The organism is Paenibacillus sp. Paensp111 (genome assembly GCF_059492195.1).
The window spans coordinates 1,285,001-1,400,343 of sequence record NZ_CP168527.1; the positions used below are offsets into that span (position 1 = coordinate 1,285,001).

The 115,343-nt window shown below is 48.6% G+C and carries 87 protein-coding genes, 10 tRNA genes, 2 rRNA genes and 1 pseudogene (2 of these 100 running past the window's edge); 88 read left to right on the top strand and 12 right to left on the bottom strand.

What is annotated here, in order from left to right; translation table 11 throughout:
• The 14 genes from ACEN86_RS06005 to ACEN86_RS06070 all read left to right on the top strand — a co-directional run.
• Positions 1 to 1,699 (top strand): 23S ribosomal RNA (locus ACEN86_RS06005); it begins 1,228 nt to the left of the window's first position.
• 89 nt (positions 1,700 to 1,788) lie between these two features.
• Positions 1,789 to 1,905 (top strand): 5S ribosomal RNA (rrf, locus tag ACEN86_RS06010).
• A gap of 12 nt (positions 1,906 to 1,917) precedes the next feature.
• Positions 1,918 to 1,993: transfer RNA gene (locus ACEN86_RS06015), tRNA-Asn, on the top strand.
• A 51-nt stretch (positions 1,994 to 2,044) separates the two neighbouring features.
• Positions 2,045 to 2,119: transfer RNA gene (locus tag ACEN86_RS06020), tRNA-Glu, on the top strand.
• A 134-nt stretch (positions 2,120 to 2,253) separates the two neighbouring features.
• Positions 2,254 to 2,329: transfer RNA gene (locus ACEN86_RS06025), tRNA-Val, on the top strand.
• Between the two features lie 82 nt (positions 2,330 to 2,411).
• Positions 2,412 to 2,485, top strand: a tRNA-Met gene (locus ACEN86_RS06030).
• A gap of 38 nt (positions 2,486 to 2,523) precedes the next feature.
• A tRNA-Asp gene (locus ACEN86_RS06035) sits at positions 2,524 to 2,600 on the top strand.
• A 17-nt stretch (positions 2,601 to 2,617) separates the two neighbouring features.
• Positions 2,618 to 2,693: transfer RNA gene (locus tag ACEN86_RS06040), tRNA-Lys, on the top strand.
• A gap of 37 nt (positions 2,694 to 2,730) precedes the next feature.
• Positions 2,731 to 2,814, top strand: a tRNA-Leu gene (locus ACEN86_RS06045).
• Positions 2,815 to 2,817: 3 nt separating this feature from the next.
• Positions 2,818 to 2,892, top strand: a tRNA-Gly gene (locus ACEN86_RS06050).
• 6 nt (positions 2,893 to 2,898) lie between these two features.
• Positions 2,899 to 2,975: transfer RNA gene (locus ACEN86_RS06055), tRNA-Arg, on the top strand.
• Positions 2,976 to 2,995: 20 nt separating this feature from the next.
• Positions 2,996 to 3,074, top strand: a tRNA-Leu gene (locus tag ACEN86_RS06060).
• Between the two features lie 858 nt (positions 3,075 to 3,932).
• Positions 3,933 to 4,802 carry a carbon-nitrogen hydrolase family protein gene (locus ACEN86_RS06065; protein ID WP_495633423.1) on the top strand — a complete coding sequence of 290 codons (870 nt, stop codon included), beginning with the start codon at positions 3,933 to 3,935 and terminating at the stop codon, positions 4,800 to 4,802.
• Complete coding sequence (locus tag ACEN86_RS06070) at positions 4,789 to 5,538, top strand: thioesterase II family protein (RefSeq protein WP_495633424.1); 750 nt, start codon at positions 4,789 to 4,791, stop codon at positions 5,536 to 5,538. The genes ACEN86_RS06065 and ACEN86_RS06070 overlap by 14 nt, the downstream gene beginning before the upstream one ends.
• Positions 5,539 to 5,651: 113 nt before the next feature.
• Here the strand turns inward: ACEN86_RS06070 and ACEN86_RS06075 are convergent, their stop codons facing one another.
• Positions 5,652 to 6,716, bottom strand: coding sequence for an alpha/beta hydrolase family protein (locus ACEN86_RS06075; protein ID WP_495633425.1), 1,065 nt, complete (start codon positions 6,714 to 6,716; stop codon positions 5,652 to 5,654).
• A 480-nt stretch (positions 6,717 to 7,196) separates the two neighbouring features.
• On the opposite strand from ACEN86_RS06075, the gene ACEN86_RS06080 reads away from it, so the two are divergent.
• The 8 genes from ACEN86_RS06080 (at position 7,197) to yajC (ending at position 14,888) form a co-directional block, all read left to right on the top strand.
• A complete protein-coding gene (locus ACEN86_RS06080; RefSeq protein ID WP_495633426.1) occupies positions 7,197 to 7,880 on the top strand; it encodes a BofC C-terminal domain-containing protein in 684 nt (227 codons plus the stop codon).
• A gap of 163 nt (positions 7,881 to 8,043) precedes the next feature.
• Entirely contained in the window at positions 8,044 to 8,547 is a 504-nt protein-coding gene (ruvC, locus tag ACEN86_RS06085) for a crossover junction endodeoxyribonuclease RuvC (RefSeq protein WP_495633427.1), read from the top strand.
• On the top strand, positions 8,544 to 9,161 hold the full coding sequence (ruvA, locus tag ACEN86_RS06090) for a Holliday junction branch migration protein RuvA (protein ID WP_495633428.1): 618 nt from the start codon (positions 8,544 to 8,546) through the stop codon (positions 9,159 to 9,161). The genes ruvC and ruvA overlap by 4 nt, the downstream gene beginning before the upstream one ends.
• Before the next feature lie 27 nt (positions 9,162 to 9,188).
• Positions 9,189 to 10,193, top strand: coding sequence for a Holliday junction branch migration DNA helicase RuvB (gene ruvB, locus ACEN86_RS06095; RefSeq protein ID WP_495633429.1), 1,005 nt, complete (start codon positions 9,189 to 9,191; stop codon positions 10,191 to 10,193).
• A 47-nt stretch (positions 10,194 to 10,240) separates the two neighbouring features.
• On the top strand, positions 10,241 to 12,328 hold the full coding sequence (locus ACEN86_RS06100) for a SpoIID/LytB domain-containing protein (protein WP_495633430.1): 2,088 nt from the start codon (positions 10,241 to 10,243) through the stop codon (positions 12,326 to 12,328).
• A 9-nt stretch (positions 12,329 to 12,337) separates the two neighbouring features.
• A complete protein-coding gene (queA, locus tag ACEN86_RS06105; protein WP_495633431.1) occupies positions 12,338 to 13,366 on the top strand; it encodes a tRNA preQ1(34) S-adenosylmethionine ribosyltransferase-isomerase QueA in 1,029 nt (342 codons plus the stop codon).
• A 17-nt stretch (positions 13,367 to 13,383) separates the two neighbouring features.
• Entirely contained in the window at positions 13,384 to 14,529 is a 1,146-nt protein-coding gene (tgt, locus tag ACEN86_RS06110) for a tRNA guanosine(34) transglycosylase Tgt (RefSeq protein ID WP_495633432.1), read from the top strand.
• Positions 14,530 to 14,567: 38 nt separating this feature from the next.
• Positions 14,568 to 14,888 carry a preprotein translocase subunit YajC gene (gene yajC / locus ACEN86_RS06115; RefSeq protein WP_495633433.1) on the top strand — a complete coding sequence of 107 codons (321 nt, stop codon included), beginning with the start codon at positions 14,568 to 14,570 and terminating at the stop codon, positions 14,886 to 14,888.
• Between the two features lie 69 nt (positions 14,889 to 14,957).
• Here yajC and ACEN86_RS06120 read toward each other — a convergent pair whose 3' ends face one another.
• Positions 14,958 to 15,785 carry a phosphatase PAP2 family protein gene (locus tag ACEN86_RS06120; protein WP_495633434.1) on the bottom strand — a complete coding sequence of 276 codons (828 nt, stop codon included), beginning with the start codon at positions 15,783 to 15,785 and terminating at the stop codon, positions 14,958 to 14,960.
• A gap of 106 nt (positions 15,786 to 15,891) precedes the next feature.
• Positions 15,892 to 16,281 carry a TIGR04086 family membrane protein gene (locus tag ACEN86_RS06125; RefSeq protein WP_495633435.1) on the bottom strand — a complete coding sequence of 130 codons (390 nt, stop codon included), beginning with the start codon at positions 16,279 to 16,281 and terminating at the stop codon, positions 15,892 to 15,894.
• A gap of 221 nt (positions 16,282 to 16,502) precedes the next feature.
• Between ACEN86_RS06125 and ACEN86_RS06130 the strand changes: the two are divergent.
• Positions 16,503 to 16,688 (top strand): annotated as a pseudogene (locus ACEN86_RS06130) (YetF domain-containing protein); the annotation flags it as partial.
• Between the two features lie 25 nt (positions 16,689 to 16,713).
• Here ACEN86_RS06130 and spoVB read toward each other — a convergent pair.
• Positions 16,714 to 18,300, bottom strand: a complete 1,587-nt coding sequence (gene spoVB / locus ACEN86_RS06135; RefSeq protein WP_495633436.1) for a stage V sporulation protein B — start codon at positions 18,298 to 18,300, stop codon at positions 16,714 to 16,716.
• Positions 18,301 to 18,541: 241 nt separating this feature from the next.
• Here spoVB and ACEN86_RS06140 point away from each other — a divergent pair, with 241 nt between their 5' ends.
• The 6 genes from ACEN86_RS06140 to ACEN86_RS06165 all read left to right on the top strand — a co-directional run bounded on the left by ACEN86_RS06140 (position 18,542) and on the right by ACEN86_RS06165 (position 25,133).
• Entirely contained in the window at positions 18,542 to 18,799 is a 258-nt protein-coding gene (locus ACEN86_RS06140) for a post-transcriptional regulator (protein ID WP_495633437.1), read from the top strand.
• 97 nt (positions 18,800 to 18,896) lie between these two features.
• Entirely contained in the window at positions 18,897 to 20,153 is a 1,257-nt protein-coding gene (secD, locus tag ACEN86_RS06145; RefSeq protein ID WP_495633438.1) for a protein translocase subunit SecD, read from the top strand.
• The gene (secF, locus tag ACEN86_RS06150) at positions 20,143 to 21,054 is read left to right on the top strand and encodes a protein translocase subunit SecF (RefSeq protein WP_495633439.1); all 912 of its coding nucleotides are present in this window, start codon (positions 20,143 to 20,145) and stop codon (positions 21,052 to 21,054) included. Before secD ends, secF begins: the two co-directional genes overlap by 11 nt.
• Before the next feature lie 98 nt (positions 21,055 to 21,152).
• Positions 21,153 to 22,112, top strand: a complete 960-nt coding sequence (locus ACEN86_RS06155; RefSeq protein WP_495633440.1) for a cation diffusion facilitator family transporter — start codon at positions 21,153 to 21,155, stop codon at positions 22,110 to 22,112.
• A 37-nt stretch (positions 22,113 to 22,149) separates the two neighbouring features.
• Positions 22,150 to 24,558, top strand: a complete 2,409-nt coding sequence (gene recJ / locus ACEN86_RS06160; protein WP_495633441.1) for a single-stranded-DNA-specific exonuclease RecJ — start codon at positions 22,150 to 22,152, stop codon at positions 24,556 to 24,558.
• Positions 24,559 to 24,620: 62 nt separating this feature from the next.
• Positions 24,621 to 25,133 carry an adenine phosphoribosyltransferase gene (locus ACEN86_RS06165; RefSeq protein WP_495633442.1) on the top strand — a complete coding sequence of 171 codons (513 nt, stop codon included), beginning with the start codon at positions 24,621 to 24,623 and terminating at the stop codon, positions 25,131 to 25,133.
• Between the two features lie 140 nt (positions 25,134 to 25,273).
• Here ACEN86_RS06165 and uraA read toward each other — a convergent pair whose 3' ends face one another.
• Positions 25,274 to 26,563, bottom strand: coding sequence for a uracil permease (gene uraA, locus ACEN86_RS06170; protein ID WP_495633443.1), 1,290 nt, complete (start codon positions 26,561 to 26,563; stop codon positions 25,274 to 25,276).
• A gap of 276 nt (positions 26,564 to 26,839) precedes the next feature.
• Between uraA and ACEN86_RS06175 the strand changes: the two genes are divergently transcribed.
• From ACEN86_RS06175 to ACEN86_RS06245, 15 genes are all read left to right on the top strand, one after another.
• Positions 26,840 to 29,011, top strand: coding sequence for a RelA/SpoT family protein (locus ACEN86_RS06175; RefSeq protein ID WP_495633444.1), 2,172 nt, complete (start codon positions 26,840 to 26,842; stop codon positions 29,009 to 29,011).
• A 16-nt stretch (positions 29,012 to 29,027) separates the two neighbouring features.
• Positions 29,028 to 29,474, top strand: a complete 447-nt coding sequence (dtd, locus tag ACEN86_RS06180; RefSeq protein WP_495633445.1) for a D-aminoacyl-tRNA deacylase — start codon at positions 29,028 to 29,030, stop codon at positions 29,472 to 29,474.
• 183 nt (positions 29,475 to 29,657) lie between these two features.
• Positions 29,658 to 30,167, top strand: coding sequence for a type 1 glutamine amidotransferase domain-containing protein (locus ACEN86_RS06185; RefSeq protein ID WP_495633446.1), 510 nt, complete (start codon positions 29,658 to 29,660; stop codon positions 30,165 to 30,167).
• A 49-nt stretch (positions 30,168 to 30,216) separates the two neighbouring features.
• Positions 30,217 to 30,699, top strand: coding sequence for a hypothetical protein (locus ACEN86_RS06190; RefSeq protein WP_495633447.1), 483 nt, complete (start codon positions 30,217 to 30,219; stop codon positions 30,697 to 30,699).
• Between the two features lie 833 nt (positions 30,700 to 31,532).
• The gene (gene hisS / locus ACEN86_RS06195) at positions 31,533 to 32,777 is read left to right on the top strand and encodes a histidine--tRNA ligase (protein ID WP_495633448.1); all 1,245 of its coding nucleotides are present in this window, start codon (positions 31,533 to 31,535) and stop codon (positions 32,775 to 32,777) included.
• Positions 32,778 to 33,523: 746 nt separating this feature from the next.
• A complete protein-coding gene (gene aspS, locus ACEN86_RS06200) occupies positions 33,524 to 35,302 on the top strand; it encodes an aspartate--tRNA ligase (protein ID WP_495633449.1) in 1,779 nt (592 codons plus the stop codon).
• Between the two features lie 182 nt (positions 35,303 to 35,484).
• On the top strand, positions 35,485 to 36,510 hold the full coding sequence (locus ACEN86_RS06205) for a LacI family DNA-binding transcriptional regulator (RefSeq protein ID WP_495633450.1): 1,026 nt from the start codon (positions 35,485 to 35,487) through the stop codon (positions 36,508 to 36,510).
• Positions 36,511 to 36,668: 158 nt separating this feature from the next.
• The gene (locus tag ACEN86_RS06210) at positions 36,669 to 37,970 is read left to right on the top strand and encodes a sugar ABC transporter substrate-binding protein (RefSeq protein ID WP_495633451.1); all 1,302 of its coding nucleotides are present in this window, start codon (positions 36,669 to 36,671) and stop codon (positions 37,968 to 37,970) included.
• Between the two features lie 90 nt (positions 37,971 to 38,060).
• Positions 38,061 to 39,371, top strand: coding sequence for a carbohydrate ABC transporter permease (locus tag ACEN86_RS06215; RefSeq protein WP_495633452.1), 1,311 nt, complete (start codon positions 38,061 to 38,063; stop codon positions 39,369 to 39,371).
• The gene (locus ACEN86_RS06220) at positions 39,368 to 40,207 is read left to right on the top strand and encodes a sugar ABC transporter permease (RefSeq protein ID WP_495633453.1); all 840 of its coding nucleotides are present in this window, start codon (positions 39,368 to 39,370) and stop codon (positions 40,205 to 40,207) included. Before ACEN86_RS06215 ends, ACEN86_RS06220 begins: the two co-directional genes overlap by 4 nt.
• Before the next feature lie 45 nt (positions 40,208 to 40,252).
• A complete protein-coding gene (locus ACEN86_RS06225; RefSeq protein ID WP_495633454.1) occupies positions 40,253 to 42,010 on the top strand; it encodes an alpha-glycosidase in 1,758 nt (585 codons plus the stop codon).
• Between the two features lie 47 nt (positions 42,011 to 42,057).
• Entirely contained in the window at positions 42,058 to 44,517 is a 2,460-nt protein-coding gene (locus ACEN86_RS06230) for a glycoside hydrolase family 31 protein (RefSeq protein WP_495633455.1), read from the top strand.
• Positions 44,518 to 44,583: 66 nt separating this feature from the next.
• The gene (locus tag ACEN86_RS06235; protein WP_495633456.1) at positions 44,584 to 45,333 is read left to right on the top strand and encodes a tRNA threonylcarbamoyladenosine dehydratase; all 750 of its coding nucleotides are present in this window, start codon (positions 44,584 to 44,586) and stop codon (positions 45,331 to 45,333) included.
• A gap of 3 nt (positions 45,334 to 45,336) precedes the next feature.
• Positions 45,337 to 45,987 carry a YdeI/OmpD-associated family protein gene (locus tag ACEN86_RS06240; protein ID WP_495633457.1) on the top strand — a complete coding sequence of 217 codons (651 nt, stop codon included), beginning with the start codon at positions 45,337 to 45,339 and terminating at the stop codon, positions 45,985 to 45,987.
• Positions 45,988 to 46,338: 351 nt separating this feature from the next.
• Positions 46,339 to 48,486: a HelD family protein gene (locus ACEN86_RS06245; protein ID WP_495633458.1), complete on the top strand. Its 2,148-nt coding sequence runs from the start codon at positions 46,339 to 46,341 to the stop codon at positions 48,484 to 48,486.
• Positions 48,487 to 48,563: 77 nt separating this feature from the next.
• On the opposite strand, the gene ACEN86_RS06250 is transcribed toward ACEN86_RS06245, so the two are convergent.
• On the bottom strand, positions 48,564 to 48,914 hold the full coding sequence (locus ACEN86_RS06250; protein WP_495633459.1) for a CD3324 family protein: 351 nt from the start codon (positions 48,912 to 48,914) through the stop codon (positions 48,564 to 48,566).
• 597 nt (positions 48,915 to 49,511) lie between these two features.
• Between ACEN86_RS06250 and ACEN86_RS06255 the strand changes: the two genes are divergently transcribed.
• On the top strand, positions 49,512 to 50,843 hold the full coding sequence (locus tag ACEN86_RS06255) for a replication-associated recombination protein A (protein ID WP_495633460.1): 1,332 nt from the start codon (positions 49,512 to 49,514) through the stop codon (positions 50,841 to 50,843).
• Between the two features lie 270 nt (positions 50,844 to 51,113).
• Here ACEN86_RS06255 and mnmA read toward each other — a convergent pair whose 3' ends face one another.
• On the bottom strand, positions 51,114 to 52,253 hold the full coding sequence (gene mnmA, locus ACEN86_RS06260) for a tRNA 2-thiouridine(34) synthase MnmA (protein ID WP_495633461.1): 1,140 nt from the start codon (positions 52,251 to 52,253) through the stop codon (positions 51,114 to 51,116).
• Between the two features lie 231 nt (positions 52,254 to 52,484).
• On the opposite strand from mnmA, the gene cymR reads away from it, so the two are divergent.
• The 19 genes from cymR (at position 52,485) to ACEN86_RS06355 (ending at position 72,464) form a co-directional block, all read left to right on the top strand.
• The gene (gene cymR / locus ACEN86_RS06265; protein WP_495633462.1) at positions 52,485 to 52,904 is read left to right on the top strand and encodes a cysteine metabolism transcriptional regulator CymR; all 420 of its coding nucleotides are present in this window, start codon (positions 52,485 to 52,487) and stop codon (positions 52,902 to 52,904) included.
• Between the two features lie 200 nt (positions 52,905 to 53,104).
• Positions 53,105 to 53,518, top strand: a complete 414-nt coding sequence (locus ACEN86_RS06270; protein ID WP_495633463.1) for a DUF1259 domain-containing protein — start codon at positions 53,105 to 53,107, stop codon at positions 53,516 to 53,518.
• 317 nt (positions 53,519 to 53,835) lie between these two features.
• Complete coding sequence (locus ACEN86_RS06275; RefSeq protein ID WP_495633464.1) at positions 53,836 to 54,492, top strand: SGNH/GDSL hydrolase family protein; 657 nt, start codon at positions 53,836 to 53,838, stop codon at positions 54,490 to 54,492.
• Positions 54,493 to 54,660: 168 nt separating this feature from the next.
• Complete coding sequence (locus ACEN86_RS06280) at positions 54,661 to 55,431, top strand: YheC/YheD family protein (RefSeq protein ID WP_495633465.1); 771 nt, start codon at positions 54,661 to 54,663, stop codon at positions 55,429 to 55,431.
• 114 nt (positions 55,432 to 55,545) lie between these two features.
• Entirely contained in the window at positions 55,546 to 56,697 is a 1,152-nt protein-coding gene (locus tag ACEN86_RS06285; protein ID WP_495633466.1) for a cysteine desulfurase family protein, read from the top strand.
• A 75-nt stretch (positions 56,698 to 56,772) separates the two neighbouring features.
• Entirely contained in the window at positions 56,773 to 57,294 is a 522-nt protein-coding gene (locus tag ACEN86_RS06290) for a PRC-barrel domain-containing protein (protein ID WP_495633467.1), read from the top strand.
• 13 nt (positions 57,295 to 57,307) lie between these two features.
• Complete coding sequence (locus ACEN86_RS06295) at positions 57,308 to 57,517, top strand: YrzR-like zinc ribbon domain (protein ID WP_495634229.1); 210 nt, start codon at positions 57,308 to 57,310, stop codon at positions 57,515 to 57,517.
• A 191-nt stretch (positions 57,518 to 57,708) separates the two neighbouring features.
• Positions 57,709 to 58,776: an AI-2E family transporter gene (locus tag ACEN86_RS06300; protein WP_495633468.1), complete on the top strand. Its 1,068-nt coding sequence runs from the start codon at positions 57,709 to 57,711 to the stop codon at positions 58,774 to 58,776.
• Positions 58,777 to 59,138: 362 nt separating this feature from the next.
• A complete protein-coding gene (alaS, locus tag ACEN86_RS06305) occupies positions 59,139 to 61,766 on the top strand; it encodes an alanine--tRNA ligase (protein WP_495633469.1) in 2,628 nt (875 codons plus the stop codon).
• A gap of 135 nt (positions 61,767 to 61,901) precedes the next feature.
• Positions 61,902 to 62,162: an IreB family regulatory phosphoprotein gene (locus ACEN86_RS06310; RefSeq protein ID WP_127200453.1), complete on the top strand. Its 261-nt coding sequence runs from the start codon at positions 61,902 to 61,904 to the stop codon at positions 62,160 to 62,162.
• Positions 62,163 to 62,195: 33 nt separating this feature from the next.
• Complete coding sequence (ruvX, locus tag ACEN86_RS06315) at positions 62,196 to 62,612, top strand: Holliday junction resolvase RuvX (protein ID WP_495633470.1); 417 nt, start codon at positions 62,196 to 62,198, stop codon at positions 62,610 to 62,612.
• A gap of 12 nt (positions 62,613 to 62,624) precedes the next feature.
• Positions 62,625 to 62,939 (top strand): DUF1292 domain-containing protein, encoded by a 315-nt coding sequence (locus tag ACEN86_RS06320; protein WP_127200451.1) that lies wholly within the window; start codon positions 62,625 to 62,627, stop codon positions 62,937 to 62,939.
• The gene (locus ACEN86_RS06325; RefSeq protein WP_127200450.1) at positions 62,932 to 63,234 is read left to right on the top strand and encodes a DUF1292 domain-containing protein; all 303 of its coding nucleotides are present in this window, start codon (positions 62,932 to 62,934) and stop codon (positions 63,232 to 63,234) included. The genes ACEN86_RS06320 and ACEN86_RS06325 overlap by 8 nt, the downstream gene beginning before the upstream one ends.
• Positions 63,235 to 63,333: 99 nt before the next feature.
• Positions 63,334 to 64,386 (top strand): endolytic transglycosylase MltG, encoded by a 1,053-nt coding sequence (gene mltG, locus ACEN86_RS06330; RefSeq protein ID WP_495633471.1) that lies wholly within the window; start codon positions 63,334 to 63,336, stop codon positions 64,384 to 64,386.
• A 21-nt stretch (positions 64,387 to 64,407) separates the two neighbouring features.
• On the top strand, positions 64,408 to 65,340 hold the full coding sequence (locus tag ACEN86_RS06335; protein ID WP_495634230.1) for a peptidase U32 family protein: 933 nt from the start codon (positions 64,408 to 64,410) through the stop codon (positions 65,338 to 65,340).
• A 12-nt stretch (positions 65,341 to 65,352) separates the two neighbouring features.
• Positions 65,353 to 66,687, top strand: a complete 1,335-nt coding sequence (locus tag ACEN86_RS06340) for a peptidase U32 family protein (RefSeq protein WP_495633472.1) — start codon at positions 65,353 to 65,355, stop codon at positions 66,685 to 66,687.
• A gap of 225 nt (positions 66,688 to 66,912) precedes the next feature.
• The gene (locus ACEN86_RS06345; protein ID WP_495633473.1) at positions 66,913 to 69,060 is read left to right on the top strand and encodes a methyl-accepting chemotaxis protein; all 2,148 of its coding nucleotides are present in this window, start codon (positions 66,913 to 66,915) and stop codon (positions 69,058 to 69,060) included.
• A 136-nt stretch (positions 69,061 to 69,196) separates the two neighbouring features.
• Positions 69,197 to 70,993, top strand: a complete 1,797-nt coding sequence (locus tag ACEN86_RS06350) for a peptidoglycan D,D-transpeptidase FtsI family protein (protein ID WP_495633474.1) — start codon at positions 69,197 to 69,199, stop codon at positions 70,991 to 70,993.
• Positions 70,994 to 71,063: 70 nt separating this feature from the next.
• Positions 71,064 to 72,464 (top strand): polysaccharide deacetylase family protein, encoded by a 1,401-nt coding sequence (locus ACEN86_RS06355; RefSeq protein ID WP_495633475.1) that lies wholly within the window; start codon positions 71,064 to 71,066, stop codon positions 72,462 to 72,464.
• Positions 72,465 to 72,515: 51 nt separating this feature from the next.
• Here the strand turns inward: ACEN86_RS06355 and ilvD are convergent, their stop codons facing one another.
• The gene (gene ilvD / locus ACEN86_RS06360) at positions 72,516 to 74,201 is read right to left on the bottom strand and encodes a dihydroxy-acid dehydratase (protein WP_495633476.1); all 1,686 of its coding nucleotides are present in this window, start codon (positions 74,199 to 74,201) and stop codon (positions 72,516 to 72,518) included.
• Positions 74,202 to 74,414: 213 nt separating this feature from the next.
• The gene (locus ACEN86_RS06365; protein WP_495633477.1) at positions 74,415 to 74,681 is read right to left on the bottom strand and encodes a KGG domain-containing protein; all 267 of its coding nucleotides are present in this window, start codon (positions 74,679 to 74,681) and stop codon (positions 74,415 to 74,417) included.
• A 184-nt stretch (positions 74,682 to 74,865) separates the two neighbouring features.
• Between ACEN86_RS06365 and ACEN86_RS06370 the strand changes: the two genes are divergently transcribed.
• From ACEN86_RS06370 to mgrA, 3 genes are all read left to right on the top strand, one after another.
• The gene (locus ACEN86_RS06370) at positions 74,866 to 75,639 is read left to right on the top strand and encodes an HAD family hydrolase (RefSeq protein ID WP_495633478.1); all 774 of its coding nucleotides are present in this window, start codon (positions 74,866 to 74,868) and stop codon (positions 75,637 to 75,639) included.
• A gap of 24 nt (positions 75,640 to 75,663) precedes the next feature.
• The gene (locus tag ACEN86_RS06375) at positions 75,664 to 76,458 is read left to right on the top strand and encodes an NAD-dependent protein deacylase (RefSeq protein WP_495633479.1); all 795 of its coding nucleotides are present in this window, start codon (positions 75,664 to 75,666) and stop codon (positions 76,456 to 76,458) included.
• Positions 76,459 to 76,623: 165 nt separating this feature from the next.
• Complete coding sequence (gene mgrA, locus ACEN86_RS06380; protein ID WP_495633480.1) at positions 76,624 to 77,622, top strand: L-glyceraldehyde 3-phosphate reductase; 999 nt, start codon at positions 76,624 to 76,626, stop codon at positions 77,620 to 77,622.
• Positions 77,623 to 77,706: 84 nt separating this feature from the next.
• Here the strand turns inward: mgrA and ACEN86_RS06385 are convergent, their stop codons facing one another.
• Positions 77,707 to 78,573 (bottom strand): AraC family transcriptional regulator, encoded by an 867-nt coding sequence (locus ACEN86_RS06385; protein WP_495633481.1) that lies wholly within the window; start codon positions 78,571 to 78,573, stop codon positions 77,707 to 77,709.
• A 159-nt stretch (positions 78,574 to 78,732) separates the two neighbouring features.
• Between ACEN86_RS06385 and ACEN86_RS06390 the strand changes: the two genes are divergently transcribed.
• The 16 genes from ACEN86_RS06390 to ACEN86_RS06465 all read left to right on the top strand — a co-directional run bounded on the left by ACEN86_RS06390 (position 78,733) and on the right by ACEN86_RS06465 (position 103,525).
• Entirely contained in the window at positions 78,733 to 79,911 is a 1,179-nt protein-coding gene (locus ACEN86_RS06390) for a galactokinase (RefSeq protein WP_495633482.1), read from the top strand.
• A 1-nt stretch (position 79,912) separates the two neighbouring features.
• On the top strand, positions 79,913 to 80,902 hold the full coding sequence (gene galE / locus ACEN86_RS06395; protein WP_495633483.1) for a UDP-glucose 4-epimerase GalE: 990 nt from the start codon (positions 79,913 to 79,915) through the stop codon (positions 80,900 to 80,902).
• 14 nt (positions 80,903 to 80,916) lie between these two features.
• Positions 80,917 to 82,518, top strand: coding sequence for a UDP-glucose--hexose-1-phosphate uridylyltransferase (locus tag ACEN86_RS06400; protein ID WP_495634231.1), 1,602 nt, complete (start codon positions 80,917 to 80,919; stop codon positions 82,516 to 82,518).
• 155 nt (positions 82,519 to 82,673) lie between these two features.
• A complete protein-coding gene (locus ACEN86_RS06405) occupies positions 82,674 to 83,837 on the top strand; it encodes an iron-containing alcohol dehydrogenase (RefSeq protein WP_495633484.1) in 1,164 nt (387 codons plus the stop codon).
• A gap of 211 nt (positions 83,838 to 84,048) precedes the next feature.
• On the top strand, positions 84,049 to 85,611 hold the full coding sequence (locus tag ACEN86_RS06410) for a response regulator (protein ID WP_495633485.1): 1,563 nt from the start codon (positions 84,049 to 84,051) through the stop codon (positions 85,609 to 85,611).
• Between the two features lie 3 nt (positions 85,612 to 85,614).
• The gene (locus tag ACEN86_RS06415; RefSeq protein ID WP_495633486.1) at positions 85,615 to 87,390 is read left to right on the top strand and encodes a cache domain-containing sensor histidine kinase; all 1,776 of its coding nucleotides are present in this window, start codon (positions 85,615 to 85,617) and stop codon (positions 87,388 to 87,390) included.
• A 181-nt stretch (positions 87,391 to 87,571) separates the two neighbouring features.
• Positions 87,572 to 88,882, top strand: a complete 1,311-nt coding sequence (locus tag ACEN86_RS06420) for an ABC transporter substrate-binding protein (protein ID WP_495633487.1) — start codon at positions 87,572 to 87,574, stop codon at positions 88,880 to 88,882.
• Between the two features lie 121 nt (positions 88,883 to 89,003).
• On the top strand, positions 89,004 to 89,897 hold the full coding sequence (locus ACEN86_RS06425; RefSeq protein ID WP_495633488.1) for a carbohydrate ABC transporter permease: 894 nt from the start codon (positions 89,004 to 89,006) through the stop codon (positions 89,895 to 89,897).
• Positions 89,894 to 90,718 (top strand): carbohydrate ABC transporter permease, encoded by an 825-nt coding sequence (locus ACEN86_RS06430; RefSeq protein WP_495633489.1) that lies wholly within the window; start codon positions 89,894 to 89,896, stop codon positions 90,716 to 90,718. Before ACEN86_RS06425 ends, ACEN86_RS06430 begins: the two co-directional genes overlap by 4 nt.
• 276 nt (positions 90,719 to 90,994) lie before the next feature.
• On the top strand, positions 90,995 to 94,066 hold the full coding sequence (gene lacZ / locus ACEN86_RS06435) for a beta-galactosidase, LacZ type (protein ID WP_495633490.1): 3,072 nt from the start codon (positions 90,995 to 90,997) through the stop codon (positions 94,064 to 94,066).
• A gap of 89 nt (positions 94,067 to 94,155) precedes the next feature.
• Positions 94,156 to 96,339, top strand: coding sequence for an alpha-galactosidase (locus ACEN86_RS06440; protein WP_495633491.1), 2,184 nt, complete (start codon positions 94,156 to 94,158; stop codon positions 96,337 to 96,339).
• A gap of 162 nt (positions 96,340 to 96,501) precedes the next feature.
• Positions 96,502 to 97,344, top strand: a complete 843-nt coding sequence (glcT, locus tag ACEN86_RS06445; protein ID WP_495633492.1) for a glucose PTS transporter transcription antiterminator GlcT — start codon at positions 96,502 to 96,504, stop codon at positions 97,342 to 97,344.
• A 241-nt stretch (positions 97,345 to 97,585) separates the two neighbouring features.
• Positions 97,586 to 99,691 carry a glucose-specific PTS transporter subunit IIBC gene (gene ptsG / locus ACEN86_RS06450; protein ID WP_495633493.1) on the top strand — a complete coding sequence of 702 codons (2,106 nt, stop codon included), beginning with the start codon at positions 97,586 to 97,588 and terminating at the stop codon, positions 99,689 to 99,691.
• Positions 99,692 to 99,768: 77 nt separating this feature from the next.
• Entirely contained in the window at positions 99,769 to 100,044 is a 276-nt protein-coding gene (locus tag ACEN86_RS06455; protein ID WP_127200431.1) for an HPr family phosphocarrier protein, read from the top strand.
• The gene (gene ptsP, locus ACEN86_RS06460; protein ID WP_495633494.1) at positions 100,037 to 101,749 is read left to right on the top strand and encodes a phosphoenolpyruvate--protein phosphotransferase; all 1,713 of its coding nucleotides are present in this window, start codon (positions 100,037 to 100,039) and stop codon (positions 101,747 to 101,749) included. The genes ACEN86_RS06455 and ptsP overlap by 8 nt, the downstream gene beginning before the upstream one ends.
• A 237-nt stretch (positions 101,750 to 101,986) precedes the next feature.
• Positions 101,987 to 103,525 (top strand): Ppx/GppA phosphatase family protein, encoded by a 1,539-nt coding sequence (locus ACEN86_RS06465; RefSeq protein WP_495633495.1) that lies wholly within the window; start codon positions 101,987 to 101,989, stop codon positions 103,523 to 103,525.
• Here ACEN86_RS06465 and ppk1 read toward each other — a convergent pair.
• The gene (ppk1, locus tag ACEN86_RS06470) at positions 103,485 to 105,578 is read right to left on the bottom strand and encodes a polyphosphate kinase 1 (RefSeq protein ID WP_495633496.1); all 2,094 of its coding nucleotides are present in this window, start codon (positions 105,576 to 105,578) and stop codon (positions 103,485 to 103,487) included. The genes ACEN86_RS06465 and ppk1 overlap by 41 nt on opposite strands.
• A gap of 325 nt (positions 105,579 to 105,903) precedes the next feature.
• Here ppk1 and ACEN86_RS06475 point away from each other — a divergent pair, with 325 nt between their 5' ends.
• The 4 genes from ACEN86_RS06475 (at position 105,904) to ACEN86_RS06490 (ending at position 114,249) form a co-directional block, all read left to right on the top strand.
• Positions 105,904 to 106,554 carry a 50S ribosomal protein L25 gene (locus ACEN86_RS06475; protein WP_495633497.1) on the top strand — a complete coding sequence of 217 codons (651 nt, stop codon included), beginning with the start codon at positions 105,904 to 105,906 and terminating at the stop codon, positions 106,552 to 106,554.
• A 192-nt stretch (positions 106,555 to 106,746) separates the two neighbouring features.
• Positions 106,747 to 112,812, top strand: coding sequence for a WIAG-tail domain (locus tag ACEN86_RS06480; protein ID WP_495633498.1), 6,066 nt, complete (start codon positions 106,747 to 106,749; stop codon positions 112,810 to 112,812).
• Between the two features lie 184 nt (positions 112,813 to 112,996).
• On the top strand, positions 112,997 to 113,770 hold the full coding sequence (locus ACEN86_RS06485; RefSeq protein ID WP_495633499.1) for a DsbA family protein: 774 nt from the start codon (positions 112,997 to 112,999) through the stop codon (positions 113,768 to 113,770).
• A gap of 2 nt (positions 113,771 to 113,772) precedes the next feature.
• Positions 113,773 to 114,249, top strand: coding sequence for a disulfide oxidoreductase (locus ACEN86_RS06490; protein ID WP_495633500.1), 477 nt, complete (start codon positions 113,773 to 113,775; stop codon positions 114,247 to 114,249).
• 164 nt (positions 114,250 to 114,413) lie between these two features.
• Here the strand turns inward: ACEN86_RS06490 and ACEN86_RS06495 are convergent, their stop codons facing one another.
• The gene (locus ACEN86_RS06495) at positions 114,414 to 114,734 is read right to left on the bottom strand and encodes a hypothetical protein (RefSeq protein WP_495633501.1); all 321 of its coding nucleotides are present in this window, start codon (positions 114,732 to 114,734) and stop codon (positions 114,414 to 114,416) included.
• Between the two features lie 199 nt (positions 114,735 to 114,933).
• Between ACEN86_RS06495 and ACEN86_RS06500 the strand changes: the two genes are divergently transcribed.
• A protein-coding gene (locus ACEN86_RS06500) for a zinc ribbon domain-containing protein (RefSeq protein WP_495633502.1) crosses the window boundary here: on the top strand, positions 114,934 to 115,343 show its 5' portion. 43 nt of this gene lie beyond the right edge of the window; the window shows 410 of its 453 coding nt (coding positions 1-410); the start codon lies at positions 114,934 to 114,936; the stop codon falls past the right edge of the window.

A 115,343-nucleotide genomic window follows, 5' to 3' on the forward strand; every position in this document is an offset into this window, starting at 1 on the left:
AGGGGTAGGGGAGCGTTGTATGTAGGTTGAAGGTGTACCGTAAGGAGCGCTGGACAGCATACAAGTGAGAATGCCGGTATGAGTAACGAAAAGATCAGTGAGAATCTGATCCGCCGAAAGCCTAAGGGTTCCTGAGGAAGGTTCGTCCGCTCAGGGTAAGTCGGGACCTAAGGCGAGGCCGAAAGGCGTAGTCGAAGGACAACAGGTTGAAATTCCTGTACCACCGTAATCCGTTATGAGCAATGGGGTGACGCAGTAGGGTAGTGACGCGGACTGATGGATGTCCGTCTAAGCAGTGAGGCTGGTGTGTAGGCAAATCCGCACACCGTAAGGCTGGGCTGTGATGGGGAGCGAAAATTATAGTAGCGAAGGTCATGATCTCACACTGCCAAGAAAAGCCTCTAGCCAGGAGAAGGTGCCCGTACCGCAAACCGACACAGGTAGGCGAGAAGAGAATTCTAAGGCGCGCGGAAGAACTCTCGTTAAGGAACTCGGCAAAATGACCCCGTAACTTCGGGAGAAGGGGTGCCCCGGTAGTGTGAATAGCACGAGGGGGCCGCAGTGAAAAGGCCCAAGCGACTGTTTAGCAAAAACACAGGTCTGTGCGAAGCCGCAAGGCGAAGTATACGGGCTGACGCCTGCCCGGTGCTGGAAGGTTAAGGGGAGTGGTTAGGGGTAACCCGAAGCTATGAACCGAAGCCCCAGTAAACGGCGGCCGTAACTATAACGGTCCTAAGGTAGCGAAATTCCTTGTCAGGTAAATTCTGACCCGCACGAATGGCGTAACGACTTGGGCGCTGTCTCAACGAGAGATCCGGTGAAATTTTAATACCTGTGAAGATGCAGGTTACCCGCGACAAGACGGAAAGACCCCATGGAGCTTTACTGCAGCTTGATATTGGACTTTGATACGATTTGTACAGGATAGGTGGGAGCCTAAGAAGCAGGAGCGCCAGCTTCTGTGGAGGCAACGTTGGGATACCACCCTGATCGTATCGGAGTTCTAACCTGGTACCGTAATCCGGTATGGGGACAGTGTCAGGTGGGCAGTTTGACTGGGGCGGTCGCCTCCTAAAGAGTAACGGAGGCGCCCCAAGGTTCCCTCAGAATGGTTGGAAATCATTCGAAGAGTGCAAAGGCATAAGGGAGCTTGACTGCGAGACTGACAAGTCGAGCAGGGACGAAAGTCGGGCTTAGTGATCCGGTGGTACCGCATGGAAGGGCCATCGCTCAACGGATAAAAGCTACCCTGGGGATAACAGGCTTATCTCCCCCAAGAGTCCACATCGACGGGGAGGTTTGGCACCTCGATGTCGGCTCATCGCATCCTGGGGCTGAAGTAGGTCCCAAGGGTTGGGCTGTTCGCCCATTAAAGCGGTACGCGAGCTGGGTTCAGAACGTCGTGAGACAGTTCGGTCCCTATCTGTCGTGGGCGTAGGAAATTTGAGAGGAGCTGTCCTTAGTACGAGAGGACCGGGATGGACGCACCGCTGGTGCACCAGTTGTTCCGCCAGGAGCACAGCTGGGTAGCTAAGTGCGGAAGGGATAAGCGCTGAAAGCATCTAAGCGTGAAGCCCCCCTCAAGATGAGATTTCCCAGTATGTAAGACCCCTTGAAGACGACGAGGTAGATAGGCTGGGGGTGGAAGTGCAGCAATGCATGGAGCTGACCAGTACTAATCGGTCGAGGGCTTATCCAACAAGCTCGGAAGGACGCAGTCCAAGAAGAGCAATACGCAAATTCGTTTCGTATCTAGTTTTCAGGCGATCAAGCCTGAAGAGAATTCCGTTTGGTGGCGATGGCGGAGGGGTTCCACGCGTACCCATCCCGAACACGACCGTTAAGCCCTCCAGCGCCGATGGTACTTGGACCGCAGGGTCCTGGGAGAGTAGGACGCCGCCAAGCGAACACTTTTATTCCCTGATAGCTCAGTTGGTAGAGCACTCGACTGTTAATCGAGTTGTCACAGGTTCGAGTCCTGTTCGGGGAGCCATTCACACAGATTAGTCCAGGCTGATCTTTTCATCAGCTTGGATTTTATTATGGCCCGTTGGTCAAGGGGTTAAGACACCTCCCTTTCACGGAGGTAACAGGGGTTCGAATCCCCTACGGGTCACCACTATCATTATTTGCTTCAAATGGGGATGAGAACCCACGAGGGTTCGTCGGAGCATCTGCTTCGATAGAAATACATCGCAGTCTCGTTCGAAGAACGAGTATCCCCTACGGGTCACCACTTTTTTGTGAATTTTTGGAGGCTTAGCTCAGCTGGGAGAGCATCTGCCTTACAAGCAGAGGGTCGGGGGTTCGATCCCCTCAGCCTCCACCATTAAATCTTGAAGAGTGAAGCTAAAGCTGAAGATTAATCTTGAAAGCTTTGGGGAACTTTAAGAGAACATAATTTTTATTGACGCGGGGTGGAGCAGCCCGGTAGCTCGTCGGGCTCATAACCCGAAGGCCGCAGGTTCAAATCCTGCCCCCGCAATTAATCCCACTGGGTTATCGGGATTCTTATTATAATGTGGAGCCGTGGTGTAGAGGCCTAACATGCCTGCCTGTCACGCAGGAGACCGCGGGTTCGAATCCCGTCGGCTCCGCCATTATACTTCTTAGATGAGAGCCATTAGCTCAGTTGGTAGAGCACCTGACTTTTAATCAGGGTGTCGAAGGTTCGAGTCCTTCATGGCTCACCATTTACCTTGATTATCAGGGTGAACAGTGTTTACTTGTGCGCGTGTGGCGGAATTGGCAGACGCACTAGACTTAGGATCTAGCGTCTTTGACGTGGGGGTTCAAGTCCCTCCACGCGCACCATTTGCGGACGTGGCTCAGCGGTAGAGCATCGCCTTGCCAAGGCGAGGGTCGCGGGTTCGATTCCCGTCGTCCGCTCCATAATTTGCGCCCTTAGCTCAGCTGGATAGAGCGTTTGACTACGAATCAAAAGGTCAGGAGTTCGAATCTCTTAGGGCGCGCCATTTTTACTTTAACTCAATATGCCGGCGTGGCGGAATGGCAGACGCGCTCGACTCAAAATCGAGTGGGAAACCGTGGAGGTTCGAGTCCTCTCGCCGGTATACATAAAACACAAGATTGACAGGAATTTAAAAGCTGATTAGACACTAAGTCTAATCAGCTTTTTTTGTTAATACGCCAATATTACGCACCTATTCGCAGGTGCTGCACTCGACTAAAGTCGATTTCATAGCCTTAACAATTATTGAAACGGTAGGAATTGTAAAACATGGCACAAAGAAAGAATGCGCTAACCTTTTGAAGGATGTGGCTGTGTATGCACAACCAATTTATGTAGTTGATAACTTTGAGACAGCTCATTAATTAATACGTAATGGTAAAACACATAATATAAGTCCGCATACACTAGCATTTTACCGTCGAGAATTCGAAGTTTTTAAAAAGACATTGGACAGGCATATATAAATCTATTTGAGTACCGAGATCCGATACGAGCACAGCTAATTAAGTCCACTTGAGAAGAGGTGCTAATTTTAACGCACAGTCTTTCGGGAATGGGCTTTATTTGAATTATATGGTATTATTTTCCTTTCCGGGTATTAGAAAACCTTAAGTGAGAAATAAAGAAAACTGCTTATTGATGTTTCTCTCACTCATGAGCTAAAAAATCCAGTATCTAGCGATTGAAGCGAATACTTATCTTAGCAACCTTTGGAGCAGCACAAAGAAATGGTTACAAACACCTGCCTCTATTGTTATTGCCAAAGATGATCCGATTACAGAAGGTTATGAGAAAGTATGGTCTAACTGGAATCATTGGATAAACGAAGTTGATTTATTTGAGTTTGAGACAGGCGGACATTACTTCTTGAGAAGTATACCTTCTGAGGTCGTTAGATATATCCAGGGAAATTTTTAGTTCGAAATTGATTAATCTGTACTAGGAGGAAATAGATATTATGGATATACAACGAGATGCTTTTCCAAAGGATAAATTAAAGATTGCTCTAGCACAGTGTTCTTCGATCGACGGAAATATTGAGGAAAACGTTAACCGCGCTTGTGAGATAATTGAAGAAGCTGGAAAAAACAATGTGGATATTATCCTGTTTCCCGAGAAGTATCTGACAGGGTATGTACCCGAAATCGTAAAATTGAATCTAAATGAAAAAACGATTTTGATAAATGATGCGAGAATTCAAAAGTTGCGTCAAGTCTGCGAAAAGTATGGTATATGGTCGATTATGGGAACCCCTTTAAAAAGAGGTGAAGAAGTTTTCATATCTTCGATCATCATAGATTCCAATGGAAAAGAAGTAGGAGTATATGATAAGTCACATTTATTTCAAACGGAAAAAGATATTTTTTCTACTAATAATGAGCAGATCATCATTGAACTCAAGGGTTGGAATATCGGGATGGGAATTTGCTATGACGCAGGTTTCCCTGAACATTCTCGTCTTTTAGCACAAAATGGCTGTCATCTATACATGAGCAGCTCTCTTTTTAGCAAAGGAATGGGGTACAAAGAGTCCCGAGTATGGTTTCCTGCTAGGGCACTTGATAATACGATATTCACGGCGATGTGTAATCACGTTGGAAAAACCGGAGTATGGGATGCCTGTGGACATAGCGGGGTATGGAACCCTCTAGGTGATAATATTGTTGATGGCTCTCCAGACGAAGTTGAATTATTGATAGCTGAACTAGACCCTGCTCTTCTTATTCAAGCTAGAGAGGGTGAAGGAATGCTTGCAGATTCGTTCGATATAAATCAAGAACAATATGTTATCAAGACTATTACAGGTAACTACAATGCAATTAAGTGAAGCAAAAAAATGGATTAGAAGGTTTAGAGATAATTCCAACTCAACAGTAAGATTGGTTGTTCTGCCCCACGCTGGCGGCAATGCAAATTTTTATAAAGATCTGGTGCAATATTTGAGCACCGATATTGAGTGCATCATCATTCAATATCCAGGAAGACAAGAAAGACTTCTGGAGGAAATGGTGGATAATATTGATGATTATGCTGATATGGTAACAAAGGTTTTAGGTGTGATTGGTGATGAGGGCAAACGAACCATATTATATGGGCATAGCATGGGTGCCTTAATTGCATATCATATGTTAAACCGAAATGGGCATAGGCTTACATTCATAGATAAACTGGTTGTCTCTTGTCATACTCCCCCTACTAGAAAAGATAGTGATAAGCATATAAATATTAACGATGATGAATCGGTAATCGAATATTTACAATCGATTGGCGGCTTAGATGATATGCTTTTAGAAGACAAAACGATGTTAGATATGATCATTCCTTCTGTTCGCAATGACCTCTATGCCGTAAGGAAATTCAGCTTAATTAAAGCTTATAAGGTTTCGGTCCCCATATACGCTATCCAAGCAACTGAGGATTTAGGGGTTAAAACTAGTTATATGCAAATGTGGGCCTTATTAACCGAAAAAGATTTTGAATTAGTCCAGTTTCCGGGAAATCATTTTTATATGTTGGATCAATGGGAGAAATTAGCTGATTTTCTACAAAAATTATGTGATTAGGATGGAATAGCAAACTCCAAGGATAAATATCCTTGGAGTTTTTGTTTTTCTATTTTTCCTGGGGAACATTGCATCTCCTTAGATTGCACTTTGTAGAAATTATCCTAGTTGCCTTACTTCGTATAGTTCAAATACTTCATAAAGAATGTAAGAGTCCGCTCATTTATCGTACGCTGGACTTCACGATTATCGAAATGGCCATTGATCCAGGAGAGTATCGGGAATATAAGATAGAAGTCGCTGAAACTTAAATGATCTGCATGGGGAATGACGAGCTCCTGTCCTCCATTGCGAAGAGCCTGCTGCTTTCGAACGGGAATTTGCTGGAGAAGCCTATATTCATCGCGTGTTAATCCGTTGGCAGCAAGCGCGCTGTCGGTTGGATTGGCTAGAAGATTACCGCTCTTAATGGGTGGATCAGAACTCATAAGTAAGAAGGGCCTAGGCAACCCATGACTTAGATCTCCTGTTCCAAAAAACGTCCCGTCCATATTAATGGCGGCTCGTATCCGAGGGTCCACAAGCATAACCTGTGCGGCATTAGCACCCCCAAAGGAGTGGCCCAGCATTCCGATTCGCTGCAGATCTAATCTCCCTTTAAACATATTCTGTTGATTATTTCGATTAAGCTGCTCCAGCCTGTCTATAACGAACTCAGTATCTTGGACCCAGACTTGACTAACAATTTGATCCCAGGCGTTCAGATCGGCATAGTGAGGCAGATTAGAATCAACCCCAATATATTTACCCCCAGGGAAAACGGTGGTTAAAGATCCGTTCGTATGCTCTACAGAGACTACGATAAATCCATGACTCGCAAGTTCTGTAGTCTGAAATGTGTTTGTATAACGGCCCCCAGGGAATCCATGTGAGAAGAGAATGACGGGATAGTTCGTTTTTCGCTGTGAAATAGGGGCATCCAGATAGGCAGGGGTTTGAACAAGCCCTATATAATCAAATAGAAATTTTGGGATAGAATAGGTTTTGCTCAGTCCCTCTGCAAGTGCGCTGAGGTCTGGGGAGTAGGGAGCATGAGGTTTGCCATCTGTATGGTCAGCCGGGTACCATACCTGGATATTTAGTTCCCGGTTGCGTGTAGTGTCGTTCCAGTGATATTGGACTGTTCCTACAGGATATGACCCAGTAGGGGCTTCAAATCTGAAAACAGGTAAAGCCAAAGGGGGAACCAGGGTAATTAAGCAACTGAGGCCCAGCAGAAGTGATTTTCCAAGTATTCGAAGTTTATTTTTTCCTCTAGCAGCCGTATTTCTTGATGTATGGCTACCTCTGACTAAACGTATGACCGCATATAGAATCAGTCCCAATGTAATGATGTAGTCAGGTACCATCTGCCATCTGTAGCCTTCGAAAATAATCTGCACAAATGCAATAATCAACGAAACGGCTGAGCATATTACAGATAAGGGCATATTCATATTTCGCCGAAAAAACAGCATAGCAAGAAAAAGCAAATTAGTGCTAACGGATAACAGTTCTAGCAATCGCATAGGGCGCCTCCTTCCGGCTATTGTGGGACCTATTATGAGCTGCAAATATAAACAGCAGTTAAACAGGGTTCTGCATACTCAGGCCAAACTGTATATTACTTCAAATCCAAGGTCACAATAAGTAATAAAGCGAGTAAGAAGGGGATTGTCGTGAACATCTTTCGAATTAAGAAGCATTTTAAAAGACGCTGGAGAAGATGGAGAAGGGCGATATGGACCATTTCAGCCTGCAGTATGGTAGCTTTGCTGGCTTGGGTGGGCGTACCCCTTTCGGATAAATTAGAGGCTGCAATGACCCGGGAGGAGCCGGCGGTTCTTGAGACATTGGCCGGACTTCAAACTGTGAATGACCACGTTCCATCGAAGGATTTTCAAGAGGCCATTAATAAGGCGGATCAGGTAAGAAGGGTTCATCTGAATAAGCTATATACCTGCGGGGAAGAAAGCCAGGTTCTAGGTGAAATGAAAGGTAAGGAGATTGCCGAGCTGCAGAACAAGCACCCGGATTGGACTGGTCATGTAGATGCTGCGGGTGATGTATGGTTTGAGCATCATATTGCGGATTTGTCTGATATATGTAAAAGATCCGGTTATATCGGACTGGATGCCAAAGGGAACCTCAGCCTGTTTGAAGGCCCGCCGAAGGATGAAAAAGTCATGCGTACTTTTTTTCAGCTGGATATTGAATCCATGGAAAGCGCCCTGCCGGAGGATGTCGTGAATCAGATCAAGCAAGGAATCAGAATTCAGGATGTTGAGGAATATAACAGCGTATTGTCTACTTTTAGCGACTATGCGGCAGCGGATTCCCAGAAGGCGATGAAGTTGAACTGAATACCTGATCTGCCAAAAGCAGCACAGTGAAGAGACGTGATCAGCGTCTCTTTTTGTGTTTTTACTGAAACGGATATCAACTTTTTCCGCTATACTGCTCTATCTTTTGTTATAATAGAGTGAATACATATGTTCGCTTTATGAACTATAGGAGAGATTGCGTTTGCGTATTTTAGGTATAGACCCCGGAATTGCGATAGTCGGTTTCGGTTTCATTGAAAAGCAGGGAAGTAAATGCATTCCGGTCCAGTATGGGTGCATCCAGACCGAGAAGAACACACCGGAAGAAGAACGGCTGCTTCATGTATACGAGGGAATTGGGCAGCTCATGGACAAGTACAAGCCGGACGCGGTGGCACTGGAGAAGCTGTTCTTCAATCGAAATGTGACGACGGCTATGTCGGTCAGTCAGGCTAGAGGCGTGCTTGTACTGGCTGCCATACAGCGAGGCCTTCCGATTGGAGAGTATACACCGATGCAGGTGAAGCAGGCCATTGTCGGATACGGCAAAGCTGAGAAGAAGCAGGTTCAGGAAATGACCAAGATTTTCTTGAAGCTGCAGGCTGTGCCCAAGCCGGACGACGTTGCAGATGCCTTGGCGATTGCGATCTGCCATGCGCACTCCAGTACATTAAATTCGAAGATAAACGAGGTATTGCGTTCATGATAGATTATTTAAAAGGACACATTGTCCACTATGAAACAGAGTACGTCATTATGGATGTGCACAATGTTGGCTACCGGGTATTCTGTCCTAACCCTTACGCTTTTGCCAAGAGTGATGAGGTCGTCACGGCGTATATCCATCACCACGTACGTGAGGATGCGATTCTGCTGTTCGGGTTCCCCACGAGGGAAGAGCAGAAGCTGTTCCGCAAGTTAATTGAGGTATCGGGAATTGGACCGCGTGTGGCACTCGGTATTCTTGCCGGAGGGACGCCTGATCATGTTGTAGCTGCGATATATCAAGAGAATATAACATTCCTGACTAAGCTTCCGGGAATCGGCAAGAAGACGGCTCAGCGTATTATCCTGGATCTGAAGGACAAGCTGGACGGGATTGCCACTACCCCGTTATTTGTCCAGGTAGATACCGGTCAGCACGATCTGTTCAACCCGGTCTCTACGGGCTGGCATGAAGCCAAAGAGGGCTTGAGGGCTTTGGGTTATACGGATGCCGAACTGGACAAGGTATGGCAGACCCTGAAGGACGGAATTGTACCGGATGAGCCGGTTGACTCTGTAATGAAGAAGGCACTCAGAATGCTGTATGCAGGCTAAGTAAGGACAGATAGGGGGAGTACACTGATGGATGACCGCATAATTTCGGCCAATCTAATGATGGAAGACCAGGCGGTTGAATTAAGCCTTCGTCCCCGTTATTTAGCCGAATATATTGGGCAGGACCAAGTTAAGGAAAATTTGAAAATATATATTGAAGCCGCCAAGATGAGAAAAGAAGCGCTGGACCATGTTCTGCTCTATGGCCCTCCGGGTCTTGGAAAGACGACTCTGGCGAATATTATCGCTAATGAACTCGGGGTTAATCTGCGAACCACATCGGGCCCAGCGATTGAGCGGCCGGGTGATCTTGCTGCCCTGCTGACCAATCTGCAGGAAGGGGACGTTCTGTTCATCGACGAGATTCACCGTCTTCATCGGACCGTTGAGGAAGTGTTGTATCCGGCCATGGAGGATTTCGCGCTGGATATCATGATAGGCAAAGGACCCAGTGCCCGTTCAGTCCGGTTAGATCTTCCCCCGTTCACATTAATAGGAGCAACGACTCGGGCGGGGCTGTTGTCTGCGCCGCTTAGGGACCGGTTCGGAGTGGTCAGCCGTCTCGAATTCTACACCGTGGACCAGCTCAGCTACATTGTGAGTAGAGGTGCTGATATTCTTGGCATAGAGATCCTTGGAAATGCGGCGGAGGAAATTGCCCTTAGATCCAGAGGAACTCCGCGTATCGCTAACCGGCTGCTTAAGCGAGTACGGGATTATGCGCAAGTACGTGGAGATGGAATTATCACAGCCGATATTGCCAATGAGGCGCTTAGAATGCTGCAGGTCGATCCTATGGGGCTTGATCTGATCGACCACAAGATGCTGAAAGCTATGATCATGAGCTTCCGCGGAGGCCCGGTTGGTCTGGATACCATCGCCGCCACGATTGGGGAAGAGAGCCAGACCATTGAAGATGTGTATGAGCCTTATCTGCTGCAGATCGGCTTCCTTCAGCGTACACCGCGCGGCCGAATGGTCACGGCCGCTGCGTATGCACATCTTGGTCTGCCTGTACCTGAGAAGATCTGAGAAAAAATCCTAAATGAAATACATCTGTGAGGAGGATAACCATAACCATGGAGCAATCACGGAATAAGAGCAAGCTGCTAAAGATAGGAAAAAGCATACTGGCAGGGGTTCTGCTTCTCGGTATGATGCAATCATCTGCTTATGCAGCCGCGGACACCGTCCGTGTCGCTTTATTTGTAGACGCGGGCAGTACTTATAAATCGACTGTACCGGCGGTGACTTTCGTGTCCTCATCGGCCTGGACGGCAGCACCGAAAGGAGTTGCAGGTTCCTGGGTCAGTCTTGCTGCTGGGGAGAAGGCTAGATTCAGTCTGGATGGATTCAAAGTCAAGGTTATGGAGACAGCAGATTGGAAAAAGGCAGCAGATGCAGCGAAGAAGCTTCAATCCACTGCCGACAAGCCGCTGATCTTCGCGGTAAGCCTAACAGGAAGTACCCTGTACCAGGTCTACACAGGGCCTTATACTTCTGCTTCTGAAGCCCAAAAGGCTGCAGCTAGAACAGGACAGACACTTGGACTAAGCGGGGCAGCTGCACCAGAGGCCAAAGGGGGCCTGTATCTCTCGGCTGGTTCATTCGGAGGCCAGCAGGAAGCAGACAAAATGAGGGAGCAAATTGAATCGCAGGGAACTGACGCTGTAGTCGTGTTGACCAGCCCATCCACCTATGAGGTGTGGGTAGGGGATGCTTCAACTGCTGATGAACTCGATCAAGTTGAGACCCGGCTGCTTGCAGGTAATCCGGGTTTAGCTCTTCAGCCAGCCAAGCAGTCCGGCACGAGCGTTATTATTCGGTCAGATGTAACCTTGAATTTAACAACCCCTGCTCCGGTCAAGCACCTCTCGGTAAGCGGAAGTGAACCGCTTCTGTGGATCCAAGGAAGTGATTCTGCTTCCGGCAGTATTCAGCTGATCGAGCGTTCTTCACGCAAATACAGAGGCGGCTTTGAGCTCAGCCGTGTGAACGGGCAGCTGGCCGTAGTCAATGAGCTTCCTCTGGATAAATACCTGTACTCCGTTGTCGGAGGAGAGGTCTATTCATCCTGGCCGCAGGAAGCTCTGAAGGCTCAGGCTGTTGCAGCAAGAACGTATGCCTTGTATCAAGGAGCTTCCAAATTCAAGGTTGCGGGACTTGTAGATACAACGTTAAGTCAGGCTTATAACGGAGTTGAGAAAGAAGCTGCCAGCATTATAAAGGCGGTTGACAGCACTTCAGGTGAAGTCCTTAAAAGCAATGGCAAGCTGATCGAAGGCTTGTTCTCTTCCAACAGCGGCGGCATGGCGGCGGATTCTACCGAGGTGTGGAAAAATGTCGATCCTACTTACAAAGCAGTAAAGAGTGACGAGGACAAAGCGGCGCAGGCAGGACTCAAAATGTGGTATCATGTTCTGCTCGCCAATGGCAGGACGGGGTATGTCCGTGAAGACAATACAAAGCTAACGGGTACCCAGAACCCCGCTGGTCTGCCTTACCTGACCGTGACCACAAATGATACAAATGTAAGAGTTCTTCCGGTCGTTCAATCCGGAGAGACTCCCGTATCCAAGTTGAACCCTGGCGATCAGGCCATTGTTCTGGAGAAAGTGGATCAGTCTAATGAATACGCCTGGATCAAAGGTCCTTTTACCTCTGATCAATTAATTCAGTCTCTCAAAGGCAGAACCTCGACTTCGGTTACCTCGCCTATATTGTCACTGGAGGTTGCTCAGCGTGGACCTTCCGGGCGTGCTATTCAAGTGAAAGCTAACGGACAAGTTCTGGACGTGAAATATCCGGATCTGTATCGTTCCGCGCTGGGAAGCTTGCCTAGTACGCTGTTTGATATTACAGCAACCGGAAGGTATACTGTACTAGGTGCTGGGAATGTAACCGGTACAGGCACTGCTCAAGCGGGCACGAAGGTGCTATCCGCATCAGGAACCCAAAGCATAAGCGGAGGGAATATGGTTGTTCTCGGCGCTTCGAATGAAGCTAGGGTAGTAGATGAGAGCAATGCGTTTATGTTCACCGGACGTGGTAACGGTCATGGAATCGGGTTGTCTCAATGGGGCGCCAAAGGGATGGCCGATACCGGCAAAGACTATAAGGCCATTTTGCAGCATTATTACCAAAATGTGACTATAACGAAGGAATGAAGCAGCATCATGAACGTAGACTTATATGATTTTGAATTACCAGAGGAGCTTATAGCCCAGACTCCATTGCTGGAAAGAACATCTTCACGGCTGCTTACTCTGAATAAGAAGGATGGAAGCACCGGGGATCATATTTTCTCCGATATTATAGACTATCTGAACCCTGGCGACACGCTGGTGCTTAATGACACACGGGTGATCCCGGCAAGACTGTTCGGGGTGAAGGAAGATACAGGGGCGAAGGCAGAGGTCCTGCTGCTTAAGAGCTTAGGGGAAGATCAATGGGAAGTCCTGGTTAAGCCTGGCAAAAGACTGAAAGTCGGCTCGGTCATCGTATTTGGCGATGAGCTTAAGGCAACAATTATGGAAGAAGGCGAGCTGGGCGGACGAGTTCTCAAGTTCTCATACGAGGGAATATTCAATGAAATTCTGGACCGCCTGGGCCAAATGCCACTACCGCCCTATATTAAAGAAAAGCTTGAAGATAAAGAGCGTTACCAGACGGTATATGCTCGTCACGAAGGTTCCGCTGCAGCTCCTACGGCAGGTCTTCACTTTACAGAGGAGCTGCTGGAGCAGATTCGCGCCAAGGGAATTACAATTGCCTTTGTAACGCTGCACGTCGGATTGGGAACCTTCAGACCTATGTCTGTGGATCGCATTGAAGACCATGTTATGCATGAAGAATATTATATCTTACCGCAGGAGACTGCAGATATTCTGAATGAGACACGCGCCAGGGGCGGCAGAGTGATTGCAGTAGGAACGACGTCGGCAAGAACGCTGGAGACCGTAAGTCAGCTCTGCGGGGACGGTCCTATCGTGAAGAGCAGCGGCTGGACACAAATTTTTATCTACCCTGGCTACCAGTATGGCCTTGTAGATGCTTTGATTACGAATTTCCATCTTCCTAAGTCCACGCTGGTTATGCTGGTGAGTGCACTGGCCGGGAGAGACAATATATTAAAGGCATACCGGGAAGCGATTGAGAAGAAGTACCGATTCTTCAGCTTCGGCGATGCCATGTTTATTTACTAAGCCTTAGAGGATGGTTGATGATATTGACAGCAGCTGTAACCTACGAACACATTAAGACTTGCAAGCAATCAGGGGCCAGATTGGGACGGGTTCATACCCCTCACGGGATTATAGAGACACCTACCTTTATGCCTGTTGGAACTCAGGCTACGGTGAAGACGATGAGTCCTGAAGAGCTTAAAGAGATGGATGCCAAAATTATTCTCAGTAATACGTACCATCTGTTCCTTCGCCCGGGTCATGAGATTATTCGTGAAGCCGGTGGTCTTCATAAGTTTATGAATTGGGACCGTGCCATTCTGACGGACAGCGGAGGATTCCAAGTCTTCTCCTTGAGTGAAATGAGGAAGATCACGGAAGAAGGTGTTCATTTCCGTTCGCACCTCAGCGGTGAGAAGCTGTTCCTCTCTCCTGAAGTAGCTATGGAGATTCAGAACGCCCTGGGTTCCGATATCATGATGGCTTTTGATGAATGTGCTCCTTATCCGGCGGAGTATGACTATGTGAAGAAGTCTCTTGAACGGACCTCCCGCTGGGCGGAGCGGTGTCTTGAAAGTCACGCTAGACCGCATGATCAAGCCCTGTTCGCCATAGTGCAGGGAGGGATGTATGAGGATCTGCGCAGACAGAGTGCTGCCGATTTGACTTCCCTGGATTTTCCGGGGTATGCTATTGGTGGACTGAGTGTAGGAGAGCCCAAGCACCTGATGTATGAAGTGCTGGATTATACAGTACCTCTGCTTCCCGGGAACAAGCCCAGGTATTTAATGGGTGTGGGTTCACCGGATGCGCTTATTGAAGGTTCAATTCGCGGAATTGATATGTTCGATTGTGTGCTTCCAACCCGGATTGCCCGCAACGGTACAACTATGACGAGTCAAGGCCGGCTTGTTGTTCGAAATGCCAAGTATGCAAGTGATTTTGGACCTTTGGATCCGAATTGCAGCTGTTATACTTGCCGGAATTATTCCCGTGCCTATCTTCGTCATCTTATCAAAGCGGATGAGACATTCGGACTCCGGTTAACGACATACCACAATCTGCACTTCCTGCTCGATCTTATGAAGAACGTGCGTCAAGCAATTATGGATGATCGGCTGCTTGATTTCCGGGATGAATTCTTCGAACAGTACGGTCTGTTAGACAACGACAAAGGCTTCTAAAGGGGATTTGGCACCAGAGAAGAAAGGGGGGAACATCAATGTTTCAATATGCAGCCGCGGCGGCAGCGCCAGGGTCGGATTTGTACAGCATTATCATTCCGTTTGTTCTGATGTTTGTTGTATTCTACTTCCTGTTGATTCGTCCACAGAAGAAGAAGCAAAATACTAGAAAAAACATGCTTAGCGCTTTGAAAAAAGGCGACAAAATCGTAACTATCGGAGGTTTGCACGGTACGATTACCGAGCTTACGGATGATACGGTTGTGCTCAAAGTGAACGATGTAACCAAGCTTACATTTGAACGAAGCGCAATCAGCCATAGTATCAGTACAGCAGAGACAACTGGATCTGCCAGCTAATACATAATGAGCCTGCTCTAAATAGAGCAGGCTCATTTTTTTGATACCGGTTATTGGCTTGAAGTGTATTTATATTGAGGACTCTATATTGAGTGGCAAGCTTGCAGGCTGCGCCGAGCGCTGAGCCCATCTGACTGCCAAAGTTGTGGCTATTGTGGCTAAGACCAGACCACCAACCATGTCGGTAAGCCAATGAATGCCCATGTAGAAAATGGCGAATACAATGATAAAGGCACTTATACATGCCGCAAGCGCCCAACGGCGATTGCCGGAACGAACGGCAAGAATAGCCATCGAGACCGAAATAGACGTATGAAGGCTTGGGAAACAGTTGTTAATTCCTGATAATGGCCGGTAAGCCGCATCGAAATTAGGGAAAACTTCATACATATAAAATTCCGCACCTGATGGAGCATAAGACCATACTTCATTGATCGGAAAGAACAGATAAAAAGGGATGGCTACCAGATAATTTATAATTACTGTATAACAGACCGCATGAACAAAAACGGTATTCTTCCCGCTTGCGTAAATTCCCAGCGAAGCAATGAGAAGTGCCTGGAACACAACAACGTAAAAAAAGGCAGTGACCTCTGTTACCCAATGAGCATGGAAAAGCTGCTGAAAATGCTGGACAAAATGTCCTTCTATAGCAAGGAACCAAGGTGTGAAGTCTGCGGTTGATCCAAGTCCTGCTTCCCATTTAAGCTCAAAACTGTTAACAAGCAGAACGCCCACCATTAAGGCGAATAAGACTAAGAACTTCCTGGAAACTACAAGCTCGCGAATAAAAGAATATGCGGCTGCAAATGGATTCTTCGCGGAACCAAACCAGATTAGCAGTATAGCTACACCTGCTGTAAACAGTGAAACGGTTGTCATGGAATGATAAAGCAAAGCCGACTTTTCCCCCTTATATTTAACACGGATTACATCAGTTTAACATATTTCGGGGTAATCAGAAATAATCCTGGATTGACCAACCGTTCTAAGAGAATTTGTGTTATTTTTGTAAATTCACACCCATAACCCCTCCAACCATCCCAATCAGGGATGCGGGAATGAGCAGTAGGAAATCGTTCAGAATAAGCTTAGAGTCAAGAGCCAGAAAACTGACCAGCAGCACGATAACGCCGTAGAGAATACCAACCAGCCCCCCTTGATACCATCCTTTTCGGCCTGTCCTTTTGCCGGCAACCATGCCACCGAATCCAATTGACAGAGCGTGGATCAAATAGGTGTATACGTTCAGGTTATCCTCCTGCATTTGGCCGACATGCAGGAACAAAGACAGAATCAATGCCCCAATCAGCATCCACAAAAATCCATACCACAGGCCGGAAACGGTCGGATGAGAAATACGAAACGGAAGCAGGCCGCGCTTATACTCCATGAATAGAACCTCCTCAGCTCAAGCTTTGATATTTCATTCTATGGTCAAGCCTTATCTGTTATTACCAAGAGGTTGAGGTTATTAGATTATTCTGTAAAATGCACCGCTATTTAATGAATTCAGTTCTGCATCAGCTGTAAGGGTAGGGGAAGAATACATGTACTTCAATATTTGAAAACCAAGCTGGATAGGGAGGAAATGACGTGCCCGCACAATTCAAATATGCCTCACTGCCTTTACCCTTGATCATGAATGGGAAAGTGCTCGATAAGAATTTGGAGCAAATTAGCCAAACCCGGTTCTGGTTAAAAAACCAGATCCAATTCCAAGGTTTGAAGCACTTCAAAGAAATCAACCTGTGCACAGTGGATCATAGAGGCAGAATGTACATTGTAACGGGTGAGTAAGTGCACAGCGACTGAATTCACGTCGCTAATTGAACCATTTACCTATATAGGGAACTCTCTGTAAATCACTCCGGTCGACAAGTCCGAGCAAAGCGGTAAGTATCAAGTAGAGAAGTCCTCCGAGAATAGCAGATGCCGTGAATTTTAGCCATACTTGTGAACCCAGGGACACTTCATGATAAATGAGGCTGACTGCTCCTGCCATGATGATCATGACTCCGGCCACTTTAAAGAAATCCAGCCACGGTACATGATACTTGAGGGCAACCGCTACCGTGACCGCATGCAGGAGCGTGACGATAATAATATTGACAATTATGGCAATGATGGCTCCATAAATGCCCAGTGACGGGTTCGATGCCAGATACAGGATTAATCCGATTTTTACGACTGCACCAATTAGGGTATTCGTTAAAGCCCTTCCTGGCTGGTCCAAAGCCTGAAGAGCAGCCTGAAGGGGTCCCTGCAAATAAATCAGCAGTGCAAAAGGAGCCATCAGCTTTAACATCCCGGCGATTTCGCTATTTTTATACAGCAGAACGCATAAGGGTTCTGCCATTACATACATAATTACGGCAAAAGGGGCTCCTGTCACCAAAGCCAGCTTGATGGATTGATGAAGCCTTTTATGAATGGTACGCATGTCTCCCCGTGCCTGTGCCTCTGCCAGAGAAGGAACCAACGAGACGGCAAGGGATGAAGTCAACGCTCCGGGAAGGAGTAACAGGGGAATAATCATGCCTTGAAGAGCCCCGTATTGAGCGGTTGCAATGGCAGTGGCTATTCCGGCTATCGCAAGACTTTGAGCAGTGGTGATGGATTCAAGCAGATAGGAGAGTGAACCCACAAGGCGTCCGCCTGTTACGGGTAAAGCTATTCCAAGAATTCGTCTTAAGGTTCTTCGTGCCGATTCGGGAGCACTTGCAGGCGCAGGATCAGATGGGTATTCCGGATGCGCACTCGGCCCGCTTTGTTCCTGGTGCTTCAATCTTCTCATCTGCCACAGCAGCACCAGCATGCCGACGATCTCACCGGCTACAACCCCGAGCATGGCCCCGGCAGCCCCGTAGGCGACACCCATAGGGAATAGTAAATAGGAGAACCATAATACACATAGAATACGAGTTAGTGTCTCCATGATGGAGGAGGTGGCCGACGGGATCATATTCTGCTTGCCCTGGAAGTAACCCCGGTAGACTGAGGATACAGCGATAATTACGATCATGGGGCTCATACTGATAAAGGTATGATAGACCCGGCTGTCAGGCAAGATGTTCAGGGTGATCCATGAGGCTCCGAACAGGCACAAGAAAGTAAATACAAACCCCGCGCTCATTGAGAAGATGAGACTTGTTCGAAGTATAGCCTTGGACCTCTCCGGCTGCCCGGCTGACTCTGCTTCAGCCACAAGCTTACTGATTGCGAGCGGGATTCCTCCCGAGATGATGGTGACTATAACCAGAAAGAATGGATACCCAAGCTGATATAATCCAACACCCTCGGCGCCAATAATACGCGGCAGAATGATGCGGGGAATGAAGCCAAGAATACGATTAAGCAGGCCTGCAGCAAGAAGAATCATTGTCCCATGGATAAAAGATTGCTTGTTCACATTTCTCCCTCTTCCCCCATGTGTCCTATTCCAGACATGTAATATAGAGACATGCTCTAACTTAACCATATGCTGGACCTGTCCGGCTTCATGACACCGTTTTGCGGATTTTGGTTCTTTCCCCCTCGGCAGAACTGGATATACCTGAAATACCTGGACTTGTCAGGCAGGAATTAGTAAGATGAAGTGGAATGTAATAGAGACGAAAGCCACAGAGATGTGGTGTAGAAGGAGGACTCCCATGGGCGAAGAAGATATCACCGAAGATCAGCTGATCCAGTCTATTGAGCAGCTTTGTCAGAGTAAAGCGGAGGAATTCCATTTGATTGGCTACGAGCAAGTTACCCATTCGGACATCTGGGATTGTGTCAGTTCTAAATATGAGAAGTCGGGCATACCGCCGCTTCACCAGCTTGTGAATGACATTATGTCTTTGAAAGCGACACAATTTATGAATTTTTTAACGCTTTCCGCCTATCGTGGATCCCGTTTTGATTAATGGGATTTTTTTTGTCCGACAATATTTGATAAATTGACGGTCTATTACCACGTGATATAATAGGAATATTGAGAATGAAAGGGGAACAAAGAACGGGATGAAAAGAATCATCACATTCCTAGTCGTGGTGGTTGTGACCACTGCGGTTATGGTAGGGACAACCCCGGGTTTGCTTAAAGACATTAACCTTGGCCTGGATTTAAAGGGAGGCTTCGAGATTCTGTATGAAGCGACTCCAATTGAAGCCGGCGGCAAGGTTACGAAGGATGCTTTGCAGGAGACCGCCAAGAGCATTGAGAAACGGGCGAATAAGCTCGGGACCAGTGAACCTGACGTAACCACGGAAGGGACGAACCGCATTCGTCTGAAGATGCCTGGTGTTACAGACGAGAAGGTCGTTCGCCAAAAGATGCAAGAACCCGCAACGCTTACGTTCCGAAGCAAGGACGGAACTGAGAAGAGTGCAGATCAATACAACAAAATTGAATTGTATGGAAATGAGTTCGCCGAGAATGGCGCTTCTTACCATCCGGACCAATTGAACACATTTTATGAAGTAAGTATTAAAGTTAAAGATAAGTCCAAGCTCACCGAGATTACCACGCGCCTTCTTAACAAGGAGCTGGCGATCTTCATGGATGAGACACTGCTTTATCATCCTGTAGTACGAGCTGTGCTCTCTGACGGAACGGCTTCCATCAGCGGAGGATATACGAAGGAGCAGGCCAAAGATTTGAGTGACAAGATCAATCTGGGTGCTCTGCCGCTCAAATTGACCGAGAAATATTCGCAAAGTGTCGGCGCTACGCTAGGTAAACTGTCGCTGGATCAAACTTTGCAAGCCGGTATCATTGGCTCGCTGATTATTCTGGCGTTCATGATCCTGGTATACCGGATTCCGGGACTTGTCGCAAGCTTTACCTTGATTGTGTACACTTGGCTGTTGATTGCTTTCTTCTATTTTGCAGGTGTAACTCTAACCCTGCCGGGTATAGCGGCATTTATCCTGGGTATTGGTATGGCGGTGGATGCCAACATCATTACCGACGAGCGGATCAAGGAAGAGCTTAGAAGCGGCAAGAGTATTCTGTCCGCAGTTAAAGCCGGCAGCAGAATCTCTTTCCGTACCGTTATGGATGCTCACGTAACCACGTTTATCGCAGCTGCGGTTATGTTTGGTCTGGGTACGGGTGCGGTTAAGGGCTTTGCTTTTGTCCTAATGCTCGATTTGATTGTCAGTATTATTACGAACATTTTCTTCTCCCGATATCTCCTGCATCTTCTGGTTAAGGGGAACATTATCAAGAGCCCGAGAATGCTTGGTGTAAAGGAGAGTGAAATCAGTGCGCTCTAAATGGAATTATGACTTCGTAAAAGCTAGTAAGTTTTTCTATATTTTTTCCATTGTACTAACGATTGCGGGGATTATTAGCCTTTCGGTATTCAAATTGAATTATGGAGTAGACTTCCGCTCTGGTTCAAACGTGGATGTGAAGGTCTCCAAAGACGTTACTAAACAGGATATCGAGAAGGTGCTTGCAGAGACCAAGCTCAATCAGAAGGATGTTCAGATCACACCTGGTAGCGGACGCGTGAATATTCGTTTCCCTGAGGTGCTGACTTCTAACCAGGAGTCTGATCTTAAGGCCGCACTGGTTAAAGATATCGACAAGAACGCTTCAGCCGAGGTTAATACAGTTGATCCTGAAATGGCACGTGAACTTCAGCAGAACGCGATCTACGCGGTATTGCTGGCGAGCTTGGGTATCATTGTGTATGTCACTATCCGCTTTGAATGGCGCTTTGCGGTCGCTGCGATTGTTGCACTCCTGCATGATGCGTTTCTGGTCATCAGTATATTCTCGATCCTGCGCCTAGAGGTTAATCTAACCTTTATCATTGCGGTGCTGACCATTGTTGGTTATTCCATCAACGATACCGTCGTTATATTTGACCGTGTTCGTGAGAATATGCGTTTTGCCAAAATCAAGACCCATACGGATCTGCATGATGTCGTGAATAAGAGTATTTCTCAAACCATGACACGTTCAATCAATACCGTATTCACTGTGTTTATTGCCTCTGTATGTTTGCTTATCTTCGGAAGTGAGTCCATTCGGATGTTCTCACTTGCCATGGTAATCGGACTTTTGTGCGGTGCCTATTCATCTATCTTTATTGCGAGCCCACTGTGGTATGGTCTTAAAGGCTTGCAGAAGAATGTTAAATCCAAACCGTCCAAAACAACGACTTAATCAAATGATCCGCCAGAGCATGAGAGAAGGCCGCGTCTGCGTGTGACGCGGCTTTCTGCTCTCTCGCGGTCATGTCAGTGACCCAGGAGGGAGAATTTATGACTAGCAAGTACACTGCTCATTCTGAAGCTGCTGCATGGACCGGTATCATAAACAATTTTACATTGGCTGTATTTAAAGGTGTAGTTGGGCTGTTATGCGATAGCAAAGCATTAATTGGGGATGCGCTGTATTCAGCTTCTGAGGCAGCGGAGGGATTATCCGGAAAGATTCAGCTTCCGGGCTTCAAGGAACGCAGCGTTCAGAGGGGAAGGTATGTGAGATCATCGAACGAAGGTGATCCGCTCCTGACCATCCTTTTCACAGTATTTCTGCTGATGGGTGCCCTGCAAATGGCTGTTTCTGCGATTAAGGAAATGTCGATGGGTGAAGTCACGGCACCTGACTATATGTCTGGTGTAACGGTCGTAATAGCTGTAGCTTTGAAAGAGGCCGTATTTCAGTATCAGTCTCGTCAATCGAGGAAATATGAGAACGAACAGAGCAGCGCATTTCTGGAGACCCGCCGCTTTTCCCTATATTCCTCCATTGTTGTACTGATCGGAGTGTTCGGCTCCATGGCTGGCGGAGCGCTCGATATAGAAGGTTTATTATACCTTGATCCGGCTGCCGGACTTTTGATTGCCTGCTTCGTGCTGTGGAGAGGTTATCGTATGGTTATGTCGTCCATCTATGGAACCTTGGTACAAGAGCTCCAAGATGAGGATGCAGCAAGTTTTATTGAGACGGTACAGCGGGTGCACGGAGTTATTATGGTTGAAGACCTTCGGGCACATGAGCATGGACATTACGTAGCGGTTGAGGCCAAAATATGTGTGAATCCCCGGATCACGGTTATTGAAGCAAAGGATATTGCTAACCGGGCTAAGGTTCTGCTGATGCATCGCTTCTCTCATGTAAGTGATGTGAATATCCATGTAATCCCATATGATCCGGTCTATCCATATAAATCGAACCATGAGAATTCAAATACAGACATGCCTACCTTGCTTCAATAGCAATTCCGGTTTGTTGTAAGGAAGGGGGAGTTATGATTTGATCAAGTCCAAGTACAATTGGAATTGTCCGCAATCTGAGCGGCAGAGAGCAGAGCAGCTGGCAAGGGATATGAATATATCAGTTACATTTGCCGAGCTGCTTCTTCGCCGTGGATTGGCTGATCCGATAGCGGCAGATAAGTTTATACGGGGAAGCCTTGGCGATCTGCATGATCCTTACTTGTTAAGTGGAATAAAGGAAGCTGTTCCGCGGATTAAGCGTGCCATCGAGGAGAATGAACATATTCTTATCTATGGTGATTATGATGCAGACGGCGTATCATCCACTTCACTGATGATCCGGCTTATGCGTCACCTGGGAGCATCTTTTGACTATTATATTCCTCATCGGTCCAAAGAGGGGTACGGGCTGCATATTCATGCGATTGATGAAGCTGGACAAAATGGCGTTACGCTGATCATTACCGTAGATACAGGTATAAGTGCAGTGGAACAGATCAGGCATGCTCATGCGCTCGGAATAGATGTAATTGTAACAGATCACCACGAGCCTCCGGCTCAGCTTCCAGAAGCCTATGCGCTGATTAATCCTAAGCTGCCAAGCTGTCCTTATCCATTCAAAGGCTTGGCTGGTGTAGGTGTGGCTTATAAGCTGGCTTCCGCTCTTCTTCGGGAAGTACCGGAGGAATGGCTTCAATTGGTTGCCTTAGGGACTATTGCAGATCTCATGCCCTTGGTGGATGAGAATCGCGTCTTGGTTAGCAGAGGGCTTCAATCTATGACGGAGCAGCCTATTATCGGTGCAGCGGCTTTGCTGAGGATAGCCGGGGGAAAAGAAACTAAAGTTAACTCAACAACAGTAGGGTTCAGTATGGCGCCTCGTATTAATGCGAGCGGCAGGCTCAGTCATGCCAAGCGCGCAGTAAGCCTGCTCACAACAGAGGATCATGATGAGGCCGAGGAGATTGCAACGGAGTTGGACCTTCTGAACCGCGAACGGCAGCAGATGGTTGAGGAGATGGTACAGGAAGCTGCCGGGCGCCTGGACCAGGAGATTCAGAGCGGAAAGAAGGTTCCCGACGTCATCGTTATCGCGGGTGAAGGCTGGAATGTCGGTGTAGTGGGAATCGTGGCTTCCAAAATTCTGGAGCGTTATTATCGCCCAACGATTATTCTGGGTATTAACCCCGAGAACGGTGAATGTAAAGGTTCTGCCCGATCAATCCCGGGATTCGATCTCTATGAAGCCCTCACCGAATGTGCAGAGCTTCTGGATCATTACGGTGGACATACGGCAGCTGCTGGGATGTCCCTGCATAAAGATTCGCTGGAGGCTTTCGAGCAGCGGCTGAATGAATATGCAGCGGGCATTCTGAATGAGGAGCACTTTATTCCGGTTATTACGGCCGATCTGGAATGTACAGTGGACGAGGTTACCGTCCCTTTGATCAAAGAGCTGGGGACGCTGGCTCCATTCGGGATGGATAATCCGTGTCCCCGTATGGTGATTCGGGGTGCTGCACTTGTTGAGAGCCGCAAGATGGGCAGAGAGAGCAACCATTTGAAGCTTAGCCTAAGACAAAATGGTGCAGTAATTGAAGCCATCGCTTTTGGGAAGGGTTATCTCGCGGACCTGTTAACTGAAAGTGCCCGTATTGACCTCGTGGTTGAGGCGGGTATCAACGAATGGAATGGATCGGTCAAACCTCAGCTGATGATTCAAGATTTGGCTGTTTCCCATTTGCAGGTCTTTGATTTCAGATCATCCTCATCTCCGCTGAATATTATAGATGAGTTCACCAAGAAGCTGGATGGACTGAACTCCGGACAATCTGTCAGGACTGCTGCTGTATGCAGACAGGTATCTGCAGAGCGCTTTCGCAGTAATTTGGCGGATTCCCTGCTTTGGGTATATGATGGAGACGCTGAATTAATTAAGTCTCCTGGAAGTTCCGATAATAATAAGGAACTTGCCTCAATCACCAGCTTGTTCGTCCTTGAACTTCCGGAGACAGCCGAGCAGTTTGATTCCGTATTGGCTTCTTTTCCACGGCTTGAGCGTGTTATATTAGTCCATGGACAACAGGACAAGTATGAACGGATCCAGATCCCAACAAGGGACAGCTTCAAACAGGTATATGCATGGATTCGTCAGGCTGCATCTTCAGATATAGCGGAAGAGCAGCTTCTAAGCCGCCTAGCTCGGCAGACAGGAATGTCTAACCGCATGATCAGGCTTACCCTGGAAGTGTTCGAAGAACTTCAGTTCTTGAGCAGGGATAAGGGCAGAATTATGCTTAATCCTAATCCGTCCAAACAGCCGCTGGATAGTTCGCTTCGATATAGAACAATAGGTTCAATTGCTGAGATGGAACAAATGCTGCTGAACGGGAAAGCTGCTCAAGTGGCAGCTTGGATCATCGCTAGGAATACCGCGGTTTCCTGACCCCGGGTATGCGCAGATTTGCTTACAATTTAGACTGGCTAAGACTAGAAGGAGAGATTACAATGAATTTCAAAGATTATATCCGTGTGATTCCAGACTTCCCGCAACCGGGAATTAGCTTCAAAGATATCACTACCCTGCTGAATGATGGGGACAAATACCGTCAAGCGATTGATGAACTGAAGAGCATGATTGCTCATATGAAAATTGATCTGATTGCCGGTCCGGAAGCTCGTGGATTCGTGGTAGGCGCACCGCTCGCTTATGCATTAGGTGTTGGGTTTGTGCCTATTCGTAAGAGCGGCAAGCTTCCATCGGATACGATTGAGATCGAATACGATCTGGAGTATGGTAAAGACCGTCTGGCTATGCACAGTGATGCCATCAAGCCAGGCCAGAATGTTCTGATTGCGGATGATCTCCTGGCTACAGGCGGTACAATCTCTACCTCAGTACAGCTGGTCAAGCAGCTCGGTGGCAACATTGCTGGAGCCGCATTCCTGATCGAGCTTGCCGATCTGAATGGCCGCGCGAAGCTGCCAGGAGTAGATATCGTATCCCTGGTTACTTATTAATTAGTGAGTTGCGGAAAACTAACTTTCCCGGGAAATATCCAGGCCGGAAGGTAAGTCATCCGCAAGTCTGACCAACAACAAAGAGCCCGTCTAAAGCTTCTGCTTTAGACGGGCTCTTTGTTTGGCTATTCTGGCAGTACTTAATGCGAGGCTTCTTCCTTATCATTGGACAGTCCCAATACTTCAATCAGCTTGAAGAACAGGGAGAACAGGATACCCACAATCGTAGCGAGCGCCATTCCTTTAAGTTCTACAGTTCCGATGGTCAGCTTGGTTCCGCTTATCCCGATCACAAGAATCACGGTTGCAAGAATCATATTGGTGGCCTTAGAGAAATCGACTTTCTGTTCCACAAAGATTCGAAGACCTGATGCCGCAATTACACCGAAGAGCAGCATGGAGACCCCGCCCATAACAGGTGTAGGGATGTTGGCGATAACAGCTGAGAACTTCCCTGAGAAGGAGAGCAGGATCGCGAAGATTGAAGCTCCTCCAATGACGTAAATCGAGTAGACTCGGGTCAGTGCCATAACGCCGATGTTCTCACCGTAGGTAGTATTCGGAGTAGAGCCTACGAAACCGGACAGAATGGTTGATACCCCGTTACCTAGCAGTGAGCGATGGAGTCCCGGGTCTTTGGACAAATCCTTACCAACGATGTTGCTGGTCACGAGAAGGTGCCCGATGTGCTCAACAATAACAACCAGCGCCACGGGGATAATGGTAATAATCGCCGACATATCCCAGTGAGGGGTTGTTACGGATGGGAAGGAAATCCAATCCGCTTTAGCAATTGCGCCCGTATTTACTCTTCCTAGGGCGTAGGCGAGCAGGTAACCAGTCACAATACCGATCAGTATGTGAATGATCTTGGGGAATCCTCTGAACAATACAGCCCCAATGATGGTTACTCCCAAGGTTACGAGGGAGAGGAGGATCGAGGTCATGTCGGGTATCCAAGGCTTGGTAGGATCCGAATTGATTATGCCCGCCATGCCTGCGGCAACGGGAACAAGCTCGAGACCAATAATCGCTACGATAGCTCCCATCGCCGCAGGAGGGAATACCACATTGATCCATGAGGTTCCAGCATATTTCACCAGAAGACCTACCAGGACGAAGATTATTCCTGTAATAATAAAAGCACCTAGCGCCATACTGTATCCATTTCCGGGGTGTGCCCCCAGGACTACCAGAACTGGGGAGATAAAGGCAAAGCTTGATCCCAGATAGGCAGGGATTCTACCCTTACAAATCAGGATGTACAGCAGGGTGCCTATCCCGTTCATCAGAAGAATCATGCCTGGGTCTACGTGGAACAAGTTGGGCACCAGCACGGTGCTGCCGAACATGGCGAACAAATGCTGCAGGCTCAGTAAGATCCCGGGCCCAAAAGGTACTTTCTCATTTACTTGTATTTCGCGCTGCAAAATTAAAGTCACTCCTCTTTTATAAGCTTATGGAAGAACTAAGCTGTCCAATCCATATAGTCTGTGCATCTTTAATAGATTAATGACATCATCGACATTTTACAACAACAAAAATCAAGAAATTCCCTTCTTTCTAGCAAATTACCTGCCGCAATGAAGGCTCAAGAGTTGACGTGGTAACTCCCAAGCGTCATAATTATAGAAAATAAAAATAGGGATACGGCTTCGTGAAGAGGCGTATGCCTTGTTACCAGGAAAGGAAACGAATAAGATTCAATGGGCATTGAGCGATTACTCGAAAAGGCATCTGCCTACATTAACGAACAGGATATGATCTGTATCAGGGAAGCCTATGATTTCGCTGAACAAGCCCATCACGGACAAGTGCGGAAATCCGGCGAACCTTATATACTGCATCCGCTGGCGGTTGCAGAAATTGTCGTGGGCATGCAGATGGACTCCTTGTCCATTATCGCAGCCCTGCTTCATGACGTCGTGGAGGATACCACCGTATCTCTTAAGGAGATCAAGGAGAAGTTCGGCAGCGACTGTGCCATGCTCGTGGACGGCCTGACAAAGCTTGAACGAATCCGGTTTCAATCCAAGGAAGAACAGCAGAATGAGAACTACCGCAAAATGTTCATCGCGATGGCACAGGATATCCGGGTCATCGTTATTAAGCTTGCGGACCGGCTTCATAATATGCGGACGCTTAAATATCAGTCTGAGGAGAGCCAGCGCAGAATTGCATATGAGACGCTGGAGATCTTTTGCCCGATTGCACACAGACTAGGGATCTCGGCTATTAAATGGGAGATGGAGGATATCTGCTTAAGATATCTCAATCCACAGCAGTATTACCGGATCGCTAACCTGATGCATAAGAAGCGTGCGGAGCGTGAGGAATATATCGAGAACGTGATCTCTCGAATCTCAGAGAAGCTGGCTGAGATGGGGATCTCGGCGGATCTCTCCGGCCGTCCCAAGCATTTATACAGTGTATATAAGAAAATGTCCACGAAGAACAAGCAGTTCAACGAGATTTACGATCTGCTCGCGATTCGTATTATTGTAGATAATATTAAGGATTGCTACGCTACCTTGGGAATTATTCATACCTTGTGGAAGCCGATGCCCGGCAGGTTCAAGGATTATATTGCCATGCCGAAGGCGAATATGTACCAGTCGCTCCATACAACGGTTGTGGGGCCTACAGGAGAACCGACAGAGGTTCAGATCCGTACCTATGAAATGCACAGAACCGCAGAATTTGGTATCGCGGCGCATTGGGCTTACAAAGAGGGCTCCGAGAATGCGGGACCTCAGAAAATGCCTTTCTTCAGAGAAATTCTCGAGCTTCAGCACGAAGCCAAGGATGCCTCTGAATTTGTAGAGTCGCTCAAAATGGACTTCTTCTCGGATCTTGTCTTTGTCTTCACTCCACAAGGGGAGGTTATTGAGCTTCCAGCCGGGTCTGTGCCGCTCGATTTCGCCTACCGGATTCATACCGAGGTAGGGAACAGAACCATTGGAGCCAAAGTGAACAGCCGCATCGTTCCCCTTGACCATAAGCTGAAGACTGGGGATATTGTGGAAATTCTGACTTCCAAGCATTCCTACGGACCGAGTCAGGACTGGCTGAAGATTGCCCAGTCTTCACATGCACGGAGCAAGATCAAACAGTGGTTCAAGAAAGAGAAGCGGGAAGAGAACGTGGAGAAGGGCCGCGAGGCGGTTGAGCGTGAACTGAAACGCGCAGGCGTGGACCCATCCCAGTATATGTCGGATGACAAACTGATGGAGGCGGCCAAGAAATTTGCCTTCAATGATGTGGAAGATATGCTGTCTGCGGTGGGCTTTGGCGGTCTTACCGCGTCCCAGGTGTGCACCAAGGTGACAGAGAAGCTCCGCAAGGAACAGGAAGAGGCAGGCATTATCCAGCTGACCTCGGAAGTCAAGGAGATGAAAGCTCCATCTGCCGAGAAGAAGCGGCCGACGAACGGGGTTACCGTTAAAGGTATTGATAATCTGCTCGTGCGTTTCGCTAGATGCTGTAATCCGGTTCCTGGCGATGATATCGTCGGGTATATCACTCGAGGCCGCGGCGTCTCGGTTCACCGGACAGACTGTCCAAATATACCTTCCCAAGAGGATGGGGAGGAAGCCGCAAGAGTTATTGAGGTGGAGTGGGAAGAATCCATTGAGGCTAATTACAGTGTGGATATCGAGATTACCGGTCACAGCCGCCGTGGACTGTTAAATGAAGTGCTGCAGGCGGTATCGGAGAGCAAGACGAATATCTCTGCCGTGTCCGGGCGATCAGACAAGAACAAGATGGACCTGATTCACATGACCATTCTGATCCGCAACACCGAACATCTGCAATCTGTAGTGGATAAAATCAAGCGGATTAAGGACATTTATACCGTTCACCGGATTATGCAATAAAGGGGCAGCTTTAGACATGAAAGTAGTCTTACAGAGATGCAAGCAGGCTCAGGTTAAGGTTCAAGACCAAGTCGTTGGCGAGATCGGGCCAGGGCTGATGCTGCTGGTCGGCATTACACATGACGACACGGAGAAGGATGCCGTATATCTTGCTGATAAGATTGCGGGGCTTCGGATTTTTGAAGATGATGATGAGAAAATGAATTTGAGCGTACAAGACATCAAGGGGAGCATTCTCTCGGTCTCCCAGTTCACGCTTTATGGAGACTGCCGCAAAGGCAAGCGTCCCAATTTCATGGCTGCCGCCCGTCCTGAGGCGGCCGAGGTTCTATATGAACGATTTAACGAACTGCTAAGGGCTAAGGAGCTAGAAGTCCAGACAGGCCGGTTCGGTGCCGATATGGACGTAATCCTGACCAACTGGGGACCGGTTACGATAATATTGGAGAGCCCGCAAGCCTAAATAGCTCAAATTGAATGCAATGTTGATAGTGATTTAGACCGCTGATCCTTCGGGAGAAGCGGTTTTTTTATTGATCCAAATATAGAATTCCAGAACGAATAGCAAGCACGGCTTGTTATAAATGACAGCCAATCGGGTAATAACAAAGCGAAGGACAGTTACGGAAAGGAGATTGACATAACGATGAGCAAAGTAGCATTTTTACTGGCCAATGCGTTTGAAGATTCCGAAATGCAGGTTCCTTATGACGAAGTTAAAAAAGCCGGACATGAGGTTGATATTATAGGATTGAAAGCTGGAGAAACGCTGAAGGGCAAGCAGGGGAAAGCGGAGTATACAGCAGATAAATCGATATCTGAGGTTAATGCAGCGGACTACGATGCAGTAGTTATACCCGGCGGTTCATCTCCCGAAAATCTCCGCCTGGATTCGAATGTGCTCAGCTTTGTGAAGAAGGCGGATGAGGCGAAGAAGCCGATTGCAGCCATCTGTCATGGACCTCAGATTTTGATCAGTGCCGGACTTGCTAAAGGCCGGACATTAACCTCATACCCACCGCTCAAGGATGATGTGGTGAACGCGGGTGCGAATTTCGAGGATAAGGAAGTTGTCGTGGACGGGAATTTCATTTCTTCAAGAACTCCTAAAGACGAACCTGCTTTTGTTCGGGAAATACTAAAGAAGTTATCGTAACATGTGAAATTGTGCCTCATTATTCCAATGTGACAAAGGAGAGATTGATATGAGTAAGCATATTCAAGCTTATTTTGAAACGGAAAGCCAGGCTGAAGGGGCCAAGACAAGTTTGCTCTCTTTCGAAACAGAGCACTTGGAGACTGGGGCCTTGGAGAATACACTAACAAGCAATAATAATTTGCTCGGACCCGTAATATCGGCGAATAACCTGGGCACCTCAATTGTAGGCGGGGCTGTTCTGGGGAGCGGAGCCTATGGGGCTTCCGGCTTCACAGGTACGAATGGTCCTCAGGCCGTTATTCCGCTCGCTGCCTTGAGCGAGGAGGAGAATGATCGAACAAATAATGGTTATATGAATACAGGAAACGATGAGCATCAGCGTGACCGCAGGGAAGATACTCAGGTCTCCTCGAGTTACAATTATGATGATCTGAAATATGTGCTGAGTGCGACGGTCAAAGAGACCGAAGTGGAGAGCGTAATTAACAAGCTTCGCTCCCAAGGAGCTTATGTGGAATTGCTTGATTAATTATTGACGAATAGTGAATCATGAAGCTGCATTCGTAGTTGGGTGCCTTCTGATTGATATCGTAAAGGCAGTCATAACAACGCACCTTCGAGAGACATGAATCCTGTTGCACGATAGGAGGAAATGTTCTCGAAGGTGCTTTTTGCATGACCGTGAATGTTATATCCGCATATTTAAGATGTATTACATTCGACAAATAAAGCGCTTTCTTTTATGTAATATAACTGTAATCTCCACTTCATGGTTCTTTAACATTGGCTGTCTATAATAAAAGCATGACCCCCTTTTAATATATCATGACTGGACCTGCGGCGATGCCGGCAGGTTTTTTTCTTTGTTAGAGTCTTGACTTTGTGCTCTGCGTTTCTTACAATGAAAAAAACTTCTATGAACCACTGACCATACAATTACTTCGATGACGGGACCAAGTAATCCAGCTCCAAGCCGACAGAGAGGAATTTCCGAACCTACCGAGTGAGTCATTCACCCCGAGCAGGTCAGGCTGTAAGAATTCCGGCAATGACTGTATGAAAAGACCTCCCTGAGAATCGTCAGCGAACCGGGAATGACCTCAGTAGCTGAAGACGTAGGCGGGCGTTAACCGTATAAAGCGGATACTGGCATGTCACTTTCTTGTAATCAGGTTATGATTAGGAAGTTGTCTACGGTTGTCCGGAATGTGGGTGGCACCACGAGTGATAGGATATCCAGTCTCTCGTCCCTGTTGTAATAACAGGGGTGGGAGACTTTTATTTTTTTGCGGATATGGGTGAAGCCAGTACACAGCTAGGCTTGCTCGTCCGTTATTACGATAACAAAGTGGAGGATAGACCATGGGCTTTCAAAAACCAACAGGTACTCAGGATCTGCTGCCCGGTGTAGTGGAGCGGTGGCAGTTCATTGAAGAGAAGGCAAGAGATCTGTGCCGGCGCTTTAATTACCGGGAGATTCGCACGCCGATATTCGAGCAGACTTCCCTTTTCGAACGCGGTGTTGGGGAGACAACCGACATTGTGGAGAAAGAAATGTATACCTTCCTTGATAAAGGAGAACGCAGCATGACGCTGCGACCGGAAGGTACGGCTGGTGTCGTACGTTCTTATGTAGAGAACAAGCTGTATGGGGAGCCAGATGTTAGCAAGCTGTATTACATTGGTCCGATGTTCCGCTATGAGCGTCCGCAGGCTGGCCGCCAGCGGCAGTTCCACCAGTTCGGAATAGAGGCCATTGGGGCGATTGATCCCGCAATCGATGCAGAGGTGATCTCGCTGGGATATGAGCTGTGCCGGGAACTTGGACTGCAGGGCGTCACGGTTGAAATTAACTCGGTTGGCAATCCAGCAAGCCGCGCCGATTACCGCGAGAAGCTGATTGCTTTTCTCACACCTATGAGAGAAAGTCTCTGTAAGGACTGCCAATCCAGAATCGATCGCAACCCGATGCGTGTGCTCGATTGCAAAGTGGACCAAGACAAATTCACGGGCGCACCTTCTATTTTGGACAGCCTTGATGATGAATGCCTTAGCCATTTTGAACAAGTGAAGACTTACTTGACTGAAATGGGAGTCGATTACAGCATTAACCACCGCCTGGTCCGCGGGCTTGATTATTACACTCTTACTGCGTTTGAGTACAAAGCCCAGGGCATTGGAGCTATTGATACGGTTGGCGGCGGCGGGCGTTATAACGGCCTGGTTGCTGAAGTAGGCGGACCGGACCAGCCGGGAGTAGGCTTGGCGATTGGTCTAGAGCGCATACAGCTTATCCTTGAGAATCAGAACATTGAGATTCAAGGCATCAAGCCGCTGGATGTATATCTTGTTGCCCTTGGCGAGGAAGCTGATAAAGAAATTACCAAGCAGCTGTTCAAGCTTCGCCAGGCTGGCATATCCGCAGAGCGGGACTACCTGGGCCGTAAAATGAAAGCCCAGTTCAAATCAGCTGACCGCATGCAAGCCCGTTATACCGCTATCCTCGGGGATGACGAGCTGGCCCGCGGCGAGATCGCGGTCAAATTCATGGAGACCGGCGAGCAGCGTACAGTCAAGCTAGTGAACCTAGCGGACGAGCTGAAGTAGGATATGGAGTGAATAGAGCCCAGTCAAGTATCTTCCGTAAGGCAGGGTCCCAGCTTTGTAGCATTAACATGCTCATCGTAGCGACCCTTGCCAGAGGGGGAGCACTTGCTCGGCGCATCACCACTATAAAGCTTCACCGCTCCCAAGCGAATCCCGCAGGGAGAGCGCTCCGTGCACGAAGTGGCAGTAAAAAGCTCTAAACGGTAGCCCCAGCGAATCCCGCAGGGAGAGCACTCCGTGCACGAAGCAGCAGTAAAAAGCTCTACACAGTACCCCCAGCGAATCCCGCAGGGAGAGCGCTCCTAGCACGAAGTAGCAGTAAAAAGCTCTACACAGTACCCCCAGCGAATCCCGCAGGGAGAGCGCTCCGTGCACGAAGCAGCAGTAAAAAGCTCTACACAGTACCCCCAGCGAATCCCGCAGGGAGAGCGCTCCTAGCACGATGTAGCAGCTAAACGCAGCACCAACGTAGAGCGGGCCCCTCGGGGCGACAAGCGGCTATTACGTCAACATATACATCCGTACACCAAATCATCACCATCCGCCGAGCTTTTCCAGTATCCAAGTACGAACAAAGCCAAGCGGGTCCCGTCAGGGACGACAAGCGAATCCAAGCTCTCCCTAACCAAGAAACCGCCAACCTGACTCCCTCATCAACATTCAGGGTGTCCAGAGGGCAGAGCCCTTGGGGCCCTCCCTTTTAGGGAGGGTTTGGGAGGGTCAACCACCTAAGGAGGAATATACAAGTGAAAAGAACACATCAAAGCGGCTCACTGAGCAACGCGAACATTGGAGAAACAGTTACATTGAACGGCTGGGTGCAGACCCGCCGTGACCTCGGAGGCGTACTCTTCATCGACCTTCGTGACCGCAGCGGGATCGTTCAGGTCGTGTTTAACCCTGCATACTCCGGAGAAGCTCTGCAAATTGCAGACCGGGTCCGCAGTGAATATGTCATCGCCGTTCAAGGTAAGGTTGTCAAGCGTGCTCCAGAGACCGTGAATCCGAACCTGCCAACAGGTGAGATCGAAGTTCAGGTTACAGAAATTGAAGTGCTGAATGCTGCCAAAACTCCTCCGTTCTTCATCGAAGATGGAGTAGAAGTAGATGAATCCGTTCGTCTGAAATACCGCTATTTGGACCTTCGCCGTCCGGAAATGCAAAAAACGCTTTTGATTCGTTCCAAAGCAGCCAAGGTATTCCGTGACTTCTTAGATAAAGAGGAATTCATTGAAGTAGAAACCCCGATCCTGACCAAGAGTTCGCCTGAAGGCGCGAGAGACTATCTGGTGCCTAGCCGGGTGCATGCCGGAGAATTCTTTGCGCTTCCGCAATCTCCACAGCTGTACAAGCAGCTGTTGATGGTGTCAGGACTTGAGCGTTACTACCAAATCGCTCGTTGTTTCCGCGATGAAGATCTTCGCGCAGACCGTCAGCCTGAATTTACGCAAGTCGATATCGAGACTTCCTTCCTGAGTCAGGATGAACTGCTGGGCATGATGGAGCAGCTGGTGGTTCGAGTGTTCAAAGAGACGATCAATGTCGATATTGAAGCGCCTTTCCAGCGTCTTAGCTATGCAGATGCCATGGGCAAATACGGCTCGGACAAGCCGGATCTGCGTTTTGGTATGGAGCTTATTCAGGTGAGTGATATCGTAGCTTCCAGCGGTGTTAAGGTATTTGCTTCCGTCATCGAAAAAGGCGGAGAGGTTAAAGTACTGAACGCCAAAGGCTGCGGAACGTGGAGCCGTAAGGAAATCGACGATCTTGGACCATTTGCTGCGCGTTATGGTGCCAAAGGTCTGGCGTGGATTCAAGTGAAGGATGGCGAGTTCAAAGGGCCTATCGTGAAGTTCTTTACACCGGAAGAGATCGAAGCCGTTAAGGAGCGTACAGGAGCTGAAGAGGGAGACCTGCTGCTGTTCTCAGCGGATACGAAGAAAGTGGTCGCTGACGTACTCGGCAACCTTCGTCTGAAAATTGGACGCCAGCTAGGCTTGATCGACGACAGCAAATTCAAGTTTGCATGGGTTGTAGATTTCCCTCTTCTCGGCTGGGACGAGGAACAGAAGCGCTATGTCGCAGAACACCACCCGTTCACAAGTCCGCGTGAAGAAGATGTGACTCTGCTTGATACGGATCCGGGCAAAATTCTTGCTCAGGCCTATGACCTTGTTCTAAATGGTTATGAAGTGGGCGGCGGCTCCATGCGTATCTACAAACGTGAAATTCAGGAGAAAATGTTCAAGGCTCTGGGTATTTCCCAAGAGGAAGCACAGGACAAATTCGGCTACCTGCTTGATGCATTTGAATATGGAACACCTCCGCACGGGGGAATGGCTTTTGGCTTCGACCGGCTAATCATGCTCTTAACTGGCCGTACGAATCTGCGTGAGACCATTGCCTTCCCGAAAACAGCAAGCGCAACGGATCTGCTGATGGATGCTCCTTCCGAAGTGGATGCGGCACAGATCGATCAGCTTCATATCAAACTGGCGAAGAAACCGGTTGAAGAGAAGAAATAAATATATAATTTAACAAAACCCCTCGGATGATATCATGGTCATTCGAGGGGTTTTGCATTTTGTTCGGAGAATTTGGCAGGGTTGCATAAGGTAAGGGCCGCGCAAAAAATAATTGACAATCAATTCTTAGGGTGATTTAATCTAAATAGAAAATGTAACGTTTAATCAAGTTAGGAGACAACATGAATAATAAGGTGTCGATCAAAGACATTGCCAGAATTGCAAACGTATCCATCGCAACCGTATCCAATGTCCTTAATGGAACGGGGAGGGTGTCGGTTAAGACAATTAGCAAGGTGAATAAGGTCATACAAGAACTGCAATATGTACCCAGCGCCTCGGCACGCAGCTTGAAAGACAAGAACTCCCACTTAATTGCGATTGTCGTTCCCTTTATTGAGAAGGGGATGCTGCAGGATAACCCTTTTTATTGGGAGCTTGTTCGCGGTGTGGAGAATGGTGCGAGACATCACGAAGTTCAGGTGATCCTGGTAGGTATTGAAGATGATGAAGACTTTGCATTTGCACGCCAACGTCACTTGGATGGACTGATTGTAGTCGGAGGATATGAGCAATCGAAGGCATATCGCAAAATAATTGAGATGGGAATCCCGTGTGTCTTTCTGGACAGCCACTTAACCAATCCTGAATTCTATCAAGTCGATTTGGATGATGAGGTCGGAGGATATCTTGGCACCAGACACTTAATTGGACTTGGTCATAAAGTAATCGGCGTACTTACCGGGAAGCTGGAAGAAGGCGGGGTTAACTATTTCCGCTACCAAGGCTATCTGCGGGCAATGAAAGAAGCCGGTATGGAGGTCGATCCGAATCTTATCTTTGAGCAGGCATCCTCCATTCAAGGCGGATATCAGGCGGCACAGAGGATAGGAAGCTTTAAGGAAAGAATCAGCGCTATTTTTGCCTTTTCTGATGTAACGGCCATGGGGCTGATCCGAGGTCTGCATGATATCGGGCTCCATGTCCCGAATGATATCTCAGTTGTAGGATTCGATGATAACTTTTATGCGCATTACATGATCCCCTCATTGACAACAATCAAGCAGGACGTTGTTGGTAAAGGTCAGATCGCGGTATCCATGCTGCTGGACCAGATTAATGGGAACACTTCCTCATTGAAACGGAGTGTTGTGCTTCCGGTAAGTCTTACAGTTCGTCAGAGCACCATTCCATTTAAAAAAGTATAGTATCTGCTATATTTTTTTATAAATTGATTAATCGTTTAATCATAATTAATTTAGGGGGTGATTTTTAACCTGATTCGGGCAATCCGGACAAATGTCAGGAAATACAGTAAGGTTAAATGTTTCATTACTTTAATGACTATTTGAAGGGTGGTTATTACATGAAGGCAAAGAGATGGAATTTACTGTTATTATCTATCATTCTTATGTTTAATCTGGCGGCATGTTCAACCGAAGGCAACTCCAGTAGTACTCCGAAGCCGGCCACTCAGGCTGGGGAGTCATCAGCGGCCGCCAAGGACCAGGAAGAACTGACTGCAGAACCGGGAGCCAAGCTGTTAGTGTGGGACGGCAAGGATGGTGTACCTTTTCTGAGCGAAATAGCTAAGGAGTTCAGCAAGAAGTACAATGTTCCGGTTGAGGTTCAGGAGCAGGGCGCACCCGAGCAGATGAAGAAAATGAAGACAGATGGTCCCGCAGGACTTGGTGCGGATGTGCTGGTGCTTCCCCATGATAATTTGAGCGAGGCAGTAGCTGGCGGATTTGTACTCCCGAACGATTTTTACGAAGCACAGACACGGGAAGAATTCCAAGAAACAGCGGTGAACGCGGTGACCAAGGATGGCATCCTGTACGGTTATCCAAGAAATATGGAGACCTATGCCTTGTACTACAACAAGAAACTGGTGAAGGACAGCGATTTGGCGAGCTGGGATGATATCATCAGCTTCTCTAAGAAATTCACAGATGTTAAGAATAAGAAATACGGTTTCATGATGCAGCTGAACAATTTGTATTATGCCTATCCGTTCTTCTCCGGCTTCAAGGCCTATATTTTTGGCAAGGACAATACCGACCCGAATGATATTGGTCTGAATAGTCCGGAAGCAGTGGAGGCGATGAAATACTATCAATCGATGCGCGACATTCTGCCTATGGAAGCTGCTGATGCCACTACGGATGTGAAGACCGCCTTGTTCCAGGAAGGCAAGCTGGCAATCAACCTGGACGGGGTATGGAATATCGGCAATTTCTCCAAATTGCCTTTTGAGGTAGGGATGGTACCTCTGCCTAAATTCCCGAACGGGGAGACTCCAAAGACCTTTGCCGGTGTCAAAGCCTATTATGTAAGTGCTTACTCCAAGTATCCGAATGCGGCGAAGCTATTTGCGAGATATGTAACAACCCAGGAAGCACTGCTTAAGAATTTTGAAAAGACCGGCTTCATACCTGCTCGTAAAGGGATGGAGAATGAGCCTGCGATTAAGGCAAATCCAATGGTAACCGGAGCAATTGAGCAATTCAAAAACTCAACAGCTATGCCGACCTTGTTCGAAATGCAGCAGGTTTGGGCTCCGATGGCTAATGCGCTGGAGCTTATTTGGAAAGGTGAGGACCCTAAGGCAACGCTGGATAATGCCGTGAACAGCATGAAGGAAGGGATGAAGACGCTGCATAAATAATGTCCCTTATTAAAAGCATGACGTCATTCGGAGCATCGCTTCCTTCGGATGGCGTCCCCACTTCAGCCATACGGGAGATGATGAGGCATAATGATTCAGCATCGTAAATGGGCGATGGTTCTATCGCTAATCGGGATGGGACTTGGACAAATATATAATCGCCAGTTCATCAAGGGCGTTCTGTTATTGTTGGTACACCTGCTCGGTCTTCGCGTTGCCCTGTATATTCCAAGGGCGATATGGGGGATCACCACGCTTGGAGATCAGGCGGATCACCTGGAGAAGGTAGGAAGATTGTATGTCAATGTCAGGGGAGATCATTCGATCTTTCTCATGATCGAGGGGATGGTTGTTTTTCTGGCGGCCCTTGTCCTGCTCTGTATCTATGTACTGAATGCTCGTGATGCCTATCGGGTAGGCAAGCTGCGTGAGAGCGGCACAGCGGCACCCAGCTTCAGAGCAACTTTTCACCGGATCACCGGCCGTCATTTTCCTCATCTAGTAATATCCCTGCCTATACTGCTGGTGATGTTCTTTACCGTAATGCCAATTCTGTTCATGATTCTACTTGCATTTACCAATTACTCGTCCCCGAATTACCTGCCGCCAGCCAAGCTGGTGGATTGGATCGGTTTTGGCGGCTTCAAAGATATCTTCACGATTAAAGCATGGAACCACACTTTCTTCGGCGTTGTATTCTGGACGGTGGTCTGGACTATCTGCGCTACGCTCACTACGTTTATTGGAGGGTTCGGCGTAGCCCTGATGGTACAAAAGAGGGGAATCCGGCTTAAGGGTTTTTGGCGGACTTTGTTCATTATCCCCTATGCCATTCCCCAGTTCATTTCTCTGCTGATCATGCGGAATATGTTCAACGGGCAATTTGGACCGGTTAATCAATACTTGAAATATTTCGGTCTGAGCGGTTTGCCTTGGCTGACAGATCCCTTCTGGGCTAAATTGACCGTAATTATGGTGAACGTCTGGATCGGGTTTCCGATCACGATGCTCATGGTTATCGGGATTCTCTCAACAATATCCAGGGATTATTACGAAGCTGCCCAAATTGACGGAGCGAGCCCGTTCCAGCAATTCAAAGCAATTACACTGCCTACGGTCATGTTCTCCTTCGGGCCGCTTCTGGTCATGTCATTTGCCGGGAATATCAACAACTTCAATCTGATCTATCTGCTGACTAACGGAAACCCGGCGAATCCGCATTATCAGTCGGCAGGGGATACCGATATTCTGATTACCTGGCTGTACAAATTGACCATGGATACCGGTAAATACAATTACGCCTCCATTATTGGAATTTTCATCTTCATCCTTGTGGCATCCTTTGCCATTGTGAATATTCGAAGAACCAAAGCGTTCAAGGAGGATGATTTTAGCGTATGAGAACAGGAGCCAAGATACGGAGTCAGATCGGAAATCTGGCTTGTTATGCAGGATTGATTCTGGTTGGAGTAACCTGTATCTACCCAGCCTTATGGGTAGTCATGTCTTCCTTCAGACCCGGAACTGCACTCTATAGTGACCAATTGATTCCTTCAACCTTTACCTTGCAGCATTACAAGGATCTGTTCGATACGTATCCGTTTGCCCAGTGGTTTATCAATACAGTTAAAGTTGCATTCTTTACGATGATCTTCAGTACCTTTTTGGTCACCATTACGGGTTATGTTTTCTCCAGATTCAGATTCAGAGGACGCAAGAACCTGATGCTCAGTTTGCTGGTAATCGGCATGTTTCCCGGCTTTATGAGTATGATTGCAGTCTATATCCTGCTGATGCAGCTTCATCTGCTTAACACGCATTTCTCATTAATTCTTGTATATTCAGCGGGGGCGCCAATGGGATTTCTGTATGTAAAAAGTTACTTTGATACGATTCCTCAAAGTCTAATTGACGCTGCACGGATTGATGGTGCCGGACATTTTACCGTATTCCGAAGCATTATGCTTCCTCTATCCAAGCCCATGCTGGTGTACATTGCTTTAACCTCCTTCACGGGCGGCTTCGTTGATTTTATTTTTGCCAATATGGTGCTGAGCACGCCTGAGAAGCTGACCCTTGCGGTTGGACTTTTCCAAATTGTGCAGGGTCAATTTGCGACAGAGTTCACCCTGTTTGCGGCCGGATGTGTACTGGTAGCTGTACCGCTTACGCTATTGTTTGTGGCGCTGCAGAGATTCCTGGTGGAAGGGCTGACGGCCGGAGCGGAAAAGGGCTGACAAGAACTTCTGAATTGCACTATGAAAAGGAGCTGTTGAAATCATATGTTAAAGGAAGCGGTATATCACAGGCCCGGTGAATGCTGGGCATACGGGTATGATCCACATACGGTTCATCTACGCCTTCGGACGCGAAGAGGGGAGCTACTCACGATCCAGGTGCTGTACGGAGACAAGTGCAAGCCTTGGGATCACATGCAAATGGCAGAGATGAAGCCTCTGTCCAGTGACGAGCTGTTTGATTATTGGCAGGCAGAGATCCATCCCCCTTATGGAAGGCTTGCCTACGGTTTCCTCCTGACGGAAGGCGGCGAGAACGTATGGTTCACGGAAAAAGGGTTCCACAAGAGCCCGCCAACCGAGCACCTCGGACTGTTCGAGTTCCCCTACCTGCACCCGGTTGATGTACACTCTCCGCCCGAGTGGGTGAAGGAATCGGTATTCTATCAGATCTTTCCTGAGAGATTTAGTAACGGCGATGCGAGCAATGATCCGAAGCAGACGGAGATATGGGGAAGCAAGCCGGAGTATAACAATTTCTTCGGTGGGGATCTACAGGGCGTACGCGAACATCTGGATCACTTAACAGAGCTGGGAGTGAACGCAATTTATTTTACACCGATCTTTGAATCCCCGACCAATCATAAGTACGATACTCAAGATTACTTCCGGGTAGATCCGCATTTCGGGACGACAGAGACGCTGAGAGATTTGGTCAAGGACTGCCATGATAGAGGAATCCGCGTCATCCTTGACGGCGTGTTCAATCATGCAGGGTTTACCTTTCCATACTTTCAGGACGTGCTGGAGAAAGGCAGTGAATCCAGGTATTATGATTGGTTCCACGTTCAGGAATGGCCACTGCAGGTCAATGACGGCATCCCTACTTACAGAACTTTCGCATTCGAAAGGACAATGCCTAAGCTGAATACGGCACATCCGGAGGTCAGAGATTATTTCCTGAAGCTGGGGCGTTACTGGATTGAGGAGACGGATATCGACGGGTGGCGTCTGGATGTCGCCAATGAGGTAGATCATGCCTTCTGGCGGGATTTCCGCAAAGCGGTCAAAGAGGTCAAACCTGATGCCTATATCCTGGGAGAAGTGTGGCATGACGGGATGAGGTGGCTGATCGGGGATCAGTTCGACGGGGTTATGAATTATCCGCTGTGTAATGCAATCCTCGACTTCTTCGTCTTCGGACATGACGACGCTTATTCCTTCACGGCCAAGGTGGGCGGTTATTTAGCCCGCTATCCGCAGCAAGTAACTGAGGCATCGTTCAATCATCTGGATACCCACGATACAGTACGGCTGCTAACGCTGTGCAGAGACGATATCCGCAGGATGAAGCTTGCCGTGACCTTCCAGTTGACACATTCCGGGGCTCCAAGCATTTATTACGGGGATGAGATCGGCCTTGCCGGGGAATTTGATCCGGATAACCGCAGGACGATGATCTGGGATCCGGAGAAGCAGAACCGGGAGTTGTTTGAATTTTACCGGACTATGATTGCATTACGCCGGAAGCACACAGCACTATTTAACGGATCATTCCGCATTCAACGTGCCGAGAAGGGTTCGAACGTTCTTGTCTATGAGCGGCAGCATGGAGAGGAGCACTTAATTGTTGCGATGAATACGGGATCTGAGCAGGTGGATATCCAGGTATCTTTTGCGGCTGGGCGATGGCTTGATGTCTTCAGTGGTGAGGAGATACTGCTCTCCGCCGGAACCTGCCAGCAAATCCTGAATGCCTATGAATTCAAAGTCTGGTTGAATCATGTTCCGGTCAATCGCTAGACATTTAACGGATCTGAATTAGAAAAATAAGGAGAGTGGAGAGACGCATGCACACCAGTGAAGAAATTCATCCGGATCAAGTCGGAACCGAGGATAGGACGGCTTACCGGAGTCTGGGCCCTATGCTTAGCAGCAATGCGCTCGATTCGGGTGTGACTGTCCAGGGGAAGGCAGGAAGTCTCAGTTTCTGGAGGCTCACACCTCAAGTGATGAGAGTCGCCTGTTCGTTGCATGGCGATTCTGCGCATATGGTCCCGTCCCAGGCGCTGCTTCCGCAGCGTTCACTGGAAGGCTTTGAGATCCAGGATCAGCAGCGGGATTTGATTATACATGCTGGAGAATTTCACGTGGTCCTGGATAAAGAGACTTTATCTGTTCAGATTAGACACGGATCCGATCAGGACTGCGGGAAGTATTCGTTCAGTTACACCGGATCATGGCTCCGATGCCGGGGAGGCATGAAGGAGAAGACGGCCATCTTCGGACTGGGCGAGACGACGGGGTATTTGAACAAGCGTGGTGACCGCTATACGATGTGGAATACAGATATCCTTGATCCGCATGTACCGGATATGGAATCGCTCTATCAATCCATTCCGCTGCTGATTCAACATACCGGTCGAAGCTCGATGGGCCTGTTCATCGATCATCCGGGAAGGATGACCATCGATATGCGGGAGTCCGGCGAGGAGTACGACGTTGAGACGCTAGATGGTGAGATGGATCTCTATATGATTGCCGGACAAGATCTCCGCGAGATAGTGAGTTCATACACCGCCTTAACAGGACGAATGCAAATGCCTCCCCTGTGGTCGCTGGGCTACCAGCAGTCCAGATTCAGCTACATGAATCAGGAGGAAGTGCTTGAGCTGGCCAGAACGTTCCGAGCGAAGCAGATTCCGTGTGACGCTATCTATCTCGATATTCATTATATGGAGAATTACAAGATATTCTCATTCGATTCTGAGCAGTTCCCTGATCCGCAGGGGATGATGAAGGAACTTACGGAGATGGGGTTCCGTGTTGTTCCGATTGTCGATCCCGGGGTCAGAGTAGAAGAGGGCTATAACGTATATGAGGAAGGGGTTGCGGAGGGACACTTCTGTCATTTCCCGGATGGGGAACTATACAGCGGAAATGTCTGGCCGGGACCTAGTGTGTTTCCCGATTTCACGGAGGATCGGACCCGAGCATGGTGGGGAGCCCTGCACCAGTTTTACGTGGATCATGGGATCAGCGGGATCTGGAATGATATGAATGAGCCAAGTGTCTTTAATTCTCCGACGAAAACCATGGATGAAGATGTTCTTCACGGGAACAACGGCCAGCCGAGAACTCACGGAGAATTACACAATCTATACGGAATGCTCATGTGTAAGGCGACGAAGGAAGGCCTGGATCAACTGCTGCAGGGTGAGAGGTCCTTTGTCTTGACACGCGCGGGATACGCCGGAATTCAGCGTTATGCAGCCGTGTGGACCGGGGATAACCGCAGCTACTGGCAGCACATGGAGATGTTTATGGCGATGGGGATGAATCTGGGGTTATCAGGTGTCGCCTTTTGCGGGGCGGATGTTGGAGGGTTTATGCATCATGCTTCGGGAGAGCTGCTGGTCAGGTGGACACAGCTGGGGGCATTTACCCCATTCTTCAGGAATCATAGCGCTATTGAGACGAGAAAGCAGGAGCCATGGACGTTTGATGAGCAGGTAGAAGAAATTTGCCGTAAGTATATCGAACTTAGATATGCTTTACTACCTTACCTGTACACTTTGTTTCATGAAGCATCTGAGACCGGACTGCCAGTCATGCGGCCACTCGTGCTTGAATATCCGCAGGACAGTCAGACGTTCAATCTATCTGATCAATTCCTGCTTGGAGATCAAATGATCGTTGCACCGATCTGCAGGCCGGGCGCCGAACATCGATCCGTCTATTTGCCGGAGGGCATATGGTACGATTACTGGACTGGCTCCCGGCACGAGGGGGGCCGCCACCATTTAGCCCATGCTGGACTAGACAGAATTCCACTCTTCGTGAAATCCGGCGCTGTCATTCCGATGACGAGTGGACTACGGCATACCGAAGGGGCGGTTTGGTCCAATCTGAATATTCATATCTATGGCAAGGGTATGGGAACAGATCCCGGGCGATCCGTTACGGGCGAATATACGCTGTATGAAGATGATGGGATTACTCACGCATATCAGGCAGGAGAATTCAGCCGTCTCAAGATTAATTATCTGGAAAATAACGGTGTGATGGAGATCAGCGCAGGTTATGATTATGCGGCTATCTCGGGCTCAGGGAATGAACGGGAGATTCTCTTTACGATTCATCAGCTCTCCTTCGTTCCAACGCAGATCGAAGGATTGAATGAGACTCTCAGCCTCCCACATCTTGAGGTGCAGACAGCAGGATGGTATTATGACAGACAGGGCAATCATCTGTTTGTTAAAGTGCTGTTATCGGCCGGGCACGGAGTAAAGATCTCTGTCTTAAGATGATACCCTGCCATGATTCATTCTCTGGATGGAGTAATGGGTCTAACGTATATGGGGGGTTGAAAGTAGATGCTTAATCAATTTTCCCGGACAGAGCTGGCAATCGGTCCGGAGGGCTTAGATATTCTGAAGAACAGTACGGTTGCTGTTCTGGGCATCGGGGGCGTGGGTTCGATCGCTGTCGAGTCGCTGGCCCGGGCTGGGGTTGGCCGAATCATTCTGATTGATAAGGATGTCGTAGATATCACGAACGTGAACCGCCAGATTCATGCACTAACCACAACGGTGGGTCAGAGCAAGGTGGATCTGATGTGTGAGCGCGTCAAGCTGATTAATCCGGAATGTGAGACGGTTGCGCTTAATATGTTTTACACGGAAGAGACGTACGAAGAGCTGTTCAAATACGATTTGGATTACGTGCTTGATGCTTCGGACACGATTATTTATAAAATCCATCTGATCAAAGAGTGCCGCGAGCGCGGTATTCCGATCATCTCAAGCATGGGGGCGGCCAACCGGATGGACCCGACCAAGTTCCAGGTTGCCGATATTTCGAAGACCCATATGGATCCGATGGCCCGGGTTATCCGCGGCAAGCTGCGGGAGATCGGGATCAAGAAAGGCGTTAAGGTGGTGTTCTCCACAGAACCTCCGGTGAAACCTCGGGAAGACGTTATTCAGAAAATTGTTCCCGAAAATGCGCCGGATCGCCGTAAAGCCAAGCAGCCGCCTGCTAGTATCTCCTTTGTTCCGCCGGTGGTAGGACTGATTATGACTAGTGTAGCGGTTCGGGAAATGCTGGAGACAGGCAGGAAATAAAAGATGAATGAACTGCTCGCACGCAAGCTGAGGTTACCTGCTCAGGGAGAACTGCTCATACTTAACCCGCCGGATGGCTACCTGCAGGATTTAGAATTGGATAATCAAGTTACAGAGTATGCGGAACTAGGGGCACAAAGCTGTGACTTTGTTCAGGTCTTTGTTCATTCTGTCCGAGAAGTGGATGAACTGGCTCCCATTGCAACTCGCACTATCAAGGATGACGGACTGCTGTGGTTCTGTTACCCGAAAGGCGGGGCTAAGGCGGGAACGGACCTGAACAGGGACAAGGGCTGGGACACGGTAAGAGCAATGGGATACGAGGGCGTCTCGCTCATTGCGATTGATGACAAGTGGTCTGCTATGCGTTATCGTCCCGTGGGAGCTGGAAGATCAGCTCCAGGAAAAAGCCGGAATGCTGGAAATCGAGTGCAGAAAGAAGCCAAAGCGCCTTCTATGCCTGAGATCATTCCTGCCGATTTACTAAGGCTGCTGGATCAATCTGCTGAGGCTTCAGCATTTTTTGGCGGCCTTGCTCCTTCACATCGCAAAGCTTATATCCAATGGATTGAGGAGGCAAAGCGGCCAGAGACGCGTGAAGCCAGGGTTCGCAAGACCATTGAGAAATTAACACAGGGCCAGAAGAGACCTTAAATAAGTTGATTTTAAGAATTACTTATAGGCAAGAGTGTGAAATGATTCTGGAGAAGCGGAGCGTTCGCCTTTGTGATTAGACTTCTACCTATAAAAATTCAATTAAGAAGTCTGAGAACAACAGCGATCGTAGGAACATTTCATACGGCTGACTAATATGTAAATCATTAGCTTAACTTATATAGCCGTTAAATTTAGCAGGCTGAAATTGGGACGACCGTGTCCGGAGTTATCCGGAGCGGTCGTTTTCATTTGGCTTCGCATGAACGAAATCCCATGATCGCTTTTTCGCGGGCCGAATGGTATACTTAAAATCCTTTTTTACAAAATTTATCTTAGGAGGTAACTGAAATGGAAAATTTTCAAAGTGCCTATCAAGAAGAGAAGGAGCGGCTTGACCGCACCTTGGACACGATAGACCAAGAACTGATGAGATTGCGCGGCATTCCGGTATATACGGGGCATGACTATACTGAGCAGGTGCTGGAGGCGGGGCGGGACACGCAGCGCAGGCAGCTCGCCCAGTCCGGACAGGAGCCGTACTTTGGAAGGCTCGATTTCGAGGAGCAGGGCGGAACCCGAACCCCTCTGTACATTGGCAAGGTAGGGGTGGGCGGAGATACCGCGCAGCCCATGGTCATTGACTGGCGGGCACCGGTAGCCAGCTTGTTCTATTCTTTTACCGGGGGAGACTTGGCTTCTTATGAGGCGCCTGAAGGGCTGATCGAAGGGCTCGTCTACCTGAAGCGTAATATCGTAATCCGCAAGCAAATCCTCGAGCGGGTGGTCGATACGTTTAACTCGGAAGAAGAAGGACCTGCCGTGTCGGATGAATTCCTGCTCTACCGGCTGGGCGAGAACAAGGACAACAAGCTTAGGGATATTGTATCCACCATTCAGGCTGAGCAGGATCAGATTATTCGTGCGGGCAAGAACAGCGCACTGATCATCCAGGGTGTAGCGGGGAGCGGGAAGACGACAGTCGCCCTTCACCGGCTGGCTTACCTGCTATACCAATATAAAGAGCAGATTTCTGCGGAGAAAATGATTATTTTTGCACCTAACCGTATGTTCATCAATTATATTTCCGAAGTGCTTCCCGAGCTTGGAGTAGGGGATATCCAGCAGAATACGTTCAGTGACTGGGCTTCCAGGGTACTGGGTCTGGATGAAGCTCCGAGTGACGGGCCTGAAGCTTTGACGGCATGGTTCGATCATACCTTGCAGAACGGGCTGGACGATAGCGAGCTACCAGGAAGGTTCAAGGGTTCGCTATTATTTCGTGATCAGCTTGACCGGTTCGTACAGCAGCTGGAGTCAGCTTGCCTGCCTGAGGAGGATTTCGTGCCGTGGGACGGAGCAAAGCTCCCGTTGAGAACGATTAGGGAATGGTATGAACAAGAATACAAGCCTTATCCCATTGCCAGACGCAAGGAGAGAGTGCTTGCGCGTATTCACCGCTGGGTGGAGATGGAGCTGAAGAAATCCCCATCCGCAGCGGCGCTGAAGGAACGTAAGTCCAAAGCTTCGCAAAGGGAGAAGGCTTACGCCAAAAAATGGCCGGATCTCACCCCACTGGCCCTGTACAAAGCTTTTGTAGGGGTCAAGAAAATGCAGGGTCTTAAGCTTGAAGATATCGCAGCAGATATACCCAAATCCATTCTCAAAGTGACCCAGGCCAATCTCAAGAAGAATATCATCAAGGAAGAGGATCTCCCGGCACTTCTGTATCTGTTCACCCGCGTGGATGAGATCGATGGGAACCTTCGCTTTGACCATGTCGTGATCGATGAAGCCCAGGACTTCTCTCCGTTCCAGATCGCAGTGCTGGACCGGTTCTGCAAAGGACATTCCTTTACGATCCTTGGCGATTTATCCCAGGGTATCCACTATTACAAAGGAATCAGGGAATGGGCCGAGATGCAGGTGCTGTTCAAGCCGGAAGAGACGGCCTATTTCGCGCTTACCCGGAGCTACAGGTCCACGATGGAGATTATCACCTTTGCAAATGATATCTTGAGACGTGGTGTGGGCACCGATCTTCTGGCTGTACCTGTATTCCGGAGCGCGGAACCGGTGCGGATCATCCAGGCCGCAGGAGCAGAACGCCTCTCTATAATTAGAAAAGCCCTGGGCCGAATCCAGGACGGTCCTTACAGGACGGCGGCCTTGCTCACCCGGACTTTAGGCGATGCACAGCAGCTTTACGATGAACTCAGTGGGCTTGGGTACGAGCTGAACTTGATTGACGGCCGTAAAAGCGAGTACGAGGGGGGAATATCGGTACTTCCCGTATATCTCTCCAAAGGGCTGGAGTTCGACGCGGTAATCGTGACCGATGTCGATGACGATCACTACGGTGAGCAGGATGCCAAGCTGCTGTACGTAGGCTCAACCCGGGCGCTGCACGAGTTATGGCTGCTGCACGGGCAGACCCTGCCTGCTTATGTTACGGCAGATGATCCTGAGATTGCGGTTACAGCGTGGCCGGATAAGTAGACACAGTAAAGGGCCTTCCCCAGAGGATGTAGGATAACATCCCTTAAGGAAGGCCCTTTATTATATGGCTTCACGGCTCAGGAACGATAAGAGGAATTCAGCGTTCCGGCATTGCTGAACCCGCCATTCACAGCCTGTTTCTGTTCCGAATGTCTGGCTGCTGAGCGCATTTTGGTAATGATTTTACGAATACTGTCTATGGATAAATGATAAGCTGCCGCAAGCTCTGGCGCTGAGAGCCCTCCGCAGTAGGACTTGAAAATCTCCTCATTACGACGCGCGATCAGCTTGCGTGATCCACTGACTTCGCCCCATGGGGCCCGTTTGCTTTCCAGCTTGGGCACATATACGAGTTCGCCCTGAATATAATGCTGCAATTCCTTCAGCAGCCTAGGGGGAAGCACATCCTTCCCGTTTCTGTAATTCACGTTCAATTTCCTCCTTAAATCGTTGTCCGTCCGCGTAATTCTTAGCGATAAAAGTCACCATTGCCGTGATCCTCCTTTCGTATTTTAAAATCATCAATGTTATAGGTTCTTATATGTGAGATGTTTGGGACCCAAGTGAGAAAATAATTATGTCTGATCTACCGGGAAACTTCGGATGGCACACAATAATTGAATCATTTTCAGCACCTCTTTCCAGAGTTATGTAATTTATATTAAGAATAACTTATAGTCCATCGTAAAAACAACCACTTCGCAATCTAACTCGACTGGATCAGTCCACCCCTGCTGCCTGTAAAAATTAAAAGGGAGGCCTTGCGGCCTCCCGACTTGTAGTTCCGCTTACGCGGAAGCCACCTCATTCACTGTGATCAATTCGATCAGCCCCCTTTCCCAGCTGTTTTTGTCGGCCCGACAACTATATTAACTCATATCCCGAGGAGGGAATAAAGTGAAAGAATAGTTATAAATGTTCTTTACGGTTACTTGCTGGGTTAAGAACAAACATCAGTTCGGAATACGGGCTGTACTATGATAAAATAATAGAAACTGGCAAGTAAGGTAAGGATGTGAGTAATCATGGATTTATTCTCATACGGAAGGGAATCGGACCCGGGGACACGGCTGCTTGCCGACCGGATGCGTCCGACCCTACTTGATGAATATATTGGACAAGAACATATCATAGGCCCGGGCAAGCTGCTCAGGAGAGCTATTGAGGCTGACCAGGTCTCTTCCATTCTGCTATATGGTCCGCCGGGCTGCGGCAAGACTACGTTAGCCCATATCATTTCGAACCAGACCCAGGGCGAATTTGTGCGTCTGAATGCCGTAGATGCATCAGTGAAGGATGTCCGGGCAGTCATAGAGAAGGCACAGACGGACAAGTCCATGTATGGTACGAAGACAATTCTGTTCCTTGATGAGGTGCACCGATTTAACAGCTCAAGACAGGATGCATTGCTGCCCGCTGTCGAGAAGGGCACGATCGTCTTCATCGGAGCTACGACGGAGAATCCGTTTCACTATGTGAACGGAGCCTTGCTCAGCCGCTCGACGCTGTTCCAGCTGGAGCCGCTGACCAAGGAGCATTCGCTGATCGCCATGAAGAGGGCGCTGTCTGACCCCGACAAGGGCCTTGGCTATATGAAGCTGCAGGTGGATGAGGAAGCGCTGGAGCACATTGCCTGGGTGTCGAACGGCGACATCCGCAGGGCGCTCAATGCGCTGGAGCTGGGTGCGCTGACGACCCCGCCGCAGGCGGACGGCAGCGTGCATATCACCTTGGACGTGGCGGAGGAATCGATCCGCCGTCCCATTGTCAAAGCCGACGAATCGACACAGTACGATGTCTTGTCGGCCTTCCACAAGAGCATCCGCGGCTCCAGCGACGCGGCGCTCTTCTGGTTCCTCTATGCCGTCGAGAAGCTCGGCATGGACCCCATGGTGTTCCTGCGGCGGCTGATCGCAGCCAGCAGTGAAGACATTGGCCTGGCTAATCCCCAGGCCATGGTGCAGGCGGTCAGCGCGCTGGACGCTTACCGCAATAACGGCTGGCCGGAGGCCAAGCTGAACATTGCGCAGGCGATTCTGTTCGCGGTGGAGAGCCCCAAGTCAAATGCGGTGTATACCGCAATCTCCAAAGCCATGGGCGCGATGGACCGCATGCAGTCCGCAGAGGTTCCTCTGCATCTGCGGGATGGCCATTATTCAGGCGCCGTGAAGCTGGGGCATACCGGATACAAGTATCCACACGATTATCCGGGTCATTATGTGAAGCAGGACTACCTTCCGCCCGAGCTTGCCCGGGCCGTCTTTTATGAAGCGACGGAGCAGGGGAACGAGAGTAAGATTAGGCATAATCAGGAGCTCAGACGCGGGCAGAACCGGGAGAACGGACGAAGCAGCTGATCGGCTGACTTCGAACTACCTGAAACTACCTGAGCTAACCGAAACATTTGAAAGCCCTGGATAACTGAAACACCTGAACTATCAGAGCCAACAGAGCTACCCGCAACATCTGAACGTCCTGGACGACTGAAACACCAAAAACACCAGGCCACCCATTATCCAGCGGGTCTGGCCCTACAGGACAGGGAAGCTTAAGCTATCCCCAAATCCAAATCATAAAGAAGCCATTCCAGCTCGGATAAGAATCTGAGGGAATGGCTTCTTTATTAATTATTTATTCAAATGGAGTTCTTGCTGAACCACTTTCTCAACAACATCTATAGTACCGCCGCCGAGACACACATCACCATCATAGAATACGACAGCTTGCCCCGGCGTGATTGCTTTTTGCGGCTGTTCAAAGGCAACATGAACATTGCCGTCTTCGCGAAGAGTTAGAGTCACGCCTTGGTCCGGCTGACGGTAGCGGAATTTGGCTGTGCAGTGGTAGGAGTTCTTCGGCATATGTTGATTGCCGGCGATCCAGTTCATACCGGAAGCGATGAGCCCGGTCGAATACAGGCTTGGATGCTTGTCTCCCTGTACGACATAGAGAATGTTTTGCTCCAGATCTTTATCAGCGACGAACCAAGGTTCACCGTTACCTGATCCTGTTCCGCCAATACCCAGCCCTTGACGCTGACCCAGTGTGTAATACATAAGCCCATCATGACGGCCTTTGATCTCGCCTGTAGCGATGTCTACCATATTACCTGACTTAGCCGGAAGGTATTGACTCAGGAATTCCCGGAAATTCCGTTCCCCGATGAAGCATACGCCAGTGCTGTCTTTCTTCTTAGCCGTGTAGAGACCTGCCTCCTCAGCAATTCGCCGAACCTCCGGCTTAGGGAGATGTCCAATTGGGAACATTGCTTTGGACAGCTGATCCTGATTCAGGGCATTGAGGAAATAGGTCTGATCTTTATTCGAATCGACCCCGCGCAGGAGCTGGAAGTGGCCGTCCTGCTCCACCACGCGAGCATAGTGCCCGGTTGCCACGTAATCTGCACCCAGATCCAGCGCCTTGTTCAGGAATTCGCCGAATTTAATCTCGCGGTTGCACATAACGTCCGGGTTTGGCGTACGCCCGCGTTTGTATTCTTCAAGGAAGTAGCTGAACACTTTATCATAGTATTCTTTCTCGAAATTAACTGAATAATAAGGGATGTCAATTTGCTCACACACCCGGCGGACGTCTTCAGAATCCGCTTCAGCTGTACAATGTCCGAATTCATCGGTATCATCCCAGTTCTTCATAAATATGCCGACAACATCATAACCCTGCTGTTTGAGCAGGAGCGCGGTTACAGAGGAGTCAACGCCTCCCGACATCCCGACAACTACCCGGGTTTCACTGTTGGTTTTGGACATGAATATCACTCCTTTAAAGAATGTTAGAAAATGTAAAAAATCTAAGTGAACATCGCGATTTCTTTTCCAAAATCGCTGGAGATATGTTACGATAAGCTGAGATCAAAGATCGGAATAGGGCGATATAACACGTATATTTCTGTTGAAATTAGTTTTGCCCCGTTTCTAACTTTTATAGGTTCAAAGATCTATTATATAAAGATTATGCGAAAATTGAAAGAGGTGGCTTCTTTGAAAATATCCACTAAAGGACGCTATGGATTAACAATTATGATGGAACTCGCGGCTAAATTTGGCGAAGGACCAACCTCGTTAAAGAGCATTGCCGAGAAAAATCAACTTTCTGAACATTATCTGGAGCAATTGATCGCTCCGCTGCGCAATGCCGGACTCGTGAAGAGTATCCGCGGAGCCTACGGCGGGTATATCCTTTCCCGCGAAGCAGCCGACATAACAGCCGGCGATATCATCCGCGTGCTTGAGGGGCCGATTTCACCTGTTGATTTCACGGAAGAAGATGATCCTGCCAAACGCGATTTATGGCTTCGCATTCGTGATAGCATCGCTGAAGTGCTGGATTCCACAACCCTGGACAATCTAATTAACTTTGAAGAACTGGGTGCCAAAGAGAACTACATGTTCTACATTTAATTTAATAACCTCTGAACGTACGGAATATCCTTAACCTTAAATAGTTAGCATTTAGGCTCCTTTATGGAGCCTTTTGTTTTTTCCAACATCATGAATTTGAACTCTCTTCTTCATGGAAGAAAGGCTTGACCGGCTTTATACGACCCACTCCTTTTTTTTGTTCGGTCATACACTGTAGCAAAACAAAAGGAGGTTTTGACATGGCGGTAAAGGTAAGTCCCGAATTCAGAAGACTGTGTAATCAATTTGCTAGAATTTTAGGTGGCGAACATGAAATCGATCCAGGACCTGTATGTTTTGTCAGTCGAGCAAGAAAGTTAAATGCCACAATTTTAGGAAGACGTACGACATCTCCTCTGGTTCGGTATCAACTCTTTTCGTTTGAGTCTCTGGATAGCTCGGGACGTGCCCTATGTTTGGGAGAAACAGCAGTTTTTCAAAATCAAGCCAATCGACTAATTCGGAATCTTCAGCGCAATGGAATTAAAGTAACCGCGCTTCATAACCATTGGCTTAATGATAATCCTCGTATCATGTACATTCACTGGGAATCAATCATGAAGCCTGTCGAATTTGCTACGAAAACCAAAGAGTCCATTCGGTTTTTGGGGTAGCAATATAGTAAACCCAGCTCTGAGAGCTGGGTTATTATTATCTCGATATCGAAGGATTTCACCTTCACTCAGTCTTTCCCATTTCGACATGACATCTTCCGTGGTTCTTACATACTGCCTCCATTAATAGACGATCCGCCTCCGGCCAAGCGGCCGTCCAATGTGTTTAAGTCCATTCTACCTGAAAGCGCATTCTATTTTTCATTGCCTTTATCTTGTTGAGAGAGTAATATGATGGGGAAAATTAGGTAAAGACATGAGAAAAAGTATAATTGAACTAGATTTATCAATTTTATAGTTAAAGGAAGAGAGAGCCAATGAGCCGCAGACGAAAAGTAATTTTGTTTCAAGGAGATTCCATCACGGACGGGGGCCGCAGCCGCAATGATGATCCTAACCATGTTCTAGGGCATGGCTATCCTTATATCATCGCGGCCAAGCTTGGTAATGAAATGGCGGAGGAGCAGCCGTGGTTCGTCAACCGCGGAGTCAGCGGAGACCGGGTCTCCGATCTATATGCCCGCTGGAACGAAGATGCGATCAGCATACAGCCTGATATCTTAAGCATGCTTATCGGAGTCAACGACTTGTGGCGATCGATTAATGGTGAAGCCAGCGGTGTTACAGACCGATTTGAGCGTGCTTACCGTCACTTGCTGGAAGAAACTTCTATTGTTCTCCCGGATACAAAGCTTATTTTGTGTGAGCCCTTTATCCTGAGAACAGGGGCAACCGAAGAGAAGTGGGAAGCATGGGAACAGCAGATCAGGCATTACCAACAGGTTGTCTGGCAGCTCGCGGACACTTATGGAGCCGTTCATGTTCCTCTGCAGAAGAGGTTTGACGAGGCATGCAGCCGCGCGGATGCTGCGTATTGGATATGGGATGGCGTTCATCCGACAGCAGCGGGTCATGCTCTAATCGCGGACCAATGGCTGAACGTAGTGCAGGGACACGGACTGATAAAGGAATAATTTAGCCGCTAACCGGCACATACAGGTCATAGTGCTGCTTGTGCATTACCGTTACTATTCCGGGTAAGAGTTTCCTTGCAGAAATAATTAGAGGCGAGTATATCTTACGGGCATCCCTCTCTCGGGCATATATTGCTTATAAGTCATATATGAGGAGATGGAGAAGAAGTGCCATTCCGGAGAATTCAAAGCAAATTGCTTAAGGACAGAACAATGCGGAGATCCCCGCTGCTTCGCAGACATCTGCCCGACACCCGTCCTTACCATCCTTATGTACTCAAGAGAATGCTGGATCATCACTCCACCGTATTTGTTAAGCCCGATACTGGGAGCCAGGGCAGGGGAATAGTAAGGTTAAAGCGGTTAAAGAATAAAGGTATCCACATTTCTTGGGGATTAAATAGCAGAAGAGTCAGCCGTAAATTTGTCATTCGTGAACTTCATCAAAGGCTTCATCCCTACCAGTCCTATTTGGTCCAGCAGGGTCTTCACCTTACCAAATACCATCACAGGCTGATGGATATACGTGTCTTCCTTCAGAAGCCCGGCTCCAAATGGCTGATCTCTGGGAAAGTAGTTCGGGTAGGAGCTGCTGGCAGATTTGTAACGAATTATAGTCAAGGAGGAAGGCCGGTTCATCTGCCTGCAGCCTTGAGTTCAATCTATCCGTATAATCCGCGCAAGGTCCAGGCAACAATTCATAAGATCGAACAGGTCTCCTATCAGGCGTCGGCTGCTTTAAGTCGCAGATTTCCTGGGATTCGAGTACTCGGGATCGACATAGGGCTTGACCGTTCTGGCCGGATTTGGATTATCGAAGCGAATACAAGACCCGGTACTCAGCTGTTCAAGAATCTGGGAGATCAGTCAATGTATCGCAGGATAGTCACAAGACGCGAGCTCATAGAGCACAAGAACGAAGGCCGGAGAAGGAAATAGATTTCACGATTTCCTTGATTATTTATCATAACAGCTATAGAATAGTGTCTCGCAAAGATACGATTAGGTTGGTCTCTAAGCAAGAGAGTCTAAATAATAAGGGTGAGTTTAACGTTGAGAACAATATATCTGGATCATGCAGCCTCCAAGCCTATTCATCCGGAGGTGGCCGAGGAAATGCTGCGCGTCATGAAGGGACAGTATGGCAATGCATCAAGCATACATGCATTCGGACGGGCAGCCAAACGTACAGTTAATGGGGCACGGGATATTCTCGCTGCCTCTTTGCACTGCCGTCCCGATGAACTCGTGTTCACCGCCGGAGGGACTGAAAGTGATAACCTGGCCCTTTTTGGAGTGACAACCGCAAGCGGGAAGAAGGGCAGACATATTATTACATCCGCAGTAGAGCATCATGCTGTGCTTCATGCCTGTGGGCGTCTGGAGGAGCAGGGATACAAGGTTACTTATCTGCCTGTAGATTCGCGGGGGTGGGTAGACCCTGATCAAGTCAAGGAAGCTATTACAGAGGACACGATTCTGATCAGCGTAATGTATGCGAACAATGAAGTGGGAACTGTGCAGCCTATCGTTGAAATTGGGGAGATTGCGCGAGAGCATGGAATTGTTTTTCACGTTGACGCTGTACAAGCCTTCGGTTCTCTGGAAATATCCTGTGAAGACCTGCCTGTGGATCTTGTGAGCTTCTCTGCTCACAAAATCAACGGACCTCAAGGCATTGGCGCACTCTATGTGCATCGTAACATTGCGCTTGAGCCGCTCCTATATGGCGGGCTTCAAGAGAGAAAGCGGCGGGCAGGAACAGAGAATCTGGCTGGAATTGCAGGCTTTGCAAAGGCTGCTGAGCTTGCGGTGTCCAATCTTCGTTCCAAGCAGGATGAAGATGAATCGATGCGGGAGAATTTTTTGGCTGCACTTGAGCGTTTCGTAGGGAAGGAGCATTTTGTCCTTAATGGTCATCCCACATCCCGCCTTGCTCACATTGTGAATGTAAGCTTCCCGGAAGTCGGAACGGAGACCATGCTGATGAACCTGGATATGGAGGGAATTGCGGTCGCAAGCGGTTCTGCCTGCACATCAGGCTCGCTTGAGCCTTCTCACGTACTGGAGGCGATGAAAGTCCCAGAAAATGTTTTGCGGTCCGCGATTCGTTTCAGCTTTGGTTTGGGTAATACTAATGAAGAAATGGAATACACGGCCAAAAAAGTTGGAACCATTCTGGACCGTATACGTAGTAGGAAATAAGGTCTTCGTTCTTTTACTACTAACCGGCAGGGAGCGTGTCTTCGTTTTCAAAGGTTAAGGAGGGATCCTAAGGCCATGAGACTACAAGAATTGATCGGATTGTCCGTATTTGATGTGGAGGAAGGCAAGCAGATCGGTAAGGTTCTGGATGTCCTTCTGAGTAGTGATTGGAAGATCGAAGGAATTGAACTGGAGAGCAAAGGCCTCTTCTCTTCGAGTATCAAAGCAGTATTATGGGAAGATATCGTTGCTTATGGCGAAGATGCCGTAATGATTCGTAATCAGCAGGCTGTCCGCAAGATGGAGGCCGAGAATATACAGCTAACCTTTGTCCTTGGTAACAGCAAGCTTAGAGAGCTTCCAGTTCTAACTAGCGATGGTGTTATGATCGGGCATGTAAGTGATGTTTATTTTGACCAGGAACTGGGCAACACAATAGTAGGGTTGGAAATTAGTGACGGTTTTATTTCCGATCTGATGGAGGGCCGCAAATGGCTGCCTTTCACTTCTGACATGACTAAGGGAGAAAGTGCAATTATTGTGCCTCCGCTTAGTGAAGAAAGGCTTGAAAAAGGGATTTATACTGCTAACGAATAGGTGTGATACGATGATGAAATGTCCAAATTGTAGCTCAAAAGATATAGGCAAGATTGGTTCTCACCAGTTTTATTGCTGGGGCTGCTTTATTGAACTCACCGTGAACGGGGAGAAAATGTCTGTGTATCAGGTTGAGGAAGACGGAACGCTGAGTTCTTTGGATGATCTGTTCTTTGGGGAGGAAATGATTCAAGACTTTCCCCAAATCCACGCATCCTCTTAAGGATTTACGTTCCTTGTACATATGAGAACCTTTTAGCCGCTTAGCTTGGTGAATTCCCGCTGTGGAGTTCACTGGGCAAGCGGCTTTTGTTGTTATTTATTAACCGACTTGTCCTGACATTCGATTATTTTCCATCCCCTGCGCATATACTCTCTACATACAGCCAGTCCGTCTAGAGGGAGGAAATACGAATGGAACCGTTCTGGAACAGCAAGTTGTTCCGCTATGGCCTGTGGGTACTGCTGGGACTTATCATTGTGTACTTCCTGTGGCTGCTTAAGCCGGTCATTGTCATTTTCTTCAGCTTTTTGAAAGTGATATTTGCCCCCTTTGTCATAGCCTTAATTATTTCATATGTGTTGAATCCGATCGTCAAGCTGCTTGGAGAACGTAAGGTTCCCCGCACGGCAGCGGTACTGCTGATATACGCCGTATTTCTGACAAGCCTTGCGGTCATCCTGGCCAATATGATCCCCATGTTCATGAATCAGCTTCAGGAGCTTGGTGAGCATCTGCCCGAGCTTACTCTGCATACCCAACAGATCATGAACAGCTGGGACACTTCTTTTCTGCCGAATGGGGTTCGTATGGGGATGAACAACTGGTTCTATCAATTTGAGCAAAAGCTCGCCGCCGGTATTTCTGACTTCATGAATAACATAGGAGCGACGATTGGCGTGATTTTTAATGCGTTTATCATTCCGTTTCTTATTTTCTATATGCTAAAAGATTTCGAAGTCATTGAGCGGATGATTATCACCTATCTCCCGCATACAAGGCGCAAATCAATCGTGCTGCTGATGAAAGAAATTGATGAGGCACTGGGGAGCTACATTCGGGGCCAGCTCCTGGTATGTGTAATTATTGGAACCTTTGCTTATATTGGATATATGATCATCGGGATGCCTTACGCGCTTCTTCTGGCCAGTGTAGTTGCGCTCTGCAATATCATTCCCTATCTTGGTCCGTTCCTTGGTGCTGCTCCCGCCGTGCTCATGGCTTCAGCTATTTCCTGGCGGATGGTTCTGATGGTGATTGTGGTCAACACGATTTGCCAGCTGCTTGAAAGTAATGTTATATCCCCGCAGGTGGTCGGAAGAACGCTTCATCTGCATCCGATGTTTATTATATTTGCTTTGCTTGTTGGCGGAGAGGTTGCCGGAATTCCGGGCCTAATTCTGGCCGTTCCTTGCTTTGCCGTTCTCAAGGTTGTCATTCAGCATTTCTATGCCTATTACGTGCGCCGTAAGACGGTATAGGGCCAATTGACAGCCTGACACGAGGCTTATATACTTGAGTGTATATGTCAAATCGTTGATGAGATAAAGTACGTCCAGGCCCGAATTCCCAGAGAGAAGGTTCCTTCGTTAACTTAGGTGCGCAGCATCAGGCAGACGATGGGTGAGAGAACCTGAATTTCGGTTGTACGGAAAGCGGATCTCAGAGAGCGGCCAAATCCGCCGGATGGCTTTCGTTAACAGCCAATCAAGGAGATCGTTCTGCTAATTCGGCTTAAGCCGTATCCAGAACGGTAACCAGGGTGGTACCGCGAGCTCATCGTCCCTGATATTCAGGGGCGTTTTTTGTTTTTTTATATAAAAGTCTAGGAGGCTGTCCTATCATGAAAGCAAGTGAAATTCGTTCCAAATGGCTGCAATTCTTCTCTTCCAAAGGACACAAAATTGAACCGAGTGCTTCGCTTGTCCCGCATAACGATCCCTCACTGCTGTGGATTAATGCGGGTATGGCACCGCTTAAGCCGTATTTTGACGGCCGTGTGAAGCCGGAGAACCCAAGGCTTGCCAATTCGCAGAAATGTATTCGGACCAATGATATTGAGAATGTGGGCAAGACCCGTAGACATCACACATTCTTTGAAATGCTGGGCAACTTCTCCATCGGAGATTACTTTAAAGAAGAGGCCGTTACCTGGGCTTGGGAATTCCTGACCAGCAAAGAGTGGATCGGCTTCGATCCTGAGCGTCTGTCTGTCACGGTATATCCGGAGGATGAGGAAGCGTACAAGCTGTGGAATGAGAAGCTGGGTCTGCCGGCGGAGCGGATTGTGAAGCTGGAAGATAACTTCTGGGATATCGGCGAAGGTCCATGTGGACCCTGTACGGAAATCTTTTACGATCGCGGAGAAGCTTATGGTGATCTGTCTGATCCGGAATGCTACCCGGGCGGAGAGAATGAACGCTTCCTGGAAGTGTGGAATGTCGTGTTCTCGGAGTTCAATCATAACAAGGATGGCTCTTATACGCCGCTTCCGAACAAGAATATTGATACCGGTGCAGGTCTGGAGCGTTTCGCGTCCATTCTCCAGGATGCCCCTTCCAACTTCGATACGGATCTTTTCCAGCCTATCATTGCCAAGACCAGTGAAATCGCTAAAGTGAAATATGGGGAAAATACGGAGAACGACGTTGCCATGAAGGTTATTGCCGACCATATCCGTACGGTATCCTTCGCAGTGGCCGATGGAGTGCTTCCGTCGAATGAAGGCCGTGGGTATGTTATCCGCCGTCTGCTTCGCCGCGCTGTCCGTTACGGCAAGATGCTGGGACTTGATCGTCCGTTCATGTTCGGTCTGGTTGAGGTAGTGGGCGAGATTATGGGCAGCTACTATACCGATATTATTACTAAGCGCGAGTTCATTGAGAAAGTTATCCGTAACGAGGAAGAACGCTTCCACGAGACCCTCTCGGATGGTTTGGCTATTCTGGCTAATATCAGCGAGGAGGCTAAGTCGGCAGGGAAGAGTATGATCAGTGGACCTGATGCGTTCAAATTATACGATACCTACGGATTCCCGCTCGATTTGACTGAGGATTATGCAGCCGAGCATGGTCTGGGTGTAGACCGTGAAGGCTTTGAAGCCGCGATGCAGCAGCAGCGGGATCGTGCCCGGGCCGCCCGTCATGATAATGAGAGTATGAAGGTTCAGGGCGGTGTACTTTCTGATTACACAACCAAGACCGAGTTCGTTGGTTATCAGGAGCTTGTGGCAGAATCGAAAATTGTCGCCATCGTTGTTAACGATGCTTTTGTAGATATGGTATCTGAGGGTGAGTCCTGTCAGATCATATTGGAGCAGACTCCATTCTATGCGGAGAGCGGCGGACAAGTCAGTGATAAGGGCGAAATCCGTAATGCTTCCGGTCATGCTGCAGTGGAAGGAATGTTCAAGGCTCCGCATGGCCAATTCGTGCATGTAGTTACAGTACAGTCCGGTGAACTGCGCACAGGAGACACGATTACCGCAGCGGTGGATCGGGGAATGCGCTCAGATATTATCAAGAATCATACTGCTACCCATCTGCTTCATAAAGCACTGAAAGAGACTTTGGGAGATCATGTGAATCAGGCCGGTTCCTTGGTTGAGCCGGGGCGTCTGCGGTTTGACTTCTCTCACCTGGGCAGCATTACTCCAGAAGAGCTAGCGGCTATCGAGCAGCGTGTCAACGAGCAGATCTGGAACAGCCTGGATGTCATTATTGAACTTAAGCCTATTGATGAAGCTAAAGCAATGGGAGCCATGGCTTTGTTCGGAGAAAAGTATGGCGATGTGGTGCGGGTCGTTCAAGTTGGCGGATACAGCCTTGAACTGTGCGGAGGATGCCATGTTGAGAACACCTCGCAGATTGGTCTATTCAAGCTAATCAGCGAGAGCGGAATCGGCTCGGGTGTACGCCGGATTGAAGCCGTGACCGGTCGTCAGGCTTATGAATATATGGATGGCCAGCTTGATGTTCTTAAGCAGGCGGCAGCGCTGCTGAAGTCCCATGTGGGTGAAGTTCCAAAGCGGATCGAGGCATTGCATCAGCAGGTTAAGGAACTCAGCCGCGAGAATGAATCGCTGCAAGGGAAGCTTAGCGGAATTGAAGCTGGCGCACTGACCAGCCAGGTGAAGACGGTTGGCGATACCCAGCTTCTTGCCGTACAGGTTCAGGCTAATAGCATGGATGCTCTGCGTACACTTGCAGATGAATTGAAACTTAAATTGCCTGAGGCCGTAATTGTATTAGGGGCAGCTGTCGAAGACAAAGTGAACTTTGTAGTAGCTGTACCTCAGCAGGAAGTGAAGCGCGGACTCCACGCTGGTAAGCTGGTCAAGGAACTGGCTGCTCTATGCGGCGGAGGGGGCGGAGGCCGTCCGGATATGGCTCAAGCCGGCGGCAAGGACGCATCCAAATTGGACGAGGCTCTTAAGCTTTCAGAGCAGCTTATTCAAGCCTCGGCGCAATAGAAAAATTCCATATTCAGGATACTTTCTCGCTTCAAATATTTCCTTAAGGGCCACCCAATATGTTATAGTTAAGAAGGCAGGCTGTAACGCTTGTAATTTCCCGCGGGCAATTGTTCGTAGAAGTGAGGTGTCATCTTGGACTCCATGGATAAAACTGTCAAGTTCAACGTCACAGGCGATGAGCACGAGGCTTCAGCTCAGGAAATTCTTTTGTCGGTATATGCAGCGCTTCAAGAGAAGGAATACAATCCGATTAACCAGATAGTTGGTTATTTATTGTCGGGTGACCCTGCATATATTCCACGGCATAACAACGCTAGAAGTTTGGTACGTAAGAAAGAGCGGGATGAATTAATCGAGGAATTGGTTAAGTATTATTTAGCCGGTCATAGGTAAGCCGCTCTGTTCTGCAGAAATAGGAGAACAGAAATGAGAATATTAGGCTTAGACTACGGGGACCGCAGAATCGGTGCATCCGTGAGTGATGCTTTCGGATGGACTGCCCAGGGGCTTGAGACGATCGAGCGCCGGGGTGACGAGTCTGAACTGAAGCGGATTGCCGAGCTTGTGAAGGAATACGAGGTACAGGAAATTGTCGTCGGACTTCCGAAGAACATGAACGGTACAGTAGGTCCCCGTGGTGAAATTTGCATGGAATTTGCCGAACGATTGCGGGAAATTCTAGGTTTACCGGTTCACCTTTGGGATGAACGGTTAACAACGGTCTCGGCACATCGAACGCTGCTTGAGGCTGATGTCAGCCGAAAAAAACGCAAACAGGTCGTAGATCAAATTGCTGCGACGCTGATTTTGCAAAATTTCTTAGATTCTAAGAGCAAAAGGTGAGGGTGATGGCAAATGGCTAACGATCGCATGAATAACGAAGAAGAACCGGAAATTATCTACATCCCTGATGAAGAGGGAAATGAGGAAGAATTCGAAGTTATTATGAAATTCGAAGTGGATGGTTCCGACGCCAAGTATATGATGGTCGTTCCTCTTGATTCTGAAGAAGAAGACGAGGATAGCGAGGAAGTATATGCTTTCCGCTATGAAGAAGACGGTGAAGATCTGAAGCTGTTCACTATTGAGAGTGACGAAGAGTGGGAGATTGTTGAAGAAACCTTCAATACCCTGCTTGACGAATTGGGTGGTGAGGAAGAGCATGACTGAGTTTTCTGCTGAGCATGTGATTTGGAGCTCCCGAGTGAAGGAAGCCTTCGGACCCGTAGTTGAGCTTCAGGATGAGAAAGGACACACCTCTTATTACCGTGTCGAGAAAGAATTCGATATTGGCGGCCAAGCCTATGCTGTTCTTCTACCTGATGAAGATGGCAAGTCAGCAGAGCCCGAAATCCTTAAGATCGTTACCTCGCAAGAGGGCAGCCTGGAACTGGTAACCATTGATGATGACGATGAATGGGAGAACGTATCCGAGCTGTACGATGAGCTTACCTTTCCTGAGTAGTCTATACTCTTAAATTGATTAATCCTGCTTTGTTATAGCATTACACAAGAAGAGCGGAATTTACCGCTCTTTTTGTATGGTATAGAGGAGTTGAGGTTTTTGAACACATTAGGGCGGCGGCTGTTCACCATTTTCATCGTGCTCTTCATCATCGTGGGAGGTGCAGCGCTCTACATTTACAACCAGATGCAACCTGTAAGTTCTTCCTCTACGGGTGTGAAGGTGGAGATTAAATCCGGAGCTGGGACGGCTAAAATTGCTGAGCTGCTTAAGCAGGAAGGACTAATCAAGAACTCACTCATGTTCAAAGCATATTTGAAGATGAAATCTGAGGGAACGAGATTCCAGGCAGGCATCTATGAATTAAGTCCGGGTATGACCTACGACCAGATTATCGGAAAGCTGAACAGTGGCGATGTCGTGAAAGCGGACATGGTCCATTTTACGATACCGGAGGGCTATACGTTAAAGCAAATGGCTGATAAATTAAGTCAGGAAGGCATTGTGGACAAAGATCAGTTTCTAAAGCTGGCCAAGAATCCGGTAGGTATTGATGTCCCACTGCTTCGTGAGTTCCCTGCTAGCAGTTCGCAGATCTATAGACTTGAAGGCCTGCTATTCCCGGAGACCTATGAACTGAAGAAAGGCAGCAGTGAGGCCGATATTATAACCCGTATGCTGGAGGAGCTGCAGGCGAAGCTGGATAGCATTCCAGATTGGAAAGCCAAGCTTGAGAAGAGGAAGCTGACACTCCCCGAACTAATAACAGTAGCATCACTGGTTGAACGTGAAGTTGTAGTCGATCCGGAACGCAAGAAGGTTGCGGGCGTTATATACAATCGCTTGGAGAAGGGTATGAAGCTTGAGATTGATGCAACGGTTCAATATTTGCTAGGCAAACCCAAAGAACGCCTATTGAATAGTGACTTGAGAAAAAAGGATAGCCCATATAATACTTATCTATACAAAGGCCTTCCACCAGGTCCCATTGCCAGTCCAAGTGTGAAGTCGATAGAAGCCGCACTCGAGCCGGAGTCTACAGATTATTTGTTCTATGTTACGAAGAAGGACGGGTCTCAGGAGCACTTGTTTGCCAAGACGTACGCAGAGCATCTAAAGAATATTCAAAAAAGCAAATCTACAGTTAAATAAAACCGAGGTGCTTATAACATGATGGGGAACAAACCGGAACTTCTCGCAACCGCGGGATCATTACAAGAGGTCAAGGAATATATTGCGGCCGGAGCTAATGCGGTGCTGATTGGTGAGGAGAAGTTCGGAACCAGGCTGCCAGGGAATATGAACATTTCCGAGATTAGTGAGTCCGTTCGTACCGCCCATGCTGACCAGGCAAAAGTATATGTAAGTCTGAACAACTTGATAAGTAACGAAAATTTGGAGGAGCTTCCCGGATATATTCAGGCACTGGCATCAGCAGGTGTAGACGGAGTTGAATTTGGCGACCCGGCGGTTCTGCGAGCAGTTCAGCAGCATGCTCCAAGTCTAAAACTGCACTGGAATGCAGAAATGACCTCAACCAATTACGCTACAGCTAATTATTGGGGGACTAAAGGTGCTGTACGTGTAGTATTGGCACGTGAGCTGAATATGGACGAACTTACCGAAATGAAGCCGCATCTCCAAATCGAGGCTGAGGTACAGGTACACGGGATGACCAATATCTATCACTCCAAGCGGAAGCTCGTACAAAGTTATATGACGCATCAAGGCCGTCCGGTAGAAGGAGAGAATCTGGGCCAGGAGCGGGGGTTATTTCTTATTGAGGCAGAGCGTCAGGATGAGAAATTCCCGATTTTTGAAGATAGCAATGGGACCCATATTATGAGTTCGGATGATATCTGCATCCTTGAGGATCTTCATATTCTGCTTGGAGCAGGTATAGATTCACTAAAGATTGAGACTATACTCAAGCCGATGAGTTACAATCGCACAGTTATTGAGGTGTACCGGACAGCCATCGATACTTATTTTGAAGATCCGGAAGCTTACGAGTTCAAGGAATCGTGGATGGATACGATTCGGGAAGTACAGGATCCGGAGCGCGAGCTTTCATTCGGATTCTTTTATAAAGAACAGGTGTATTAAGGGGGGAACGAAATGCATACAACAGAGAAGCACACACCGAAATTTACAGGCAGACGTTACCGCTTGGACAAGCCGGAACTGCTGGCACCGGCAGGGAACCTGGAGAAATTGAAATTTGCCATTCATTATGGGGCAGATGCAGTATATATCGGAGGACAGAAATACGGCCTTCGTTCCAATGCCGACAATTTCAGCTTTGAAGAAATGAGAGAAGGCGTAGAGTTCGCGAAGAAATACGGTGCGAAGGTATTCGTGGCGACCAATATTTACGCCCACAATGAAGATATCGCCGGAATTGAAGAATATTTACGCAATCTGCATGAGGTGGGGATCTCGGCTATTATCGCGGCAGATCCGATCATCGTAGACACGGCTAGAAGAGTGGTGCCTGAGCTGGAGGTTCACCTAAGTACACAGCAATCTACTCTCAACTGGCAGGCTGTGCAGTTCTGGAAGGAAGAAGGCCTGCCTCGCGTAGTACTTGGCCGGGAGACAAGTCTGGAAGAAATTGCAGAGATCAAGAACCATGTGGATATTGAGATTGAGGCTTTCATTCATGGGGCCATGTGTTCTTCATACTCTGGTCGCTGTGTATTATCCAATCACTTCACTGACCGGGATTCCAATCGGGGAGGATGCTGCCAGTCGTGCCGCTGGAAATATGATCTGTTCGAAGACGGACGTCCTCAGGAAGTATGGGTATCAGAGGAAGAAGCCAGGGACAGCCGGGTTCTGCAGCAGTTCAATCTGGGTGTGAATCAGCATCCACTGTTCGCCGAAGAAGATAATTCCTTCACCATGTCCTCCAAAGATTTGTGTATGATTGCCCATATTCCTGATCTTATTGATGTGGGTGTGGACAGCTTCAAAATCGAAGGCCGAATGAAATCTATTCACTATGTAGCTACCGTCGTCAACGTATATCGTCAGGCGATTGATGCCTATATGGCAGATCCGGATAACTATGTACTGAGACCTGAATGGATTGAAGAGATGAATAAAGCGGCGAATCGTCCTTTAAATACAGGATTCTTCTATGATACACCGGATCATGAGGATCATATTTATGAGCCTGAAGAGAAGGCTGCTCCCTATGACTTTGCCGGTCTTGTACTGGAGTATGATGAAGAGACCAAGATGGCTACTATTCAGCAGCGCAATCACTTCAAGCCTGGACAAGAAGTAGAGTTCTTCGGTCCTGGCGGATCCGTGTTCAAACAAACGGTTGGTCAGATTTGGGATGAGAATGGCAACGAGCTGACTGCTGCGCGGCATCCGCTTCAGCGAGTTAAGTTTAAGGTTGAACAGCCGGTACGTTATTTTGACATGATGCGCAAAAAGAAATGAAATCTACTTTTCGACCCTTCTCATTTTTTTGAGTAAAGGGTCTATTTTTTTTACGTTAACCTGCCGATAATAATATTAGGTCCTTTCATAACATCCCATAAATCTAGGAATACATTTAATATAATTGTGAAACAACAGGCTCTATGATACGATCAAGAGAAAATAATGGTAGGACTGAATAACTAGTGGGATGGCTATAAATATGAAACTGGCGGGGGAACGAACATGAAAATAGGTCCTAAGAAGGATAAGAAAGAGAGATCTCTAGCAAAAACTGAAAAGAATAAAATCTTTGGACTTGGGAAGAAAGCGGTTGCAGGTGCGCAAAACATTAAGCTGGGTCCCATGGATCCTTCCAAATCAGTAGGAGTACGTCTATTTTTGATTTTCTTTGTTGCCACTATGTTTTTCGTTCTAACTCTCGGTATTGTATCTTATCAGATGGCCAAGAGTACCATTGAGAACACGGCGAAGGATGCGAATCAACAGACGATAATTCAGACTTCAGAGAAGCTGGACATCATTCTTAAGCAGTACGAGGACGGGCTCCAGCAGACATACCTGGATACCGATATCCAGAGCGCTCTAGTATCCATTGGCAAAGGCGTTAGTGACTATGACCGGTTCACCATTTTCAATGCCATCTCCAAAAAGTTCAACAATTGGGTGTTCGCCACGAATGGGGTTCAGGGTATTTACATAATTCCAATCGATGGTTCATTCAGAGGAATTAGTGCGGGAACCGTTGATCAGGATCTCTTGACTAACATGAAGTCTAGATATCCTGGTAAAGAATACTCCGACAGAGGGATTACCAAATGGTTAAGAGTTGATACCTTTAATGGAGCGAATATAGAGCCTGTATTCCGTGTAATCAAGACCATGACTACAATTGGCGGAGGAAGCAAGAGCTACTATCTGATTGCGGACATCAAGACGCAAGTACTCTCCGATCAACTGAAGAAAATCAGCCTGGGCGACGATTCCGAGCTTCAGCTTTTGTCCCCTGATGGCTTGGTCGTTGCATCATCAGATCAGGACCACAACAATAAGAAAACGAATTATACTGTCATGAATGGTGAGAAGGCCAACTCCGGAAGCTTGTTCACTAAAAATCAAGATAAGGAACCGGTGCTGGCTGTATACAATACTCAGGTCACTTCAGGCTGGAAGCTGGTTGGCATTCTGCCTACAGCCAACTTGGTTAAAGATGCCAAAGGTATCCTGGTTACCACGTTCATTTCTGCAGTAATCGTTGCTTTGATTGCCATACTGATCGGCATCTGGATGGTAAGAATGATTGCCCGTCCGCTTGGCAATATGAAGAACTTGATGCAAGAGGGTGCAAAAGGGAATCTTAGTGTACGGGTTGCCCATAAGTCCAAGGATGAGATTGGTCAGCTTGCAACAAGCTTCAACATGATGATGGAACATATCACTGACCTCGTCAAACAGACGAATGCCTCCGCACAGGAAGTTCTGGATACAGCTACTGAACTCAGCCAGGCTTCAGATAAGACAGCCTTGTCCGCCAAAGAAATTGCCATTGCAACGGAAGAGATCGCGAATGGGGCAGGCAGCCTGGCAAATGAGGCTGAACGCGGAAATGCGCTGTCAGAGAACATCTCCAATCAAATGCATATTGTTATCGATGCGAACCAGTCGATGCAGGCCTCAGCTCATGAAGTGGAGAAATCCAGTCATCTGGGAACCGATTATTTGAACAATCTCATGAGCAAAACAAATACTACTGCGGAGATTACCCAGGCACTTAGCCAGAAGGTAGATTCGCTTAAGAACAGTACTTCGTCCGTACTTAAAGTTCTGGAAGTTATGCAGAATATCACAAAGCAGACCAATATCCTGTCGCTTAACGCCACTATTGAAGCAGCAAGAGCGGGAGCTGCTGGTCGCGGATTTATGGTTGTAGCAGATGAAATTCGCCAGTTAGCCGAGCAATCCCGTCAGTCGATTACGATGGTCGCTGAGATCACAGATCAGATTCAGGAAGAAATGAATCAGACGGTTACCGCACTTGCAGCGGCGAATCCACTGTTCGCAGAACAGATCAGCTCCGTGAAGGAGACGAATGAGATCTTCGTATCCGTTCAGCAGCAAATGGAGAAATTCCTGAACCAACTAGGGTCTGTAACCGAGTCTATCGATGCGCTGAATGAATCGCAAACGGTGCTATCGGATGCCATGGCTAATGTCAGCGCGGTTGCCGAGGAATCTTCAGCTACATCGGAAGAGGTTGCTTCACTAAGTAACGAACAGCAGAGCGTGGGTCAGCAATTGGTTCAATTGTCCAACAAGCTCAGCAATGTATCGAATGGATTGAAAGAATCTCTCTCGAAATTTACAATCGAATAAACTCACTTATAATCACAGCCATACTTACTTTAACCGGTAAGTATGGCTGTTTAATTTTTTATATTACTTTGCTGAGTATTCATCATGTCCCAGGAAATAATAGAAGTTAGACTTTTAGGAAATGGGGCGTATTTGCATGTCTCTGATTCATAAGAAGCGAATATTCTATATCATGTTGACACTAACAGCACTTTTATTAATCTTAATAATTAGGCTGGGATATTTGCAGTTCACAGCGAATAGTACGCGTTGGACCCGGGGAGGACATAGTCTAAGTGAAATGGCAGTGAGGCAGCGCCGGCAGGGAATCGAGCTTGATCCGGGAAGGGGCCAATTCACAGATAAGCATGGAAGATTGCTGACAGGTAAAGTCATCTGGACGCCGGTTCTTTTTCCGGTAAGTGTCTTGCCAGAACAAAAAAAATTGTCCCGATTGGCGGCATTATTGCAGACAACCCCTGATACATTAGCCAAAAAGTGGGCTGACATAAAACAGCCAACGCCATGGCAAGATAGAGAAGGCGTGAAGCCTCTTCCATTCAGTCCTGCTCAATTAAACGCTTTGTCACGTTTGAATATCCGCGGAGTTGAAGCGCTCCCTATTGTCAAGAGATACTCGGCTGGTGCTTCGGGGAGCCAGTGGCTAGGCTACGTCTCCGAGCAGCCGGATTTTCTAAAGGGGCTGCATGCGGCATACATGTTCTCACCTCATCCGCTTCCTCTTAACTTAAAAGTTGGGGGAGCCGGGCTGGAAAAAACGTTCGACTCTTTCTTAAGGGGAGGAGAAGTGACCGAAGCGTATGTCGCTGTAGATGGATATAAAAGACCGATGGAGCAGATTAGGGCCCGGATTACGGGACCCGACAGTCCTTATTATCCTTTGCAGATCCGAACTACGATTGATAAGGATATCCAGAGAAGTGTGGAGCAGCTCACAGAACAAGCTAAGCTTAAGGAAGGAGCGGTCGTGGTCCTGGATGTCCAGAACGGAGATATTGTCGCCATGGTCTCACGCCCCTTTTACAATCCAGAGCATATTGATTTAACAGGTGAACAATGGAGCAATCGGGCTGTGAAAGCAAGTGTGCCCGGTTCCATATTCAAGACAATCACCGCAGCTGCTGCCCTTGAGTCGCAAGCCGCTGATCCACGGGAGACATTCCTCTGCAAAGGGGACTATGGGAAATATCATCTCTCCTGCTGGAAGCCAGAGGGGCATGGACTCATCACATTGGAACAGGGCTACGCTAATTCCTGTAACACCGTATTTGCAGCCTTGGGAGAGCGCCTAACCGCCTTCCAGATTGAAGAGACAGCTCATCGCATGGGGATTGGGCGAAGTATTGGCTGGCAGGAGAAGAAATTTCTTGGTGGCTCAGATATCAAGCAAATTGATCAGGAGGAAGCTGGAAGGGTCTTCGGCTCCAAGACCACAACTCCGGATTCAGGTGTTCGTGCCCAGACAGCAATTGGTCAGCGTGATGTTCTTATGACTCCACTGCAGGCGGCGAATCTGGTTGTTACCCTTCTTCATGACGGGACTGTGCTGGCACCGCGCCTGGTAAGAGAGATAAGATACGCTAATGGGAGCCTTCTGGCGACCCTGCCCCCGCATACTGCTCCTTCAGCAGAGGGAAGAATCTCCCCGCGAACTGCCGAGACTCTGCTGGGCTGGATGCGTGAAGTTGTAACTGAAGGTACCGGAAGAGCACTCCGTAATCATGTATGGGAGCTTGCAGGAAAGTCCGGGACAGCCCAGGTTATTCGGCACGGGGAGAGACTGAATGATCAATGGTTCATCGGGTATGGGCCCGTAGGAAGCCCGAAATATGCTGCGGCCGTGCTCGTTCAGAGTAAGAAACCAGGAGCTAAGCATCAGGCGACGGAGCTGTTTTATAAGCTAATGGATATATTAGCAAAAAAACTCGCCTAAAAATTAACGTCATATGATAAAATAGATTAGATACAAGGTTATGGTGAGAAGAAAAGTGGGGAGAAGCGACATGGAGACTTTGCTGCTGTGGTTATTCTACATTTCTACGTTGTATGCTTTTATTCCGGGATTAATCAGCCGCATGTTCGGATTTCGTGTCTTTAGAAGAGGGAAGGGAGAACATGAATTTGCCCTTACCTTTGATGATGGACCGGATCCGGTCTATACTCCGCAGCTGCTGGATTTATTGAAGAAATACAATGCGAAGGCCACCTTTTTCGTTGTTGGTTCAAATGCGGAGAAGAACCCGGATATTATTAAAAGGATGTATGACGAAGGTCATCTGATTGGTATTCACAATTACGTCCATAAAACCAACTGGCTTATGCGCCCAGGTACAGTGAAGAAGCAAATCCACCGTACGGATAAGATCATTCATGAGATCACGGGATTCAAGACACATTATTATAGACCCCCATGGGGAATCGTGAATTTGTTTGATTTCTCAAGGAAGAACGATATCCAGATCGTGCTGTGGTCATCCATGTTCGGGGACTGGAGATATCGGCTTGGTGCGGAGAGCCTGGCTCAGAGAATGCTGAACAAACTTGCCCCCGGTGAGATATTCTTGCTTCATGATTGCGGTTCAACCCTAGGAGCTAACATGGATGCTCCAGTGCACATGATGATGGCGCTCGAACGTGTGCTGCAAGCGGCTGAAGAGCAGGGACTGCGAAGTATTCGAATCGATGACATGATTGCTCAGTCGAATGGTTCCGTGGCGGGCACGGCTTCGCTTAGTCGGTCCAGGACTGCTAAGCCAGCCAAATTGTCATGGACTAAGAAGGGAACAGTATTCCTGTGGCTGCTGTGGGAGCAGATCTTTCACTTTGTATTTCAACTCAAGACTACGAACAAAGAGGATCCCATCTTCCATTTCCGGACTCGAACCTATCATGGTAATCCGGTTGACATGCATGACGGAAGCCGTCTTGAGAAGGGAGATCAGATTCTCGAACTGCACTTTGATAACAAGAAACTGTTCGAAATCGGCTCGACTTCCAAATCTTCCGTACAGCTGGCCATACAAATGATTCGAGCGGTAGAGAAGACACTGCCTGAGCTTGCCCAGTATATTATCAAGCATCCTGAATTAGGCGAGATCAAGGCTCTGTATGGAGTTAGCATGATCAATCGTGGACCTGAACAGTTTGGCTTCACGGTATCTGATTTACCACAAGGTTTCTTTGCTAAATCATCTACGGCCTACTTGAAACTTCTTATGAGTGTTATTCATCCTGCCGGACAGCAGCGCCTGAAACGTCATTCCGAGCAGCTAGTACCCAAGCTGATTGTCATGCCGATTAACATACTGCTCAGCCGATTTGCGGTGAGCGGATCGCATCGACAGATCACCGAGCCGGATACGGAGCCCTCGGAGCCGGCACTTGAAGCAACTATCTCTTATTAAGACCAAAAAAACCTTCATCCATCGGATGAAGGGTTTTTTATATGCGATCGATTAGATCTTCAGAACGCCGCCATTACTTGCGTTGGTTACAAGTTTGGAATAGCGGGCAAGGTAGCCCGTTTTCACTTTCGGTTCGAAGCCCTGCCACTTGGATCTGCGGACAGCCAGCTCTTCCTCAGAGACATGGAGTTCAATCTTACGGTTGTTAAGATCCAACTCGATGATATCTCCGTCTTCAACAAAGGCAATCGGGCCGCCTTCAGCAGCTTCAGGAGAGATGTGACCGATACTGATACCGCGGGAAGCTCCAGAGAAGCGTCCGTCCGTAATCAGACCGACCTTGGCACCAAGTCCCATACCTGCGATTTGCGAGGTAGGAGCAAGCATCTCAGGCATACCCGGTCCACCTTTAGGACCTTCATAACGGATGACAACCACATTGCCTTCTTTAACCTTGCCATTAGCGATCCCTTCAAGAGCTTGATCTTGCGAATCAAAGCAGATTGCAGGTCCTTTATGGTAACCGCCAACAGATGGATCAACGGCTCCTACTTTGATAACGGAGCCTTCTGGTGCAAGGTTACCGTATAGAATAGCTAGACCGCCGCGTTCGGAATGCGGATTGTCGATAGCATGAATAACTTCGAAGTCTTGAATTTCACAGCCTTTCACATTCTCACGAATGGTCTTGCCTGTAACCGTAATACGATCTCCGTGGAAAGCACCCGGCTTCTTGAGAAGCTCATGAATAACGGCACTTACGCCACCGGCACGATGAACATCTTCAATGAAGTGGTTGGATGCAGGTGCAAGCTTGGAGATATGAGGTACACGGTTAGCTACTTCGTTAATACGTTCAAGCGGGTAATCAATGCCTGCTTCCTGAGCGAGAGCCAGGGTATGCAGTACAGTGTTGGTGGAACCACCCATTGCCATATCCAGAGCAAATGCATTATCGATTGCTTCCACGGTAACAATGTCACGCGGCTTTAGATCAAGCTTAATCAGCTCCATCAGCTGCTTCGCAGATTTTCTGACGAAGTCACGGCGATCTTCGGAGATTGCCAGGATCGTACCGTTACCAGGAAGTGCAATGCCAAGTGCCTCGGCAAGACAGTTCATGGAGTTCGCTGTGAACATGCCTGAGCAGGAACCACAAGTTGGGCAGCCGAATTGTTCAAGCTCGAGAAGACCGGCGTCATCGATCTTACCTGCCTGATAAGCTCCAACGCCTTCAAATACGGAAGTCAGGGACAGCTTGTTGCCCTTGCTGTCTACGCCGGCTTTCATTGGGCCACCGCTTACGAACATGGTTGGAATGTTCACGCGCAGGGCACCCATCATCATGCCTGGTGTAATCTTGTCACAGTTTGGAATGCAGACCATTCCGTCGAACCAGTGAGCGGATACTACCGTTTCAAGGGAATCGGCAATGATCTCGCGGCTTGGAAGGGAATAACGCATTCCGATATGTCCCATCGCAATCCCATCATCCACACCGATTGTATTGAACTCAAATGGTACGCCGCCAGCTTCACGGATGGCTTCCTTGACGATTTTACCAAATTCCTGCAAATGAACGTGACCAGGTACAATATCAATATAAGAGTTACATACCGCGATGAACGGTTTGTTGAAGTCCTCTTCTTTGACCCCGGCTGCACGCAGCAAGCTGCGGTGAGGAGCACGGTCAAAGCCTTTTTTGATCATATCTGAGCGCATTTTTTTATCTGCCATGATGTCGGTTGTCCCCCTGTTAACTATATATTTTAAGAATGTAATCCGCTAAAGCTTTATATCAAAGTCTATCATATGTAACATGTTTTTTCTAGCAATTCAGCCGGGGATCTAATGGAATATAAAAGACTGACAGCCAAACCAGAGAAGGTTCGTATGTCAGCCGGGAATTGGGAGCGCTTTTATAAACTGCATGCGGCAGTCTGTGAAGAGTTATTTGCTGCTGCTCTTGCTGCGGGCTTCTCCGCCCTTTTTGCCAATTTGACGGTAAAAATCCTTATCGTGGGACTCTGAAGTAGCTTCGCCGCCCTTTTGTCCAATTTCTTGATAAAATTCACGGCTGTGGTTCTTGGAAGTAGCTTTTCCACCTTTTTGACCAATTTCCTGGTAAAACTCCTTGCCGTGATTTTTGGCTGTAGCTTCGCCTCCCAAACGTCCTGCTTCTTCCCGACTCAGCTTAGTTTTGTTGTTACCTGCCATCAAAAATCACTCCTTCAAAGTAGTTAGTTATCATTGCGTTAATTTGTATTTACCACTTTACTGGAAACTGAAACATAAAATTCTTGTAATTGGAAAAAGTTTATGGTCGTTAGTTATCCGGTCTTTGTCACAAGCCTGTAAGCGCTGTAAAATAAAATAGAATCGTAATATAGGAGGCAGACTTATGCCGAGGGTGAATGTACAGGGACAATCCAAATCTATTACAAGTATTCTCTTCGATAAGGACGGAACCCTTCTGGAATTTCTGATGTTATGGGGACAATGGGCTGAAGTAGTAATCGGGTCCATTTCTGAGAAGATCGCCCATAAGAACGGCACAATCCTGGGGGGAGTGGCAGGACTTCTCGGCACCATTCAAGATGAGCAGGGAAGGATAACCGGGTATGATAAGACCGGCCCGCTCGCCATGGCCTCTGAAGAAGAAACGCTGGGACTTCTCGCCTGGCAGCTGTATATGGCGGGTATCCCGTGGAATGAGGCGATCCGGCAGGTGCAGGACATTTGCAGCTCGGCTATGCATCAAGTTAGAACCAGCGGAGAAGTACAGCCGATGGAAGGGCTCATTCCTCTGCTCGATAGATGTAAATCGCTTGGAATCCGGCTTGCTTGCGTCACGACGGATAACACGGAGAATGCGCGTCAGCATCTGCAGGCGATGTCCATTGAGTCTTATTTTGACAGTATAGTAGGTCGCGACAGGGTCAGTAATGGCAAGCCGGCGGGGGATATGGTGAAGCTTGCTTGTATGGAGCTTGGCACCCTGCCGGAAGAAGCTGCTGTGATCGGGGATAGTAATGCGGATATGCAGATGGGGAAGGCCGCAGGAGCAGCGATAACGATAGGTTATGGTAAGGAGCCTGAGGCCGGGGATTATTTGCTTGATGCCGATGTCTTGATCTCCCATTATGCGGAACTGATGAAGAGAATTGAACCCTAAGGGGAATTACCAGGTATTGAAGAGATGGAGATACAGGAATTCAAGAGAAAGATGGTGATGATTGTGGACGAGTTGAAGCTGGATACTTTAGCAACCTGGATCAGGACAAGCTCACGTATTGTCTTTTTTGGCGGAGCCGGTGTCTCTACAGAGAGTGGAATTCCCGACTTTCGCTCCGCGGCTGGAATTTACCAATCCGAACACAATTCTCCTTACACTCCGGAGGAAATATTAAGCCGGCGCTTTTTCGACAAGCATCCCGAAGTATTTTATGACTTCTATAAATCTAAGATGTTACATGTCGGTGCACAGCCTAATCCGGCTCATCTGCTTCTGGCGGCTCTTGAGCGGCAGGGCAGTCTTGATCAGGTCATTACGCAAAATATTGACGGGCTTCATCAAAAGGCGGGCAGTACCCGTGTTCAGGAGCTGCATGGTTCCATCCACCGTAATTACTGCATGGCATGCGGACGATTCTACTCACTTGAGGATATCTACGTGAGCAAGCCTATAGTTCCAGCGTGTACCGCTTGCGGGGGTGTGATCAAGCCGGACGTCGTGCTCTATGGTGAGATGCTGGATGATGAGGTTATTCAGCAGTCGGTCCTGGCGATCCAGCAGGCAGATCTCTTAATTATTGGAGGTACGTCGCTAACCGTTCAGCCTGCTGCCAGCATGGTAAGTTATTTCGGCGGGGATCGAATGGTCCTGATCAATGCCTCCTCAACGGCCTATGATCACCAGGCGGACTTGTTGATTACGGATCCTATAGGTGCCGTAATGGGCAGAGTGGCTGCGAGCCTTGGAATAGAAGTTTAACCTGGCATAGGCCTGCCATTATACAACTCCTTATCTGATTTGGCTTAAAGAAAACGGTTTCTTGCCAAAGCGGTATAGGGAGGCTATGATCTTAGGTATAACCATTGTACAAAGATTCATCGGGGAATACGCAGCAGAGTACACAGCAGAAAGGTAGGAGAACCCATGGTATACACAGCTAGTGAAGACCGCTATGAGAGCATGAAATATAACCGTGTAGGCAGGTCCGGCCTGAAGCTTCCGGCCATTTCTCTGGGTCTTTGGCATAACTTCGGCGGCGTCAACAATTTCGAGAACGGACGTGAAATGATCCGTAGAGCTTTTGATTTGGGTATTACTCATTTTGATTTAGCGAATAATTATGGACCTCCTCCAGGCTCTGCGGAAGAGCTGTTTGGACAGGTTTTGCAGAAGGATCTGGCTCCCTACCGGGATGAGCTGGTCATCTCTTCGAAAGCGGGCTACTATATGTGGCCAGGTCCCTACGGCGAGTGGGGCTCCCGCAAATATCTCATATCCAGTCTGGATCAGAGCCTGAAGCGGATGGGTCTCGATTATGTGGATATTTTCTATTCTCATCGCTTCGATCCGGATACACCGCTTGAAGAGACCATGATGGCGCTTGATCATATCGTTCGCTCGGGTAAAGCGTTGTATGCCGGAATTTCTAGTTATTCCGCGGAACAGACTGCCGAGGCCGTCGCCATTCTCAAAGAACTCGGCACTCCGCTTCTGATTCATCAACCTAATTACTCGATGCTCGACCGCTGGATCGAGAACGGGCTTCAGGATGTGCTTGAAGAGAATGGGGTGGGCAGCATTGCATTCTGTCCACTGGCTCAAGGTATGCTTACCTCGAAGTATTTGAACGGTATCCCGGAGAATTCCCGGGCGGCCAGTCCGACTGGAGCGCTGCAGGAGAAGCAGATCACCCCGGAGGCAATTCGCAAAATACGGGCGCTGAACCAGATTGCAGCCTCACGCGGTCAAAGTCTTGCTCAGTTCGCTCTTGCCTGGGTGCTTCGCGGAGGCAGGGTAACATCGGCCTTAATCGGTGCCAGCCGGGTAAGCCAGATTGAAGAGAACGTGGCCGCGCTGAGCAATCTGGATTTCTCGGAAGAAGAGCTGAGCCGGATTGAGACCATTCTTAAGACAGAAAGCTAAGGAATTCTAACGCCATTTAATGGTTCCAACACAAAGCCGTCCCCTTGTCAGCAAGGAAGGACGGCTTTTCTGCCCATTTAGCTCTTAATCCGCTGACACATCAGCGGAAGATACAGACTTCCGGTAGCTGCTTGGCGATTTGCCCTGCAGGCGGCTGAACTGGCGTGAGAAATACAAGGCGTCAGGCAGACCGACGGATGCGGCGACCTGTTCAATTGACAATTCAGGCCGGTCACGCAGCAGTTCCCTAGCTTTGTCCATTCGCAGCTTCAGCAGATAAGTGACGGGAGAGACGCCGATCTGCTGCTTGAAAATTCTTGAGAGGTAGGCCCGGTTATACCCCATGCTTGCCGACATCTGCTCAATCGAGACGGGATAGGCATACTGGCTGGCCATATACTGAATCATCTGCTTGACGACCTGCTGAACTCCGGACTTCCCGCCTGTATAGCCGGATTGCTCCCTCAGCTTCTCTTCAGCTTCGGCCATTATCATATATAGGCATCCGAGCGAGGTGAGATCCGCATTGCTCCTGTTCTTGCGGAAAGACCGAAGCACGGACTTTAACAGTCCGGGGATCGCACTGTCCGGTGAAGAGCGCAGGACAGGCTGCTGAAGATGGAAGCCTGCACGCTGTACAAGCTCTGCGGCACCTTCACCGGCAAAGGCTATCCACCGGTAACGCCAAGGATCGGATCCATTGGAGGCATAGCTGACCAGCTGGTCTGGATGGATCAGAAATCCTTCTCCGGCCTTCAGGTCATAGGAACTGAACTCGGTCCGGTAAGTGCCGCGGCCTTTTTCTACAAAATGAAATAAATAAAAATTGTAAACTTTTGGGCCAAGGCGGTGGTCTGGCGCAGTCTGGCTCTCTCCCGAGAATAGAATATAAAGCTCTGACGTGCCCGCGTATAAAGGGTTCGCTGCTGCACTGTAAGTTTCCGGATTCATATGGTTAATGCACCTTCTCTATGAACAAGATATATACAGTGTACCTATAAAAGTCACATTTATCTATATATATCTCGCATAGATACATTATCAGCAGGAGCAGCTATCTACTATAATTAGGTCATCAAATCACAACTATTCAAGATGGGGTGAGCGGAGTTGAGTCAACAACATTTGCAGCAGTCATTTATATCAGAATTTGGTGAAAGCAGTCAGCCGATCAGGTACTTTGAGGCGCCGGGGCGCGTGAATCTGATTGGGGAACATATTGATTATAACGGCGGTTATGTGCTTCCCGCTGCACTGGAGTTCGGTACGACCTTAACGATTCGCAAGAGAGACGATAATCAGGTTAAGTTCAAATCACTTAATCTCCCTTATGAGGCTCAAGCCGAGGTAAAGGATTTGGGTAAGACCAAAACTGGCGAATGGATTGATTATCCGATCGGCGTTATCGTGGAGCTCGCTAAGTTAGGTGTTACTCTGACTTCTGGTTATGAAATGATGTTTGAAGGCAAAATTCCAAATGGCGCAGGGCTCTCATCCTCGGCATCCCTGGAAGTTGTTACGGCTTATGCCCTGTTAGCTATGGAAGGACAAGAGCTGAGCGGAGTTGAAATTGCTGTGCTCTCTCAGAAGGCAGAGAACCAATATGTTGGCGTCAACAGCGGAATTATGGATCAATTTGCCGTAGCCAACGGAGCGACGGATCATGCGATCCTGCTCATGTGTGGCACCTTGGAATACCGCCTGGTTCCTTTTGTGACAGGCTCATATAAGCTCGTAATCGGGAATACGAACAAGCGCAGAGGTCTTGTCGACTCAAAATATAATGAACGCCGCACGCAGTGTGATGAAGCCCTTGAGCTTCTTAAGAAGAAGCAGCCGGACCTTAAATACTTGGCAGACCTGAGCCCTGAACAGTTCTCGGCTTATGAGTCGGTGCTTCAGGATCAGATTCTGAATAACAGAGCGAAGCATGTCGTGGAAGAGAATGCCAGAGTGCTTCAATCGGTGGATGCGCTCAGCCAGAATGACCTGGCTCTATTCGGCCAATACATGAACGAATCGCATGATTCCCTTCGTGATCTGTATGAAGTGAGCTGCTTGGAACTGGATATTATGGTGGAGGAAGCAAGACGGATACCGGGTACGCTGGGTTCCCGGATGACCGGAGCTGGCTTTGGTGGCTGCACAGTCTCCCTCGTGCATGAGGATGATGTAGATTTATTCGTAGAGCAGGTCGGAGAAGCATATGAGCGCCGTACCGGGCTTAAAGGCGAATTCTATGTATGCGGTGTCGGCAATGGTGTTCATGAATTGAAGGAGGAGAAATAACATGGCTATTCTCGTAACTGGCGGTGCAGGATATATTGGTTCACATACGGTAGCAGAGCTGCTGGCGCGTGGTGAGGAAGTTGTCGTCATTGATAATCTTCAATCCGGACACAAGGAATCTCTACTGGGAGGCAAGCTGTATGAAGGGGACTTGAGAGACAAGGCCCTTTTGTCCAAATTATTCTCGGAGAATGAAATCGACGCCGTCATTCATTTTGCAGCGAACTCCTTGGTTGGGGAGAGCATGCAGAAGCCGGTCAAATACTACGACAATAACGTATATGGGACGCTGTGTCTGCTTGAAGCAATGGAAGAGGCGGGTGTGCGAAAAATTGTATTCTCCTCTACGGCTGCCACTTACGGTGAGCCTGAGAAAGTGCCGATTCTGGAGACGGATCGTACCGAGCCGACCAACGTCTATGGTGAGACCAAGCTTACAATGGAGCGCATGATGAAATGGTTCGACCAGGTTCTTGGCATCAAATATGTATCCCTCAGATACTTTAACGCGGCTGGAGCTCATGACAGCGGCAAGATTGGCGAGGACCACCGCCCAGAAAGTCACCTGGTACCGCTGATTCTACAGACAGCGCTGGGACAACGCGAGGAGATTGCTATCTTCGGCGAGGATTATTCGACTCCGGATGGAACCTGCATCCGCGATTACATTCATGTGAGCGATCTGGCTGATGCGCATGTGCTTGCCGTGCAGCATTTGAGAAGTGGCGCGGAGAGCAATATTTTCAATCTGGGTAATGGTCAGGGCTTCTCGGTCAAAGAAGTTATTGCTAAGGTGAAAGAAGTAACAGGAGTGGACTTCAAAGTAACGGTTCATCCTAGACGTGCAGGGGACCCGGCTGTGCTTGTAGCCTCTTCGGAGAAAGCCAGAACGGTCCTTGGCTGGAATCCGTCCCGCAGTGAGCTCGGACATATTATTCAGTCAGCTTGGGAATGGCACAATGCCAATCCGCAAGGCTATGGCTCGAAGTGAGGGATGAACAAATGATGCTTGCGAACCCGGAAGGCAACTCAGTTGAACTAACAGAGGTGGAACAAGTACAGTTGGCAATCGAACACCTGGTCCACTATGCCCTTCAGCAGGGGCTGATTGAGCAGTATGATACGGATTACAGCCGCAATCGGCTGCTGGAGCTGTTCTCGCTGGATGAGTCTTATCAGCATGAGGTTAATACGAATGTGACTGCGCCGCTGCATGCCATGCTACACACCCTGATTGATTATGGCTGCAAAATCGGACTCGTGCCTGAGGATTCAGTGACCTACCGCGACCTGCTCGATGCCAAAATTATGGGCCAAATTATGGCCCGTCCGTCCGAGATTATTCGTTCCTTCCGTGAAACGGAGCGGAATAGCGGCATAGCCGCAGCTACGGATGCTTTTTATAAGCTGTCTGTAGATTCCAATTATATCCGGATGGACCGGATTGCGGAGAATGTGTACTGGAAGAAAGACACTCCATATGGAGAGATGGAGATTACAATCAATCTGTCCAAGCCGGAGAAGAATCCGAAGGAAATTGCGATGGCCAAGCTGCTGCCGCCTCCCGTGTATCCGAAATGCCAGCTTTGCAGAGAGAATGTAGGGTATGCCGGCAGACTGAATCATCCAGCCCGGCAGAATCTGCGGGTGATCACGCTGACACTTAATGAGGAGCCGTGGTTCTTCCAGTACTCTCCTTATGTGTATTACAATGAACATTCGATCATTTTCCATCATGATCATGTACCGATGAAGCTGACCAAGGATACGTTCAAGCGGCTGCTTGATTTCGTAGGCCAGTTCCCTCACTACTTCATTGGTTCCAATGCCGATCTTCCGATCGTAGGCGGATCGATTCTGACTCATGATCATTTCCAGGCTGGACGCCATGTCTTTCCGCTTGAGAAAGCGCCGGTACAGGCGGTATTCCAGCATCCGAAATTTAGCGGGGTTACTCTGAATTCAGTGAAATGGCCAATGTCTGTGGTGCGGCTTGGCTGCAGCAATCCGGAAGTGCTCCTTGAGGCGGCAAATGAGCTGTATGAGCTGTGGAAAGGCTACAGCAATCCAGAGGTTGGCATACTAGCTTATTCCGAAGAGGATGGCGTGCAGGTGCCTCATAATACAGTAACGCCGCTGGTAAGACGGCGGGAGAACGGCGATTATGAGATTGATATCGTGCTCCGCAACAACCGGACAAGTGAGGAGCATCCGGAAGGAATATTCCATGCACACCGGGAAATGCACCATATTAAGAAAGAAAATATCGGTCTGATTGAAGTCATGGGTCTGGCTATACTTCCCGGACGTCTGAAGCATGAGCTCGCGGGAATAGCACGAATCCTGGCTGGAGATAATGAAATATATGACGCGGTTAAGCAGGGAAGTGTTCCTGAGCTGGTTACGCATACCGCCTGGATTGAAGAACTGGCTGCCAAGTATGGCAGACAGCTGGGGCTTCAGGAAGCGGAAGAGCTGCTTCGTGAGGAGGTCGGCGGAAAGTTCGCCGAAATCCTGGGTCATGCAGGCGTGTTCAAACAGTCGGAGGAAGGACAAAGTGCCCTTCAACAGTTCCTGGAAAGCTGCGGATATGAGAAGTCGTCCTGATTGGGCGGCTTTTCGTTATGGTCTGAATTTGTTTCTGATGACGCAAGGAAGTATAATCACAAGTGTATTCATTTTTTGCAATTTATCAATGAAAGAGGAATGAACCGGGTTTGCCTGATTTTTTCATCTTCTAAAAGACGGAGGGACTAACAGACATGGAAGCATTTGAATTTCATAATCCGACGAGACTGATCTTCGGAAAAGGTCAGCTGGACGCTTTAAAGAAGGAAGTTCCTAAATTCGGCAGCAAGATTCTGCTCGTATATGGCGGAGGCAGTATCAAACGCAGCGGTCTATATGATCGTGTTATTCATATATTGAACGAGATCGGTGCTGAAGTAACCGAGCTTGCCGGTGTTGAACCGAACCCGCGCCTGTCAACTGTACATAAAGGGGTGGAGCTGTGCCGCACGCAGGGCACCGAGCTGATTCTGGCTGTAGGCGGAGGCAGTGTCATCGACTGTGCCAAAGCCATTGCGGTAGGCGCCAAATATGAAGGCGACATGTGGGATTTCGCTGAACGCAAAGCGGCTGCCAAAGCCGGACTTCCGTTAGGAACGGTGCTCACGATGGCCGCGACCGGTTCAGAGATGAATGCGGGCTCTGTTATTACAAATGATGAGACTAAGGAAAAGCTGGGCTGGGGCAGCCCTTATGCGTTCCCTGCATTCTCCATTCTTGATCCTGAGCATACCTTCTCTCTGCCTAGAGACCAGACCGTGTATGGCATTGTTGACATGATGTCACATGTGCTGGAGCACTATTTCCACGTGCCTACGAACTCACCGGTGCAGGATGGCTTCTGTGAGACCATTCTGAGAACGGTCATCGACACGGCTCCGAAGCTGGTTGATGACCTGCACAATTATGAACACCGTGCGACCATCATGTACTGCGGTACAATGGCGCTTAACGGAATCCTGAATATGGGAACCCGTGGTGACTGGGCTACTCATAATATCGAGCATGCTGTCTCTGCGGTATATGACATCCCTCATGGAGGAGGCCTTGCTATTCTCTTCCCGAACTGGATGAAGCACAATCTGAAGGTCGATGTGTCCCGGTTCAAGCGCCTTGCGGTCAATGTATTTAATATTGAGACCGAGGGCAAATCCGATGAGCAGGTGGCCCTTGAAGGAATTGAAGCTCTTCGTTCATTCTGGAGTTCCATTGGCGCGCCAAGCACTTTGAAGGATTATGATATTGACGATAGTCAGCTTGACGTTATGGCAGAGAAGGCAGTTAAATTCGGACCCTTCGGCAATTTCGCGAAGCTGGACAAGCAAGATGTACTGGAAATTTATAAGGCCTCTCTATAAGAATCAGATAGAGAAGTGCTGAGCTCGTGAACGCCCCGTAATTTCCGGGGCGTTTTTTTGATGGGATGGAAGGAATTGAGACTGCGTAAGCCGCACGTTTATTGCGTATAATTTGATTTGTTGTTTAAATGTTCAGTTCATTCCATATATAATTACAGCTAAATAAATCTGGATAAGTTGATTAATTCAATTTATGTAAATGGGGATTACTATGGATAATTACTGCAAAGTTCTGATTGTAGATGATGAAATGCTGGTAAGACAAGGAATCAAGCACTTGTTCGAGTGGGAAAGCGAGGGGTTTGTTGTCGCAGGCGAAGCTTCTAATGGCAGAGAAGCGATGGAGAAAATTGCGGAGCTCAAACCACATATTATCATTACGGACATCGTCATGCCGATCATGGACGGGGAAGAACTGGCCCGCAAAGTGAAAGCGGATTACCCGGATATCCAAATTATCGTACTCAGCAGCTTCGGAGAGTTCGAGTATGTACGCTCCACGTTTCAAAGCGGTGCAGTTGATTATATCTTGAAGCCGAAGCTTGAGGCAGACAAGCTGCTTGAGATTCTGAAGAACACGGCGCGGCGCATTCCCTCGCTGCAGCATATGAAGCCTGCCGCTAAGCAGGAATTCTCGTTGCAATTTATACTGGACAAGCTCATAGCCGGCTATCCTGCCGAGTACGATTCAGATAAGATTTCGGCTAGTCTGCCTTTTCCGCATTTCGCGCTTATGAGTATACATCAAGGCCAGGAAAGCGAACTTGGCATGAATGATTTTAAGGAGTGGTGCACCCATGTGCTAGCCCGGATTCAAAAAGATTCGGACGAGCGGTTCGTCAGCTGCTTTCTGGCTTCAGAAGGCAAGCATGTGCGGCTGCTGCTTAATGTGGGCGATGAGTACTTAAGGGAGCTGGCCTTCACAGCCAGACTGGTTGCCAAGGCAGGGGCAACGGAGAATCTGAGTATAGTGACCGCGCTCAGCTATACATTTCATGATCTTCAGCTCCTGAATGAAGTCTATACGTCCGGAATCATGAAGCTGCTGGATAATCAATATTTCCTTCCAGGCGTCAATCCCCTGATTTGGAACGAGCTTCCGCAGAAGGCCGAAGCCCATGCGTTTGATACCCAAAGCTTCAACGACCTGCTCAATATGCAGGAATTTCATCAAGCCTTTGAACAGGTAAGGTCCTATGTTCAGTCTTTGATAGGTACACGGGGCATTGATGTTGAGGAATTCAAGTCGTTCCTTGGCCACAGTGTGTTCAATATCATTCTCACGCTTCAGCGGTTTCAGTATAATGCAGCTCCGCTGGATCAGCGGAAGTATGAATATTTCCGGCGAATTCATGAATCCCGGGATATAGGAGAAGCCGGTCAAATTATAGACAGTTTCCTGGATGAAGCAGATAAACTAGTGCTGGAACGGATGCGGACCCATGTCAATCCGGCGATGAAAAAACTGCTGCAATATATCAAGGAGCATCTGGATGAACCGCTGAGCCTGACTGAGGTGGCGAAGCAGTTTCATTTCAATCCCTCATACTTGTCGAACTACTTCACCATGCACAATGATGAGGGATTCAGTGAATATCTAACCAGAGTCCGTATTGAGAGGGCTAGTGAGCTGCTTCGTGAGGGGGATGCAACCATTTCTGAAATCAGCAGCATGGTGGGCTACTCGGACCACAGCTATTTCACGAAGGTCTTCCGGAAGCTGAAGGGAATATCCCCAAGCCAATACCGCCGCGAAGCGCAGGAGGGACATTAGAGAATGAGATCGTTACTGAACAGATTCAAGCAGCCAAGCTTATTTGGCAAAATATTTGTCATCATGGTAGTCAGTACGATCGCAGTCGCCGTCATGACCTCCTGGGTTACGGTCCGAATGTCACAGAAACTATTTATGGATACGTTCAGCATTACGAATTCCAAAGTGATCCGGCAGATTGAGACGAGCTTTGAGTCCTTCCATTACGCCATTATTATGGCGACCTATGATATTGCCCAAAGTGGGACGATCAGGAATTTCCTCATGCAGGGGGACACAAATTCCTTGGGAAATGCGAGGGCATTCTATGGAATGAAGGACCAGATGAAGCGAATCCAGGCGAGCTTGGATACCTATGGAGTAGGGACCATTATTCTCGGGGTCAATGGAAGAAGCTATTCCAATGACCGTTCTTACTGGAACCGTTCCATGACGGAGCTCAAGAATAGTCCTTTGACCCAGGAAATGCTTAGAGAACCCGGCCGTCTCTCGTATCATTACCTGAGTGGAGGGAGCACGCCGCTTATTGTGGCAGCGAAGACCTTGCGTGACCCGGACAGCAAACAGATTTATGGCTCGTTATACATGATGGTCAGAGAACGAGGCTTCCGTCAGTTCTATGACAGCTTTACCAGCACGGGCAATGACGTGCTCATCCTTAACCGGGATGGAATGGTCGTCTCCAGTAACCGCGATGAGCTGATTGGTACGAGATCCGCGCTGCTGCTGAATAATGCGCAAGCCATGAATCAAGATAAGCTGGACTACCAGTCGCTCAAGTATTCTGGCAAAGATGTAGTCATGCTGAGTAACTATCTGTCTTCCTATGACTTCTACATTGTTAATCTCATTGACAAGAAAATGGCAATGGGACGGATGCTGCCTACATGGGAGATCATCCTGATCGGGGCTTGTATCGTCTCGGCCGCCCTGCTCATTCTGCTGATTATTACGCGGAGATTGACCCTGTCCCTTCGCATGCTGGTTAGACAAATGTCGAGTGTGGCCAAAAAGAACTTTGATAATTACCTGCCTGTGTATGGCAGCTATGAGACCCGCCAGCTGGGCCAAGGGTTCAATTATATGCTTGATGAGCTCAATGATTATATCAGCCAGCTTGTGGAGACCCAGAAAGAACGGCGGAATGCCGAGCTTGCCGCATTGCAGCGCCAGATCAACCCACATTTTTTATATAATACGCTGGCTTCGGTAAATATCCTTGTACAGCGGGGGAGCAAGGAGAAGGCAACCGAAACGATTCATGCCCTGATCTCTCTGCTCCAGAATACAATCAGCAATGTGAGTGAGACGATCACGGTAGAGCAGGAGCTTGCTAATATGAAGGACTATGTCTTTATTAACCAGGTCCGGTATGGAGAAGAGATCCGGGTAGATTACTTCGTCTCCCAGGATTGTATGGAAGCCCAGCTGCCGAAGCTGATCATTCAGCCTTTTATCGAGAATGCTTTCTTCCATGCCTTCAATGTGAAGGAGAAGGGATATATCTATATCCTGATTGCCAGGGAGAATGAGGCCTTGATCTGTGAGGTAGTGGATACCGGAGACGGGATGGATCTGGAGCAGGATGCGAAGCGGCTGCCGAATTCGAAGAGCCGAAGACAGCTGTTCACAGGGATCGGCATACGCAATGTGGACGAGCGGATTCATCTGCTGTATGGGGAGCATTACGGAGTATCGATCTCGAGCAAGCCTGGAGAAGGTACCCAAGTGAGAATCAAGCTGCCTTGGCTTGTAAATCCTTCCTCAGACGAGAACTAAAGATAATACCAATTCTAAAAATAATACCAGCCGTCATCATGAATACGCTTGCAATACCCAATGAAAACACCAATCTGAGTAAATTTATTGCTAACTTCGGGTTAAAGGGCAATGTTAAGATGATTACATCAACAGCAAGCGCTTTCACAAAATTAAACAAAGCTATATGGGGGGACTACAGATGAAAAAAGCTATGATTCTGCTGCTGGCTAGCTTCATGCTATTGACCGCATGCTCCAGCAAGACTAACGATGGGGCTGCTTCTAGCGGAAGCACCGACACGAAACAAGCAAATACCAGCTCTAAAGAGGTTACGGTATGGGCTTGGGATCCGAACTTCAATATTAAAGCTATGAATTTGGCAAAAGAAGCGTACCAGAAAGATCACCCAGACGCGAAAATTAACGTTGTGGAATACGCTCAGGCGGATATCATTCAGAAGCTGAACACAGGTCTTACCTCCGGTACAGATTCAGGGCTTCCCAATATCGTTCTGATCGAAGATTACCGGGCCCAAAGCTTCTTGCAGGCATATCCGGATTCCTTCTATGACATGTCAAGTTCCATCAAAGCGGCTGACTTCGCCGATTACAAGATCGGACCTACAAGTCTGGATGGCAAGCAGTACGGCGTACCGTTTGACTCCGGCGTTACCGGCTTATATGTCCGGACTGACTATCTGAAGCAGGCTGGCTACACACCTGATGACTTGAAGAATATTGACTGGGACAAATTCATTGAAATCGGTAAAGCCGTTAAGGCCAAAACAGGCAAAGACTGGCTTACCCTTGATCCGAGCGACCTGGGTCTGGTCCGGGTGATGATTCAAGGAGCTGGATCCTGGTATCTGAAGGAAGATGGTACAACTCCTAATCTAGTAGGAAATGCAGCACTTAAGGATGCTCTTCAGACTTACAAAAAGCTGATGGAGTCCAATACAGTGAAGATTATTTCTGACTGGAGTCAGTTCACAGGTGCCCTTAACAGTGGTGATGTTGGTTCCGTACCTACAGGGAACTGGATTACAGCCTCCATTAAAGCCGAAGCTTCCCAGTCCGGCAAATGGGCGATTGTACCAACACCTAAGCTCAAGAATACACCAAATGCTGTAAACGCATCCAACCTGGGCGGCAGCTCCTGGTATGTGCTGAATGTTCCCGGCAAGGAAGCAGCAGCAGAATTCTTGGCTAAGACAATGGGCTCAAATGTAGATTTGTATCAGAAGATGAACAAAGAGATCGGTGTCCTCGGTACCCTGAAAGCGGCTTCCAGTGGCGAAGCTTACAAGCAGGCGGATGAGTTCTTCGGAGGTCAGAAGGCGATTGAGGACTTCGCAACATGGACAACTCAAATCCCTAAAGTGAACTACGGTATGCACACTTATGCAATTGAAGACATTCTTGCAGTAGCTCTTCAGAATTACCTGAAAGGTGCAGATCTGGACAGCGTGCTGGCTGAAGCTCAGACTCAGGCAGAATCGCAGGTTAAATAAGAACGAAGCAGGTTCCAAATTGAGATGGCCTTAATACCAGTTCCCGACTCCTCAAAGTCATGATCGAATCGGGAGCCTGGAATTAAGGCCTCTCTCTTATATAGAGAAAGGAGTGGTTGGTGTGAGAGGCACAGCCGCGGTCCGTAGTAACCGTAATCAGTCAAAACTTATTGGCTGGTTGTTTATCATCTTTGCCGTTTTCATGATCGCCGCATTTTATTTCTACCCTATGATTCAAGCTCTCTTGCTGTCTTTCAAATCGGGAAGAGGGGCTAATCTTCACTATACCGGGCTCGTTAATTACAAACGGTTGTTCACAGACTCGGTGTTCCTGACCGCTGTGAAGAATACCTTCTTATTCTTAATTGTTCAGGTTCCGGTCATGATTATTCTGGCTATGTTCATATCTGTGCTGCTGAATGACAGCAAGCTGCGGTTCAAAGGATTCTTCCGGACGGCAATCTTCCTGCCGTGTGTCACCTCTTTGGTTGCTTACTCTGTTGTATTCAAATATTTGTTCGGAGCGGACGGATTGATTAATCTGGCTCTCCTGAAAATGCACCTGATTGCTGCACCAGTTATGTGGATTACCGATCCATTTTGGGCAAAAATCACGATTATTATCGCCATTACCTGGCGCTGGACCGGGTATAATATGATCTTCTATCTATCCGCGCTTCAGAACATTGATCAATCTATCTATGAAGCTGCAAGAATTGATGGAGCGTCCTCCATCAGACAATTCCGTTCCATTACCATTCCTATGCTGAAGCCGATCATTCTCTTTACTTCGATTACTTCTACAATCGGAACGCTTCAGTTGTTCGATGAAATTGTGAATATTACGAAGGGCGGTCCGGGTAATGCCACGCTCTCCATTTCTCAATATATCTATAACCTGTCCTTTAAATACACACCGGACTTCGGTTATGCGGCAACCGTATCTTATACCATTGTTGCGATGATTATTGTTCTCTCAGTTATTCAGTTCAAAGCGGCAGGTGATAAACAATGACAAGCTTCAAACGTACAGGTACCTATGTTTTCTTGAGTGTGGCGGCCTTGATCTCCATTTTTCCGTTTCTGTGGATGATCGTAAGTGCGACGAACCTATCTGTAGATGTCTCGCAGGGAAGACTTCTTCCAGGACTTCATTTATTCGATAACTTCCGTAAGCTTACGGACTCTATAGATCTTGGCCAGTCTCTCTGGAATTCAGCCAAAATCTCTGTGACGACCACGGTTCTGGCTCTGCTCATTGCCTCATTGGCCGGTTATGGCTTCGAGATCTACCGGAGTAAAGCCAAGGATATCGTGTTCAACATTCTACTATTGTCGATGATGATTCCGTTTGCTGCGCTTATGGTTCCTTTATACCAGATGTTTGCTTCGATCTCGCGGTCGGTGCCTTCGATGGGAATAAATACGGTAACTTCAGTAATTCTGCCGACAATGACTACGGCTTTTCTGATCTTCTTCTTCCGTCAGAGCACCAAGATGTTCCCTAAAGAGCTTCTTGAAGCAGGAAGAATGGATGGATTGTCCGAACTCGGTGTATTCTTCCGCATCTATGTACCTACGATGAGAACAACTTACGCGGCAGGTGCGATCATTACGTTCCTCTCAAGCTGGAACAATTATCTGTGGCCGTTGATTGTACTTCAGTCTCCAGAGAAGCGCACCATTCCGCTGCTGATCTCCAACCTGGGTTCAAGTTATTCTCCGGACTATGGAGTGATTATGACTGCCATTGTGATCTCAACACTGCCAACGGCACTGGTCTTCTTCTTGATGCAGAAGCATTTCGTAGCGGGTATGGTTGGTTCGGTTAAATAAGAGGGGTTTATAATTTGAACCATTAGTGCCGTGTGAGGCAGCGGTATGAAATGTTCATCCTATCGCAGTTGTTCCCAGATTTCTTGATTGAAATTGATTAAGGGATAGAAATCCGGTCACAAAGCTTATGCTTCCGATGTAGCTTTCTTTCAGAAAGCTTGCAGGTGAACGCTTCGCTTCTCCAGAATCATTTCACACTTTTTCCTATGGGCAATATAAAAAGTCAAATTATAGTTTTATAGAAAATTTAGCTCGTCTTAACAGGAGGTTCAGTTCATGACAGAAGCAACAAATCCACGCCTGGATTGGCTGAGTGATGTATCCATATTTAGAGTAAATCGGCTGGATGCCCATTCAGATCACCGTTATTATCACACGATGGAGGAAGCCGAAACGGCAGCGCCCATGAAAATGCGGCAGAGCTTGAACGGAAGCTGGAAATTCAGCTATGCAGTGAATGCGGCAAGCCGTCCAGCTTCCTTTTATGAGCAGGATTTCGACTGCAAAGGCTGGGATGAGATCAAGGTACCGGGTCATATCCAGCTTCAAGGCTGGGGAACGCCGCAGTATGTGAATACGATGTACCCTTGGGACGGCCTGGACGGAGTAAGGCCGCCGGAAATTCCGCAGGAGCATAATCCGGTCGGAAGTTATGTGAAATATTTCGATCTGACACCGGAGCTTCAGAACGGTCCTGTCTATATCTCTTTTCAAGGAGTAGAATCGGCCTTTTTCTTATGGCTTAATGGCCATTTTGTCGGATACAGCGAGGACAGCTTTACCCCTTCTGAATTTGATCTTACTCCTTATCTTACGCAGGGAAAGAACAAGCTTGCTGTCGAGGTCTATCAGCGGAGTACGGGAAGCTGGCTGGAAGATCAGGACTTCTGGCGCTTCTCGGGGATCTTCCGGGATGTGTATCTGTACACGGTTCCCAAGCTTCACATTCAGGATTTGAGAATCCGCACTGAGCTTGATGAGGCGTATAAGCAAGGCACTTTGTTGGTAGACCTGAGGCTGAACGTGCGTTCGAGAGCCGGGATCACTGCGAAAGTTGAGCTGAAGGATAAGAACGGGCACAGCGTCGCTTCCGCTCAAGGAGAATTTGCAGATGACCGCCTCGCCCTATCCTTTCCCGCGGGCGAAGTCAGCTTATGGAGTGCGGAGCAGCCTTATCTGTATCAAGTATGCATTTCCTTGCTGGATGAGCAGGGCAAGCTTACAGAGGCGATCGTGCAGAAGGCCGGCTTCCGCCAATTTGAGATGAAGAATAAAGTTATGTATCTGAACGGGAAGAGGATTGTATTCAAAGGCGTGAACCGTCATGAATTTAACTGTAGACAGGGACGCTCCATTACCAAAGAAGATATGCTGTGGGACATCAAGGTGATGAAACAGAACAATATCAATGCGGTACGCACATCCCACTATCCGAATCAGACATTATGGTATGAATTATGTGATGAGTACGGCCTGTATGTCATTGATGAGATGAATTTGGAGACCCATGGATCGTGGCAGAAAATGGGGGCCGTTGAGCCTTCCTGGAATGTACCCGGAGACAAGCCCGAGTGGCAGGATATTGTCATGGACCGCGCAGTATCCATGCTGGAGAGAGACAAGAACCATCCGTCCATCCTCATCTGGTCATGCGGGAATGAATCCTATGCGGGAGAAGTCATTCTGAATGTATCGAAATACTTCCGCCAGGCAGATCCGGGCCGCCTAGTCCATTACGAAGGGGTATTTCATAACCGGAAATTTAATGATACCAGCGATATGGAGAGCCGGATGTATGCGAAGCCGGCCGATATTGAAGCTTATTTGATGGATTCGCCGGATAAACCTTATATCAGCTGTGAATATATGCATGCCATGGGCAACTCGGTCGGAGGACTCCATAAATATACGGAGCTTGAGCAGAAGTACCCGATGTATCAAGGCGGATTTATCTGGGATTATATTGACCAGTCGCTGCTGAAGAAGGACCGATATGGCCGCGAGTACTTCGCCTACGGCGGTGATTTCGGAGACCGTCCTACAGACTACAGCTTCTGCGGAAATGGTATCGTATTTGCGGACAGGAAGGTCACGCCGAAGATGCAGGAGGTTAAATACCTGTATCAAAATATTAAGCTGATTCCCTCCAAGACGGAGATTAAAGTCATTAATGACAATTTATTCACAGGAACTGACGGGCTTGTCCTGCACTACAGCCTGAATTACGAAGGCACGGAGATCCAGTCAGGGCAGTGCGAGATCTCGGTACCTGCCGGGCAGGAGCAGACGATCTCTGTTACTCTGAAGGATTTGGCTGCAGAGCCAGGCTGCGGAGAGTATTCCGTTCAAGCTTCTCTTAGACTTAAGGAAGATACGCTATGGGCGGAAGCCGGATATGAGGTGTCTTTTGGACAATATATTTTCACGGTAGAAGAGCATCCTGTCTCCCAATCAACAGTAGCTTCAGGCAAGCTGAACATTACCGAAGGGGATGTGAATATCGGTATTACGGGAGATGGCTTTGCTGCATTGTTCTCCAAGCAGGTAGGCTCACTGGTCTCGCTCCGTTATGGAGGACAGGAAATGATTGCAGTTCCTCCAGCCCCGTTGTTCTGGCGGGCAACGACCGACAATGACAAAGGCGTTGGGCTTGGGTTCACCGCTGCCGGATGGTATGCGGCCAGCCTGTCCCGTAGATGTGTGAACGTTAGCCTCGTTAAGGAAGAGGATGGATCTGCAACCGTAACTTTCGATTACAGATTAAGCATTAGTCCCGAAGCTTCTGTTCTTACAGCCTATACGGTCTATCTAGATGGGCGCATCAAAGTACGGACAGAGTACCAGGGAGCGCCGGGACTGCCGAACCTTCCTATCCTTGCTGTTTCTTTCAAAATGACTGCAGATTATGCGAATACCTCATGGTATGCCATGGGACCAGAAGAGAACTATGCGGACCGTAAACACGGTGCACGTCTAGGTCAATTCGAGAGGAAAGTACAGGAGCTTCCATCGCCTTATCTTGTACCGCAGGAGAGCGGTAATCGCACAGGGGTTAGGCGTCTGAACATTACTGATGAGTCGCATTACGGCCTGAGCATCTCGGCATCTCCATCAGCTCCGGTGGAATGTACAGTGTCTCCATATACCGCCTTTGAGCTGGAGCATGCTGCTCATCCTTGGGAACTTCCTGCAGTCCACTATACGGTAGTTACCGTTGCCGGACGGCAGATGGGTGTCGGCGGAGATGACAGCTGGGGTGCGCCGGTACATGCGGAATATCAGATTCCGTCTGACGGCAAGATCGAATTTGAGTTCACTCTGTCGAGGGTTCAGCCTTCCATGGACTGATTAGTTTCTTAGGGAAATTGGCTTTTGAATACTATCCCGTTAATATAAAGTTATAGATGTTCATACACGCGCAGTAGGAGGATGAGGCATTGTCGATCCAATACGATTCCAAGCAGCAAATATTCCATTTGCAGACTAACAATACCAGCTACATGATTCAAATTGTACGGGGATATGCAGCACAACTCTACTTCGGAAAAAGAATCAGAAGCGTCAATACACCAAGGCCCTTCCGCTTTATTGACCGCTCCTTCTCTCCTAATATAGATCCGAAGGATATGACCTTCTCACTGGACGTTCTACCTCAAGAATATCCGGCGTATGGCCATACGGATTTCAGAAATCCGGCGTATCAGATCCAGCTGGAGAACGGAACTACGGTTACAGACCTGAAATACAGCAGTCACCGGATAAGTAAGGGAAAGCCCGCGCTGGACGGGCTTCCGGCTACTTATGTGGAACAGGAGAATGAGGCGGATACACTCGAAATTGAGCTTGTTGATGCAGTCATTAGCCTTAAAGTGATATTGAGTTACAGTGTATTCGAAGAACTGAATGCGATTACAAGATCTGTAAAGTTCATTAACGAAGGTAAGCAGGGTCTCAAGATCCTGCGCGCGTTAAGCATGAGTGTCGATCTGCCGGATGACCAGTACGAACTGCTGCACCTCGCCGGAGCGTGGGCTGACGAGCGGAATATCGAGCGAAGACCGTTAACCCGAGGCAATCAATCAATTGAGAGCCGACGCGGAGCAAGCAGCCATCAGCAGAATCCATTCCTCGCGCTGCTGAGATATGGAGCCGATGAGAACCAGGGCGAAGTCTATGGCTTCAGCTTGGTCTACAGCGGCAACTTCCTCGCCGGAGTCGAAGTCGATCAATATCATAGCTCCCGCGTCTCGATCGGGATTAATCCGTTCGACTTCTCGTGGCTGCTGAGCCCGGGGGAGGGCTTCCAGACCCCAGAAGCAGTGGCTGTCTATTCCGATCAAGGTCTCGGCGGCATGTCGAGAACCTACCATAAGCTGTACCGGACACGGCTCGCCCGCGGAGAATTCCGTGATAAGGAACGTCCGATTCTCATTAACAACTGGGAAGCTACGTACTTTAATTTTAATGCTGACAAAATCGAGAGTATTGCGAAAAAGGGCAAAGAGCTCGGCATTGAGCTGTTCGTACTGGACGACGGGTGGTTCGGACACCGCGATGACGATAAGACTTCTCTGGGGGATTGGTTCGTAGATAAGAGCAAGCTGCCCGGCGGGCTGGAGGATCTGGCCGCAAGAGTCACTGCGATGGATATGAAATTCGGGCTTTGGTTCGAGCCGGAAATGGTCTCGGAAGACAGTGAGCTCTACCGCAGCCATCCGGACTGGTGCCTGCATGTGCCGGATCGCAGTCGATCGACAGGTCGGAATCAGCTTGTGCTGGATTTCTCGCGCGAGGAAGTCGCCGATGCCGTGATTCAGATGGTTAGCGGAATTCTGATCAGCGCCCCGATCACCTATGTGAAATGGGATATGAACCGGCATATGACCGAGGTGGGCTCACCAGCGCTGCCTGCGGAGCGGCAGCGGGAGACAGCGCACCGCTATATGCTCGGATTGTACCGGGTGATGGAGACGATCACCACCCGCTTCCCGCATATTCTATTCGAAAGCTGCTCGGGTGGCGGAGGACGCTTCGATCCCGGCATACTCTACTATATGCCGCAGACATGGACGAGCGACAATACGGATGCCATCTGCCGGCTCAAGATCCAGTACGGAACGAGCCTGGTTTATCCAGTCAGTTCCATGGGTTCCCACGTATCGGCGGTGCCTAACCATCAGGTGCACCGCAGCACCTCGCTGAAGATGCGGGGAGATGTAGCGCTCTCGGGCAATTTTGGCTATGAGCTGGATCTGACGAAGTTCACACCGGATGAACAGGAATTAGTGAAGCAGCAGGTAGCTTTCTACAAAGAAACGCGCAGCCTGATTCAGTTCGGGGAGTACTACCGACTGCGGAGCCCATTTGAGGGCAATGATACGGCTTGGATGTTCGTATCCGAGGATCAGACGGAGGCTATTGTCATGTACTTCAAGGTCTTGGCACAGCCGAATCCACCTTTTGACAGTCTTAGACTTAGAGGCCTTAACCCGGAGTATGACTACGAGGTAAGCCAGCTGAACCAGCCGGCAGGCGGGGATGCGCTAATGTATGCCGGGCTGAATATCCCTAAGCTGGATGGAGATTTCCAGAGTGTAGTATGGACACTCAAGAAAATTTGATCGCAGGCTGATTTCATTTCATTATTCGCAGCCTCTATCTTCTGTATGGCATGATCGAAGGCTGGCTCTTGACTCTTGGTGAATTTATAATATAATTAACTATCCTTATAATTATTATAGTCAAGGATCATTAGATTATGGCCCCGGTAAAGAGGTGCAAAGGTGAGCAGTTTAGAGGTTGCGAAAGTATTGAATAATAACGTGATTATTGCCAGGCATCCAGAGAACGGCGAAGTTGTGGTGATCGGAAAGGGAATTGGGTTCAATCGAAAGGCGGGTCACTACATTCCCCTACAGTCTGTCGAGAAGATGTTCATCCTTAAGAATGCCCATGAACAAGAGCAGTATAAGCAGCTCGTCCCCCAGGTGGATGAGAAGCTGATCGAAGTAATTAATGAGATTATTCTGTATATTTCCAAGCGCAGCAACGAACCTTTGAATGAGCATATACACATCGCCTTAACTGACCATATCTCTTTTGCCATCAAGCGGGCTGAGCAGCAGATTATCATTCATAATCCTTTTCTCTTCGAGACCAAAGAGATCTATCCTCTTGAATATGAGCTTGCGGAATTCGCGATAAGGCTGATCGACGAGAAGATGGGTATTGACCTAGGTGAAGATGAGATCGGTTTCATTGCACTCCATATACACAGCGCGCTCACGAATCAGGAGATTACGGAAGTGAAGCAGCATTCGCAGCTCATCTCGGATCTCGTAACGGTCATTGAGCAGCAGCTTCAAATCAAGCTGGCCCGCAGTTCCCTGGATTACTCCAGGCTGCTGACTCACCTAAGATTCGCTATTGAGCGTATTCGTCAGGGGGAGAAGGTCAGTGAACCGGATAAGCTGGAGGACCTGCTCAAGCAGGAATATCCGGAGCTGTACTTCTTGGCCTGGAAGTTAACCAAGATGATGGAGCAGCGTCTTCACAAGCCGGTCTATCAGGCGGAAGTATCCTATCTAACGATGCATTTGCACAGGGTAGCTCCCAAGCATTCGTAATCGAAATTTAGTGTGAGAGAGGGTATTGCACTACCGGAATCGTGGTGCTATAATACATCTCATAAACGGCAAATAAATTGAATAATCATCCGATGTGTTACTGATTCGATCAGGCATGAGTTGATGAAAGTCTTTGATTGTATTGCACCTTAATGGGGTATTATAACCCTGAAGAGAGTGTATACATCATTGCTTTCAGGGGCTCATGCTTTTTTATTTGCCATAAATAAGGAGGATGCATATGTTTAAGAAATTTTTCGGCGTCTTGCAAAGAGTAGGTAAGGCTCTCATGCTTCCGGTTGCTATATTGCCGGCTGCTGGACTTCTGCTCGGAATCGGCAACATGCTGATAAGCCCAGACTTTCTGAAGCTAGTCCCTGCACTAGATAATCACGGTGTTCATGCCGTAGCTACCATTCTGATGAATGCGGGTCAAATTGTGTTTGACAATCTGTCCCTGCTGTTCGCTGTCGGGGTTGCTATTGGCTTGGCCGGTGGTGAAGGGGTAGCAGGACTTGCTGCCATCGTTGGTTTCCTAGTTATGAACATTACGATGGGAACGGTTATCGGGGTTACCCCGGGAATGATCGGACACAACGAGGCTTATGCAAGCGTACTAGGAATCCCGACCCTGGCTACAGGGGTGTTCGGCGGTATTATTATCGGGATCCTGGCAGCTTCGATGTACAAGAGATTCTTCAAAATCGAGCTGCCATCGTATCTCGGATTCTTCGCGGGTAAGCGCTTTGTCCCAATCATGACAGCGGCGACATCCCTGATTGTCGGATTGCTCATGGTCATTGTATGGCCGCCAATCCAGCATGGATTGAATTACTTGTCTCACAACATGATCGACACGAACCGTACTTTGGCTGCCTTCATCTTCGGTGTGGTTGAGCGTGCGCTCATTCCGTTTGGTCTGCATCACATCTTCTATTCTCCATTCTGGTTCGAATTCGGAGAATACACCAGCAAGGCTGGCCAAGTTATCCGGGGTGACCAGCATATCTTCATGTCTCAGCTTCGTGATGGCGTACCATTCACAGCAGGTACATTTATGACAGGTAAATTCCCGTTCATGATGTTCGGTCTTCCAGCCGCTGCACTTGCTATGTACCATGAAGCTAAGCCTGAACATAAGAGATATGTTGCCGGGATCATGGGTTCGGCTGCATTGACTTCATTCCTTACAGGGATTACAGAACCTATCGAGTTCTCCTTCCTGTTCCTGGCACCACTGCTGTTCGCGATTCACTGTGTATTCGCGGGTCTTTCTTTCATGACTATGCAGCTATTAGGTGTCAAAATCGGTATGACCTTCTCCGGTGGTCTGATTGACTATCTGATCTTCGGTGTAATTCCAAACCGTACCCCTTGGTATCTGGTCATTCTTGTGGGTGCAGTGTTTGCAGTCATCTACTACTTCGGATTCCGGTTCATTATCCGGAAATTCAATCTTAAGACTCCAGGTCGTGAGGATGCAGCAGAGGACAATGAAGCAACTGCGGCAAATGGCGCTCCAGTTACCCAGGATGATCTTCCAAGCAATATCTTGGTGGCTCTCGGGGGCAAAGAGAACATTGCCCATCTCGATGCTTGTATCACACGTCTGCGTGTTGAAGTTAAAGACAAAGCAAATGTGAACAAGGACCGCCTCAAGAAGCTGGGTGCATCCGGCGTGCTTGAAGTGGGTAATAACGTACAAGCGATCTTCGGAACACGTTCAGATACCATCAAATCTCAAATTCAGGATATTATGAACGGCAACGCACCGGCTCGTATTCCAAGTGCCGATGATGTAGGTGACAGAGCGACAGATTTCAATGCTCCAACCGGGAATGGCAAGCCAGCAGAAGCCGAACAACAGGCTGCACAGCAAGGCGATGCTATTATCAAAGAAGACGTAGTAGCTCCAGCCAATGGTGAGTTGATGGATATTACCAAGGTTCCGGACCCTGTTTTCTCTGAGAAAATGACCGGCGACGGATTCGCCATCCTTCCTAGTGACGGCACAATCTGCTCACCAGTCTATGGTAAGGTATTCAATGTCTTCCCTAGTAAGCATGCGATCGGAATCATGTCGGATGGAGGCAAGGAAGTTCTTGTTCACATCGGTGTGAATACCGTGAAGCTGAAAGGCCAAGGCTTTAACGTTCTGGTAAAAGAAGGCGACCTGGTATCAGCAGGACAGCCGATTATGGAAGTGGATCTGGAATATGTGAAGGCACATGCGCCTTCGATTATTTCACCAATCATTTTCTCCAACCTGCCTGAAGGTTCTTCGGTTACGCTGAACAAAGCAGGCCAAGTGAAGAGCGGAGAGAACAACATTATCACGATCAAGTAAGAAGTTTGAAATACAGCAAAGTTATCCCTTAACATGATTAGGAACTCACACTATCAAAGAAAGCGAGATGTATACACATGCAAAGAAACTTTAAAATTACGGATGAAGACGGTATCCATGCACGCCCGGCGACAGCTTTGGTGAACACAGCTAACAAATTTAAAGGCGCTGAATCCTTCGCTGAAGCAAAAGGTAAAAAAGTGACTTTGAAATCCATTCTGGGTGTTCTGTCTCTGGGTCTTGAACAAGGAGATATCATTACTCTTTCTTCTGAAGGTGAAGAAGCGGAAGCAGCACTAAGCGCACTATCCGATATTATGGTAAGTGAAGGGCTAGGCGAGATTAATGATTAATATTCAGGGTATTGCAGCATCAGCCGGTGTGGCAATAGCCCGCGCATTTAAGCTTGAGCACCCCGATCTTACAATCAATAAGCAGTCGATTCAGAGTACAGATGCCGAGATTGCCCGCTTTGACAGTGCACTCGCTCAATCCCAGCAAGAGCTGGAAGCGATCAAGGAGCGCACACGCGCAGAGCTTGGTGACAAGAAGGCTGAAATCTTTGAATCCCATCTGCTGATTCTGAATGATCCGGAGCTCATTGATCCGGTTCGCACGATGATTACAGATGAACAGGTTAACGCGGAATTTGCGCTAAATGAGACCGCATCCCAGTTCATCTCCATGTTTGAGAACATGAAGAGTGCTTATCTGCAGGAACGTGCAGCCGATATGCGTGATGTAACCAAGCGTGTGCTGATTCATCTGCTCGGATTGACTTATGTCAATCCGGCTGAGATCAGCGAAGAAGTTATTGTTATTGCTGAAGACCTGACTCCATCGGATACAGCGCAGTTGAATCGTAAATATGTGCTGGGTTTTACGACCAATATTGGAGGACGGACTTCTCACTCTGCGATTATGGCACGTTCTTTGGAAATTCCGGCAGTAGTCGGTACCAAGGATGTGGTTGAGAAGATCAACAGCGGAGATCTCGTTATAGTAGACGGCCTGGATGGTCAGGTTATCATTAACCCTACAGATGAGGTTGTCGCCGAATTCAGAGCGAAGCAGCAGAAATATCAGGAGCAGCGTGCGGAGTGGAATAAGCTTCGTGATCAGAAGTCTGTATCCAAAGACGGCGTTCATGTAGAGCTCGCAGCGAATATCGGAACACCGAACGATGTGGCAGGCGTCATCGATAACGGCGGTGAAGCCGTAGGATTATACCGGACCGAGTTCCTGTATATGGGTCGTGACAAGCTCCCTTCCGAGGATGTTCAGTTCAATGCGTACAAGACGGTTCTGGAGAAAATGGAAGGCAAGCCTGTGGTTGTTCGGACACTTGATATCGGCGGAGACAAAGAGCTTCCATATCTTGATCTTCCCAAGGAAATGAATCCATTCTTAGGATTCCGCGCCGTTCGTCTGTGTCTGGATCGTACGGATATCTTCCGTACCCAGCTTCGTGCCTTGCTGCGCGCAAGTGTGTACGGGAATTTGCGGATCATGTTCCCGATGATTGCTACTCTCGGTGAATTCCGTGAGGCGAAGGCGCTGCTGCTCGAAGAGAAGATGAACTTGACTGAAGCCGGAGTTGAAGTATCCGAGAACATTCAGCTCGGCATCATGGTTGAAATTCCTTCAACCGCTGTAATGGCAGATCAATTTGCCAAAGAAGTGGATTTCTTCAGTATCGGAACGAATGACTTGATTCAATATACCATGGCGGCTGACCGGATGAATGAGCGTGTGTCTTATCTATACCAGCCATATAATCCAGCAATTCTTCGTTTGGTCAAAATGGTCATCGACGCAGCTCATAAAGAAGGACGCTGGGCAGGTATGTGCGGTGAAATGGCCGGAGATACAACGGCAATTCCTCTTCTTCTTGGACTTGGACTAGATGAATTCAGTATGAGTGCAACTTCGATTCTGCCGGCACGCTCCCTTATTTCCAAGCTTTCCAAAGCGGAAATGCAGGAGCTTGCAGCTAAAGCTCTTGAGCTTCAGACGGCTGAGCAGGTAGTTGAGCTCGTAAGAGGTATCGACGCCTAAACCGCATGATGCGGCTTATAATCCGTAAATTCTTTTTCCAACCAAATAACTTTGGGAGCTTTCCCGGCCGGTATCTTCGGATACCGGTTTTTTTTGTTTGTGGGTCGTTCGGTTTATTTTTGGAAGAAGATAGGCTAGAGTGGTAAGGAGAAATCTGAATAATTTTATATTTCAGCTGATTTAGTCTGATTTAATGGGTTTATAATGAATCTATACCGACTTACAAGGAGTATACATATGAATGACAACCGCAGCACCGTGGGCATTATGGATATTGGTTCCAACTCGATTCGGGTTGTAGTCTATGAGATAACCGCTTCGGGAGATTACCGGGTTATCCATGAAAGCAAAGAATCTGCGCGCCTTAGCGAGAAGATTGGACCGGATGGACGAATGGAGCAGGAGGGGATTCTCTCGATTGTCCCTGTTCTGAGTGAATTTAAGAATATATGCATGTCCTATAAATGTGAACATATTCGCGTCGCGGCCACAGCCGCCATTCGCAACGCAGCTAATGCACGCGAGATCGTGGAGACCCTGGACAAGCATACAGGACTGCAAATTGAGATGCTGTCAGGAGAGGAAGAGGCATTTTACGGATTCCTTGGAGTCGCTCATGGCATTGGTGCCACCAATGGATTTATTATCGATATTGGAGGGGGAAGTACCGAGATTACCCTGTTCCGGGAACGGAAGCTGCTCCGCAGTGTCTCACTCCCTTTTGGTGCAGTGAATTCAAATTATAAATTCGCAGGACCCCAAGGCTGGACCCAGGAGTCCAGTAAAGAGCTTATCCATGAACTGAAGGGGCTGCTGGATCAGTATGACTGGATCTCAAGGCATCCGGAGCTTCCTCTTATCGGACTTGGCGGGACCATCCGTTCATTAGGTAAGCTTGATCAACGCAGACGAAAATATCCGCTGCCAATGACCCACCATTATGTGCTTGAAGAAGAAAGTGTGGATTATTATGCGGATCTGCTGCCTTCCCTCTCGGTTGAGCATCGCAGACAGCTGCCCGGCTTATCGAAGAACCGGGTCGATATTATTGTCCCGGGCGCCCTGATTCTTCATACCATATTCAGCTATATTAAAGCCAAGTACTGCCTGATCAGCGGGACCGGATTACGTGAAGGGCTGCTGCACGAAGGGATGAAGACCCAGCTGCCTGAAGCTTCGGAAGTGGTTGAACGTCAGGTTCGCTCGCTGCTTTCTTTTCAATCAACGGCTTCCCTAAGGCACCTGAATCATGTGAATGAGTTAGCATTGCAGCTGCTTGATCACTTGAAGGCACCGGAGGACGAAGAGCTGGCGAGAAGACTTCTTCATGTGTCTGCCATGCTGTACAAGATTGGGGCTTCCCTCTGGTATCATCAATATGAGAAGCATACCTTCTACTGGCTGCTGAACGCGCCGCTGGGTGGACTAACTCACCGTGAAATTGTGCTGATCGCACTTATTGCCGAATACCGGGCGAAGAACGGGAAGCAGACCAGCGCAGGTCTCTACCAGAAGAGCATTCTCCAAGACGGGGACACCAAGCTGATCGCCCAGCTGGCCGCCCTTCTGCAGGTTGCGGTATCCCTTGATGTCAGCGAGACTCAGCCGGTTGCTTCAATTGATGCAGAGAAGGAGAACAAGACTTTGACCCTGAAATTAAACTGCCGCAGCCAGCCCTTTATTGAACTCAGGGAACTGGATGCGGCAGCGAAGGTATTTCAGAAAGCTTGGGATATTAAATTGAAGTGGGAACTTCCGGCTTCTTCCAAGTACTAATATCAAGAGCGGCAAATTGGCTGCGGCATGACGGGAGATCGTTCACGATTCTCTCGTATTTGCCGTTCGGAATAAGCTGCTGGGCTTTGACATTATCAGCCAGGGATAAGCGCAGAATCTGTATGACCATGTTACGGGCGGCTTCATCGTATACCGGGCACATGAGCTCAATCCGGCGGGTCAGATTCCGGGTCATCCAGTCCGCACTGGAGATCCAGACTTCAGGCTGGCCGCCATTTTCGAAATAGTAAATCCGTGAATGCTCGAGGAACCTGTCCACAATACTTCTTACCGTAATTCGGTCGCTGAGACCCTCTACTCCTGGTCGCAAGCAGCATACTCCGCGAATAATTAGATCGATGTGTACCCCGTCTTGTGAAGCGGCATAGAGGTCGTCAATCATCTCCTGGTTCGAAAGGGAATTCATCTTCGCGATGATTCGAGCCGGTCTTCCGCTGCGGGCATGCTCGGATTCCCGCTTAATCAGACTAGCGAGCTTGTTGTGCATATTCCCTGGTGCAAGGGTCAGGGACTGCCAGTCATGCACGGCGGAGTAGCCGGTAATCAGATTGAACAGCTCCGAGGCATCTTCGCCGATCGAGGGATGCGTGGTGAACAAGCCAATATCCGTATACAGCCTTGCTGTAATGTCATTGTAATTGCCGGTACCCACATGGACATACCTCTTCAGATCTGGCCCCTCCTGGCGAACGATAAGCAGAATCTTGGCGTGTGTCTTGAGTCCAACAAGACCGTAGACCACATGGCATCCGGCTTTTTCCAGCTTTCTGGCCCAGGCGATATTGCGCTCCTCATCGAATCTGGCCTTCAGCTCAACGACAACCGTAACCTGCTTCCCGGACTCTGCGGCATCCGCCAAAGCTTGGATCAGCGGCGAATTTCCGCTCACCCTGTAGAGCGTCATCTTGATGGCCATGACATGGGGATCCTCAGAAGCCTGGACTATGAAATCGGTCAACGCGTCAAAACACTCATACGGGTGGTACATCAGCACGTCCTGCTCCTTCAGCACCTCGAAGAAATCTCCACTCTCCTCGAATTCTTGAGGATAAGGGGGCTCATCCTGCGGATAACGGAGCTTGGAACTTCCTTTGACCGCCCCGGTGAAGTGACGCAGAAATGTCAGATCCAGGGGCCCGTCGATTTCAAATACAGAATCTTTGATCTCGAATTCATCTTGCAGCAGCTCAAGCGCATAAGGATGGAAGCCCTTCTGGACCTCGAGGCGGACAGGGGCGCCCCAGCGCCGCTTGCGCAGCTCCTTCTCGATCTCTTCGAGCAGATCCTCAGCCCCCTCTTCATCAATGGCCAAATCCGCATTGCGGGTGACCCGGAACTCATGAACCGCAAGAGGGATATATCCGCTGAATAAGGTCTGAATATGGTGCTTGATCAGCTCCTCAATCAGAATGAAGGACTGCTTCTTGCTGTTCGAATGCTGGGGAAGCGGCACGAATCTCGACAGGTTGGATGGGATCTGCACCACCGCGAAATACGGTTCTTCTTCCGGGCTGTCCCCATCCCGTTTGAGCACAACGGCCAGATAGACGAACTGGTTATGCACCAAAGGGAAAGGGCGGCTTTGATCCACGGCCATAGGTGTAAGCACAGGGAAGATAATGTCGTGATAATAGCATTCCATGGATTTGCGCTGAGTTGCATTCAGATCTTCATATTTCAGGAACTGAATATGCTCTTTGGTCAGCTGGCGCATAATATCGCGGTATGTACGGTACTGGGCTTGTACCATTTTAGAGATGCGGGAGACCAGACGTTTGTACAAGCCGGCAGGAGTGTAGCCTGTGAAATCCTTCTTGGTATAGCCTGCACGAATCTGATCCTGGATACCCGCCACCCGGACGCTCATGAATTCATCCAGATTGCTGGAGACAATGGATAGGAACTTGGCCCGCTCCAGCAGAGGGGTCATAGGATCCTGAGCCTCCTGGAGCACCCGCCAGTTGAACTCGATCCAGCTTAAGTCCCTGTTAAGATAACGTGAACCGTCTTCTTTGATATTGAGATGTGTCATCAGTCTAACGACCTCCGCTTTAAATACGCTAATCACTCTATTCCTTAATTGTACTCCGATGTTACCAAGATAAAAGAGGACTTTTGTAAAATCTATGTAAAATTTATAAAGGAATGTAAAGTGTTATGACCTCTAGAACTATTTTTTACCCAAAAAGTGAGTGCTTCACTACCTTTCTGGGTAAATAAATGATATGGCCCTAGCTCTGCCGGTTTGATTTGCCTTGTTTTTGGCCATATTGAATCGAGTGAAGGCTGACCGAGAATCTTGAAGATGGACCAGCGCAGCCTTAGGCTTCGCCAAATCATGAGGAGGTCGTACAAGAATGAGTGCAGAACATAATGTTAAGCTTAATGCTGAGAAAAGAACACTTGCATCCAATAGCTCTTTGCGTCAATTAAGAGAAGCAGGCCGCATTCCGGGTGTAGTCTACAGCTCGCAAATGGGCAGTGTGTCCCTGCATGTCGATGCGAAGGAGCTGTTAAAAGTCGCACGTACAGGACGCTCTGAATTTTTCACCCTTTCGCTTTCTGATGGAGAAAGCTTCCCTGCCTTGATCAAGGATGTTCAGCAGCGTGGCGGCAAAGTGGTTCATGTTGATTTTCAGCATGTATCCAAGAACAAGCCAATTCGGGTAAAGGTACCTATCCATTACAACGGTACTCCTGAGGGAACCCAGTCAGGCGGTATTCTGCAGACTCAGGAAACAGAGCTTGAAGTAGAAGGACTTCCGGATTCTCTTCCTGCAGGGATTGATGTGGATGTAACTGGACTTGGAACCGGGGACAAGCTGACTGCAGCGGAAGTGAAGCTTCCGGAAGGCGTCACGCTCATCACATCTGAGGAAGCGCTTCTGGCTTCCATCGTTCTTCCAAGAGCAGCACTTGAAGCAACGGAAGAAGGAGCAGATGCAGCGGCTGAAGGTGAAGGTACAGCAGAATCCGCAGAGGCTGCTGATAAGGGTGAAGAAGCTTAAGTTAAATGAAATCGCAGCGGGTGTAAACCTCTTAACTGCTTCTTATATAGCCGAGTTCTAACCATGTGAAATGAAGGACCGGAGCCTACGTGCTCCGGTCCTTTTTGGTGCGGGTTCCTGGGGGAAGTGACAAGTGCCTACAGTGCTGCATATGATATCGCAGACGAAAGCACCCAGGAAGGAGAGATCGGCTTGAAGAAAGGGAAAATTACCAAACCGGTCAGAAGCAGGCAGCTCGGCTACCGGGAAGAAAACCCTGAGTTTGATGAGATGGATCTGCTGGAGAAGGCCAGGGCTAGGAACAAGGCGGGAAAGCGGGAAGGCGAAGTGCATTTATCGCAGGCCCTGGCACCCTTAGAAGAGAGTGTTCAATCCCAGCATGCAGATGAGAAAGTCCAATCCCAGCATGTCGAAGAGAGTACCAAGATTCAGCATGAGGTAGAGAAGGTTCCGCTTAAGCCTATTGAGGAGAAAGTTCAGTCTGAAGAGGAAGCTCGAAGTTCCAGCGTGTATTCGCAAATAAGCTCGCCGACTGTGAAGGAGCAGCAGATCCCTCTGCATTCCGAGCGCGCCGCGGAGCCATGGGCCACCGTCCGGCATCCTGTCGTCTATACGGATGACATTTCGAATTCGGCTGTGACTGGAGAGAAGATCGCGCCCTATACCATAGATGCGACCAAGATCAAGTATGGCTCTATTGGTACGGCCTGGCTGGCCGATTATGCGGTAACAAGCCTTAATATCGCGGAAGGTGCGGTGACAGGCTCCAAGGTTGCTCCGCATTCATTAACAGGGGAGCATTTTATAGACAGTTCCATTCAAGGGCAGAAAATTGCTTACGGAACACTCAGCGGTGAGAAGATTCAGGATGGCAGCATCTCTGCCGATAAGCTGGCGGACAAAGTGATCAGCGCTGATAAATTGGCAGATGGCTCGATCGGAAGCCGTCATTTAAGCGGAGGGCTTATCACTTCGGAGCTTCTTCAGGACCAGGCAGTAACTTCGGAGAAAATCCGAAGCGGCTCGATTCAATCCATCAACCTGTCGAATGGAATTATTGATACCTCCAAGCTGAGCGAACGTTCTGTAACAGAGTCCAAGCTTCAGGACGGAGCGGTCACCGGCTCCAAGCTTGCGGAGGGCAGCGTGGAAGCAAGGCATATTGCACTGAACACGATCACTTCCGATCATTTGGCATCAGGAATCAGTGCAAGCGGACTGCTTGCCCCGGGCAGTGTGGGAGCTTCAGAGCTGGAGGAGGACTCCGTGCATGGCCGCCATATTAAAGAACAGTCGGTAGAAGCCCGCCACATCGCGTCTGAATCTCTGGAACGCAGGCATTTTGCAGCGGGAAGTGTAGGGGAGGAGCAGATTGGTTCCGGAGAGATAGAAAGCCGCCACCTTGCGGATCGGAGCATTATCTCTACCAAGCTGGCAGATCAGTCTGTAGGTACGGCGCAGATCGTAGAGCAAGCTGTAACCTCTTCCAAGATTGCGGATCAGAGCATTCTCTCTCACAAAATAGCTGATGAAGCTGTAATCACCCGTCATATTGGAAAAGCAACGATTCATAGTCCCCAGCTGGCATCCGGCGCGGTGGGGTCCGAACACATTCAGCCTGGCTCCCTGCAGGAGAGCCATCTCGCAGATAAATCTGTTCATGAGCGTCATATACAAGAGAGCTCCGTAATTAGCAGCAAGATTGCCTCAAAAGCGGTCCTTGAGTCTCATCTCGCCCAGGAATCGGTAGCGGAACGGCATATCCAGCCGGGAAGCATCACAGAGGATAAACTGGCTCAGGCCAGTGTTACCGCAGGTAAGATTGCTCCGCATGCTGTAACAGGAGCGGCGGTGAGCGGCAAGAGCATTTCCTCGGAGCATATAGCACCCGAAGCCATTCAAGAGGCTCACTTGGCAGAGAACAGTGTGAACAGCAGTGCGATTCAGGAGGGAGCTGTCAAAGCCGGACACATTGAACAGGGATCCATCCGGGCCGAGCATCTGAAGAAAGCCTCGATCGGAACGGTAGCCCTTCAGCACCGGGCAGTGACCAGCGAGATCATAGATACCGGAGCCATCAAGGATCATCATCTGGAAGCGGGTTCTGTCTTCCAGCATCATCTTCAGAATCATGCGGTAACTTCCCTGAAGCTTTCGCCTGAGAGTGTATCCACGGACAAAATCAATGATTTGGCCGTCACAACCGGAAAGCTGGCAGAGGGCAGCGTGACTTCCTCCAAGATTCTACCGGCGTCAATCCTGGCTGCCCATTTGGCTGATCGTGCTGTAGGCACGGATGCACTGGCAGAGAATGCAGTGCAGTCCAGACATATTGCGCCGGAATCCCTGGGGGCTAAGCATCTTGGGAGCGGAGCCATTCAGAGTCGTCACCTCGCTGAGCAGGCAGTGACAGAGTCATCACTGGCTCCGGAATCGGTAACTGCTGCCAAGATTGCAGAAGCAGCCGTAGGTACTCAGCATTTGGCTGAAGGGGTTGTTACCTCCTCCAAGATCGCTTCGGGAAGTGTGCAGACCCATCATCTATCCACAGGTCTGATTCAACCAGACCTGCTCGCTGGGGGGGCCGTACATGCGGATCATATCAGCCAGGAAGCCATTCACTCAGGCCACATAGCATCTGGAGCGGTAGGGTCAACGCATATTGCCGGTGAAGCTGTAGATTCAGATCATCTTGCCGCCGGATCCGTACAGACCAAGCATCTTGAAGAAGGCTCGGTGGGAGCAGCGCAGATTGCCCCAGGTGCGGTACACGGAAGACATGTAGCGAGTGGAACTTTGTCAGGAACTGCCCTCGAGAATGATGCCGTCAGCTCGGAGAAGATTGCAGAAGGAGCTGTCAAATCCGTTCATCTTTCAGGTGGCAGCGTAACTTCTACCAAGATAGCTTCCGGCAGCGTGCAGTCCCACCATTTAACGAATGGACTCATATTGTCTAACTTCATTGCTGAAGGTGCAGTCCATACCGAGCATATTGTGCCGGAGTCGCTGGTCTCCTCCCACTTGAAACCGGGCGCCGTATTGTCCAAACATCTGGCCGAAGACTCGATCGGCTCCGCTCATATCAAGACGGCTGTCATTCAGGGCGACCATATATATGAAGGTGCCGTAGGACCTGCTCACATTGCTTCCAGCGCAATTCAATCCAGGCATATAGCCTCTGAGGCGATTACGGGTTCATCCTTGGAGAATGGAGCTGTGCGATCGGAGAAAATTGCCGGAGAGGCCATTCACACCTTCCATCTCGCAGAAGGCAGCGTCACTTCCTCGAAGTTAGCTACAGGCAGCGTAAGAGGATATCATCTGCAAGCAGGTATAATTCAGTCCAGTCTACTGGCGGCAGGAGCCGTTCATTCAGAACATGTTGCTCCTGAATCCCTTGGCCCGGATCACCTGAGCTCCCAGGCGATTCAGTCCAGACATCTTGCTGATGATGTGATAAGCTCAGGCCATATTAGAACTAGTGCAGTGCAGTCTGGGCATTTGGCTGAAGGTGCAATAGGATCTGAACACATTGCAGAAGGGGCGATTCAGCTAAGACATCTTGCACCTGGATCGATCACGGGTGCTTCGCTGATGGATGGTGGTGTGGGCTCAGATAAGATTGCCCTCAGTGCGATCCATACCCCTCATCTTGCAGATGGTAGTGTAACTTCAACCAAGCTGGCCGCGGGAAGCGTGCACTCAGAGCACCTGGCTGAAGGGCTGATTCATTCAGAGCTTCTTGCCAAGGACGCTGTTCAGGCTGAGCATATCCGTTCAGAATCTCTTGGCTCCCATCACTTTGCTTCGGGTGTGATCCAGACTAGACATATTGCGGCCAGCTCGGTAGGTTCCGACCACCTTAGAATTGAATCCGTGTACGGCGAGCATCTTGCAGAGGGCTCAATCAGATCGCATCATATCGCTGAGGGAGCCGTCAGTGCCAAGCACCTTGCTTCTGAATCTATCACCGGCTCCATCTTGGAAGATGGGACAGTTAACTCGTCAAAGATTGCACCGGAAGCTATTCAGTCGCAGCATTTGGCTGAAGAGGGCGTAACCTCTTCCAAGCTGGCTCCCGGAAGTGTGCAGACCCGGCACTTGTCGGCCGGTTCCATTCATTCCGATCAGCTTCAAGAAGGCTCAATTCGGTCTGGACATATTTCACCTGAAGCTATTGGCGCAGGCCACCTGGCATCCGGTACTGTTCAGACCCGGCATCTTGCGGCTGGTTCGATAGTTGCCGATCATCTACAGCCGGGCATCATTCAATCTGAACATGTCGGCGAGGGCTCAATCGCTGCTGCTCATATTACTTCTGGTGCAATTGAAGCCAGACATATAGCCGCAGGAACGGTAGGTACCGATCATCTACAGCCGGGCATCATTCATTCTGAACATGTGGGCGAGGGCTCAATCACAGCTGGTCATATTACTTCAGGCGCAGTTGAAGCCAGACATATAGCCGCAGGAACGGTAGGTACCGATCATCTACAGCCGGGCATCATTCATTCTGAACATGTGGGCGAGGGCTCAATCGCAGCTGGTCATATTACTTCAGGTGCAATTGAAGCCCGACATATAGCCGCGGGAACGGTAGGTACCGATCATCTACAGCCGGGTATCATTCAATCCGAACATGTGGGCGAGGGCTCAATCGCAGCTACTCATATTACTTCAGGGGCAGTTGAAGCCAGGCATATAGCAGAAGGAACGATAGGTACCGATCATCTGCAGCCGGGTATCATTCTCCCTGAGCATCTATCCGCAGCTTCAGTTGGTGCTGATCATATCACCTCCGGTGCGATCGGAGCCAGACATTTGGCGGCAGGGGCGATCTCGGGTTCAATCCTGGAGGATGGTGCTGTCACTTCCGAGAAGCTATCCGAGGACTCAGTCAGTGCACGGCATCTGGTTGAAGGAAGTGTAATCTCTTCCAAGATTGCTGAGGAGACGATCCAGTCCTATCACCTCTCCCCGGGCCTTATTCATTCCGAGCTCATTGCCGTGCGCGCTGTGAAGTCGGCCAACATGGATCTGGGATCCATACATTCGGAACATATTAACTTTGGAGCTGTGCAAGATGTGCATCTGGCTTCCCAGGCTGTATCCGGTGCAGCGATTCGGGACGGAGCAATTACGTCCGAGAAGCTGGCTGAAGAGGCGGTTAGCGCAAGGCATCTGGCACAGGGAAGTGTGAACTCATTCCAAATTGCGGAGGGAGCCATTCTGCCGGATCATCTCTCAGAGGGAGCTGTTCAGGCGGCGTCACTGGCGGATGAATCCGTGCAGTCCCGGCATATCGCGGCCGATTCAGTGGGTATGGCCCATCTGCAGGCCGGAGCTGTTCAGGAAGTTCATCTGGCCGAGGGAGCCATCTCGGGACGATCCTTGCAGGATGAGTCCATTGGTTCTGAGCAGATAGCCGGCGGTGCGATACAGGCGTATCATCTGGCCCCGGAATCGGTTGGACCCGAGCATTTGCAGACGGGTTCCATTCAGGGACATCATCTAAGCCTGCAGACCATTTCAGGTAATGCGCTGCAAAATGGTTCAATCAGCTCGGAGAAGCTTTCAGCTGGCTCCGTTCAATCCAAGCAGCTTGCGGCCAATAGCGTGGACAGCAGGCATATTGCCAAAGAAGCGGTGGCATCGGGGCACATTCAGCGCGGGATAATTACCAAGGCGCATTTATCCAAAGACCTGCTGTCCGGCGGTGTGCTGCCGGAGAGCGGCATACAGGGAGAACATCTTGGGGCAGCGTGTATATCCCGGGAGCATTTGAACGATGGCATTGTGGATGAAGAGGTACTGCAGAGCGATTCGGTGAGTGCCGATCACATTAAGCCCCTGGCCATCCAAAGCTATCATTTGGCCGAGGAAAGTGTGCAGTCCCAGCATCTTGCGGAAGGCTCCATATCAGCTAGACATTTGGAAGCCGGGGCAATCGGACTGGATCAGTTGACCGTCACACCTGTGCAAAGCTTGCGGGGCGTCCATGCGATTCAGCAGTTTGGAATGTCGGTCTTCCTGCTCCAAGGACAGGAGAATCAAGCAGAACTGACGATTAAGTTCGAAGAGCCTTTCGGGGATCAGAATTATACCCTGGTGGCAATGACGAATCAGCCTACCATCTATGCATCGCTAAAATCCCGTTCTCCAGAATCAGCTGTCATCGAGCTGACACGGCAGACTGGCGGTCCCCAAACTTACGGTTTTGTTACCTGGATTGCAATTGGAAGCTTGAGTAATGTATAAATTGGACTGAATTAAGAAAATTGTCACAATTACAGGTCTACCCCAATATGGCTGAGATTCAGCTGGGGGTAGGCCCTTTTTTTATGCTAAATTGCAGCTTCCAGATGACTGGAACATATCCAGTCTATTTCGTGCGTGATAACGCTTGACGAAACGTTATTTAATAACTAGAATTTGGGGCAGTATGCTAATAGAGAAAGAGGGGATTACACTGCAGCCCAAAAAGAAAACAACGGCTCTGTCACAGCGTAAGCGGGAAGAGCAGCTCCAGAAACAAAGAATGAAGCGGCTGATCTGGTTCACTTCTGTGGCCGTACTCTTGATTCTTATCATCGTTGTATTCAGCATTAAGCCCAATTCTTCCAACCCAGCGTCTAACTCGTCTTCTTCGAATAGTGTGGTTAAACCCAATTTCCCTTACGATAGCCTTCCGGTATTAGGGAACAAGGAGGCCAAGGTGAAGATTGTTGAGTTCGGAGATTATCAATGTCCGGCTTGCCGAGATTTCACCCAGCAGGTCAAGCCGCAGATCGTCAAGGACTACGTCGACAAAGGTCTGGTGTCTTTCTACTTTATGAACTTCTCTTTCATCGGGGAAGAATCCAATCTGGCTGCGCTGGCAGCACAGGCGGTATATCACCAAAGCAACGACGCCTTCTGGAAGTATTATGAAGCGCTTTATCGTGAGCAGGGGGCCGAGAACAGCGGCCGGATTACAGAAGAGTACCTTGTAGATTTGGCCAAGAAGGAGAACCTGCAGATCGATTACAATAAGCTTCAGCAGGATATCCAGCAGAAGAAATATCAGGATGAAGTGGACAAGCATAATGCCAAGACCGATGAATTAAAGATTCAATACTCACCTACGATTTACGTTAACGATACGCAATACACCGGTCATTATTTGGACTATGGCAGCCTGAAGAAAGACATCGAAAAAGCGTTAAAGGGTGAGTAACCATGAATGATAAGCCTGTACGTTCTGTATTCCGTGTATATGCCTTATATCTGGCTTGGCTAGTGTCCATCGTGGCAACGGCAGGCAGTCTGTACTTAAGTGAAGTCATGCTGTTCGAGCCTTGCAGGTTGTGTTGGTTCCAGCGGATATTCATGTATCCGCAGGTGATTCTGCTAGGCATCGCGGCCTACCGCGAGGACCGGAACATCATCCGCTATTTGCTGCCGCTGAATATCATTGGTGGCTGTATCTCCCTGGTTCACTATGCGGACCAGAAGATCCCTGGATTCTCCAAGCTTGCACCCTGCCGGGTGGGAGTACCCTGCAATGTGGATTATCTCGATTGGTTCGGGTTCATTACGATCCCTTTGATGGCCCTGACCGCGTTCATTTTAATTACAGTGTTCCTGACCTTGGGACGGAGTAAGCAGAATGAAGAAGATATGGATGCGGAGCAGCAAGTGGCAGGGCAAGACTGAATGAATTGAGTTACGAAAGTACCCTGAAATATGAACTTTTTATCTGCGTCTTATATAAACCAAGATCTACTAGCTGAATGCGCATTAAAAAAAGAGAGCCTAAGGGCTCTCTTTTTCTTGTATGAATACGAAGGATTTCAAGTCTCCGGAAATAACCGCAAAGTTTAGAAAGGCGGCGTCTGTTCAAGCAGCTTGAAGCGCTTGATATGATCCCACAGCTGTTCCTGCTTCAGAATCTCAATTTGCTTCAGGCCGATAAGATCATAATGGGGATAAGGCTGGCGCTGATGAATATATTTGGGATTAAGACCATGTTCTCTGCACCAGGCTGTGAGCTTTGGAAGATCCGAGCAGCCTACTTTGGTCACCGTCGTTATTCCCGGCCAGCGGGTCTCCAGCCAATAGTGGGTAAGGTAAGCAATCTGACCGCGTCTGACTTGTTCTTTCCATTCGTTAAGCTCATGTCTGCTAACGCCGAAGGCCATTTTTATTCATTCCTGTCTAATCTGAAGTTCAGTCCATCAGTCTATATTATAGCAAGGTTCATGGTTGTTTTCATGGAGGTGGACTAAGTAGACCCTGTTAGACAACTCTGGAAATAGTCTAATCATGCCGATACTGGAAGGATTTGAGGGAGATGTGTCGAATAATTGACTAAAGCATAGAAAAAGGGAGGAAGCAATTTTGAGTTTTTTGGATAAATTTAAGGCTGGCGTCGCTGAAGCAGGCAACAAGGCCAAGAATGTAGTCGAGATCAATCGGCTGAAGATGCAGAACAATTCCATGCATAGTGAGATTGCTCGGCAGTATGAAGCCATGGGCAAAATAGTCTTTGATTCCATGGAGCAGGGGACTTGGCCTGTGTCCAAGGAGCAAATGTCCGCCAACATAGAGCGTATTCAAGAGCTGCAGCTTGCGATCGAGCAGAATCTGCTGCACATTGCGAATATTAATGACTCCAAGACCTGCAAGGCCTGCGGGGCAACCAATAATGTAGAGGCCAAGTTCTGTAATCACTGTGGGCATACATATGAGATAAAGCATAACAGTACAGTGGAGTATGGAGCAGATTCCAAACAAGAATTAAATGAAGG

Excerpts from the sequence above, each read along its gene's own strand:
- ACEN86_RS06340 (WP_495633472.1), top strand. The coding sequence starts at position 65,353 with ATGCATACAACAGAGAAGCACACACCGAAATTTACAGGCAGACGTTAC.
- ACEN86_RS06125 (WP_495633435.1), bottom strand. The coding sequence starts at position 16,281 with ATGGAGTATAAGCGCGGCCTGCTTCCGTTTCGTATTTCTCATCCGACC.
- ruvX (WP_495633470.1), top strand. The coding sequence starts at position 62,196 with ATGAGAATATTAGGCTTAGACTACGGGGACCGCAGAATCGGTGCATCC.
- hisS (WP_495633448.1), top strand. The coding sequence starts at position 31,533 with ATGGGCTTTCAAAAACCAACAGGTACTCAGGATCTGCTGCCCGGTGTA.
- ACEN86_RS06230 (WP_495633455.1), top strand. The coding sequence starts at position 42,058 with ATGCACACCAGTGAAGAAATTCATCCGGATCAAGTCGGAACCGAGGAT.
- alaS (WP_495633469.1), top strand. The coding sequence starts at position 59,139 with ATGAAAGCAAGTGAAATTCGTTCCAAATGGCTGCAATTCTTCTCTTCC.
- ACEN86_RS06220 (WP_495633453.1), top strand. The coding sequence starts at position 39,368 with ATGAGAACAGGAGCCAAGATACGGAGTCAGATCGGAAATCTGGCTTGT.
- ACEN86_RS06490 (WP_495633500.1), top strand. The coding sequence starts at position 113,773 with ATGAATGATAAGCCTGTACGTTCTGTATTCCGTGTATATGCCTTATAT.
- ACEN86_RS06225 (WP_495633454.1), top strand. The coding sequence starts at position 40,253 with ATGTTAAAGGAAGCGGTATATCACAGGCCCGGTGAATGCTGGGCATAC.
- ACEN86_RS06475 (WP_495633497.1), top strand. The coding sequence starts at position 105,904 with ATGAGTGCAGAACATAATGTTAAGCTTAATGCTGAGAAAAGAACACTT.
- ACEN86_RS06210 (WP_495633451.1), top strand. The coding sequence starts at position 36,669 with ATGAAGGCAAAGAGATGGAATTTACTGTTATTATCTATCATTCTTATG.
- ACEN86_RS06375 (WP_495633479.1), top strand. The coding sequence starts at position 75,664 with ATGGAGATACAGGAATTCAAGAGAAAGATGGTGATGATTGTGGACGAG.
- ACEN86_RS06350 (WP_495633474.1), top strand. The coding sequence starts at position 69,197 with ATGTCTCTGATTCATAAGAAGCGAATATTCTATATCATGTTGACACTA.
- ruvA (WP_495633428.1), top strand. The coding sequence starts at position 8,544 with ATGATAGATTATTTAAAAGGACACATTGTCCACTATGAAACAGAGTAC.
- mnmA (WP_495633461.1), bottom strand. The coding sequence starts at position 52,253 with ATGTCCAAAACCAACAGTGAAACCCGGGTAGTTGTCGGGATGTCGGGA.
- mgrA (WP_495633480.1), top strand. The coding sequence starts at position 76,624 with ATGGTATACACAGCTAGTGAAGACCGCTATGAGAGCATGAAATATAAC.
- ACEN86_RS06190 (WP_495633447.1), top strand. The coding sequence starts at position 30,217 with ATGAGTAAGCATATTCAAGCTTATTTTGAAACGGAAAGCCAGGCTGAA.
- tgt (WP_495633432.1), top strand. The coding sequence starts at position 13,384 with ATGATATTGACAGCAGCTGTAACCTACGAACACATTAAGACTTGCAAG.
- yajC (WP_495633433.1), top strand. The coding sequence starts at position 14,568 with ATGTTTCAATATGCAGCCGCGGCGGCAGCGCCAGGGTCGGATTTGTAC.
- ACEN86_RS06300 (WP_495633468.1), top strand. The coding sequence starts at position 57,709 with ATGGAACCGTTCTGGAACAGCAAGTTGTTCCGCTATGGCCTGTGGGTA.
- ACEN86_RS06420 (WP_495633487.1), top strand. The coding sequence starts at position 87,572 with ATGAAAAAAGCTATGATTCTGCTGCTGGCTAGCTTCATGCTATTGACC.
- ilvD (WP_495633476.1), bottom strand. The coding sequence starts at position 74,201 with ATGGCAGATAAAAAAATGCGCTCAGATATGATCAAAAAAGGCTTTGAC.
- ACEN86_RS06485 (WP_495633499.1), top strand. The coding sequence starts at position 112,997 with ATGCTAATAGAGAAAGAGGGGATTACACTGCAGCCCAAAAAGAAAACA.
- ACEN86_RS06205 (WP_495633450.1), top strand. The coding sequence starts at position 35,485 with ATGAATAATAAGGTGTCGATCAAAGACATTGCCAGAATTGCAAACGTA.
- ACEN86_RS06065 (WP_495633423.1), top strand. The coding sequence starts at position 3,933 with ATGGATATACAACGAGATGCTTTTCCAAAGGATAAATTAAAGATTGCT.
- ruvB (WP_495633429.1), top strand. The coding sequence starts at position 9,189 with ATGGATGACCGCATAATTTCGGCCAATCTAATGATGGAAGACCAGGCG.
- ACEN86_RS06400 (WP_495634231.1), top strand. The coding sequence starts at position 80,917 with ATGCTTGCGAACCCGGAAGGCAACTCAGTTGAACTAACAGAGGTGGAA.
- ACEN86_RS06325 (WP_127200450.1), top strand. The coding sequence starts at position 62,932 with ATGACTGAGTTTTCTGCTGAGCATGTGATTTGGAGCTCCCGAGTGAAG.
- secD (WP_495633438.1), top strand. The coding sequence starts at position 18,897 with ATGAAAAGAATCATCACATTCCTAGTCGTGGTGGTTGTGACCACTGCG.
- ACEN86_RS06270 (WP_495633463.1), top strand. The coding sequence starts at position 53,105 with ATGGCGGTAAAGGTAAGTCCCGAATTCAGAAGACTGTGTAATCAATTT.
- ACEN86_RS06410 (WP_495633485.1), top strand. The coding sequence starts at position 84,049 with ATGGATAATTACTGCAAAGTTCTGATTGTAGATGATGAAATGCTGGTA.
- ACEN86_RS06070 (WP_495633424.1), top strand. The coding sequence starts at position 4,789 with ATGCAATTAAGTGAAGCAAAAAAATGGATTAGAAGGTTTAGAGATAAT.
- ptsG (WP_495633493.1), top strand. The coding sequence starts at position 97,586 with ATGTTTAAGAAATTTTTCGGCGTCTTGCAAAGAGTAGGTAAGGCTCTC.
- galE (WP_495633483.1), top strand. The coding sequence starts at position 79,913 with ATGGCTATTCTCGTAACTGGCGGTGCAGGATATATTGGTTCACATACG.
- ACEN86_RS06240 (WP_495633457.1), top strand. The coding sequence starts at position 45,337 with ATGAATGAACTGCTCGCACGCAAGCTGAGGTTACCTGCTCAGGGAGAA.
- ACEN86_RS06345 (WP_495633473.1), top strand. The coding sequence starts at position 66,913 with ATGAAAATAGGTCCTAAGAAGGATAAGAAAGAGAGATCTCTAGCAAAA.
- ACEN86_RS06140 (WP_495633437.1), top strand. The coding sequence starts at position 18,542 with ATGGGCGAAGAAGATATCACCGAAGATCAGCTGATCCAGTCTATTGAG.
- ACEN86_RS06335 (WP_495634230.1), top strand. The coding sequence starts at position 64,408 with ATGGGGAACAAACCGGAACTTCTCGCAACCGCGGGATCATTACAAGAG.
- ACEN86_RS06430 (WP_495633489.1), top strand. The coding sequence starts at position 89,894 with ATGACAAGCTTCAAACGTACAGGTACCTATGTTTTCTTGAGTGTGGCG.
- ptsP (WP_495633494.1), top strand. The coding sequence starts at position 100,037 with ATGATTAATATTCAGGGTATTGCAGCATCAGCCGGTGTGGCAATAGCC.
- ACEN86_RS06255 (WP_495633460.1), top strand. The coding sequence starts at position 49,512 with ATGGATTTATTCTCATACGGAAGGGAATCGGACCCGGGGACACGGCTG.
- ACEN86_RS06405 (WP_495633484.1), top strand. The coding sequence starts at position 82,674 with ATGGAAGCATTTGAATTTCATAATCCGACGAGACTGATCTTCGGAAAA.
- ACEN86_RS06290 (WP_495633467.1), top strand. The coding sequence starts at position 56,773 with ATGAGACTACAAGAATTGATCGGATTGTCCGTATTTGATGTGGAGGAA.
- ACEN86_RS06320 (WP_127200451.1), top strand. The coding sequence starts at position 62,625 with ATGGCTAACGATCGCATGAATAACGAAGAAGAACCGGAAATTATCTAC.
- ACEN86_RS06455 (WP_127200431.1), top strand. The coding sequence starts at position 99,769 with ATGCAAAGAAACTTTAAAATTACGGATGAAGACGGTATCCATGCACGC.
- lacZ (WP_495633490.1), top strand. The coding sequence starts at position 90,995 with ATGACAGAAGCAACAAATCCACGCCTGGATTGGCTGAGTGATGTATCC.
- ACEN86_RS06385 (WP_495633481.1), bottom strand. The coding sequence starts at position 78,573 with ATGAATCCGGAAACTTACAGTGCAGCAGCGAACCCTTTATACGCGGGC.
- ACEN86_RS06355 (WP_495633475.1), top strand. The coding sequence starts at position 71,064 with ATGGAGACTTTGCTGCTGTGGTTATTCTACATTTCTACGTTGTATGCT.
- ACEN86_RS06370 (WP_495633478.1), top strand. The coding sequence starts at position 74,866 with ATGCCGAGGGTGAATGTACAGGGACAATCCAAATCTATTACAAGTATT.
- ACEN86_RS06100 (WP_495633430.1), top strand. The coding sequence starts at position 10,241 with ATGGAGCAATCACGGAATAAGAGCAAGCTGCTAAAGATAGGAAAAAGC.
- ACEN86_RS06415 (WP_495633486.1), top strand. The coding sequence starts at position 85,615 with ATGAGATCGTTACTGAACAGATTCAAGCAGCCAAGCTTATTTGGCAAA.
- queA (WP_495633431.1), top strand. The coding sequence starts at position 12,338 with ATGAACGTAGACTTATATGATTTTGAATTACCAGAGGAGCTTATAGCC.
- ACEN86_RS06365 (WP_495633477.1), bottom strand. The coding sequence starts at position 74,681 with ATGGCAGGTAACAACAAAACTAAGCTGAGTCGGGAAGAAGCAGGACGT.
- ACEN86_RS06155 (WP_495633440.1), top strand. The coding sequence starts at position 21,153 with ATGACTAGCAAGTACACTGCTCATTCTGAAGCTGCTGCATGGACCGGT.
- ppk1 (WP_495633496.1), bottom strand. The coding sequence starts at position 105,578 with ATGACACATCTCAATATCAAAGAAGACGGTTCACGTTATCTTAACAGG.
- ACEN86_RS06245 (WP_495633458.1), top strand. The coding sequence starts at position 46,339 with ATGGAAAATTTTCAAAGTGCCTATCAAGAAGAGAAGGAGCGGCTTGAC.
- ACEN86_RS06185 (WP_495633446.1), top strand. The coding sequence starts at position 29,658 with ATGAGCAAAGTAGCATTTTTACTGGCCAATGCGTTTGAAGATTCCGAA.
- ACEN86_RS06235 (WP_495633456.1), top strand. The coding sequence starts at position 44,584 with ATGCTTAATCAATTTTCCCGGACAGAGCTGGCAATCGGTCCGGAGGGC.
- ACEN86_RS06275 (WP_495633464.1), top strand. The coding sequence starts at position 53,836 with ATGAGCCGCAGACGAAAAGTAATTTTGTTTCAAGGAGATTCCATCACG.
- ACEN86_RS06175 (WP_495633444.1), top strand. The coding sequence starts at position 26,840 with ATGGGCATTGAGCGATTACTCGAAAAGGCATCTGCCTACATTAACGAA.
- ACEN86_RS06165 (WP_495633442.1), top strand. The coding sequence starts at position 24,621 with ATGAATTTCAAAGATTATATCCGTGTGATTCCAGACTTCCCGCAACCG.
- ACEN86_RS06215 (WP_495633452.1), top strand. The coding sequence starts at position 38,061 with ATGATTCAGCATCGTAAATGGGCGATGGTTCTATCGCTAATCGGGATG.
- ACEN86_RS06495 (WP_495633501.1), bottom strand. The coding sequence starts at position 114,734 with ATGGCCTTCGGCGTTAGCAGACATGAGCTTAACGAATGGAAAGAACAA.
- dtd (WP_495633445.1), top strand. The coding sequence starts at position 29,028 with ATGAAAGTAGTCTTACAGAGATGCAAGCAGGCTCAGGTTAAGGTTCAA.
- ACEN86_RS06295 (WP_495634229.1), top strand. The coding sequence starts at position 57,308 with ATGAAATGTCCAAATTGTAGCTCAAAAGATATAGGCAAGATTGGTTCT.
- ACEN86_RS06465 (WP_495633495.1), top strand. The coding sequence starts at position 101,987 with ATGAATGACAACCGCAGCACCGTGGGCATTATGGATATTGGTTCCAAC.